The organism is Pseudomonas sp. TH07, from assembly GCF_016651285.1.
In the GTDB taxonomy this organism is placed as follows: domain Bacteria; phylum Pseudomonadota; class Gammaproteobacteria; order Pseudomonadales; family Pseudomonadaceae; genus Aquipseudomonas.
On record NZ_JAEKED010000001.1, the window covers coordinates 2437501 to 2551142 of the forward strand.

Sequence of the window (113642 nt, forward strand, 5' to 3'; positions counted from 1 at the left end):
CAGACACGTCGAGCAGGTACGAAAGTAGGTCTTAGTGATCCGGTGGTTCTGTATGGAAGGGCCATCGCTCAACGGATAAAAGGTACTCCGGGGATAACAGGCTGATACCGCCCAAGAGTTCATATCGACGGCGGTGTTTGGCACCTCGATGTCGGCTCATCACATCCTGGGGCTGAAGCCGGTCCCAAGGGTATGGCTGTTCGCCATTTAAAGTGGTACGCGAGCTGGGTTTAGAACGTCGTGAGACAGTTCGGTCCCTATCTGCCGTGGACGTTTGAGATTTGAGAGGGGCTGCTCCTAGTACGAGAGGACCGGAGTGGACGAACCTCTGGTGTTCCGGTTGTCACGCCAGTGGCATTGCCGGGTAGCTATGTTCGGAAAAGATAACCGCTGAAAGCATCTAAGCGGGAAACTTGCCTCAAGATGAGATCTCACTGGAACCTTGAGTTCCCTGAAGGGCCGTCGAAGACTACGACGTTGATAGGTTGGGTGTGTAAGCGCTGTGAGGCGTTGAGCTAACCAATACTAATTGCCCGTGAGGCTTGACCATATAACACCCAAGCAATCTCGTAACTTCGAAAGAAGAACCTGATTGCGGTGTGTGAAGACGAAACGAACCGAAAGTTCGAGAGAAACACACAAATCTATTACATACCCAATTTGCTGAAGCGAGACCAACTGGTCACGACTCAGTACCCGAATTTCTTGACGACCATAGAGCATTGGAACCACCTGATCCCATCCCGAACTCAGCAGTGAAACGATGCATCGCCGATGGTAGTGTGGGGTTTCCCCATGTGAGAGTAGGTCATCGTCAAGATTAAATTCCAGAACCCCTGATTGCTAACGCAATCAGGGGTTTTGTTTTTGCGCGCAGGAAAGTACTGGCTGTGCGGGGGCGACCTTACAGGCACCTTGTTCGGCTCCCACTTGCCGCTATCCACTTGAAGCTTACTGCTGCTCTCACTGCTAAAGTCCCACCCTCGCTTGTGCATTTTCCAAGGAAGCCTCTATGCCGGACGCTACGTCCCTCAACGCTGGTTTTATGGTGGTCCAGAGCAACAGCCTGGATGAGCTGCGCAGCTTGGTGATCAGCGTCATGCGGCGTTACCCCCTGGCGCCCCTGGAAAATGAAATCGCCCTGGTGCAAAGCAACGGCATCGCCCAGTGGTTGAAGCTGGCCCTGGCGGAAGACCCACAGGATGACGACCTGGGAGGCTGCGGTATTGCCGCCGCCATCGATGTGCAACTGCCGGGCAGTTTTATGTGGCAGTTGTATCGCATGGTGCTGGGACGGGATGAAATCCCGCCCAAATCCCTGCTGGATAAAGCCCCGCTGACCTGGCGCCTGATGCGCCTGTTGCCCGAGCTGATCGATCAGCCGCACTTCGAGCCCCTGCAACGCTTCCTGACCCACGACACCGACCTGCGTAAGCGCTACCAACTGGCGGAGCGCCTGGCGGACCTGTTTGACCAATATCAGGTGTACCGCGCCGACTGGCTGGAAGATTGGGCCGCAGGCCGGCATCAATTGCGTAATGGTCGAGGCGAGGCCAAGCCGCTGACCCCTGCCAACTGCTGGCAGGCCGAGTTGTGGCGAGCCTTGCTGCTGGATGTCGGGGCCGAAGGCATGGCCCAGAGTCGGGCCGGGGTTCACCAGCGCTTTATCGAGCGCATCAACCAGCTGGATGTCGCGCCCAAGGGCTTGCCGTCGCGGGTGATCGTGTTCGGGATTTCTTCACTGCCGGCCCAGGCCCTGGAAGCCTTGGCGGGGTTGGCGCGATTCAGCCAGGTGCTGCTTTGCGTGCACAACCCATGTCGTCACCATTGGGCCGACATCGTCGCCGATAAAGACCTGTTGCGGCATCAATACAAGCGCCAGGCGCGCAAGGCCGGCATGCCGGTTGCCCTTGATCCACAAACCCTGCATCAGCATGCGCATCCGCTGCTGGCCGCCTGGGGCAAACAGGGCCGTGACTACATCAGCCTGCTCGACAGTTATGACGACCCCAGCAGTTACCGTGCGGCCTTTCGCGATGGGCGCATCGACCTGTTCAGCGAAAACCAGCCGCAGAACATGCTCAATCAATTGCAGGACGACATCCTCGAACTGCGCCCATTGAACGAGACCCGCGAACACTGGCCGGCGATCGATCTGACGCAGGATCAGTCGATCCGTTTTCACATTGCCCACAGCGCCCAGCGCGAGGTGGAAATCCTCCACGACCAGTTGCTCGCCCGCTTCAGTGCCGATCCCGACCTGCGCCCTCGTGATGTGATCGTGATGGTTCCGGACATCGACAGTTACGCCCCACATATCCGTGCGGTGTTCGGGCAGCTGGAACGCGATGACCGACGCTTTATCCCCTTCACTCTGACCGACCAGGGCCAGCGCGGGCGCGACCCGTTGCTGATCGCCGTGGAGCACTTGCTGAAGCTGCCGGACAGCCGCTTCCCGGTCAGTGAGATTCTCGACCTGCTCGATGTTCCGGCCTTGCGTGCGCGTTTTGGCGTGGATGAAGCCGACCTGCCGACCCTGCACCGCTGGATCGAAGGCGCCGGCATCCGCTGGGGCATGAGCGCCGAGCAGCGTGCACAGTTGGGGCTGCCCGAGGAGCTGGAGCAAAACAGTTGGCGTTTCGGCCTGCGCCGCATGTTATTGGGCTACGCCGTGGGCCGCTCCGCCGCTTGCGATGGCATTGAACCCTACGACGAAATCGGCGGCCTGGACGCGGCGCTGATCGGCCCACTGGTGGCGCTGCTCGACGCCTTGCAAGTGGCCTATGGGCAACTGACGGAGGCCGCGACGCCGCAGCAGTGGGGCGAGCGCCTGCAAGGGCTGATGCAGTTGTTCTTCCTGGCGGAGACCGAGCACGACGACTACCTGCTGAGCCAGCTGGAAGACCTGCGAGAAACCTGGCTCGAGACCTGCCAGTCGGTCGGCCTGGAAGACGAGCTACCCCTGACCGTAGTGCGCGAAGCCTGGTTGGCCGGGCTCGACCAGGGACGCCTGTCCCAGCGCTTTCTCGCCGGTGCGGTGAACTTCTGCACCCTGATGCCGATGCGTGCGATCCCTTTCAAGCTGGTGTGCCTGCTGGGCATGAACGATGGCGATTACCCGCGTGCCCAGCCGCCGCTGGATTTTGACCTGATGGGCAGCGACTACCGCCCCGGCGACCGTTCCCGCCGTGAAGACGACCGCTATCTGTTGCTCGAAGCCTTGCTCTCGGCGCGCAACCAGCTGTACGTCAGTTGGGTCGGGCGCAGCATTCGTGACAACAGCGAACGCCCGGCCTCGGTGCTGATCGGCCAGCTGCGCGACCACCTGGCCAGCGGCTGGTCCCTGGTCGATGAGGCGCCTCTGCTGGAAGGCATGACCCAGGAGCATCCGCTGCAACCTTTCAGCGCCCGCTATTTCCATGAGGGCGATGCGCTGTTCAGTTACGCCCGTGAGTGGCAACTGCTGCATCAGCAGCACGACCCGAAAACGGGTTCGGAACAACTGGCGCCCTACGTCCAGGAAGAACCCCTGAGCCTGGGGCAGTTGCAGGACTTTTTGCGCAACCCGGTGCGGCACTTTTTCAGCCAGCGGCTCAAGGTGTTCTTCGAAGCCCTGGAAGCCCCGTTGGCCGATGAAGAGCCTTTCGTCCTCGACGCCCTGCAACGTTACAGCCTCAGCGACAGCCTGCTGGAAGCTGCCCTCGGTGATACCGAGCACCCCGAGCAGGCCTTGCAGGCCCAGGCACAACGGCTGCAAGCCAGTGGCCTGTTGCCCATGGCCGGTTTTGGCGAGTGCCTGCAGCGCGAGCTGATCGAGCCGCTGCCGGACCTGTTGCAGCGCTACCAGCAATTGCTCAGCCTGTGGCCGACCCCGGTGACCAGCGCCTTGCCGGTCTCCCTGGAGCTTAAGGGCGTGCGCCTGGAGGGTTGGCTCAGCGGCCTGCATCAGCGCGGCGACGGCGGCCTGTTGTCGGTAACCGCCATCCCTAACAGCATCGGCTCGATCAAGACCCGCAAGTGGCACCGACTGATTCGGGTGTGGGTCAATCACCTGGTGGCCTGTGCCAGCGGCTACCCGTTAAGCACCGCGTTGGTGGCCAGTGACGACAGCCTGCTGTTGCCGGCCCTGGAGCAGCAAGCGGCGCTCGACAGCCTCGGCGAATTGCTGTTGGCCTGGCAGGCCGGGATGCGCCAGCCATTGCCGGTGGCGGTGAAAACCGCGTTCGCCTGGCTGGGCCAGAGCGACCCGCTCAAGGCCGAAGCCGCCGCGCGCAAAGCCTATGAAGGCGATGGCCAGACCACCGATGGCGAGCGCCGCGAGAGCCCGGCCCTGGCCCGGCAATTCGCCGATTACAACGCCCTGGTCGCCGACGAAAGTTTCAGCGGCTGGGTCGAGACACTCTATCGCCCGCTGCTCACCGCGCCCTGGCGTTCAGCCCTCAGCACGGAGGCCGATGCATGACCCAGCAAGTCCCCCTGGCCCTGGCCTTCCCGCTGCGTGGCAGCCAACTGATCGAGGCCAGCGCCGGCACCGGCAAGACCTTCACCATCTCCGCGCTGTACCTGCGCCTGGTGCTGGGCCACGGTGGCGAGCCGGCCGGTTTTGGCCGGGAGTTGCTGCCGCCGCAAATCCTCGTGGTGACCTTCACCGACGCCGCGACCAAGGAGCTGCGTGAGCGCATCCGCACGCGCCTGGCCGAGGCCGCACGGTTCTTCCGTGACGAGATCGCTGCCAGCGACAGCCTGATTGCCGACCTGCGCGGGCAGTTCGCTCCCGAGCACTGGGCCGCCTGCGCCAACCGCCTGGACATTGCCGCGCAATGGATGGACGAGGCGGCGGTCTCGACCATCCACAGCTGGTGCCAGCGCATGTTGCGCGAGCACGCGTTCGACAGCGGCAGCCTGTTCACCCAGACCCTGGAAACCGACCACAGCGACCTGCTGGGCGAAGTGCTGCGCGATTACTGGCGGCTGTTCTGCTACCCGATGCAGGGCGATGCGCTGAATTGGGTACGGGCCAACTGGGGCGGGCCGGCGGCGCTGCTGCCGCGAGTGCGGGCATTGTTTGGCAGCGAGCGCCGGGAGCCGCAAACCCAATCCCCCAGCGAGCTGATCGAAGCCTGCCTGCAGGAGCGTCGCGAGGCGCTGGTCGAGCTCAAGGCGCCCTGGGTGCAGTGGGTCGCCGAGTTGCGCGAGATCTGCCTGCAAGGCGTGGCCAGCAAGAGCGTCGATGGACGCAAGATGCAGGCCCGGTACTTCGAGCCCTGGTTCGAAAAGATCAGCGCCTGGGCCCAGGATGAAAGTGCCGAGCAGTTGGACATCGGCACCGGCTTCAGCCGCCTGACCGCCGACGGCATGAGCGAGGCCTGGAAGGGCGAGGCTCCGCACCACCCCGGACTGGACGCCATGCCCCAGCTCAAGGCCAGCCTGGATGCCTTGCCCAGCCCGGACGCGGCGGTGCTGCAGCACGCGGCACAGTGGGTCGGGACGCGATTCGAGGAAGAGAAACGGCGGCGGGCCGAAATGGGCTTCGACGACATGCTGCTGCGCCTGGACGCGGCCTTGCAGGCAGACGGCGGCGAGCGCCTGGCAACCCTGATCCGCGAGCAATTTCCCGTAGCGCTGATCGATGAGTTCCAGGACACCGACCCGGTGCAGTACCGGATCTTCGAAAGCATCTACCGCATCGAGGACAACAATCCGGACACCGGCCTGTTCCTGATTGGCGACCCGAAGCAGGCGATCTACGCCTTTCGCGGCGCCGACATCTACACCTACCTGCGCGCGCGCCAGGCCACCAGTGGCCGTCTGCACACCTTGGGTACCAACTTCCGCTCCAGCCACGCCATGGTCAGTGCGGTCAATCATGTGTTTCAGCGTGCCGAACTGCGGGAGCAGGGCCATGGCGCCTTTCTCTTTCGCGAGCCGGATGGCGACAACCCGGTGCCCTTTCTGCCGGTGGAGTCCCAGGGGCGCAAGGAACAGTTGCTGATCGACGGCCAGGCCGTTGCGGCGATGAATCTCTGGCACTTGTCGGCCGAACAGCCGTTGTCCGGGGTGGTGTATCGACAGCAATTGGCGGGTGCCTGCGCCAGCCAGATTGTCGAGTTGCTCAATGGTGGCCAGCAGGGCCGTAGCGGTTTTGCCCGGGACGGCCAGGCGCTGCGGGGCCTGCTGCCGGCGGATATCGCAATCCTGGTGCGCGACGGTAAAGAGGCCCAGGCCGTGCGCGCTGAATTGGCGGCCCGTGGCGTGCGTAGCGTGTACCTGTCGGACAAGGACTCGGTGTTCGCCGCCCAGGAAGCCCGTGACCTGCTGACCTGGCTCAAGGCCTGTGCCGAGCCGGACGTCGAACGCCCGCTGCGTGCGGCCCTGGCGTCGCTGACCCTGAACCTGCCCCTGGCGGAGCTGGAGCGGCTGAACCAGGACGAACTGGCCTGGGAAGCCCGGGTCATGCAGTTCCGTGGTTATCGGGCGATCTGGCGCACTCAGGGCGTGTTGCCGATGTTGCGCCGCCTGTTGCATGACTTTCAGCTGCCCCAGGCCCTGATCGCCCGCAGCGATGGCGAGCGGGTGCTGACCAACCTGCTGCACCTGTCTGAACTGTTGCAGCAAGCGGCGGCGGAGCTGGATGGCGAACAGGCGTTGATCCGTCACCTGGCCGAGCATCTGGCGTTGTCCGGGCAGGCCGGTGAAGAGCAGATCCTGCGCCTGGAAAGCGACGAGCAACTGGTCAAGGTGGTGACCATCCACAAGTCCAAGGGGCTGGAATACCCACTGGTGTTCCTGCCGTTTATCTGTTCGGCCAAACCGGTGGATGGCAGCCGCCTGCCGCTGCATTACCACGACACCGCGGGCAAGGCCCAGGTGACGTTGCGCCCGACTCCCGAGCTGATTGCCCGCGCTGACGAGGAGCGTCTGGCTGAAGACCTGCGCCTGCTGTACGTGGCCCTGACCCGAGCGCAACACGCCTGCTGGCTGGGCGTCACCGACCTCAAGCGCGGCAGCAATAACAGCTCGGTGCTGCACCTCTCGGCCCTCGGCTATCTGCTGGGGGGCGGTGCGGTATTGAATGAGTCCGCTGGCCTGAACCGCTGGCTGGACGATCTGCAGGAGGGCTGCGAGGCGCTCGGTGTCGAGCCCATGCCCGAGGCCTGGGACAACCGCTTTACCCCGCCGCGCAACGACGCCAGCCTGCTGGCGGTACTGCTGCCGAACCGACGTGCTGCGGAGAACTGGTGGATCGCTTCCTACAGTGCCCTGCGCATCAGCGACAGCCTGGGCGCTGGCACCGAGGCACCGGAAAACCCGCAGGCGCAAAAGCTGTTCGACGATGAACGACTCGACCCCGATGCGCCCCGTGAGGTCGCGGCCAGCGGCGGTGATATCCATCGTTTCCCGCGGGGGCCGAACCCGGGGACCTTTCTCCATGGCTTGCTGGAGTGGGCCGGGGAAGACGGGTTCGCCGCCGGCCCCGAGGCCATCGAGGATGCCATCGCCCGGCGTTGCAATCGGCGTGGCTGGGAAGGCTGGATCCCGACCCTGAGCGACTGGATGCAGCACCTGTTGCAGGCGCCTCTGGCTGTCGGCGCGGGGCAACCGCCGGTGGTGCTCAGTCAACTGACCGAGTACCGGGTGGAGATGGAGTTCTGGTTTGCCAGCCACAAGGTCGACGTGCTCAAGCTCGATGAACTGGTGCGCCAGCACACCCACCACGGCGTGCCTCGGGTCACGGCCGAACCGGTGTTGCTCAACGGCATGTTCAAGGGGTTTATCGACCTGACGTTCGAACATCAGGGCCGTTATTACGTGGCCGACTACAAATCCAACTGGCTCGGCGTGGACGACGCGGCCTATACCGAGCAGGCCATGGAACAATCGATTCTCGACAACCGCTATGACCTGCAATACGTGCTCTACCTGCTGGCCCTGCACCGTCAGTTGCAGGCCCGTCTCACCGATTACGATTACGACCGGCACATGGGCGGCGCGCTCTACCTGTTTTTGCGCGGCACCCGTTCGGCCAGCCAGGGGCTGGTGTTTGCCCGGCCGCCACGGGAGCTGATCGAACGCCTGGACCGCATGTTCCAGGGCAAGCCCGAACTGCCGAAGGCTGAGCCCGCCTGGGAACAGGGAGTACTGCTATGAACGATGACCTGCTGACGCCCCTGGCGCCCGCGCCGCAACCCGACCTGGCGCCCCTGGCCCGTGCCGGCGACCTGATGCTGTTGCTCGATCGGTGGCTGGAGCGCGGCTGGCTGCGTGCCCTGGACAAGGCGTTTGTCGGCTTTCTGCATGAGCTGGAACCCGACGGCGACCCGCTGGTGCTGATGGCGGCGGCGTTGACCAGCCATCAGTTGGGCCACGGCCATGTGTGCCTGGACCTGTTCGAAACCCTCAAGGAGCCTGACTTCGCCCTGTCCCTGCCCCCCGAAGGCGACCTGCAGGGCGGTGCGCTGCTGCCGTCCCACGTGCTGGCCAGCCTCGACGGCGCTCACTGGTGCAAGGCCCTGGCGGCCAGTCGCCTGGTGGCACTGGCGGCCGATGGTGCCGAGGAGGCTCGGCAGCGGCCGTTGGTGTTGTCGGGCAAGCGCCTGTACCTGCGTCGCTACTGGGCCTATGAGCGCCGTATCGACCTGGCCCTGCGCCAGCGCCTGGCGCTCCAGGAACCGACGCCTGCGGACCTGGCCGAACGCTTGAACGGCCTGTTCGGTCCGGCCAAGGCAGCGGGGCCGATCGATTGGCAGAAGCTTGCCTGCGCCCTGGCCACCCGGGGGGCGTTCAGCATCATCACCGGCGGCCCGGGCACCGGCAAGACCACCACCGTGGTGCGCTTGCTGGCCTTGCTCCAGGCGCCGGCGGTGGAGGCCGGCAAACCGCTGCGGATTCGCCTGGCCGCGCCCACCGGCAAGGCCGCTGCGCGCCTGACCGAGTCCATCAGCCTGCAGGTGCGTTCCCTGGCCGTGGCCGACAGTGTGCGCGAGAAAATCCCCAGTGAAGTGACCACCGTGCACCGCTTGCTGGGCAATCGTCCGGGCACCCGGCACTTCCGGCATCACGCCGGTAATCGCCTGCCACTGGACGTGCTGGTGGTGGATGAAGCCTCGATGATCGACCTGGAAATGATGGCCAACCTGCTCGATGCCTTGCCGATGCATGCGCGGCTGGTGCTGCTGGGTGACAAGGACCAACTGGCCTCAGTGGAAGCCGGAGCGGTGCTTGGCGACTTGTGCCGCGATGCCGAAGCCGGCTGGTACAGCCCGGCGACCCGCGACTGGTTGCAGGCCATCAGCGGCGAAAACCTCGCCGCCAGCGGCTTGCAGGAAGACCACGGGCAGACCCATCCTCTGGCCCAGCAGGTGGTGATGCTGCGTCATTCCCGGCGCTTCGGCGAAGGCAGCGGCATCGGCCAGCTGGCGCGCTGGGTCAACCAGCAGCAGGCCGATGAGGCGCGGCGCCTGCTGGCGGCCCGCAGCCACGCCGACCTCTATGCCCTGAGCCTCAAGGGCGAGCAGGACCGTGCCCTGGAGCGCCTGCTGCTCGAAGGTCATGGCGACGGCCCGCAAGGCTACCGGCATTACCTGAGTCTGCTGCGCAGCCAGCGACCGCCGGCCGGCACCGCCCTTGAAGATCCGCTCTGGACCCGCTGGGCGCGGGACGTACTCAAGGCCTTCGACCAGTTTCAGTTGCTGTGTGCGGTGCGCAAGGGCCCGTGGGGCGTCGAGGGTTTGAACCTGCGGGTGACCAGTGCCTTGTTCAAGGCGCGGCTGATCGACAGCGAGCAGCAATGGTACGAAGGCCGTCCGGTGCTCATGACCCGCAACGACTATGGCCTGGGCCTGATGAACGGCGACATTGGCATTGCCCTGAAACTGCCCGAGCACGAGGGGCCGGAGGCCGGGCGCCTGGTGCTGCGTGTGGCCTTTCCGCGTAACGATGGCCAGGGCGGGGTGCGCTTTGTACTGCCGAGCCGGCTCAATGATGTGGAAACCGTGTACGCCATGACCGTGCACAAATCCCAGGGCTCGGAGTTCGCCCACACCGCGCTGATATTGCCGGACGCCCTGAACCCGGTGCTGACCAAGGAACTGATCTACACCGGCATCACCCGCGCCAAGGACTGGTTCAGCCTGATCGAGCCCCGCGCCGGGGTGTTTGAAGAGGCCGTGCGGCGCAAGGTCAAGCGCCTCAGCGGACTGATGCTGGAGCTGGGCTAGGCCCCGGGCGAGCAACCCGCCTCGTTACCCGGCACGGGTGCGTGGCGCCTCGCCTGGCGCTTCCAGGCCCATGAAGCGCCGGACCCGCTCGCCTGCGGCCTCCTGGCGGATCGCGCTCGGACTGGCGTCGAGCTGGATATGGCCGTCCTCCATAAAAATCACCCGGTCGGAAATCGACAGCGCAAAGTCCATCTCGTGGGTGACGATCAGCATGGTCATGCCTTCGCGGGCCAGGTTCTGGATCACATTCAACACGTCACCCACCAGCTCCGGGTCGAGGGCCGAGGTGGGCTCGTCAAACAGCATGATCGCCGGCTCCATGGCCAGGGCCCGGGCAATCGCGACTCGCTGCTGCTGGCCGCCGGACAACTGGTGCGGGTATTTGCGGGCGTGAGCCAGCAGGCCGACCTTGTCCAGCAGGGCGTAGGCCTGTTGCTCGCTCAGGCTCTGGCTGACGCCGTGGTAGCGCGGCGCCAGGGTGATGTTGTCGAGAATGCAGCGGTGCGGGAACAGGTTGAAGTTCTGGAACACCATGCCGATGTGGCGCACGCCGTCGCGCACCTGGGGGCTGTTGAGGTTGTCACCGGCGTTGATAAAGCTGTTGCCGAACAACACGATTTCACCCTGGTCGATGCGCTCCAGGCCGTTGACGGTACGGATCAATGAAGTCTTGCCGGAGCCGGAGGGGCCGATGATCGAGATCACCTGGCCGCTGGCGACCTGCAGGTCGATGCCCTTGAGCACCTGGTGGTCGCCGTAGCGCTTGTGGATGTTCTGCAACTGCAAGGCCGGTGGGCTGCCGGGACCGGGTTCCGCGCGCAGTTGGGCGGGTTGTTGCCGGGTGTGGGCCTTGAGCCGGGCGACGCTGGCTGCGTCCAGGGTCTGGGGCTTGCGCAGGTTCAGATCCAGGTGTTGCTCCAGGCGCTGCAGCAGCCAGCCGAACACGCTGACGATCAGCACGTAATACACCGCCACGGCGGCCAGGGTTTCCATCACCAGGAAGTTCTGCGCGTACAGGCGCTGGCCGACGGTCAGCAACTCGGTGAGGGAGATCACCGAGATCAGCGAGGTCAGCTTGACCACGGTGATGTACTCGTTGATCAGGGTGGGCAGGGAGATGCGAAAGGCCTGGGGGATGACGATCAGCCGTTGCAGGCCCAGCAGGCCTATGCCCAGGGCGCGGCCGGCTTCCTTCTGCCCCTTGGCCACCGAGATCAGGCCGCCGCGATGGATCTCCGCCATGTACGCCGCTTCCGTCACCACCAGGGCGAACAGCCCGGAGTAGAAGGGGTTGGACAGCACCGCGCCGGTAACGGGAAACAACTGCGGCAGGTTGTAGACGAAGACCACCAGCACCAGCAGCGGGATGCTGCGGAAAAACCAGATATAGACCGCCGCCGGGGCTCGGATCCAGGGCGTGCTCGAGAGTTTGGCCGAGGCCAGGAGAAAGCCCAGCAGCATGCCGATAAACCAGGCCAGGGCGCTGAGCTGGACCACGGTGACGCAGGCGTGCCAGAAGCTGGGCAGGGAAAACAGGGAGAAAAAATAGGACCAGTCGAATTGCATAACTACCTCAGCCGCTCGGATCGCAGGCTTCAAGACGGGCGCGGTGCCCTCGATCGCGGTTCAGTCCGGAGCGCATCCTTGCGCGCCGCGCCGGTTACTCGGTCACCGGCTCCAGGTTGTATTTGCTGAGGATCGCCGCGTAGTCGCCGTTCTTGCGGCTCTCGGCAAAGGCTTCCTGCAGTGCCTTGTAGGTGGCGTCGTTGCCCTTCTTGACGAAGATGCCCAGGGTTTGCTGGTAGATCGGGTGCGCGGTGGTGACCACCACCCGCCCATTGGTGCGCTCGGCGATCATCTTCGCCGCGCCGGCGATTTCCACCTGGGCCTGGATGTTTTTCGAGAGCAGGGCCTGGGTCACTTCAGGGGCCGAGGGGTACTCGCTGACGCTGATCGCGCCCTTGTTGTTGGGCACGCAGTAGTCGCTGGAGAGTTTCTGCAACTGGCCGACCCAGGTGGTGCCCTGTTCGAGCCCGACTTTCAGGCCGCACAGGTCTTCCGGGGTCTGCGGGTTCAGGCCACTGTCCTTGGGCGCCATGATCGCCGCGCCGGTCTTGGCGTAGGCGATGGTCAGGGCCTGGGTCTGGCGCTCGGGGGTGATGTACATGCCGGAGATGATGGCGTCATAGCGCCCGGCGTTGAGGCCGAGGATCAGGCTGGGAAACTTGGTATCCACGAACTCGGCCTTGGCCTTGAGGTGCTTGGCCAGGGCGTGGGCCAGTTCCGGGTCGGAGCCGATCACGTTCTTGTCGCTGTCATAGGACTCGAACGGCGGGTAGGTGATTTCCATGCCGATCTTCAGCTGGCCCGGGGTGGCGGTGCTGGCCAGGGCAGTGCCGGCGGCGAGCAGGCCGGCGGTGAGCAGGGTCAGGCGCACAAGGTTGTTTTTGTTGAGCATGGGGTGGCACTCCAGGGGTGGGCGAAGGCAATCAGGACGGTTGGGGCTGGTGTTTCAGGTGACCGAAGCTCGATGGCTTGCGGGCTTTGTCCGGCAAGCGGATCTCGCCGTTTTCCACGCGCCGGCGCAGGTACTGGTAGGTCTGCAAGGCCTGGCCGTACATGTGCTCGCCAATGGCGATCTGTTCGTACTCGGCGTTGGCCTTGGCGAATTGCGGTAGCGGTTTGATCTGGGTATGGAAGTCGCAGGCATAGAACAGCGGGAAGGCATAGCGCTCCTCGCTGACGCTGCGCACGCGGTGGGCGGTGGCGACAAAGGCGCCGGCGGTCATGACTTCGAGCATGTCGCCGATGTTCACCACAAAGGCGTCGCCGATCGGCGGTGCGTCGATCCATTGGCCCTGGTCGTTCATCACCTCCAGCCCGGGTTTATCGGCCATGAGGATGGTGAAGCACTCGTAGTCCGTGTGGGCGCCAATGCCCGGGGCATCCTGGGCCGTGTCGTCGAACGGGTAATGGATCAGCCGCAGCTTGGATGGCGGGCGGGTGACCAGAGCGTCGAAGTAGTCCTCCGCCAGGCCCAGGGCCAGGGCGAAGCCGCCGAACAGTCGCCGGCCGAGGGCGAACACCGCAGCGTAATAGGCCTGGGCCGCGTCCTTGAAACCCGTCAGTGTCGGCCAGTCGTTGGGGCCCAGCAGCGGAGTGTTGGCCAGCACCAGCGGGTCGTCGGCCGGTACTTCGAAGCCGATGTCGAAGGCCTCCTTGTGGTCCGGCTTGCCCTTGGCGTACACCTCTTCGCCTTCGGGCACGAAGCCCTTGTGACTCTGGGAGGTGCCGATGTAGTGCTGCATCTTGGCCGTCAGCGGCTGGGCGAAGTAGTCCCTGGCGGCCTGGCGCAGATCGGCGATCAGTTGCGGCGCGATGCCGTGGTGGGTGATGTAGAGAAACCCCACCTCGCTGGCGGCCGCGCCCAGTTGCTCGGCGACCGCCAGGCGATGCTCCAGCTCGACACTGAACAGGCCGGCGATATCCACCACCGGGATGCTGCTGAAGTTGGCATTGGCGTGATTGGTTTTAGCGGGCATGGCGCAAGCCCCTCATGGCTGGGTTGAGTGATGGAAACGGTCGAAATGCTGACGCTCGGTACGGGCCATCCACTGGTTCAGCGACCACAGGTCGGCCACCGGGACATTGGTGAAGGGCAGGTGATGCAGGTAGCCGTCGGCGCCGAATTCCGGGGTCAGGGTGCTGACCGGGTAACCCCGGCTTTGCTGCGAACGCCAGATGGCCTCCCAGTGCTGCTGGTGGAACGCCAGTTCGCGGGCGTACTCCGGGGCGCCGGGGTGGGGGACCTGCGGGCCCTGGTCATAGCCGACCCGGGCCTGGATGTGGTGCACGCGCTCGACGAACGGGCTGAGGTCGTCATGGGGGTCGTCCAGCAAGCGCTCGCAGGTGACGATCCAGTGGCTGATGTCGCTGGTGAAGCGCAGGTCGGGCAATTGCCGGATCAGGTCCAGGGTCAGCCAGGGGTTGAACAGCGAGCGCGAGCGGTGGGTTTCAAAGCTGCAGAACTGGCCGTGCTTGCGCCCCAGTTCCAGGGCCAGGCCAAAGAACTCCACCTGTTGCGCCAGGCTCCAGCGGTCATTGCCCGCCAGCACGTTGACGAAACGCGGCCCCAGTTCGGCGGCCCAGGCCAGTTTGCGATCAAGGTCCTGCAAGTGTTCTGCGGGCGCCGCCGATTGCTTGGGCAGCACCTCGTAGGCGCTGAACACGGTGCTGATATAGGGCAGGTGATTGGCGCGCAGAAAGGCGCCGAATTCGGTGCGGTCGCGGGTTTCCAGGGGCAGGCGCGCTTCCATGCCGTCGAAGCCGGCGGCCAGCAGCTCGTCCAGGGCCTGGGCCTTGCTCGCGGTATAACCCCAGAGTGTGCGGAATATTTCCAGTTTCATCGGCGAACCTCAAAGATGCCTTGGGCTACTCAAAGCACCACGGCGGCGGTTGGCCGGCGCAATGCTGTGTACGGCAGTAGCAAAAGACATGCTTTGAGCCGGGTCTCTGTGGATCCGGTCTCGTCGGGTGCAGCGCGTGGGCTGCTCACTCTGGCGTCGATCTTAAGCAGCCGGCGCGGTCAGGAAGAATAGGCAGGTTCAAATCATTAGTTCAGTTTTTTCTAAACCAATAGCTGGCTATTCATGATGCCTGTCTCCCTGGCATTTCCATGGCTGTGCTATCGTTGCGGCATCATTTCATGACGATCAAAGAGAATCCCTGCATGAACGTGGCTGTCTGGACGACAGGACGCTTTGCTGGCTGGAGGCGGGTACTGCTGGCGGCTGTTATCTGTTCGCTGAATGCTGTCGCTTTCGCGCAACCAGAGCCTGCGCCCAGCCTGGCCGAGCAGCGGGCCCAGGCCGTGACCCAAGTGGTCCTGGGCATTCTCAGTTATGCCCGCTGGCCGGTAGAACCGGCGCAACTGCGCTTATGTGTGGCCGGGCCCACCGAATACACCGACGACCTGGTCAAGGGCACCACTCAGGCCACCGGCCGCCCGGTGCTGGTGCGACGCCTGTTGGCGGACAGCCCGGCGCTGGCCACGGAATGCGATGCGGTGTACATCGGCAAGCTGAGCAACGAGGAGCGTGCCCGGCTGTTCACGTCCCTGAGCGGTCGTCCGGTCCTGAGCATCAGCGAGGGTGGCGATCAGTGCACCGTGGGCAGCCTGTTCTGCCTGCGGGTCAGTGACGACCAGGTGTCGTTCGAGGTCAATCTGGACTCGGTGGCCCGCAGTGGCGTACGCATCCACCCCAGCGTGCTGCAGCTCTCGCGTCGACGGCCGGCGGCGTCATGAATCTGTTCAAATCCGATACTCGTCCCACGCTACGCTCGGTCATTGGCCGCGGGCATTTGACCGTGGCCCTGTTGGCGATCTCTATGGCCAGCGTGTCGCTGACCCTGCTCGGGGTGCTGGCGCTGCGGGTGTACGCCGACCACAACCTGCACCTGATCGCGCGTTCGATCAACTACACGGTCGAGGCGGCCGTGGTGTTCAACGACAGTGCGGCGGCGACTGAAGCGCTGGCGCTGATCGCCTCGACCGAGGAAGTGGCCGATGCCCAGGTCCTGGATAAGAACGGCAAGCTGCTGGCCAGTTGGGAGCGCCCGGAAAGCGGGTTCCTGACCGATCTGGAGATGCAGATTGCCCGGACCTTCCTGGAAAAACCGATTTCCATGCCGATCCTGCACCAGGGGCGCGAAGTCGGCACAGTCAACCTGACCGGCCACGGTGGCAGCCTGATGCGCTTCCTGTTCAGCGGCCTGGTCGGCATCGTGCTGTGCACCGCCATCAGTGCCTGGGCCGCGCTGTACCTGGCGCGGCGCCAGTTGCGAGGGATCACCGGCCCCTTGCGCAGCCTGGCCGAAGTGGCCCACGCCGCGCGTCGCGAACGGGCCTTCGACCAGCGGGTGCCGCCGGCGGAAATCGCCGAGCTGGACAACCTCGGCAACGACTTCAACGCCTTGCTCGATGAGCTGGAAGCCTGGCAGACGCACCTGCAGAGCGAAAATGAAAACCTCGCGCACCAGGCCAGTCATGACAGCCTGACCGGCCTGCCGAACCGAGCGTTTTTCGAGGGGCGGCTGATCCGTGCCCTGCGCGGTGCGAGCAAGCTCAATGAGCGGGTGGCCGTGCTGTTTCTCGACAGCGACCGCTTCAAGAGCGTCAATGACAACTTCGGCCATGCCGCCGGTGACGCGGTGCTGATCGCCGTGGCCACGCGGATCCGCGCGCAGTTGCGCGAGGATGACCTGGTGGCGCGCCTGGGTGGGGACGAGTTCGCGATCCTGCTGACGCCGCTGCACCGGGTGGAGGATGCCCAGCGTATTGCCGACAAGATCATCGCCAGCATGGAAATGCCGATTCAGTTACCGGGAAACACCTCGATCCTGACTTCCCTCAGTATCGGCATCGCGGTCTACCCCGATCATGGCGCCACGCCGGGCGGCCTGCTCAATGCCGCCGACGCGGCGATGTACCAGGCCAAGCGCATGTCGCGTGGTGGCCAACACACCGTGGGGTCGGAGCACCCCGTCGTTCATGTTCAATCCAGGAGCTAATCCTTTGTTCTCGATGACTCAGCGTTCCTTACGCTTTTTTTCCGCAATCATGCTGTTGGCCGTATTGGGCCTGACCGGCTGCCAGAGCGTGCCCCCCAAGGGCCTGACCCCGCAGCAGATAGCCGTGCTCAAGCACGAAGGGTTTGAACTGACCGATGAGGGCTGGGCCTTTGGCCTGTCGGGCAAGGTGCTGTTTGGCAGCGATGTCGAATCCCTGAACCCGGCCAGCACCGAGATCGTCGAGCGCATCGGCAAGGCCCTGTTGGGGGTGAACATCCAGAAGGTCCGGGTCGATGGCCACACCGACGCGTCGGGCAAGGAAAGCTACAACGAACAACTCTCGCTGCGCCGAGCGAAAAGCGTGGCCAAGGTCCTGACCCAGGTCGGCATGCGTGAAGAGAACGTGCAACTGCGCGGCCTGGGCAGCAGCGAGCCGGTGGCCTCCAACAGCACCGCCGCCGGGCGTACGGAAAACCGTCGGGTGTCGATCGTGGTCATCGCCGACTAGTGGCCCGGCCTGCCTGGGCGGCAGGCCGGCAAGTCCGGTTTCAAGGGGCTGCTGGCGCTGCCGCCGGGGCGTCCTTGGGGTCGAGCTTGACCATCAGGTGCTTGGTCGCGTTTCTGATCATCGGGCCCAACACCAGGTTGCTGCCGATCATCACCACCACCGCCGCCAGCACCAGGCCGTCCGATTGCACCAGGCCGAGAAAGGTCCCGCCGAACACGCAGACCGCCAGCAAGCCACTGATCATCATGGCCAGCATCATGGGCTTGGCCGGGTTGTCGAAACCCAGGAAGCGCTGCTTCTCTTCAGCCGATATCACCAGCTCGACCTTGCAGCCTTTGCACGGGATGGGCTGGTCTTCGCGCAGCATGACCTGCTGCTTCTTGCCGATGGGGAATTCCTTTTCGCAGGCGTTGCAGTGCACTTTCATGCCGATGATAGTTGCGGGGGACGAACTCATCTTGGTCCTTAAGATTGGGTGGGGCTGCCGCTGAACGGCGGCCAATGGTTGCGTGTTTGCGCGAGGCTCAGGGGCCCGCCTGGTCATGGGTTACCCGGCGGGTCGCCAATGCCGCCAGGCAGGTTGGGGCCGATCTCGGTCATGCCGCTGGAAACCGCGGGCCAATCCCTGGAACCCCATCTGAAGGGGCTGCCGTAACCGACCAAGTCATAGACTTCGCTTTCGCCCATCACCTGGCCGTTGCGCGGGTCGTTCAAGTGACAAGCCGCGCAGTCTACCTGCAGGCGTCAATCGGCAAAACGCATTTCCCGCGAGTCGCCCATCAACAGCGGCTGATTCTGCTCAGTCACCTCACGGATGTAATCCCACAACAGGGTGATGCGCTTGAGCTTGCGCAGGTCTTCGCGGCAGTACATCCAGAACTGGCGGGTGATATTGATCTCTTCGGGCAGCACCGGCAGCAGCCGTGGGTCCTGGGCGGCGAGGAAGCAGGGCAGGATCGCCAGTGAGCGCCCTTGCTGCGCTGCCACGTATTGAGCGATCACGCTGGTGCTGCGCAGGTTGGCGCTGGCGCCGGGCACGACATTGGCCAGGTACAGCAGCTCGGAACTGAAGGCCAGGTCGTCGACGTAACTGATGAACGAGTGCTCGCTGAGGTCTGCCGGGCGGCGGATCGGCGCGTGCTGGTCGAGGTAGTCCTGGGTGGCGTAGAGCTGCAGGCGGTAGTCGCACAGTTTGCAGCAGACGTAGGGCCCGTGCTCCGGGCGTTCGAGGGCGATGACAATGTCGGCTTCGCGCTTGGACAGGCTGATGAAGTGCGGCAGGGGCAGGATATCCACCGAGATCGCGGGGTAGGCGTCGACGAAATGGCTCAACTGCGGGGTGATGAAGAAGCTGCCGAAACCCTCGGTGCAGCCCATGCGCACATGGCCGGACAAGGCCACGCCGGAGCCCGACACCTGCTCGCAGGCCATGTGCAGGGTGCTTTCAATCGACTCGGCATACCCCAGCAGACGCTGGCCCTCGGCGGTCAGGATAAAGCCGTTGGTGCGGGACTTTTCGAACAGCAGGGTGCCCAGCGCGCCTTCCAGCGAACTGATGCGCCGCGACACCGTGGTGTAGTCCACCGCCAGGCGCTTGGCCGCACTGCTGGCCTTGCGGGTACGGGCCACTTCGAGAAAAAACTTCAGGTCATCCCAGTTCAGGGCACCCAGGGAGGTGATGTTTTTTTGCATGATGGACCGGCTTTTATGTGCGTTCTTATTAGTAATTTGCACATCTATACTCCAAAAACAGTCCGATCACCAATTCGCGACGCACGCCTCATCTCAAGGCGACCTACGCCTTGGCTCTCTTGCATAACTACAAGATCTGGAGACCACCAATGAACGCATCGCTCACGTCTGCCGACACCGCTGTGCAACAGGCCAAACTGTTGATCGACGGCGAATGGGTCGAGTCCAAGACCACCCACTGGCAAGACATCGTCAACCCGGCCACCCAGCAAGTGCTGGCCAAGGTGCCGTTTGCCACCCCTGAAGAAGTCAACGCCGCCATCGACGCCGCCCATCGCGCCTTCCAGACCTGGAAGCTGACCCCGATCGGCGCGCGCATGCGCATCATGCTCAAGCTGCAAGCCCTGATTCGTGAACATTCCAAGCGTATCGCGGTGGTCCTGAGCGCCGAGCAGGGCAAGACCATTGCCGACGCCGAGGGCGATATTTTCCGTGGCCTGGAAGTGGTCGAGCACGCCTGCTCGATCGGCACCCTGCAGATGGGTGAGTTCGCCGAGAACGTCGCCGGCGGGGTCGATACCTACACCTTGCGCCAGCCGATCGGCGTCTGCGCCGGCATTACCCCGTTCAACTTCCCGGCGATGATTCCGCTGTGGATGTTCCCGATGGCCATCGCCTGCGGCAATACCTTCGTGCTCAAGCCATCCGAGCAGGATCCGCTGTCGACCCTGCTGCTGGTGGAGCTGGCGATCGAGGCCGGGGTTCCGGCCGGCGTGCTCAACGTGGTGCACGGTGGCAAGGACGTGGTGGATGCGTTGTGCACCCACAAGGACATCAAGGCCGTGTCGTTCGTCGGCTCGACCGCCGTGGGCACCCATGTGTACGACCTCGCCGGCAAACATGGCAAGCGCGTGCAATCGATGATGGGCGCGAAAAACCATGCCGTGGTGCTGCCTGACGCCAATCGCGAGCAGACCCTCAATGCCCTGGTCGGCGCCGGTTTCGGTGCCGCCGGCCAGCGGTGCATGGCGACCTCGGTGGTGGTGCTGGTAGGCGCAGCCAAGCAATGGCTGCCGGACCTCAAGGCCCTGGCCCTGAAACTCAAGGTCAATGCCGGCAGCGAGCCGGGCACCGATGTCGGGCCGGTGGTGTCGAAAAAGGCCAAGGCGCGCATTCTCGAGCTGATCGAAAGCGGCGTGAAAGAGGGCGCCACCCTGGAGCTGGACGGTCGCCAGATCAAGGTCCCGGGTTTCGAACAAGGCAACTTTATCGGCCCGACCCTGTTCTCCGGGGTCACCACCGACATGCAGATCTACACCCAGGAAATCTTCGGCCCGGTGCTGGTGGTGCTGGAGGTCGACACCCTGGATCAGGCCATCGCCCTGGTCAACGCCAACCCCTTCGGCAACGGCACCGGCCTGTTCACCCAGAGCGGTGCGGCAGCGCGCAAGTTCCAGAGCGAAATCGACGTTGGCCAGGTCGGGATCAACATTCCGATTCCGGTGCCGGTGCCGTTCTTCAGCTTCACCGGTTCCCGCGGTTCCAAGCTCGGTGACCTGGGCCCGTACGGCAAGCAAGTGGTGCAGTTCTACACGCAGACCAAGACCGTCACCAGCCGCTGGTTCGACGATGACAGTGTCAATGACGGTGTGAACACCACCATCAACTTGCGTTAAGGAGTCGGCCATGAAGATTGCATTTATCGGTCTGGGCAACATGGGCGCGCCGATGGCGCGCAACCTGATCAAGGCCGGCCACGCGCTGAACCTGTTCGACCTGAACCAGACGGTGCTGGCGGAACTGGCGGCCCTGGGCGGCAGCATCAGCGCCTCGCCACGCGCCGCCGCCGAGGGCAGCGAGCTGGTGATCACCATGCTCCCGGCCGCCGCCCATGTACGCAGCGTGTGGTTGGGCGAAGACGGTGTACTGGCGGGTATCGCCCGCGGCGTGCCGGCCGTGGATTGCAGCACCATCGACCCGCAGACCGCCCGTGAAGTGGCGGCGGCCGCGGCCCGGCAGGGCGTGGCCATGGCCGACGCTCCGGTGTCCGGCGGTACCGGCGGGGCCCAGGCCGGGACCCTGACCTTTATGGTCGGGGCCAATGCCGAGCTGTTCGCCACCCTGCAGCCGGTGCTGGCGCAGATGGGGCGCAACATTGTGCATTGCGGTGAAGTCGGGACCGGGCAGATTGCCAAGATCTGCAACAACCTGCTGCTGGGCATCTCGATGATCGGCGTCAGTGAAGCCATGGCCCTGGGCGATGCGCTGGGGATCGATACCCAGGTGCTGGCGGGAATCATCAACAGCTCGACTGGCCGTTGCTGGAGCTCCGACACCTACAACCCGTGGCCGGGAGTGATTGAAACCGCCCCGGCATCGCGCGGCTACACCGGTGGTTTCGGTGCCGAACTGATGCTCAAGGACCTGGGGCTGGCCACCGAGGCGGCACGCCAGGTGCACCAGCCGGTGGTTCTTGGCGCAGTGGCCCAGCAGTTGTACCAGGCCATGAGCCAGCGCGGTGAAGGTGGCAAGGACTTCTCGGCGATCATCAACAGCTATCGCAAGCCCCAGTAGACGGGGCGTTTCCGAGGGCCCGCGTCGGGCGCGCCCTCGGCTTTTTGCTCAGGCGAAAACGAAGTATTTGCGCACCGTCTCCACCACTTCCCAGGTGCCTTTCATCCCCGGCTCGACCACGAAAATATCACCCGCGCGCAAGTGGATCGGCGCCATTCCGTCCGGGGTGATCACGCAGTAGCCTTCCTGGAAATGGCAGTACTCCCACTTCACATACTCCACGTACCATTTGCCCGGCGTGCAGATCCAGGTGCCCATGATCTTGCTGCCGTCCTCGCTGGTGTAGGCGTTGAGGTTGACGGTGTGCGGGTCACCTTCGAGCTTTTCCCACTTGCAGGCGTCGAGTACCGGTAGTGGGTGCGTGTCGCGCAGAACGGTGATGGGCTGGTTCATGTGGGGCTCCGGGTGATGTGGCAGAACTGAAGCAGCACCCTATAGCGCCCGGCCTGTGGCCAGTTGTCTGAACTCGACATCGGGGTACCCAGAAGCGCAGCCCGGGAGCAGGTCGGCCCAGCGCCGCGAGGTCATTGATATTTCCGCGTGTGAAATGGCCTTTTCGTAGAAGAATTTGCGAAAGATCCGAGCGATGCCGAAGTATTTTGCAAGAATCTACACAGGCATCACTCGTATGATTCAGTTCGCATTGGTCGAGAGCAGCACAATGGAAAAAACCACAGCCTGGTGGGATATCAGCCCGCCCTTGAGCACCGCGACCCCCACCTGGCCGGGCGATACGCCGTTTCAGGAAGAGCGGGTCTGGCAGTTCGGGCCCGAGTGCCCGGTGAACGTCGGGCGCATCACCCTGTCCCCGCACACGGGTGCCCATGTCGACGCGCCCCTGCATTACAGCGCCGACGGCGCGCCCATCGGCGAGGTCTCGCTGGATGTGTACATGGGCCCGTGCCGGGTTGTGCATTGCCTGAACAGTGGACCGCTGGTGCGGCCCGAAGACCTGCACGGGCACCTGGATAACCTGCCCGAGCGGGTCTTGCTGCGCACTTATCAACAGGCGCCGCTGAGTGAGTGGGATGCGGATTTCACCGCCGTCGCCCCGGAGACCGTCGAGCTGCTGGCCGGCCTGGGCGTGCGCCTGATCGGCATCGACACGCCGTCCCTGGACCCGCAGCAATCCAAGACCATGGACTCCCACAACGCCGTGGCGCGCCATGGCATGGCGATTCTTGAAGGTGTGGTACTCGATGACGTCGCAGCAGGGGATTACGAACTGATCGCCCTGCCGCTGCGTTTTGCCCACCTGGATGCAAGCCCGGTTCGGGCCATCCTGCGTCCGTTGCGACGCTAGTTTTCCACAACAACGAAGCGTGCCGTCGCCCGCTGCCGCGCCTGGATTGCATTCCTCGCGCCCCCGCGAACGGCACGCCACCCCCCTGACGTGAGGAGCCCACGCGATGAGTCAATGTCCCTATTCACCCAACCATCAGCCGGAAGAGTGGCATAACGCCGAGCTGAATTTTTCCGACTCCATGAGCTACGGCGACTACCTGGACCTGGGGCGCATCCTCAGCGCCCAGCACCCACTGTCGCCGGACCACAACGAGATGCTGTTCATCATCCAGCACCAGACCTCGGAGCTGTGGATGAAGCTGATGCTGCATGAGCTCAAGGCCGCGCGTGAGCATGTGCGCCTGGGCGAGTTGCCGCCGGCGTTCAAGATGCTGGCGCGGGTGTCGCGGATCTTCGACCAGTTGGTGCACGCCTGGGCGGTACTGGCGACCATGACCCCTTCGGAATACAAGTCGATCCGCCCGTACCTGGGGCAGTCCTCGGGCTTTCAGTCGTTCCAGTACCGGGAAATCGAATTCATCCTCGGCAACAAGAGCGCGGCCCTGCTGCGTCCCCACGCCCATCGCCCGGAGCTGTTGCAGTCCCTGGAGCAATCGATTGCCACGCCGTCGCTGTATGACGAAGCGATCGGCCTGATGGCCAAGGCCGGGCTGAGCATCGACCCGCAGCGCCTGGAGCGCTCCAGCACCGCACCGACCGAACACGACGCCAGCGTGGAGGCCGCCTGGCGCGAGGTCTACGCCGATCCTTCGCGCTACTGGGACCTGTATCAGTTGGCCGAGAAGTTCATCGACCTCGAAGACTCGTTCCGCCAGTGGCGCTTCCGCCATGTGACGACTGTGGAGCGCATCATCGGCTTCCAGCCAGGTACCGGCGGCACTGAGGGCGTGGGCTACCTGCGCAAGATGCTCGACACCGTGCTGTTCCCCGAGCTGTGGCGCGTGCGTTCGTCGCTCTGATAGCGAGCCAAAAAAAACGGCCCGGCATTCACTGAATGCCGGGCCGTTTTGCTTTACGCGGGGTTTATTGCAGCGCGGTTTGCGCGGCCTTGTTGGCCAGGCGCATGCGGTAGAAGCCCCAGATCACCAGGACCCAGACCGGGATCGCATACACCGAGACGCGGATGCCGGGGATCATCAGCATCACCACGATGATCATGGCCATGAAGGCCAGGCACAGGTAGTTGCTGAAGGGGAACCAGAAGGTCTTGAACGACGGCACCACGCCTTGCTCGCCCATGGCTTTGCGGAACTTGATGTGAGTCAGGCTGATCAGTGCCCAGTTGATCATCAACGAGGCCACGACCAGGGCCATCAACAGCTCCAGCGCTTCCTTGGGCGCCAGGTAGTTGACCACCACGCACAGCAGGGTGACCAGCGCCGAAACCCCCAGGGCCAGCAATGGCACGCCCTGTTTGTTGAGCTTCATCATGGCTTTTGGCGCGTCACCCTGTTCGGCCAGGCCGTAGAGCATACGGCTGTTGCAGTACACGCCGCTGTTGTAGACCGACAGCGCCGCGGTCAGGACCACGAAGTTGAGGATGTGCGCCGCAGCGTCGCTGCCGATCAGGGCAAAGATCTGCACGAACGGGCTGCCGCTGTAGGTGTCGCCGGAAGCGTTCAAGGTTTCCAGCAACTGGTTCCACGGGTACAGGCACAGCAGCACGGTCAGGGCGCCGACGTAGAAGATCAGGACCCGGTAGACCACCTGGTTGATCGCCTTCGGGATCACCTTGCGCGGCTCACTGGCTTCGGCGGCAGTGATGCCCACCAGCTCCAGCCCACCGAAGGAAAACATGATGAAGGCCATGGCCATCAGCAGGCCCGTGCCGCCATTGGGGAAGAACCCGCCGTGGCTCCACAGGTTGCTCACCGACGCCTGGGGCCCGCCGCTGCCGCTGAACAGCATGTAGCAGCCGAGGGCGATCATGCCGATGATGGCCACCACCTTGATGATGGCGAACCAGAACTCGGTCTCCCCGAAGAACTTCACGTTCATCATGTTGATCAGGTTGACCAGCACGAAGAACACCACGGCGCTGACCCAGGACGGTATTTCCGGCCACCAGAACTGCACGTACTTACCCACGGCGGTGAGTTCGGCCATGCCCACCAGGACATACAGCACCCAGTAGTTCCAGCCGGCCAGAAAGCCGAAATAACCGCCCCAGTATTTATGCGCGAAGTGGCTGAAGGAGCCGGCAACCGGCTCTTCGACGATCATCTCGCCGAGCTGGCGCATGATCAGGAAGGCAATGAAGCCGGCAATGGCATAGCCGAGAATCATCGCCGGACCCGCGGATTTGAGCACGCCGGCAGAACCCAGGAACAAACCGGTGCCGATCGCCCCGCCCAGGGCGATCAGCTGGATATGACGGTTTTTCAAGCCTCGCTTGAGTTCACCCTGTTTCACAATTTGATCCACTAATTACGCTCTCTTTTAGTTGTTATCAGGACCGATCCGAGTAGTCGGGTGGTTCGATCATCCTGTTGCAGAAGGATCAGATATTACTCTCGGTGAACTTCTCGTAATACAGCTGAATCGCCTTATGTGGCTGTTCCTGCAGCCAGTTTCGGATGGATTCGACCATCGGCGGCGGACCGCAGACGTACATGTCGGCTTCGTTGTCGCGCAGTTCGCTGCTGTCCAGGTGCTCGGCGATATAACCGCGCTTGCCCGACCATTGGGCGTCGGGCTCGCTGAGCACCGGGGTGTAGCGAAAGCCCGGAATGCGCTCGGCGTAGGCGGCAATTCGCTCGCCTTCGCACAGGTCGGCGGCGCCGCGCACTCCGTAATACAGGTGCACCGGCTGCTCGCAGCCCATGTCGGCCAGTTGGTCGAGCATGCCCAGCAGGGCCGACAACCCGGTGCCGCCGGCCACCAGGATCAGCGGCTTGGCGACATGGCGCAGGTAGAACGCCCCCAGCGGCGCTTCCAGTTGAAGGGTGTCGCCCACCAGGCAGCGCTCGCGGATGTAGTTGCTCATCACCCCGTCGGGCAGCAGGCGGATCAGAAACTGCAGCTGGTTGTTGCTGTCGGGGCGGTTGGCGAACGAGTAGGAGCGCTTGTTCGAGGTGCCGGGCACCGTCAGCCGCGCGTATTGCCCGGGCAGGAAGTCCAGGGTCGGCTCGCTGCTGCCCAGGTCCAGGTAGAGGATCGCGGTGCTTTCGCTGACCTGCCGGACCTCGATCACCGAGCCGCTCAGGGACGCGGGCCCGGCGCTGTTGCACAGGCTGGAGTCGAAGTCGAAATAGAACGCCGCGTCGGACTGTACGCGGGTCTGGCAACTGAGCATCTTGCGTTGCTCAAGGTCCTGGACGGTGAGGGCTTCCTCGTCGACGTAATCCTGGCTGTACTGGCCCGACTCACAGCGGCCCTGGCAGGTGCCACACACGCCTTCGCGGCAGTCGAGGGGGATATTGATGCCGTTGCGCAGCGCGGCATCGAGCAATATTTCATTGGGTTTCACGGGGAAAAACAGCGTCTTGCCATCGGCAAAGCTGAACGCGACCTTGTGGTTCATGGCGATGTCCGCGGCGTCAGAGGTGATAGAAATCGAGCACTGAGTTGATGCTGTCGTTGAGCAGCAACACGTGCTTGCGGTTGATCAGCCAACTGCCCTGGTGGGGCGTGAGGCGGTACGTGGCCTGGCCGTAGAACTGCTCGGACGTGGCCAGGCGATAGAACAGGGTGTGCCAGTTGAGGCGCACTTCGAGGCTGCCGTCGCCCTGTTCGGCGATGCGTACGTTGTTGATCAGGTGCAGGGTGCGTGGCATCGGTGTGGCGGAAGCGGCCTTGCCGGTGCGCAGGCGAAACACCCGGTCCTCCAGGCCGCCACGGTTGGCGTAGTAGATCAGCGACATCTCGCGCTTGGGGTCGCGGGTGTAGACGTGCTCGGAATCCCATTGCGGCAGGTGGAACTCGCTCTGCGGGTCGAACAGCGCCAGGTAGGCGTCCCAGTCCTGGGCATCGCACAGCTCGGATTTACGGTAGAAAAACTGCTCGATCTGGTACTGCAATTGCGCATTCATGGTCATACCTCCCGCAGCTTCAGGGATTGGGCGTCGAGGCCGTCGAGCAGGAACTTCTGCCAGTTGCTGTGCTGGTTGACGTACAGCCCTTCGTGGGTGAATTCGGCGCCGGTCATGGCCGGTTGAATGCCGATGGCTTCGCTGTTGGCCGTGGGCCCGGTGAGCCAGCGATGGTTGCCGCGAGAGATATCGCTCCAGCGTTCCAGGCGTGCCTGGAAACCACGCTGGGCTTCACGGAATTCCACCAGGTCATCGGGGGTGCCCATGCCGGACACGTTGAAGAAATCCTCGAACTGGCGAATGCGGTTTTCGCGGTCGGCATCCGACTCGCCCTTGACTCCCAGGCACTGGCTGACGATCTCGGTCTTGTTCCAGGCCGCCGGGCGGATGATCCGCAACTGCGAGCTGATCTGGTCGAGGAAGAACAGGCTTGGGTAGATGTTCAGGTTGCGCAGGCGGTGCATCATCCACTCGGCCTTGGCCTGGCCGTGCTCTTCGATCAGGCGCGGCATGATGGTGGCGTAACCGGAGCGCACGGCCGGGTTCGGCATGTCACTGAACAGCACGCTGTGGCCGTTGTTGAAGGCGAACCAGCCGTCGTCGGTATTGGCATCGCCGGCGCCGAGCTTGCTGTAGTCCAGGGTCCCGGCGCTGCTGGTGCCGTTTTCGCTGTTGACCTGCTGGCGGTGCTGCACGGTGGCCACGTAGTTGTAGTGCACGGTGCTGACGTGATAACCGTCGAGGCCGTTTTCGTTTTGCAGCTTCCAGTTGCCGTCGTAGGTGTAGGACGACTTGCCGGGCAGCACTTCCAGCTCACCGGTGGGCGACTGCGCGACCATCATGTCGAAGAACACCCGGGCATCGCCGAGGAAGTCTTCCAGGCTGTTGTCGGCGTTCACGTCGAGGCTGATAAACACAAAGCCCTTGTAGCTTTCGATGCGGGCCTTTTTCAGGCCGCGAGTGGCTTTGTCGAAGCCTTCCGGGTATTCGCCCGGGGCCTTGACCTTGACCAGGCGGCCGTCGCTTTTGTAGCACCAGGCGTGGAAAGGGCAGGTGAAGGTCGACTGGTTGCCCTTGCCGACCCGGGTCAGGGTGGTGCCGCGATGCTGGCAGGCGTTGATCAGCGCGTTGAGACGACCCTCGCCGTCGCGGGTGATGATCATCGGCTGGCGCCCGGCGCGCATGGTTACGAAGTCGTGATTGTTGGCCAGTTCGCTTTCGTGGCAGGCGTAGATCCAGTTCTTCTCGAAGATCAGCTCCATCTCCAGATCGAACAGCTCGGGCTCGGTGAAAATATCCCGGGCAATCCGGAACACGCCGTCGGCCGGACGAAAATCGAGGCAGCCCTCGATGAAGCTTTTCCATTGTTCTGTGGTTCTTGCACCATTCATGAGTCGGTACCTTTTTATTCAGGGCAATCAGGTGCGCTCATTAGAGGGAGTGACGGCCCCGGGTGGCTATCCGCTTAATTGCCCAAGGCCATCCAGAAAATTGCCGCCGCTCACCCCTGTGCCGCTGCCGAGCCCGCGACGCTGCGCTGACCCTCACATCCACCCAAACAACTCCCTGCCCCCTCCGAGGTAACACCCCAGCGCTCCCGCCTGTGCGTCTAATACCCAACCCGGTGCACCACTCGACCAACGGCTGCACCGCGATGCAGCGATGGGCTAATGTGGCCGACAGCAGCGAGGCATGTTCAGGGGACGGCAGCCGGGTGTTATCCACTTAGTCAGGGATTGTTATCCGCTAAGTAGGCGGTGGTCGTTTCAGGCGCAGAACTTGCTGTTCAAGCGAGAGACGCGCCGTCAGAGCGCGCAAAAAAATTGCCGTGGGTGTACCTGATGAACAGCAAAGCCGATTCGCAGTTTCGCGATATCTGTATCGACCACTACGACCTCGAAAGCGCCAGGAGCTGGATGTCCGGTATCTGCGGGCCGCACCGGCTCGAAACCGCGAATCCCGAGCGCATCCGCTTTCACCACAGCGCCAATGTCTTCAAATCCCGCGCCACCACCCTGGGGACCATCGAGTACGGCACCGATGTGCGGGTCGATATCGAAGACGCCGAGCGCTTCAGCAGCTACAGCCTGAGCCTGCCCCTGAGCGGCGAACAGGAGCTGAGCCGGGATGGCCGCCTGCTCAAGTCCAACCGCGACCAGGGGGTGATCATCTCGCCCAACGAAAGCCAGGTGCTGTCGATCTCCGGTGACTGCCGCAAGGTCCAGGTGGTGATCACCCGTGCAGCCATGAACGAGGCGCTGGAAGTCCTGCTGCAACGTCCGCTGGACGCGCCCCTGCGCTTCGAGGCGGTGATGGATGCGGTGGATGGCGCGTCCGCGTCGTGGTGGCGCATGGCGCGTTATTTCATCGCCGAGCTGGAACGCAGCAACGTGCTCTACGAGCAACTGGCCTTTACCCGCGACATCGAAAGCTCGCTGATCAAGGGCTTGATCCTGGCCCAGCCGAACAACTATTCCGATGAGCTGGGCGAGGTGTTGCAGGTCAAGCTGCCGCACTACCTGGTTCGTGCTCGGCAGTACATCCACGACAATGCGCGCGAGGCCATTCACCTCGAAGACCTGGAGGCCGCCGCCGGGGTGTCGCGCTTCAAGTTGTTCGAGGCGTTCAAGAAGTACCTGGCCCTGTCGCCGATGGTCTACCTGAAAAAATACCGCCTGAACGCGGTGCGCCGGGAAATCCTCGAGCATGGCTCGGCGCGCAATATTTCCGAGATCGCCCTGGGCTGGGGCTTCACCCACCTGGGGCGGTTTTCCGCGGAGTACCGCAAGCTGTTCAACGAAGCCCCCAGCGCCACCCTGCAACGCAACGAGGCCCGCAGCCTGCGCCGGTTCTGACGACCGGAAGCAGGCCTTGTTGCAGCTATTTTCTGGGCAGCAGGTCCAGCAGTTGCGAGCTTTCCTTGATCTTCTGCAGGACGATCTCGGAGCGGATATCGGTGACGCCCGAGGTGCGGTTCAGGTGATTGACGATGAAATCCGAGAAGTGCTTGAGGTTGCGCGCCTGGATCCGCAGCACATAGTTGCTGGCGCCGGTCACCACGTAGGCGGTGACCACTTCGGGCCACTGCTGGACCTTCTTGATAAAGGTCTCGTGCCAGTCGTCGACGTCCTGGCGCAGCGACACATGGACGATGGCCTCCAGCTCGATGCCCAGGCGCTCGGCATTCAGCTCGGCGCGATAGCCATTGATGATTCCTTCGCTCTCCAGCAGGCGCAGGCGGCGCAGGCAGGCGGAGGGCGACAGGGCGACTTTTTCCGCCAGCTCATGGTTGCTGATGCGCCCGTCCTGTTGCAGTACATGCAGGATGCGCAGGTCTGTGGAGTCGAGAATCATGGTTGGCATTTATCCGCGTTTTTCAGGGTTTAAGTCGAAGAATCTTCGAGTCAACTACGATCGGGTCGCTCATTTTGCACGAAAATTCTTTAAAGCATCGTTCATTATTTACCCAGCGTACAGGGGCCGTCAGCCCCTGGAGAGCGTCCCTCGACCCCGGCGCGAAGCGCAAGCCGCCGCCCGTCGAGACGCTGACTCATCCCTGACCAAGGAAATTTCATGACTACCAGAAACGCTTGCCTGGCCCTCGATGCAGAAGATTCGCTGGCCCCGCTGCGCCAGCAGTTTGCCTTGCCGCAAGGGGTGATCTACCTCGATGGCAACTCCCTCGGTGCGCGGCCGGTGGCTGCCCTGGCGCGGGCACAGCAGGTGATTGAGCAAGAGTGGGGCAATGGCCTGATCCGCAGCTGGAACAGCGCCGGCTGGCGTGCCCTGTCCGAGCGCCTGGGCGACCAGTTGGCCGGTTTGATTGGGGCAGGTGCGGGCGAAGTGGTGGTCACCGATACCACCTCGATCAACCTGTTCAAGGTGCTCAGCGCGGCGTTGCAGGTGCAGAACCTGCGGGCTCCCGGGCGTCGGGTGATCGTCACCGAAAGCAGCAACTTCCCCACCGACCTGTACATCGCCGAAGGCCTGGCCGAGATGCTGCAACAGGGTTATTCGTTGCGCCTGGTGGACAGCCCCGAAGAGCTGCCTCAAGCCATCGACCAGGACACCGCAGTGGTGATGCTGACCCACGTCAACTACAAGACCGGGCACATGCACGACATGCAGGCCACCACTGCGCTGATCCACGAGTGCGGCGCCCTGGCCATCTGGGACCTGGCCCACTCCGCTGGCGCCGTGCCGGTGGACCTGAAGCAGGCCGGTGCCGACTACGCCATCGGCTGCACCTACAAATACCTCAATGGCGGCCCGGGCTCCCAGGCGTTCGCCTGGGTCGCGCCGGCGCTGGTCGACCTGGTGAAACAGCCGCTTTCGGGCTGGTTCGGCCATGCCCGCCAGTTCGACATGGAATCGCGTTACGAGCCGAGCAGCGGCATTGCCCGCTACCTGTGCGGCACCCAACCGATCACCTCGCTGGCGATGGTCGAGTGCGGCCTGGACATCTTCGCCCAGACCGACATGGCCAGCCTGCGCCGCAAGTCCCTGGCGCTGACCGACCTGTTTATCGAACTGGTCGAGCAACGCTGCGGCGCCCACGGTTTGACCCTGATCACCCCGCGCGAGCATGCGCGTCGTGGCAGCCACGTCAGCTTCGAGCACCCGCAAGGTTATGCGGTGATCCAGGCCCTGATCGCCCGTGGCGTGATTGGCGATTATCGCGAGCCACGTATCATGCGTTTCGGCTTTACCCCGCTGTACACCAGCTTTACCGAAGTCTGGGATGCGGTGCAGATCCTTGGCGAAATCCTCGATCAAAAGACCTGGGACCAGGCGCAATTCCAGGTGCGCAACAGCGTGACCTGACACCGACGCCCTGGATCCTGTTGATGATCTGCTGCGCTTCGCTCATGCGGCGTTAAACATCGCTGAGCGTCGCTCGTTAGATCGTCAACAGGTTCCTGTACGCGTTGAAATTCTCTGCCGCCACGGGTTTGCGCCCTGGCGGCAGAGGCGTGCTGCGACATCGATAACAATAAAGGGGCACAAAAGTGACCACGACCAATAAGGGTTTTGAGGCGATTTCCAATCGCGAACTGGGGCTGCGACGTCAGCTCACTTCGGGGCAGATGAGCATGATCGCCATCGGTGGCGCGATCGGCACCGGCCTGTTCATGGGCAGCGCCTACGCCATCGGCTATGCGGGTCCCAGCGTGCTGCTCAGTTATGCCATCGGTGCGCTGATCACCTTGATCCTGATGGGCTGCCTGGCGGAAATGACCGTGGCCCACTCGACTTCCGGCTCGTTCGGCGCCTATGCCGAGTTCTATATCAGCCCGCTGGCCGGGTTCCTGGTGCGCTATGCCTACTGGGCGGCGATTGTGCTGGCGGTCGGGGCGGAAGTGACGGCCATCGCCATGTACATGAAGTTCTGGTTCGCCAACGTGCCGGAGTGGGTGTGGATCGTCGCCTTCTCCAGTGTGCTGATCGTGCTCAACGCCATCAGCGTGAAGACCTTCGGTACGTTCGAATACTGGTTCTCGACCATCAAGATCGGGGCCATCGTCGGCTTTATCATCCTCGCGGTGTATGTGGTGTTCGGCTCGGGCAACGCCGAGTACGGGGTGCACAACTACACCGCCCATGGCGGCTTCTTCCCCAACGGTTTCCAGGGCATGTGGATTGCGGTGATCGTCTCCATCTTCAGTTACCTGAGCGTGGAAATGATCGCGGTGGCCGCCGGTGAAGCCGAAGACCCGGAGCGCGCGGTGAAGAAAGCCTTTCGCGCGACCATTGTGCGCCTGGTGGTGTTCTACCTGCTGACCCTGGCCCTGATGCTGGCCATCGTGCCGTGGGTCCAGGCCGGCAAGGCCCAGAGTCCGTTCGTCACGGTGATGCAGACCATCGGCATTCCGGGGGCCACCGGGGTCATGAACTTCGTGATCCTGATTGCCGCGTTGTCGGCGATGAACAGCCAGCTGTACATCACCACGCGCATGATGTTCAGCCTGTCCCGCGCCGGTTATGCGCCCAAGTCCATGGGCGCCCTGAGCAAGAACGGGATCCCGCTCAACGCCTTGATCCTGTCCAGCTCGGGCATTGCCCTGGCGACCCTGGTCAACGTGCTGTACCCGGAAAGCTCCTTCACCTTGATGATGGCGATCTCGATGTTCGGCGCGATCTTTACCTGGTTCATGATTTTCCTCACCCACTACTGCTTCCGCCGCTACCACCAGAAACACGGCGAACAGAAGCTGTCGTTCCGCATGCGCCTGTTTCCCTACAGCACGCTGCTGGGGCTGGTGCTGATGGGCGCGGTAATGATCACCACGGTGTTCACCGAGGCTTTCAGGATGACCCTGGTGTTTGGCGTGCCGTTCCTGGTGATCCTGTCCGTGGTGTACTTTTTCTGCTTCCGCAAACCGCGCGTCGAGGCCGGCTTGGCGCCGTTGCCCAAGGTGTAAGCACAACACTTAACCAGTGGCGGGCTGCCACCCTTGTGGCGAGGGAGCTTGCTCCCGTTGGGCAGCGTAGCGGCCCCAAGCGCGCCACTCCGGTCTATCCGGCACACCGCGCTCAGGTGTTGCGGTCGCTGCGCAACCGAGCGGAAGCAAGCTTCCTCGCCACACAGCCTCCAGTGTCGCTGCGGTGTTCTAGAGGGGTCCCAGGGGGCATTGATGGCGCGCGGTTTCCAGCTGGACTTCGAAGTCATCGATGCGGGCGTGCAGCTGTTGCAGGGAAGCGATCTGCTGCGCCAGCTCGCGCTTTTTGCCAGCCAGGGCTTCCCGCGCCAGCTCCCAGGGGAAGTCCGGGCCGCTGTGCCGGGCCAGTAACCCTTGCAGTTCCTTGAGCTTGAAACCCAGTTGCTGGGCGCATTTGATAAAGATCAGCAGGTCGACGCTCTGCTGGTCATAGAGTCGGTAGTTGCCCTGGCGCTGTGCCGGCGGCAACAAGCCGATGCTCTCGTAGTGGCGAATGGTCTTGACCGTGGTCGCTGACAGCTGCGCGGCTTTGCCGATAAACATGCACATTCCCTTTTCCAATGCCGCCGACAGCGTGTAAGCGTCGGCGCATTATCCGAGAGAATCAGCGGCTGGCAAGCGCCGCCGCCTGCTCCAGCCAACCCTGTTGCCGCGCCTGGCTGGAGCCCAGGATCGGGCCGAAGGTCAGGGTCTTCAGTGGCCGGATACCGCAGAACGCCAAGGTAGTCTTGCGCACCTGATGCAGCCCGGGCATGTGGTAGACCCATTGGTAGTACCAGGGCGGGGTGTCCATGGTCACCAGCAGGTCGGCGGTGCGGCCTAGCAGCAGCTTTTCGGGGAAGGCCTTGCCCGGGCGGTACTTGAAGGCGAAGCCGGGCAGGAACACCCGGTCGAAGAAGCCCTTGAGCAGGGCCGGAATCCCGCCCCACCAGATCGGATAGACCAGGGTCAGGTGTTCGGCCCAGGTGATGTCGGCCTGGGCCTGAAACAGGTCGGCCTCCAGGGGCTGGATCTGCTGATAGCCCTCGTGCAGCACCGGGTCGAAGTCCAGTGTGCCGAGTCGCAGTTGCCGCACTTCGTGCCCGGCCTGCTGCGCGGCCTGCACGTAACGCTCGGTCAACGCGCCGCAGAAACTGGCGCTTGAAGGGTGGCCCAGAATCACCAGTATGCGTTTGCCCATTGCCGACTTTTCCTTGAATAGCAAAACCCCAGGTTAAAGCCGGCCCCTGGGGGGAGAGTCAAGCCGGGACCAGGGCCTCCAGCAAGGCACGGGCATAGGCCGGCAGGGCGCCGAGATCTCGGGCACAGAGCAGCAGCTTGCGCTGGGCCCAGGGCTCCCCGAGCGGACGCACCTGCAGCGCCAGCCCCGGGGCGCAACGCTCCAGCGCCGCCTGCGGCACCACCGCCAGACCCGCACCGTGGGCCACCATGCGCAGCACGCCATCGAAACCATCGGCCCGGATCCGTATCTGCATCCGCAGCCCGGCGTGCAGCGCCTGTTCTTCCAGGTACACCGCCAGGGCGCTGTGGGCGGCCAGGCCGACGTAATCGTGATGCAGGGTGTCGCCAAAGCGCAGGTCCGGGTGGCTGGCCAACGGATGATGGGGCGGCATCACCAGCAGCAGCGGGTCGTCGCGAAACGCCCGGGTGTCCAGGCCCTGGGTGTCCACCGCGTCGGAGACGATCCCCAGGTCTGCCGCGCCCTGGCGCAGGGCGTGGGTGATGCGCTGGCTGGGCAGTTCCTGCAGGTCGATGTCGAGGTTGGGGTGTTGGCAGAGAAAATCCGCCAGCAGCTCCGGCAGGTATTCGGTGATCGCCGTGGTGTTGCACAGCAGGCGCACCTGGCCTTTTGCGCCTTGGGCGTACTCGGCCAGTTCCTGGCGCAGGTGCTCGGCCTGTTGCAACAGGATTCGGGCGTGCTGCGCCAGGGCTTTGCCGGCGGCAGTCGGGGTCACGCCGCGCCGGCCACGTTGCAGGAATTCTATCCCCAGGGAGGCTTCCATGGCCCGGATACGCGCACTGGCTGCGGCCAGGGACAAATGGCTGCGCAGGGCGCCCGCGGTGATATTGCCGGCCTCGAGAACATTCAGGTACAGCCGCAAATCCACTAAATCAAATTGCACAGTCGCCTCCACCACCGCTGTCCTATAGGTCATAGCCTCTTGCTGGGAGAGAGGCTGGCTCAGTATATGGCAGATTTTCAGGGGCCTGCCCAGGGCTCAGGATAGGGCCATGAATACTCTTCTCGCGTTTTATCAGAACCTGGGCCTGGCCCTGTCATTGTTGGTGGTTGGCACCTTTTTGCTGGCCGGAACGATCAAGGGCGTGATCGGCCTCGGGCTGCCGACCATTGCCATGGGTCTGCTGGGTATGGCTATGGCCCCCACGCAGGCTGCCGCTCTGCTGATTATCCCGGCCACCCTGACCAACCTCTGGCAGCTGGCGTTTGGCGGGCATTTGCGCGGCTTGCTTGAACGCCTGTGGCCGTTGTTGTTGATGATCGTGCTCGGCACCGGGGCCGGCACTCTGTGGCTGGGGATCGACGGCGGAGGCGGGGTGGTGCGGGCATTGGGCGCGGCCTTGTTGCTGTACGCCCTGAGTGGCCTGTTGCTGCCTACGCTGCAGGTGAGCCCACGCCATGAGCGCTGGCTGGGGCCGCTGTGTGGCCTGGTGACCGGAATCATCACTGCGGCCACCGGGGTCTTTGTGATTCCGGCGGTGCCCTATCTGCAAGCCCTGGGGCTGACCAAGGATCAACTGGTCCAGGCCCTGGGCCTGTCGTTCACTGTCTCGACCCTGGCCCTGGCCGCCGGGTTGTTATGGCGCGGCGCCCTGGGCGGTGGCGAGTTGAGTGCATCGCTGCTGGCCCTGGCGCCGGCGCTGCTGGGAATGTGGTTCGGCCAATGGCTGCGCCAGCGCATCAGCGCCCGGTTGTTCAAGCGGGTGTTCTTTATCGGCCTTGGGGGGCTGGGGGCGCATCTGCTGGTCAGTGGCTAGGGACACGCCAGTCCTCAACTCAGGCCCGCGCGGGGGCAATAACGGCGCTCATCCAGCATTTTCGGACACTCCTTAACGCTCATCAGAAACACTTCGAATAGGGTGTTCGACGATGAAAAGGAGGGCCGCGATGGCCGATACCGTTCGATGACGATCACTGGCAACAACCGCCGCCTCCCTATGCCGGGAGGCCAGTAATTCATGCCCCGAGAGTCGTTATCGACCCTGGCGTTGTATGCCCTGGCATCGCTGGCGGTGTTCCTGGCGTTCTATCTGACCTCAAGAAGCATTTCAGGCGTTCACCGCTCGCCGCGCAGGTTCTGGTGTTTCTTTGTGCTGCTGGTGCTGTGGGGCGCAGGTCAACTGAGTGTGGCTCGTTACGGTTGCAGTGTTTTTCAGCTCCCGTCCAAGGACTTTCCGGAACGCGACTGCATCATTCGCTGGGTGGCTTTTATAAGCGCCGCGCTGCAGATGTTTTGTCTGCCGAGTTCGGCCAATCCTGAGCCGTGGTTTTCCCGAAAAGCCAGGCCTCGCTAATCAATCTCGCCCCGCTTGCTGCGCCGGGGCTATCAGCCATTCGCCGAAGATCGGCTCAGCATGTCGATCCGCCGAATCTCGAAATCCCGCTCCAGGTAGTCCATGCGCTGTTCGAAAAAACGTTTCATGTGCGGCAGGTTGGAATGCACGTCCAGGTGCGCCCGGGATTGCCAGATCTCATAGAAGATAAACAGCGTCGGGTCCTGCTGGTCGCGCAGCATGTGGTACTCGATACAGCCCGGCTCGGCACGGCTGGGTTCGACGTAGGCGCGAAACAGCGCCTCGAAGGCCTCGGCTTGTTCGGGGCGGGTTTTGGCATGCAGGATAAAACCGTGTTGCTCGGACATGGGGCGCTCTCGCTGAGTAGGATTTAAAAATCCTATAACAACAATCACCTGGTTATTCGTGCGTATAGGTCAAATGTATTTTGTCCGACCCAGGCTTATTCCCGCGCTTGTGCATCGATACCCTGCCGCCATCGTTTTTAATCTTTTCAACTCGGCGCCAGGCACAAGCCACGCGCCAACGGGTTGTTCCCGATGAGGCTGGATCATGAAAAAAGTACTGTTGCTCAACGGCGGCAAAAAGTTCGCCCACTCCGATGGCCGCTACAACACCACCCTGCATGAAACCGCCCTGGCGGTGCTCGACCGTGGCGGCGTGGACGTCAAGGTGACCCACATCGACGCGGGTTACGACATTCAGGAAGAAGTGGCGAAGTTTCTCTGGGCCGACGTGATCATTTACCAAATGCCGGGCTGGTGGATGGGCGCGCCGTGGATCGTCAAGAAATACATCGACGAAGTGTTCACCGAAGGCCACGGCAGCCTGTACGCCAGCGATGGCCGGACCCGTTCCGACGCCTCGCAGAAGTACGGCAGCGGCGGCCTGTTGCAGGGCAAGCAGTACATGCTGTCGCTGACTTGGAACGCGCCGCAGCAGGCGTTCGATGACCCTAGCGACTTCTTCGAAGCCAAGGGCGTGGATGCGGTGTACTTCCCGTTCCACAAGGCCAACGAGTTCCTGGGCATGGACGGTTTGCCGACCTTTCTCTGTGTCGACGTGATGAAGCGCCCGGCCATCGAGGCCGACATCAAGCGCTACGAAGAGCACCTCCAGAGCGTGTTCAATCTCCCGGCGTAAATCCGACTACTATTGACGGCCTTGAAAGCGCCTATGCGCTTTCGTCGCGAGGGCCCATGCTCCCTCGCAGCGCCGTTAATTGTTGCCAGAGAGGGTTCACGTGAAAGCCAGATCCGACGAATTGCAGATTTTTGTCTGCGTCATCGAATGCGGTTCGATTTCCGCCGCAGCCGAGCAGATCGGGCAGACCCCCTCGGCGGTCAGTCGCACCTTGTCGCGGCTCGAGGCCAAGCTCGACACCACCCTGATCAACCGCACCACTCGGCGCATGGACCTGACGGAGGAGGGCAAGTACTTCTTCGAACAGTCCAAGCTGATCCTCGACCAGATGGACGAGCTTGAAGAGCGCCTCAGCTCACGCCAGCAGACCCCCTCCGGGCGCTTGCGGATCAACGCCGCGTCACCCTTCATGCTGCATGCCATCGTTCCCTATGTGGCCGAGTTCCGCAGCCTGTACCCGGATATCCAGCTGGAACTCAACAGCAATGACCTGATCATCGACCTGCTGGAACAGAGCACCGACATCGCCATCCGTATCGGCGTGCTGGCCGACTCGACCCTGCATGCGCGCTCCCTGGGCTGCAGCCCGCTGCACATCCTCGCCAGCCCGGCCTACCTGGAACGTCACGGCACGCCGCAGAGCGTGGCGCAGTTGAGTGAGCACACGCTGCTGGGCTTTACCCAGACCGAGACCCTCAACCACTGGCCGCTGCGCCACGTGCACGGTGATCGCTGGCAGATCGAACCGGGCATCAGTGCCTCCAGCGGTGAAACCCTGCGCCACCTGGCGCTGGAGGGGCAGGGCATTGCCTGCCTGTCGCACTTCATGACCATCGACGACATCAACGCCGGGCGTCTCAAGGTGCTGCTGGCCGAGGCCAACAGCGGCTACCGCCAGCCGATCAATGCCGTGTACTACCGCAACTCGCAGTTGGCGCTGCGCATCCAGTGTTTCCTCGACTTCATCCAGGGCAAGCTGGCCGGCTACGCCAACCCGGTGTTCAAGGGCTGATTCGTGACTCCCACGCAAGATTGAATTGGGCCAGCCTGGCTGTTTCCGCACGGAGCAGGCCTCGATACTGGCGGCATCACTTTTCAACCCTGGGAGTTACTCCATGAACGTATTCGTTACCGGCGCGGCAGGTTTTATCGGCGGCTCGATTGCCACGGGTCTGGTCAAGGCCGGCCACCAGGTCACCGGCTTGGTGCGCAGCGCCGAACAGGCCGCAGAACTGAGCGCGCTGGGAATCACCCCAGTGCTCGGCACCCTGGACGACCAGGCCCTGCTCACCGAGCAGGCGCGCAAGGCCGATGCGGTGATCAACGCCGCCAGCAGCGATCACCGGGGCGCGGTGGAAACCCTGCTCGCGGCGCTCAAGGGCAGCCACAAAACCTTCCTCCACACCAGCGGTTCAAGCATCGTCGGCGACGCTTCGGGCGGGCACGCCAGCGACCGGCTGTACCTTGAGGACCAACTGCCGCAGCCCACGCCGGACAAGGCTCCGCGGGTGGCCATCGACAACCTGGTGCTGGCGGCGGCCAGGGACGGGGTGAACTCGGCGGTGATCTGCAACACCCTGATCTACGGCCACAGCCTGGGGGTCAAGCGCGACAGCGTGCATTTGCCTCGGCTGCTGAAACAGGCACGCAACAGCGGTGTGGTGCGCCATGTCGGGCCGGGGCAGAACATCTGGTCCAATGTGCATATCGAAGACGTGGTGGCCCTGTACCTGCTGGCGCTGACCGGCAACACCCCGGGCACTTTCTACTTTGTCGAAAGCGCGGAAGCCTCCTTTATCGAGATGACCACCGCCATCGCCCAGGCCCTGAACCTGGGGCAGCCGCAGGATTGGCCGCTGGCCGATGCCGAAGCCGAATGGGGCTATGAAATGGCCAACTATGGCCTGGGTTCCAACAGCCGGGTCCGGGGCAAACACGCTCGCGAACAGCTGGGTTGGGTGCCCAAGCGCACCTCGGTGGTGGAGTGGATCCGCAACGAAATGCTCTGATGTGCAGCCGCGTGCGCCAATGCCGGTTGCGTGCTTTTTTGGCGAGGCGTGACCGCCCTCGCCATCGGTAACCTGTTCACCCCGGGCTGATCGACCTCAGCCCGGGGCCAACTTTTGTTGTTGATCCGATTTGCCCCGATCGCGAATTTGGGCATAAGGTTCTGCCTGTTAAAAAACAATAAAAGGACGGACTTCATGCGCATTGTGCTGTTTAAAACCTTGGCCCTGACGGTGGCCATTGCGGCCAGTTCCCAGGCGTTTGCCGTGACCCTGGAGGGCGGCGCGGTGGCCGCGCCGAACCAGTACGGCGCCGATGTCGCGGCGCAGGTCCTGAAAAAAGGCGGTAACGCGGTGGACGCCGCGGTGGCCACGGCCTTTACCCTGGCCGTGACCTACCCCGAGGCCGGCAACATCGGTGGCGGCGGTTTCATGACCCTGTTCATCGACGGCAAACCCTACTTCCTCGACTACCGCGAGACCGCGCCCAAGGCCGCGTCCCGCGACATGTACCTCAATGAAAAAGGCGAAGTCATCGAAAACCTGAGCCTGGTGGGCGCGCGCGCGTCCGGGGTGCCGGGCACGGTGATGGGGTTGTGGGAGGCGCATCAGAAGTTCGGCAAATTGCCCTGGAGCGAGCTGATCACCCCGGCGGTGGGCTACGCGAAAAACGGCTTCAAGGTGGCCGACAAGCAGTATCAATACCGCGAAGACGCATTGAAGCTGTTCAACGGCAGCACCAACTTCGGCGACTATTTCGGCAGCATGAAACCCGGTGAAACCTTCCGCCAGCCGGAGTTGGCCGCGACCCTGGAGCGCATTGCCGACCAGGGCGCCAAGGAGTTCTACAGCGGCAAGACTGCCGATCTGCTGGTGGCGCAGATGCAGGCCGACAAGGGCCTGATCACCAAGCAGGATCTGGGCGACTACAAGGTCCAGTGGCGTGAGCCGCTGCAAGTGAATTTTCGCGGCAACACCCTGTACACCGCGCCACCGCCCAGTTCTGGCGGCGTGGCCCTGGCCCAGCTGGTGACCATCAAGGAAGAGCGCGCGGCGGCATTCAAGGGCGTCGAGCTGAACTCGGCAAAATACATTCACCTGTTGGCAGAAATTGAAAAACGGGTATTCGCCGACCGCGCCGACTACCTCGGCGACCCGGCGTTTTCCGAGGTCCCGGTCAAGCAACTGACCGACCCGGCCTACCTGAAAAAACGCGCGGCCGAGGTCAACCCGGACGCCATCTCGCCCACGGAAAAAGTCCGTCCCGGCCTTGAGCCGCACCAGACCACCCACTTCTCCATCGTCGACGCCCAGGGCAACGCGGTGAGCAACACCTACACCCTGAACTGGGACTACGGCAGCGGCGTGGTAGTCAAGGGCGCGGGCTTTTTGCTCAATGACGAAATGGACGATTTCAGCTCCAAGCCCGGGGTCGCCAATGCCTTTGGCGTGGTCGGCGGCGACGCCAATGCCATCGCCCCGGGCAAGCGCATGCTGTCGTCCATGAGCCCGAGCCTGGTGACCCGCGATGGCAAGGTCACCCTGGTGCTGGGCACGCCCGGCGGTTCGCGGATCTTCACCTCGATCTTCCAGGTGCTGAACAACCTCTACGACTTCAACCTGCCCCTGGAAAAAGCCGTGGCCGCGCAGCGCGTGCATCACCAGTTGCTGCCCAAGGACACGATTTACTTCGACGCCTACGCGCCGCTCACCGGTAAAGTCGCCGATGAGCTCAAGGGCATGGGTTACACCCTGGAAGACCAGGGCTGGGAGATGGGCGATATCCAGGCCATCCGGGTCACTGGCAACCGGCTGGAAACCGCATCCGACCCACGGGGCCGTGGGGTGGGCTTGATCGTCAAGTAATCCATGGGCAGCGCCGGCTCGCCGGCGCTCAACCTGGCTGCGCCCCGCCCGCCGCCGCGCAGCCTGTCCGGGGGGCATGATACTGCTCCCCGGCGCCGGCCAACTGGCCGAATCGCCCTCAATTCCGTAACATTCCCCGCCTTCTTCCCGCCACGCCCAGGCCCGGCACCGCCGGCCTGCATTGTAGGTAACCCATGAAAGTCACACGTCTGCGGGCCGATGCCCTGGCCGGACTCACCACCGCGTTCGCCTTGCTCCCCGAATGCATCGCCTTTGCCCTGGTGGCCCACCTCAACCCGCTGATGGGCCTGTATGGCGCCTTTATCATCTGCACCCTGACCGCGCTGTTCGGCGGCCGGCCGGGCATGGTCTCGGGGGCCGCCGGCTCGATGGCGGTGGTGATTGTCGCCCTGGTGGTGCAGCACGGCGTGCAATACCTGCTGGCCACGGTGTTGCTGGGCGGGCTGGTGATGATCGCCTTCGGCCTGTTGCGCCTGGGCAAGCTGGTGCGCATGGTGCCGCACCCGGTGATGCTGGGCTTCGTCAACGGCCTGGCGATCATCATTGCCATGGCTCAGCTGGAGCACTTCAAGAGTGGCGAACACTGGCTCAGCGGCAATCCGCTGTATGTGATGAGCGCCCTGGTGCTGCTGACCATGGCCATCGTCTATCTGCTGCCGCGCCTGACCCGGGCGGTGCCGCCGGCCCTGGTGGCGATTCTTGGGGTGGGGGTGCTGGTGTACCTGTTCGGCCTGCCGACCCGGACCCTGGGCGACATGGCGCACATTGCCGGCGGCCTGCCGAGCCTGGCCTTGCCCCAGGTGCCGTGGACCCTGGAAACCCTGGGCATCATCGCCCCCTACGCGATCCTGATGGCCCTGGTCGGCCTGCTGGAAACCCTGCTGACCCTGAACCTGACCGATGAAATCACCGAGAGTCGGGGCTTTCCGGACCGTGAGTGCGTGGCCCTGGGCGCGGCCAATATCGCCTCCGGGATGTTCGGCGGCATGGGCGGCTGCGCGATGATCGGGCAGACCGTGATCAACCTGAGTTCCGGTGGCCGTGGCCGGCTGTCGGGGGTAGTGGCGGGGGTGATGATCCTGCTGTTTGTGCTGTTTCTGTCGCCGCTGATCGAGCGCATCCCGCTGGCGGCGCTGGTGGGGGTGATGTTCGTGGTGTCGCAGCAGACTTTCGCCTGGGCCTCGCTGCGGGTGATCAACAAGGTGCCGCTCAACGATGTGCTGGTGATCATTGCGGTCACCACCATTACCGTGTTTACCGACCTGGCCACTGCCGTGCTGTGCGGGATCGTGATTGCGGCGCTCAACTTCGCCTGGCAACAGGCCCGCGAGCTGTATGCCGACAGCCACCTGGAGGCCGACGGCAGCAAGCATTACCAGTTGCACGGCACCCTGTTTTTCGCCTCGACTGCGCCGTTTCTCAACCAGTTCGACCCGGCCAACGACCCGCCGCACGTGACAATCGACTGCCGCCACCTGAGCTTTGTCGACTACTCGGCCATTGCCGCCCTGATGACCCTGCGCGAACGCTACGCCAAGGCCGGCAAACACCTGCGGGTCCTGCACCTGTCGGAACGCTGCAAAAAACTCCTCAAGCGCGCCCGCGTGCAACACGACTGACTTAGCCGAGTTGTAGCCGTCGCCGAGCCCGCGAGGCTGCGCTGTCCCTGCCAGACACCTGATTAGCCCCGGGAAATAATGTCGTCCCCAAGGGCCAGCGCAGCCTGGCGACAGCGGCTACAGGTTTGCCGAATTTACGCGGGCCCGCCCCCCGAACACAGCCACTGGCCCCAGCAACGATTGCAAAAGGCCGCTATGAAAGGCGGCATTTTGCTGGCCCCCGGCACTGCGCTTCGTTGCCAAACTTGCTGTCTTTTCAGAAGCTTAGGTGTTGGCTAAATGCGGACTTTGGTATTGCCCCTGGCGCTGTTGGTCCTGGCGGGTGGCTCTTTTGAGGTGCAGGCCCGGGAGTTGAGCAAACGTGAGCGTTTTGCCTGCAGTTGGGGTTCGGGCATCGCCGCCGGAGCCCAGCAGTCGAAGCTGTCCGGGGTGTCGCTGTATGGCGCGCGCAAGCAGTTGCAGGTGCGCAAATTCCCCCAGCCGTGGATGCGCATGTCGGCCATGGGCATCACCGAGCAAACCTACAACAGCCAGTCGCGGCTCAAGCCGGCTGCGGTCAAGCAGACCTATTACGAACAGTGCACGCAGCATGATTTCGCCCGCCGCTAGGGCCTGAAACCTTCTCCCCGAGCCCCTTGCCTGCCGCCCCGGTGCACCGCTGTGCGCCGGGCACAGCATCCCGAAATGGGATGAAAATACGCCTGCCGATTTTCATAACAGATGCTGGCGCATGTCGTTTCGCGACAAAGCGTATCTCTTCACGAAAGTTAGTTTCATATGGTTTGAAAGCTTCTCCTCGAAATGCTTTAAGAGTTTCACAACCATTCGACGTGACCCTGTCTTTCGAGGAGTAACGCATGACACCTGCATCGGGATACTGGCTGCTGGGCTATGCCGCCATGGCCATCATTGCGCTGATCGTTCTGATCGCGCGCTATCGAATCAATCCATTTATCGTCATCACCCTGGTCTCGGTGGGCCTGGCGCTGCTCGCCGGGATGCCGCCGTCGGGGGTGATCACCGCCTACGAGGCCGGGGTCGGCAAGACCCTGGGGCATATCGCGCTGGTGGTGGCCCTGGGCACCATGCTCGGCAAAATGATGGCCGAGTCCGGCGGTGCCGATCAGGTGGCGCGGACCCTGATCGACCGTTTTGGCGAACGCAACGCGCACTGGGCCATGGTCTGCATCGCCTTCCTGGTGGGCCTGCCGTTGTTCTTCGAGGTCGGGTTCGTGTTGCTGGTGCCGATTGCCTTTACCGTCGCGCGCCGGGTCGGGGTCTCGATCCTGATGGTGGGCCTGCCCATGGTCGCTGGGCTTTCGGTGGTCCATGCCCTGGTTCCGCCGCACCCGGGGGCGATGCTGGCGGTGCTGGCGTATCAGGCATCGGTGGGGCAGACCTTGCTCTACGCGATTCTGATCGGGGTGCCGACCGCGATCATCGCCGGGCCGCTGTACGCCAAGTTCATCGTGCCGAGCATCCACCTGCCGGCGGACAACCCGCTGGAGCGCCAATTCACCGAGCGCGAACCCCGCGAGCGCCTGCCCAGCACCACGCTGACCCTGTGCACGATTCTGCTGCCGGTGGTGCTGATGCTGATCGGTGGCTGGGCCAACCAGTTGTCCACCCCGGGCACCGGCTTCAACCAGTTCCTGCAATTTATCGGCAACTCGGTGATTGCCCTGTTGCTGGCAACCCTGGTGAGCTTCTGGACCCTGGGTATCGCCCAGGGCATGAGCCGCGCCTCGATTCTCAAGTTCACCAACGAATGCCTGGCGCCCACGGCCAGCATCACCCTGCTGGTGGGCGCTGGCGGCGGCCTGAACCGGATTCTGATCGACGCCGGCGTCACCGAGCAGATCGTCGGCCTGGCCCACGAATTCCAGCTGTCGCCGTTGTGGATGGGCTGGCTGTTCGCGGCGCTGATGCGGATTGCCACCGGTTCCGCCACCGTGGCCCTGACCACCGCTTCGGGGGTGGTGGCACCGGTGGCGATTGGCCTCGGCTATCCGCACCCGGAACTGCTGGTGATCGCCACCGGCGCCGGCTCGGTGATCTTCTCCCACGTCAACGACGGTGGCTTCTGGCTGATCAAGGAATACTTCAATATGACCGTGGTCCAGACCTTCAAGACCTGGACGGTGCTGGAGACGCTGATTTCGGTGATCGCCTTCGGCTTGACCCTCGGTCTTTCGGAGTTGCTGTAGATGGACATCCTTTATCAGATTCGCGCCCGCCAGGACTCCTTCAGCGCCGGCGAAGGACGCATCGCCCGGTTGATGCTGGACGACGTCGGGTTCGCCGCGTCCGCCAGCCTCGACGAACTGGCGCAGCGCGCCGAGGTCAGCACTGCGACCCTCTCGCGCTTTGCCCGCAGCGTGGGCTGCCGCGACCTGCGTGACCTGCGCCTGCAACTGGCCCAGGCCAGCGGCGTCGGCAGCCGCTTTCTCGACCCCACCGGCGCGCCGGAGTCGTCAGGGTTTTACCGGCAGATCCTCGGCGATATCGAAACCACCTTGCATCAGCATCTGGCCGGTTTCGACGAGGCACGTTTCACCGATGCCGTGCGCCTGCTGGGCAAGGCGCGGATGATCCACGTCTTCGGCCTGGGTGGCTGGTCGGCCCAGTGCAGCGACGAATTGCAGGTGCGCCTGGTGCGCTTTGGCTATCCCATCGTGGCCTGCCATGACGCGGTCATGATGCGGGTCACCGCTGCGGTACTCGACGAAGAACACCTGGTGGTCGCCTGCTCCCTGACCGGCCGTACCCCGGAGATGCTCGACGCCGTGGCCCTGGCGCGCAACTACGGGGCCAAGGTCATCGCCATCACCCGCAGCGCTTCGCCGCTGGCGCAGTTGGCCGACGTGCTGTTGCCGCTGCAAAGCGCCGAAACCTCATTCATCTACAAGCCGACCGCCGCGCGCTACGGCATGCTGCTGGCCATCGACGTGCTCGCCACCGAAGTGGCGCTGGTGCTGCCCGAGGAAAACCAGGAGCGCCTGCGCCGGATCAAACTGGCCCTGGACGACTACCGCGGCGGCGATGACCACCTGCCGCTGGGAGACTGACATGCACTACGACACATTGATCCGCAACGCCCTGATCATCGACGGCAGCAACCGTCCCGGCTACCTGGCCGACGTGGCCCTGAGCGAGGGCCGCATCCAGCGCATTGGCGACCTGCAGGGCGCGCAAGCCAACCAACAGATCGACGCCGGCGGACGCGTGCTGGCGCCGGGCTTTATCGACGTGCACACCCATGACGACACGGTGGTGATCCGCCAGCCGCAGATGCTGCCCAAACTCAGCCAGGGCGTGACCACGGTGATTGTCGGCAACTGTGGCATCAGTGCCGCGCCGGTCAGCCTGCGCAGCGATCCGCCGGACCCGATGAACCTGCTGGGCGCGCGCGGGGCCTTTGTCTACCCGCGTTTCAGCGATTACCGGGCGGCGGTGGACGCGGCGGTTCCGGCGGTGAATGTGGCGGCGCTGGTGGGGCATACGGCGCTGCGCAGCAACCATCTGGCTGACCTGCAACGCACCGCCAGCCCCTCGGAAATTGCCGCCATGCGCGAGCAACTGCGGGACAGCCTGGCGAGCGGTGCCCTGGGCCTGTCCACCGGCCTGGCCTACGCCAGTGCGTTTTGCGCCGAGACCGATGAAGTGCAGCAACTGGCCGAAGAACTCAGCGCCTCTGGCGCTCTGTACACCACCCATTTGCGCAGCGAATTCGCGCCGGTGCTGGAGGCCATGGACGAAGCCTTACAGATCGGCCGTCACGCCCGGGCCCCGGTGATCATTTCCCACCTCAAGTGCGCCGGCGCCGGAAACTGGGGGCGCAGCCCGCAGCTGTTGGCGTCCCTGGAGCGGGCAGCACTGACCCAATCGGTGGCCTGCGATTGCTATCCCTATGCCGCCAGCTCCTCGACCCTGGACCTTAAGCAAGTCACCGATGCCCATCGCATCACCATCACCTGGTCGACCCCGCACCCGGAAATGGGTGGCCGCGACCTGCTGGACATCGCCGCTGAATGGGCTTGCCCGCTGCTCGACGCCGCGCGTCGCCTGCAACCGGCGGGGGCGGTGTACTACGGCATGGACGAGGCCGATGTGCAGCGCATCCTGGCCCATCCACTGTCGATGATCGGCTCCGACGGCCTGCCGGAAGACCCGTTTCCCCACCCACGCTTGTGGGGCGCTTTCCCCCGGGTGCTCGGGCATTTCAGTCGCGACCTGGGCTTGTTCCCGCTGCACACCGCCGTGCACAAAATGACCGGGTTGTCGGCGGCGCGTTTCGGCCTGGAGCAGCGCGGCGAGATCCGCGAAGGCCACTGGGCCGACCTGGTGCTGTTCGACCCGGCCCGGGTGCGCGACGTCGCCGACTTCAAGGACCCGCAGCGCGCGGCCGAGGGCATCGACGAGGTCTGGGTCAATGGTCTGCGCAGCTATGCCGCCGGCCAGGCCAACGGTCAGCGCGCCGGGCGTTTCTTGCCGCGCAAAGGCAGTTAGTGCCGGCCTGAATGGGGGGCGCGATGGCTGTGGCGGTACTCGCCGGGGGGCATGCCGCTGCGACTTTTGAAGGTGCGGTGGAATGAGCGCTGATCGGAGAAACCCAGGTAGTGGGCGATGTCCTGGATCGGCAGATCGCTGTGCAGCAGGTAGTGCTCGGCCAGTTCCTGGCGCAGGTCATCGAGGATCTGCTGGTAGGAGGTGCCGGCCTGTTGCAGTTGGCGCTGCAGGGTGCGCACCGACATCGCCAGTTGTTCGGCCACCTGCTCCTTGCGCGGCAAGCCCTGCTTGAGCAACTGGCGCAGGGCGTTTTTGACTTGCAGCGGCAAGGCTGCATCTTCCAGCGACGCCATCAGGCCCAGGGCATGCTCTTCCAGGGTGCGCAGCAACTGCGGGTCGGCCTGGCGCAGTGGCAATTGCAGGTATTCCATGGGCGCCAGCAGGGCCGAGCAGCGTTGCTCGAACAGCACCGGGCAGCCAAAGAAATTTTCGTACTGTTCGCGCCGGGCGTTGTCCGGCAGCGGGTGCTCGAACCACACGGCGCTGGGCGAGAGCGGGGTGTCGGCGATCCAGCGCGCATACAGCAGCCAGGAGGCCAGCACATCCTCCACCATGTGCCGTCGGGTTTCGGCGCGCTGATGGCGGCAACTCCAGATCAGCCGCACCTGGCCATCGACCACCTCGGCGCGGCTGACCCCCATGTCGCCCACCAGTTTTTCAAAGGGCATGATGCGGTTCATCGCCTCGCCCAGGGTCGCGCAGTTCATGGTGATGTAGCCCAGCACGCTCCACGAGTTGGGCAGGACGAACCGCGCCGAATGCAGGCCGAACAAGGGGTCGCCGGAGTGGGCGCAGAAGTAGTCGAGCAGGCGTTCGTGAACCTCCACCGGCAGGCGCAGGCTGTTGTCGCTCAACTGCCCGGCCTCCAGGCCGGCAGCGGCCAATGCCGGAGCGATCGGGAGGCCCAATTGTTCGGCATGGCGCAGGTATTTGAGCAGCGGCGGGACCGAGGTGTAGCCAAGGGTCATGGCGAGGCGTCCTGGCGGCGAGTCCTTCACGTGGCGTGCTGCAAGGTAATTTGAAACCCACGACAAAGTAAATGGCCATCCCCAACCCCAACCCCGACCCCGACCCCGACCCCAACCCTGTAGCCGTTGCCGAAGGTTCGGGCCGTGTTCGGACGTCAGTTCGGAAGGACTGTGTTGGCGCAGCGATAAGTTCGACTGGCTAATGCGGTTTTTCTCTTTGATTTGTAGGGCTTTTCCGAGAGAATCGGCCGGTTACATTTCAGCTGTTTCACTGTCTTGCGCCTTCTGAATGTCCGGGCCTAGTCTTCGCCCGTCGCTGCCTATTCAGCGACCGGGTCTGCAAGCCCGAACAAGCAAGAAGCGCTAAGCGTCCACGCTGACTCACTGAGTTTTCAGTTCGATTTATGGTGGCTACGTGTGGGAGACCTTCGGGTCTGCCGGGCTTGCTTCTTCTTCCCGGTCTTGCAGACCTGCACGTAGCCGCCACCCATCATCTGCAAGTGATGCTGGCGGCCTTCATCCAAGAAGGAGCTGTGTGCCATGAAGAAGATCGTTCCCGATCCACCTTTCCCGCAACCCAGTCGTGAGCTGATCAGCGCACTGGAAGTGCCCAATAAAACCCTACTCCAGGCTCTGCAATGCAGCGATGCCACGCCGCCGTTGCATCACACCTTGAATGTCACGGGAGCCACGACCTTTGGTTGCCTCGACGGTGAAGGACGGCCGCTGTTCGCCGTACGCCAGGGGGTGAACGCCGAAGAAGCGCTGCTGCATGTCTCGCTGTTGCTCAAGTGCGCCGAGGAAACCGCCGATGAGATCACCAGCGCCAGCGGTATCGAGCGCGGTTTGATCTGGTCGATGATCCATTCCGTGGAAATGGCCAGGGCCGTGGTCGATGCCTTGCTCGACGGTGCACCGCGCCCGGTGAGTTGAGGCCTGGGTGAGTTCCCGCCCGTGGAGGGCGAGGATGCAGCGGCTACGGGTGTTCGCCCTTGCAGCGGGGGCTGCAGGGGCGATGGGGGAGGGTCAGACGCGGAAGTGGCTGACCATCATTTGCAGCTGGTTGCCCAGGCGTGCCAGTTCGACGCTGGAAGCGGCGGTTTCGTCGCTGGCGGCGGCGGTCTGTTCGGAGACGTCGCGCACGTTGATGATGCTGCGGCTGATCTCTTCGGCCACGGCGCTCTGCTGTTCGGCAGCGGCGGCGATCTGCTGGTTCATCGACTGGATGTTGGACACCGTGCGGGTGATGTTTTCCAGGGACACGCCGGCCTTGCGGGTCAGTTCGACGCTGCTGTCGGTCAGGCTGCGGCTGTTGTTCATCACATTGGCCACTTGCTGGGTGCCGTTCTGCAGGCCGGCCACCAGGGCTTCGATTTCCTCGGTGGATTTTTGCGTGCGTTGCGCCAGGGCCCGCACTTCGTCGGCGACCACGGCAAAACCACGGCCGGCTTCTCCGGCGCGCGCAGCTTCGATAGCGGCGTTGAGGGCCAGCAGGTTGGTCTGTTCGGCCACGGCCTTGATCACGTCCATGACGCTGCCGATCTTGTCGCTTTCCTGTTGCAGCACGCTCATGGCGTCGGTGGAGCGCACCACTTCGCTGGCCAGGCGTTCGATCTGGGTGATGGCTTCGGCCACCACTTTGTCGCCCTGGCGGGCTTCACCGTCGGCGGCGGCTGCGGCCAGGGACGCCTGTTCGGCGTTGCGTGCGACTTCCTGCACGGTGGCGGTCATTTCATGCATGGCGGTCGCGACCTGGTCGGTCTCGATTTTCTGGCTGTTGACCCCGGCGCTGGTTTCTTCGGTCACGGCCGACAGTTCTTCGGCGGCGCTGGCGATCTGGGTCACGCCGTCACGGATGCCGCTGATCAGCTCGCGCAGGGTCACGCCCATGCGGGCAATGCCTTGTTGCAGCACGCCGAGTTCGTCGCGGCGAGTGACGCGCACATCCTGGGTCAGGTCGCCGGAGGCGATGCGTTCCACCACAGCCAGGGTTTCGCGCAACGGGCGGGTGATCTGGCGGGTAATGATCACCGCGGCCAGGACCCCAACCAGCAGGGCGAGCAGGGTGCTGATCAACTGCAGGCTGCGGGCCTGGGCGCTTTCGACATCACGACGGTCGAGCTGGATCTGGTACAGCTCGTCGCTGCGGGCAACGATGTCGGTGCCTTGATCGGTCATTTCCTTGCGTGCTTGAACCGCATCGCTGAACGCCGCCTTGAACGCTTGCAGCGAGGTGCGATAGGCACTCAGCGCGGCTTCCAGTTGGCGCAGGGCGTCCTGCTGGGTGCTGCTGAAGTGGGTGTTGAGCTGGGCCAGTTCGCCGATGGCGTTGTTGAGCTGGGCCACGGCTTTCTGTTCGGTTTCCGGGTTGCTGTTGGCGGTGTAGCCGCGCACTTCATAGCGCGCCAGCATAAAGGCTTCCTTGGCCTTGGTGATGGCCTGGAACTGCTCGAAGCGCTCGTCGCTCAACGGCATTTGCTGCACCCGGGTGTTGATCGCGTTGATCAGGCCGTTGGCGGTTTCGGCGTTGTTGCTCATGGCCTCGCGCGCGGTGTTGCCGGTGCGGTAGGCGCTGCGCATTTTGTTCAGCGAAGCCTGATAGGCGCTGATGGTCGCGCTCTGCTCCTTGAGCAGCTTGAGGTTGTCCGGGCTCTTGAAGCTGTTGAGCAGTTTCTGCTGCTGGGCGACGAAGGCATCGAGGGTGGCCTGCACGCTCTGCGCGGCGGTTTCGTCGCCATTGGTCAGCATGTATTGCAGGCGTGATACCCGCAGCTTGGTCAGGCCGGCATTGAGCTGGGTGATGTCGCTCATCCAGTTACTGCGGTCGATCAGGCTGCCCAGACTGGTCCAGCCGGTCAGGGCGAGGATGGTGGTCAGGGCCAGGACCAGGCCAAACCCCAGGCCGAGCTTAAGGTTGACACTGATGTTGGCAAACCAGCTATTCATTCAATTCCTCCAGGAACGTTGCGCTTCTTTATCGTTAGGTAGCCGGAAGATTGTTGTTTTTGGTGGCCAGCAAGGTGTGTTCGTAGGGGGATATCGGCGGCAAATGCGATTGCTAAAACGTTTTTGTCGGGATTAGCGCAATAGGCGGATGGTCGGGGTTGTCGGGGGGCTCGGCTGCGGGTTGAGACTTTTTTCACATCCATTTCACCGCCGGCCTACGCCGGGCTGCTTAGAGTCTTGGCGTCACTCGGCGCTTGCCCGCCGGTTGACGGCGCCGTTGAGCGTTCAATTGTCATCCGGGCCAGGTAGCGTCTGTGCTGGCTGCTGGTAGTCCCGGTCATTGTCAGAGAGGCAGCTTGCACGTGGAATCAAGACTCGGTTTTGCCCTGACCCGACGCGTGCCGGATTTCGGCCGCGTGGCGCGTTTCAAAAACGCCGCCGTGGTGTTGCTGGCTGCGCTGCTGGTGCTGCCGCTGACCCTGTGGCTGCTCAAGCCGATGGCGGTGCCGGACCTGGCCCATGGCAATGGGGCGGGACTCAAGGCGCTGAATGCGGGCTGGGCCAGTGGCCAGATGATCGTCCTGGTGCGCCATGTGGAGCGCTGCGATCACTCCAGGGCCGCGTGCCTGGGAGCGGCCGACGGCATTACCGATCGTTCCCGCGATGTGGCAGTCGGGGTCGGGGCGCAGTTCGAACACCTGGGCCTGGACCGTGCCGACATCTACCACAGCCCGCTGACCCGTGCGGTGCAGACGGCGGGCTATATGTTCAGCGACGCCGGCAGCGGCGAGGACTGGCTGTTCAACTGCAAGAACACCATGTTGCGCGATGCCCTGGCGCACAAGGTGCCGGGGCGCAATCTGATTCTGGTGACCCACAGCGAATGCATGGCGCAGTTGGAGAAAGACCTGAAGCTGCCGGTTTCCAGCTTTGGTTATGGCGCCTCGCTGTTTGTCTCCAGTGCGAGCCTGGAGGCCGCGCCGAAGATGCTTGGCTTTATTGAGGCCAGCGACTGGCGTTCGTTGGGGCTGGACCGCCGCTGAACCGGGCGGGCTTTCAACCGGGCCCTGCGCGAGATAAAAAAACGGCACCTGATCGGGGTGCCGTTTTTTTTGCCGTTGACCTCAGTGGCTGACGAAATAGTAAGCCTGGCGCCCGACTTTCATGCTTTTGACCACCCGCAGCGGAGCCTGGGGTTCCTGCTCGGCGGCCATCAGCGCCACATGTTGCGGCGAGGCCGCGAGGAAAGCGTGCAACTGGGCCTCGGTCTGCAGGTCCGGCAACTGGCTTTGGGTGTAGAACACGCTGGCACCGCCGACCCGCTCATTAGCTTGATAGATCCCGACCTGGTGCTGGTCAGCCTGCAGCGCCTGCACCTGATTCATCAGCGGCAGAAACGACAGCGTGCGGTCGGCCCGGGGCGCGGCCCACTGGGCGGTGGCCAGATAGCTGCACACCACCAGCGTCATGATGCCCACTGCCAGGCCACGACGGTGCTGGCCCAGTTTGCCCAGCCAGCTGCCCGTGCCGGCCTGCCGGCCCAGGCGCTGATATAGCACGGCGGCGTATTCGGCGGCCAGGACCGCGGCGGCTGGCGTCAGCGACATCAGGTACACCGTGCGCTTGCTCGACGCCAGGCACAGCAGGGTGAACTGGGCCACCAGCCACAGGCTGAAGAACAGCCGGTAGCGGTTCTCCATCAGGCTTTTGCGAAAGTGCCACAGGCCCAGGTAGACCAGGATGTTCCACGGCAGAAAGGCCTGGGGCAGCTTGGCCAGGTAGTAGTAGAACGGCTCGTAATGCCCGGCTTCCTCGAAGGAGCCGTCGAAGCGCCCGACGCTGTTGGTCCACAGCACCTCGCCCAAGGCTTGCAGGCCGCCGCGCTGATACAGCAGGTAGAGCCAGATCAGCAGCGGGATCAGGCCCAGCAGGGTAAACAGCGCCGGGCGCAGCCAGTGGCTCGGGGCCAAGCGTTTTGCCAGCAGGCTGTCGGCGACCAGGTAGGCAAAGATCACCACCCCGGGCATCGCCAGGCCCAGCACCCCCTTGCTCAGGGTGGCAATGGCGATCCCGACGGCGAACAGCAGCCAGGCCAGCAGCGCCGGTTGCTGATCGGCCGCGCGGCGCTGAGCCTGGAAGAACGCCAGCAGCGCCAGGGTCACGCCCAGGCTGAGCAAGGCGTCTTCGCCCACGCCGCGTACGTTGCTCCAGTAACTGGCCATGGTCGCCAGCATCGCCGCCGCGACCCAGGCCACCGTTGTCGGCCGGCCAAAACGGCGCAGCATGGCGTACAGCAGCAGCACACTGAACAGACCGGCAAAGGCCGAGGCCAGGCGCACGGCCCAAGGGGTGCCGCCGAAGACGCGGATGGCGCCGGCGTCGAGCCACAGGCTCAGCGGCGGTTTTTCCAGGAAGGGCTGGCCGAACAGGCGCGGGGTGACCCAGTCGTTATCCAGGTGCATTTGCATGGCGATCCCGGCGACCCGGGCTTCGGTGGAGCCTTGCAACTGATGATTGCCCAGGGCGAAAAAGAACAGCAGGCCGGCAAGCAGGAAGAGCAGCGGGGCGGGTCGCGACATGAGCTTGGGGCCACCAGTAGAGGATTGATCGAAGTGCCGCGAGGCAATCGACGAAGTATACGGGGCCAATTCTTAACAATTCGTGAACGGCGGGCGCGATGCTCGCGGGCTTCAGCCTTGCGGCCGCCAATACGCCGCCGCGTGCTGGGCGAACAGCTCGGCGTAGGGCGGCTCGCTGATTCCCAGGACCGTGACTTCCATGGCGTCTTCCCCGCAGTCGGCGGAAAAGTCCTGGATGTAGACACCCGCGCAGACCAGCGCTTGGCCCTGGTGCAGCACGCTCAGGTGCAGGTCGCTCTGATCGCTTTCGGCCCGGGCGCGGATCAGCGCTTGCACCTGGGCATAGGCCGGCGCCGGGATAAACAGGCCGAACGCCACGCCCATGGGCGGGTCGCCGGACTCCAGTTCGGACCAGCCGATCAGCTGTGCGTGATGCCAGACTTCAAAGCGCGGCATGGCCTCAGTCCTCCTCCTGAAACCAGGCGCAGGCGATGCGCCCGGGGGCCAGGGCCAGTACGCCGCTGTCGCAGGTGCAGTCGCTGACAGCAGTCCAGTTGACCTCGCCGCCGGGGTTGTCCGGGGTCTTGATCAGCGGGCCGTTGGTATAGAAGGCGGCGCCGGGGGCGGCAAGATGGGCCATCAGTTCGGCGGCGAAGTGCTGGGCCTGGGCCCTGGGCATGAGTTTCAGGCGGTGGACCATGTCGCGCCGCAACAGCCAGACCAGCACCTGCTCGGCCTCTTCGGCACTGATTGCGCGATAGATGCCGGGGTCGTCGAGCAGTCCGAAGCGGCGGGCGGCGTCTTCCACCGACCCGGACTCCCAGGCCTGGATGCCCATGATGGAGTTGCCGACATCGCGCAGGTCGAGAATCTGGTGTTCCAAGGCATCGAGGGAGCGGGCAACAGGCATTTCAGGTTTCCGGGCAAATCGCGATAGTCTCTGCCAGCGAGGCTGGAGGCGCAGGGCAGTGATGCTAGCGCACTCGGGCCTCGTTGCGCTGTATCAACCCCCTTTGCAACACCCGAGAAGGAGATGGACATGTTCAGGTTCCTCACGATTACTGAGCCGCCGCAAACCCCCGCGCATTGCCATGGAGGCTCCGTCAACGGAGCCATAGCTGCCTGGGAGCTGAAAAATCTGGCTCTCAATGCAAAGGGGTTTGTCTCATGTCCAAAGAGTTACTCGGAGTTTCTGCTGTAGGGTTGATGGTGCTGGGCGAGTTCTGCGCCATCTACAGTGAAGTGGTCGCCGCGCGCCTGGCGCATACCGGCAACACCACCTGGGCCGACCTGGCATTGCCGGTGTTGATCATGTGCTTTGCCGGTATCTGCCTGATTGGCGCGTACTGGCTGGGGTATGTCGCGGTCGGTGATATCTGGCTGATTACCGTGGTCTCCGTCACCTCGTTGCTGCTTCTGGAGCCGCTGGTGATCTGGGCGATCTTCCATGAGCAGCCGGGGCGTGGCGCCTTGATCGGGTTCTGCCTCGGGGCCCTGGGCATGCTCTCGGCGGTATTCCTGTAGAACGCTGCGCTGGGCGCAGCCACTCGCCTCTGGTCCGGCAGGCAATCTGCCGGGCCAGGATGTTCAGGCCCCCGGGCCTGGACTCACACAGCCTGTTTGGGAAAGTAGCGACTGGGCGCATCCCCCAGCACTCGACGAAACACACTGCTGAAGGCGCTCGGGCTGCTATAGCCCAGGTCGGTCGCGACCCGGGTGATGGCCTCGCCCTCGCCCAGGCGCGCCACGGCCGCCAACAGGCAGGCCTGCTGACGCCATTCGACAAAACTGATGCCGGTCTCCTGGCGAAACAGGCGGGTGAACGTGCGCCGGCTCATGTTCACCTCGCGCGCCATGCAGTCGATGCCGATTTCCAGGGACGGCTGGGCCAGCAAGCGCTGGCAGGCTTTTGCCAGGCGCGGTTCATCGGGCAGCGGCGCGTTCAGCGACAGCGGCGCCATGGCGGCTATTTCATGCAGCAGCAAGGTCATCAAGTGCCCGTCGTGGCTGTCTTCGGCGTAGAGCGCGGGAATGTTCATGGCCCGCAGCAGCAACTGGCGCAGCAACTCGGACACACCGAACACCTGGCACCGCGCGGGCAGCTTGAGCGCGGTGGCGGCGGGGGTGCGGATGTAGGTGTTGAGCATGGTCACCGGGCCGCTCATCTGCATTTCATGGGGCACGCCGGCGGGCACCCAGACTGCCCGTTGCGGCGGCACCACCCAGTTGCCGGCATCGGTGAACAGGGTGATCACGCCACTGGCGGCCAGGGCGAATTGGCCGCGTTGGTGACTGTGGCGGGGGAAGAGCTGGCCGGCGTAGTAGTCGCTGGCGGTGACCACGGCGTCGCGTGGGGTGTTTTCGTAAGGATCGATATCTATCTGGCGCATGGCCCGAATTTAATGATCAATGGCCTGGCATTGCAAGCGGGCCATGGCCCGGGCTAGTCATAGTGGCGTCTTCGCCGGCGCGTCTCTGCGCGGGCCTTTGTGCTGGAACGCGAGCTGATGCAGAAGCGACACTTGATCCTGGCCGTGCTGGTGACAGCGCTCTGGGGCTTTAATTTTCCGATCACCAAGCTTGGCCTGGCCAACCTCGACCCGCTGCTGCTCACGGGCCTGCGCTTTACCCTGGCGGCCCTGCCCTGGGTGTTTTTTATCCGCAGGCCCCAGGTCGCCATCGGTTGGCTGGCGGCGTATGGCGTGATCTTCGGGGTGGCGATGTGGGCCTTGATCAACCTCGGGATCAAGCTGGGCGTGGCGCCGGGCACCGCCGCGCTGCTGATCCAGTTCAGCGCCTTTTTTACCCTGGGCTGGGGGGTGTTGCTGTTTGGCGAACGCTTGAGCCGAGGGCAGGTGCTCGGGCTGGTGCTGGCGGCGCTGGGGTTGCTGTGCATCCTGCAAGGCAGCCCGGGGCAGGGCACGTCACTGGGCTACGGGCTGTTGTTGATCAGCGCCCTGAGCTGGAGCCTGGGCAACGTGATCATCAAGCGCTCCGGGGTCCGCGAGATCTTTGCCTTTGTGGTCTGGTCGAGCCTGTTTGCGCCGCTGCCGCTGTTTGCGCTGACCTGGCTGAGCCAGGGTTCGGCGCCTTTTGTGAACCTGGCGAGTGGGCTGGATCAACGCACCCTGTGGTCCCTAGCGTTCCAGGTCTATGGCGCCACGCACTTCTGCTACTGGGGCTGGAACCTGTTGCTGCGCGAGTACCCGGTGTCGCGGGTGGCGCCCTTGTCGTTGCTGATCCCGGTGTTCGGCGTGCTGGGCTCGGTGCTGCTGCTGGGGCATCAGGTCGATGCCCGGGAGGCGCTGGCCATGGTGTTGATTCTGTCGGCGCTGGCTGTGGGCCTGATCAAGGGCCGGCGCCCGCCCCAGGAGCCTTGTGCAACCCGATAGGCTTACGCCGGATCGGTGCCGGCCGCGGCATCGAACACTGCCAAGGCCATGGGCAGGGTGGCCAGCAGCCGTGGTTTTTCGATGCCGTCCCGAGCCTGCACCGACAACCCGTGCAGCAGGGTGGCGTAGCAGTCGCCCAGGGCTTGCACCGAGGTCTGGCGCGGCAGTTCGCCGGACTCCACGGCCCGTTCCAGGCGCTGGATGATCGAGCGGGTGCGGTCGCGCCGATGCCCGGCCAGCCACTCGCGGATGCTGTCGTTATCCAGGGTGCAGTTGGTCGCCGATGACACCACCATGCAACCCAGGGGCCCGTCGGGACGGGTGTATAGCTCGATGGCGTCGCGCAGCATGCGCTCGATGGCCCCGCGCGCCGTGGGCTCTTCGCTCAGGGCCTGGTCGGCAAAGGCGCCTTCAGCGTTCTCGTACAGGGCAATGGCTTCGCGAAACAGCGCTTCCTTGGAGCCGAAGGCGGCGTAGATGCGGGCCGAGGCAATGCCCAGGGCCTGCACCAGGTCGGCCATGGACGTGGCTTCAAAACCGCGCTGCCAAAACACATCGCGGGCCTGGCGCAAGGCCTGGTCTCGATCGAACTCCCGGGGTCTGCCGGCCATGCTGTGGATGCCTCGCCTGAATGAAGGGTGTGTGCGGCGTGCATTATTGATCGATCGACAAAAAAATCAAGCCCGCGTATTGACGGGGTCCTGGCGCTGCCTCTATTGTTTGTCGACCGACAAATAATTGGAGTGCCCGATGAAAACCCTTAAAGGACCGAGCCTGCACCTGGCTCAATTCAGTGACGCCGCGGCGCCGTTCGACAGCCTGCCGTCGATTGCCGCCTGGGCCGCCGGCATGGGCTTCAAGGCCTTGCAGTTGCCGGCCTGGGATGAGCGTCTGTTCGACGTCAGCCTGGCCGCGCAAAGCCAGGATTACTGCGATGAAATCAGCGGTGTGGTGGCCGAGCACGGGCTGGTGATCAGTGAGCTGACCACCCACCTGTTCGGCCAGTTGGTGGCCGTGCACCCGGCCTATGACAGCCTGTGCGACGGCTTTGCCCCGGCCCGGCTCAAGGGCAATTCGGCGGGCAAGACCCAATGGGCACTGGAGCGTTTGCAGATGTCGGCCAAGGCCTCGCGGCGTCTGGGCCTGACAGAAATGGGCAGCTTCTCCGGCTCCCTGGCCTGGCCGTATTTCTTTCCGTTTCCGCAGCGCCCCGAAGGCCTGATCGATTCGGCGTTTGCCGAGCTGGCCAAGCGCTGGCTGCCGATCCTCGATGCCTGTGACGAGCAGGGGGTCAACCTGTGCTACGAGATCCACCCTGGCGAAGACCTGCACGACGGCGTGACCTTCGAGATGTTCCTGGCGCGGGTGGGCAATCACCCTCGCTGCAAGATGCTGTTCGACCCCAGCCACTTCGTGTTGCAGCAGCTCAATTACCTGGACTACCTGGACATCTACCACGAGTTCATCGGCATGTTTCACGTCAAGGACGCCGAGTTCAATCCCACCGGACGCCAGGGTGTGTACGGCGGTTATCAGGGCTGGGCTGATCGTGCCGGGCGCTTCCGCTCCCTGGGCGATGGCCAGGTCGACTTCAAGGGGATTTTTTCCAAGCTGGCCCTGTATGACTACGACGGCTGGGCGGCGCTGGAGTGGGAATGCTGCCTCAAGGATCAGCAGCAGGGGGCTCGCGAGGGTGTGGCCTTTATCAACCAGCACATCATTCAGGTGACCGACAAGGTGTTCGACGACTTCGCCGGAGCCCCGGTGGATCAGGCCCAGATCAATCAACTACTCGGCATTGCGCCGGTCGCGGCATAAGGATGATGAGCATGAATAACGCTGAACAATCGGCCGTTGCCGGACATGAGCCGCACCACGGTTATGAGCGTATCGACGGCCTGCGCCTGCACTACGTGACGCAAGGCCAGGGTCGGCCGGTGCTGTTGATACCGGGCTGGCCGCAGACCTGGTTCACCTGGCGCCACGTGATGCAGGCGTTGGCCGAGCAGGGCTACCAGGCGATTGCGGTGGACCTGCCGGGCATGGGCCTGTCGGATAAACCCCGGGACGGCTACGACACCGGCACCAGTGCCGGGCGCCTGCATGCCTTGATGCAGGCGCTGGGGCACGAGCGTTATTCGGTCCTGGGCCATGACGTGGGCATGTGGATCGCCTACGCCCTGGCCAGCGACCAACCGCAGGCGGTGGAAAAACTGGTGCTCACCGAAGCCGTGATTCCGGGGCTGGCCCCGGCGCCGTCGATCTTCGCCCCGCCGGAGCTGAATATTTTCCTCTGGCACTTCATGTTCAACCAGTTGCAGGACTTGCCCGAGGTGCTGATCACCGGCCGCGAGGCGCAGTACCTGGCCTACATGTTCGAGAAGTGGTCTTTCCGCCAGGACCGGGTGGCGGTGGACACCTACGTCAAGGCCTACTCGGCGCCGGGCGGCTTGAGTGGCGGCTTTGGTTATTACCGGGCGATTCCGCAAACCATCCGCCAGAACCAGCTGCGGGCGGCGACCCCACTGGCCATGCCGGTGCTGGCGATTGGCGCGCAGCACGCCACCGACAATGCGCCGCTGGAGACCTTGCAGGGCAATGCCCTGGATCTGCGGGGCGCCATCGTCGCCGATTGCGGGCACTTCATTACCGAGGAGGCGCCTGAAGCGTTCATCGCCCTGGTGCTGCCGTTCCTGTCCGAGCAGAACTGACAGCGCCATCGCTGGTAAACCAGCTCCTGCAGCTCAATGGCAAGCACGCACCCCTGATCAGTGCAGGTGCCGGCCGCTGCGCCACCAGAATATCGCCCCCAGCAAGGTCCCCGAGGTGCCGAACAGCGGCGCCAGGGGCCAGCAGCGCTCCAGGGTGCTGGGGGATACCTGCTTTTCGGCTGGATCGGTATAGAAATCCGGATCCAACTGCATCACCAGGGGAATGGTGGGCAGCGCACTCAGGGCGCCGCACAGCAGGTAGATCGCGATATGGCGCCAGGTAAAGCGCTGGGCCAGCCAGAAGAACAGGGCGCAGGGCAGGGCCGCGACGGTGCCGACCACCATGACGCTCAAACACCCGATCGCCAGGCTAAAAGACATCACCGACGGCAGGCTGCTCCACAGCGTGGGGCTGCCACCAAGCATCAGCAAGCCGAACGACAGGGCCACAAACAGGGACAGCGCCGCGACGCCGACCAGGTAGGTGATAAACCAGTCAATGGCGCGCACGGTACGAATGGGGGTGGAGGTTCGGAACATGGGGAAGCGGACCGTTGAGGGCTGATGAGCGCACAAGGCTATCGATAGCGGGCGCGGCACACTGTGGAGTTTGTGTGGTTTTCCTGTGGTGAATCGGGGCTGACGCCAGCCCGCACAATCGTACAAGACCCTGTTGCCTGAGCCTTGCATGCTGCCCGCCGGATATCGGAGGTGGTTATGCAAGGCAGTGAGTTGGAATGGACACCGGGCCGCTCGAGTGTCTGGCGCCGGGTGGCACCGACGGCGCTGGCCATCGTGCCGGTCAGTCTGCTGTTCGGGGTGCTGGCGGGGCGTGCGGATTGGTCCCTGCTGGAGGTGGCCTTGATCGGCGTGCTGGGGTTCTCCGGCAGTGGGCAATTTGCGGTGCTGCCCCTGGAGCAGTCCGGGGCGGGCTTTTTCACCATGCTGCTGGTCACCGCCTCGATCAACAGCCGCTACCTGCCGATTGCCTTTACCACCGCGGGCCGCTTGCCCCGGCCCTGGGGGCGCAAGGTGCTGGCCGCACACATGCTCGGCGATGAAGCCTACGCCACCGAACGGGACCAGGACGGGCCCGGGGCGGTGCTGTTGATTCGGGCCACGATCTTTCTCACCTGGGCCGCCGCCGGGGTCCTGGGTGCGCTGCTCGGCCAACTGCTGCCGGCGCAGTGGGTCGGCGCCGAGGTCAACCTGGGCTACCCGGCCAGCGTGGTGCTGATGTATTTGTCGATTTCCCAGCTGCGTGGCCGCCTGCTGCAAGTGCGTGAGCGCTGGCTGCCGATGCTCGGTGCGCTGACGTTGTGCGTGCTGTGCGCCTGGGGGCTGATCCAGTGGCTGGGGCCGGTGTATTTCTGGATCCCCAGTGTGCTGCTGGCCACCCTGATCCTGACCTGGGCCACGCTATGAACCCCTCGACGCTGATGGCCATTGCCGCACTGTTCACCGCCAGTTGCCTGGTGCGGATCGTTCCGGCGCTGGTCCGGGTGCCCTTGCCCGGCAGCCTGCAACGCTGCCTGGAACGGGTGCTGCCGGTGGCGGTGTTTATCAATTTTGCGCTGTACATCGCCTACAGCGAGATCAGCCGCGCCCCCCTCGCCGCCAGCCTGTCTATGCTGCTGGTGGCAGGCCTGGCGCTGCTCACGGGTTGCGGGTTGATCAGTACCGCAGTGATCGGCACCGCCGCCTACGCGCTGCTGCTTCATCTGTATTGAAATCACTGTGGCGAGGGAGCTTGCTCCCGCTCGGCCGCGCAGCGGTTGTAATGGCGTGTTCGCGGCGCGTCATTGGGAGTGTGCCGTTCGTCATCGGGCAAGCTCTTCAGCACAACAAATGCGGGGTTTGCGGACGGCCGCCCGGATTTTTCAACGCCCGTTCAGGAGGCGTTCAGGGGCTGCCCCGGCACCATGGCCACGCCCATTGAGCGGCGAATCAACCTGACGGGTCAGCGATGGATCACAACACTAGGTATCGCGTCGAATCGTTCTGCATCCTGCTACTGGCCCTGGTGCTGTTCACCCTGGGGATCTGGGACCAGCAGCCCCAGGGGTTCGATGGACGCTGGGCGCTGTTCCTTCAGGAAATGTTCCGCCACGGCCCCAGCCTGTTCCCCACCACCTACGGCCAGCCGTACCCGGATTACCCGGGCACCGCGACCTTGTTCAGTTGGCTGTGGGCCCAGCTGTTCGGTGCGCCCAACCACTTGGCCAATGTCTTGCCCACGGCCATCGCCTCGGCCGGGGTGCTGGCGCTGTTGTATCGCCTGCTCGCGCCCCATGGCCGGGCCTGGGCATTGCTGGCGGTGTTGCTCACGGCGCTGACCACCCAGTTGCTGGAGAAGTCACGTTCGGTCTGCCTCGACCAGATGGTCTCCCTGCTGTGCCTGGGGGCCTTCTACCTGTTGCACAGCGGCGAGCAGATCGGCTCGCGCTGGCGGCGCCTTGGCGTGTTGCCGTTGCTGGTGCTGGCGTTCGTCATTCGCGGCCCGTTGGGGCTGATCGAAGTCTGCGGCGTGGCCTGTACCTATTGCCTGCTGGGCCCGCTGCGTTCGCGCGCCGAGCGATTGCTGGTGCTCAAGCGGGTACTGGCCTATGGCGTGCTCGGGCTGGTGCTGCTGGCGGGCTGCTGGTGGGGGTTGATGCACCTGGCGCGCCTCAGCGGCGGCCAGGCGTTTGCCGATCAGGTGTTCAACATGCAGGTCAGCGGTCGCCTCGATGAAAGCGGCGAGCCGTTCTTTTTCTACTTCCAGCTCAGCCTGTATCGCTACTTCCCGGTGGTGCCCCTGGCCCTGGCGACGCTGTTTGCCCTGCGCCGGCAGTGGCACCTGCGGCATGCCCAGGGCGATCTGCAATTGGTGATGCGCCTGGGGGCATGCGGCCTGATGCTTCTGCTGGGGCTATCGGTGCCGCACTTCAAGCGTGCCTATTACATCCTGCCCATGGTGCCGATGTTCGCGGCGGTGGCCGCTTACGGCCTGCTCAACGCCCAGGGCTGGATGCTCAAGGTACGAGGCGCCTACACCTGGCTGGTGGCGGTGTTGCCGGCGTTGTGCATCCTGGTGCTGTTTGTTTGTCGGCACAGTTGGCACAAGCACGGTTATTGGCCGCCGGTGTCCCTGCCGCTGCTGGTGGGGACGTTTGTGCTTCTGCAACTGCTGGCCATCCAGGGCTGGCGCACCACGCGCCAGGCCCTGGGACGCCGCCTGGTGCTGCTCAGCCTGATCGCGCTGGCGGCGCAATGGTGGCTGTTGATCAAGGTGGTGGAGCCGGCCAAGGACCTGCAGTTCGACACCCGGGGTTTTGTCGATCAGGTCGAAGGGTTGCGCGCCGCCAATCCGGGGCCGCTGGTGTTTTTCAACCTCGGCCAGGACACCTGGGCCGTGCGCTACATGATGAACCTGGATCACGACGAGCAGCCGCTGTTTATCGCCAAGGCCCAGCGTGCACAACTGGACGCCCTGCCACGCGGGGCCTGGGTAATCGTGGCGCGCAAGGATCGGGCGCTGTTGCAGGGCAGCGTGCTGGAGCCATCCACCCCGGCCTTTGAAGGGCGCCTGAACGACAGCCCGTGTCTGGTGTTCCAGATGCCATAAGCCTTGGGCACTGTACGAAAACTACCTGCGCTTGGATTATGCTGAGCAGTCAAGTGTGCGGTTTCATAGCGGGAGAAGTTATGCCGTGTCTGATTCGATTGGCCCGTGACAGCGATGCACCTGGAGTCAGCCAGGTGATTCTTGCAGCGTTGCTCGGCAGCAATGCCCAGGACTATCCGCCCAGTGTCATCGCCCGGGTCCAGCAGAGTTTCACTCCGGCCGCGGTGGCCGAACTGATGAAGAAGCGCCAGATGTTCGTGGCCTTGATCGGCGGCGTCCCGGTCGGCACCGCCAGCCTCGACGGGCGCGCCGTGCGCTCGGTCTTCGTCGACCCTAGGATGCACAAGCGCGGCATCGGGCGGCACCTGATGTTCGTGGTCGAGCGCGCGGCCCGCGAGGCCGGGGTGACGGTGCTGGCAGTACCGTCATCGTTGACCGCCCAGGCCTTCTACGCGCGGCTTGGCTACCAGGTGGTGCGCGAGATCGAGGACGACGGCGAGCGCACCATTGTCATGGAACGCGAGCTGTCGCTTGAGCCGTGAACGCGGGGCGAGTTGTGTGGCCGAAGCCTGTATTCTTTTCGCGCCACTGACGAAGGACCGCACATGCCCAACAACCGACTGTATGACGTAACCCACCTCGACCTGGAACCTCGGGTTCGCGCCCTGCTGGATGACGACCAACTGGACCAGGTCATCGTGCAGTTCTACCGCTCCGATCAGTACGACGCCGCGCTGCTGACCCAACTGGATGCGCTGTGCAAAGAGTACGGTGGGCGGATCAACGTCCGTTTTTACTCCCATTACCCGAATGATGCGTTCGACTGCGCCAACCTGCGCCTGCTGCCCCATGTCTGCTCGTTGACCCTGGACTGCGAAGAGACCCGCGGCGACCTTGGCGCGCTGGCGGGCCTGGCCGCGCTGACGGAGTTCGGGCTGCAAATCCGCATCGGCAATACGCCCGATATCCTCGGCTTGCCCAACCTGGGCCAACTGCAGGAGCTGCATGTCTCCCAGGACAAAGGCCCGCCGCTGGACCTGGCGCCGATTGCCTGCATGCCCGGGCTGAAGACCCTTTCAATCAGCGCGCAAAGCCACAACCTGCGGGTGCTGGCCGAGCATGCGGGGATCACCCGGCTGGCCTTGCACCGGTTGCCGGCCAAGACCTCGCTGGAGATGGTCAGCCCGATGCGCGGCCTGCGGCAATTGTCGGTGAGTTTTGGCAGCCGCGAGGCCATGCCGGAGTTGCACCACCAGCAACTCGACAGCCTGGAAGTTCTGCGGGTGCGGGGGCTGGCCGAGCTGGACCTGGGGCGCTTCGCGGCACTGAAAAAACTCTACGTGGCCGATCAGGCGCAGCTCTCGCAGCTGGCGTTGGAGCGGGCGCCGCTGCTTGAGCAACTGCACCTGGACAACCTCACAGGCCTGACCGGGCTTACGGGGCTGGCCGCCTCCCGGTTGACCCAGTTGCGCCTGATCAAGACCCCGGGGCTGGACCTGCTGGCGCTGATCCAGCAGCCCCTGCCACCGGCCCTGAGCAGCCTGGCGCTGTGGACCGGCAAGCGCAAGATCGATGCCCTGATCGACGCCGAGCAGCAGCGCCTGGGGTTGGCGAAGGCGCGTGGGGTGTTCTGAGGTTGCCTGCTAGACCTCGCAGAGCATGCCGTCCGTGAGGCCGAAAGTGCCGTTGGCCAACCCCCTGGCGACATGCTCGATCAGCCCCTCGACCCCGGGCGCTACCAGGCTGCGATAGGTCTCGTCATGGAAGTAGGCGAGCACTTGCCCGGGCTGCCCGCCGGGTGCCGGGTCAAGGTCGACGCACAGATAATCGCCGCCGCCATTGGCCATGATCGGCAGCCATTGCGGCCACCACCAGGTCGGGCGAATACCGGCATCCACCTGCATCGGCTCGTGGTCGGGGTCTTCTTCGTTGACCCCGCCCGGGAAGAACTCGTTGAGGAAGGCCGCGCGATCCACCACCTCGCTCAAGGGCATCCAGGCAAAGGCATCCAGCAGCGTGGCGGCGCCTTCGGTCTGGCCGTCGGCGATGGCATAAAGCGCGCGCAGCATGGGCGGCAGGGGCAGCCCGAGCTGGCGTTCAGCCTCGGCCATCTCTGCCTCTGATGCGCCGGGCCGGAACATCGGCGGCAGGTCTGGCGCGTGTTGCGCAACCCAATGGGCGATGGCGGCCAGGGTCTGGGCGTGGGAGTGGGTAGCGCTCATGGGGTCAGCCTCAAAGGGGAGTGCACTCAGGTTTCTGGTTGATCGTCTTCCTGGCAGAACTGGGCAAAATCAACGCAGTCCTTGGGCACTGATGGATGGACCTGGACGTCCTCCAGCAGTTGCGCAAAACGCGCCCGTGAAATCAGGCCCAGGGCGTCACGCTCGGCGTCTTCGAGCTGCATTGTGCGGCTCAGCCAACCGAGGACCTGGCAGCTGGGTTGGCGCGCCAGGGACGCCAGCAGCGCCCCTTCATAGGCCGCAATGGCCTGGGCTTCGATCAGCATCCCGAACGGTCCGGGGCCGCCGTAATCCAGTTCCGGATAGGTTTCGACCAAGGCCAGGATCTGCTCCAGTACCTGCGGGTAGTCATGCAGGCGCAGGGCGTCGAGGTGCAGGTAGGCACAGTCGATGACGATCCATTTATCGCCCTGGGCGCGTGATTGTTCGGCGGCCTCGGCCAGGGTGGTGAAAATCGAATTCAAGGCTGTGTTCATGTTCAATCGCCTAGCGGTTGAAAAGGGTAGGGTCAGGCTATCGCCGCGACAAACACCGGGAGGATATGGCGCGTCGCCTCGGGCGTGTGGATCTGCCTCGGCAGTTCGTGCCAGTCGGCATACAGGCGCTGGGCGATGTCTTCGACCTGCTCGGTGCGCCGGGTCTTGCGCCCGAAGGGCAGGCGGCCGTGGCTTTGCGAGACCAGGCTGAAGCGCAGCTGGCGCACCTGGGCGTCGTGCCAGCAGTAGAACAGCATCGCGCTTCGGCCCAGGCTGGCGCGGCGGGCTTCGAGGATGGCATTGATAAAGCCACCGATGCCGGCCACGGTGATGCCCGGGGTCTGCTCGTCGGTGGGCGAAAACCGCCACAGGTTGCTCTGGGCTTCGTGGTTGATGTGCTCCGGATCGATCACCACCTCATCATCCCGGGCCAGGTCGAGCCACTGTTGCAGCACTTCGGCCCCGTCCAGCCGGTAGTAGTCGGTGCGGATGCGGGCCATGGCGTGGGCCACGGGCTCGGGGTTCCAGGCGGTGATTTCTTCCTGAAGGCGTGTATTCCACAGGCAGATGACGTCGATATCAGGGTCCAGCTGCACCGCGAACGCCGAAGGCCCGGTGCCGCAAACGGCCCAGACATCCGGCAGTTCACCGTTGCGGAAAAACCGCACCTGGCCTGTCAGTGAGGGGAAGTGCCGATACAGCTCGGCAAACAACGTTTCACCGAAGCCGCTGTAGCGAGCCAGGGCCTGCTGCTCGCTTTCGGCCTGGTAAGACACTGCCGGGTTTAATAGATCGTGCATCCTGCACCGGGTGTAGATAAGGGGGCAGCAAGCTTATCAGAGGCCGAACCGACACCGGTACAGGGCGCAGCGCTCCCGGCTCACGGGGTCGGGCGGGCCTCGCCGATCAGGATGTCCTCGAAGAATGCACCGACGGCTTCGGTGGGATGGCAGAGCTGAATTTCCAGGACCCAGACCATCTCGCTCGGTACGATTTCCAGCTCGGCCAGTTTTTTATTGCCGAACAGGGCGTGGGGGAAGTCGGCGATGCGGTGCCCGGCCAGGTTTCGTTCCAGCATCCAGCCCTTCGCCGCCGCGCTGCGCTCCGCGAAATCGTAGAGCCCGCGACCGGTCAGCCCCCGCTGCCAGGCCTCGCGGGTTTCGTCGAAGACCTCATGCAAGGCCGTGACGCACGCCCGGTGCAGCGGGTGCTCGCCGAACACGAAAGTGTCGCCATAGTCGCCTTCATAGCCGTCCCACACCGGGCCGAGATCGACCACGGCGATATCGGTCGCGCGCAGCTGGCGCAGGGGGTCGATGCCCTCCCGTGGCGAGCGAATGGTGTCTTCGCCGAAGCGGATATAGGTCGGGTGCCACGTGTGGGATGCGCCCATCCGGGTCAGTTGCCGGTTGGCCATATCAATGGCTTCGGCGGTGGTCATGCCGACCCGCAGTTGGCTGGCGATCAAGGCCAGGGCGCGAACCGATTGTTCGCGGGCGGCCAGCATGCCGTCCAGGGAATAGCGCGGGCCGACCTTCTCCCACACGGGATTCAGAGGCTTGAATGTCGACACCGGGGCTGGCATGCCGTTGGGCACAAAGGCTTCCGCGACAAAACGGTGTGGCGCCAGGCCGGCAGCCAGGCATTGCGCGCGGACCTGGCTGATCATTGTGCTGTTGCCGCAGGCATAGACCTGGGCCTCTGCCCAGGGGTGCCCATGGCCGAGTGCGACCTGTTGCACCCGGGCTTGCGCCGCCAGCACCGGGTGCCAGGCAAACCCCGGGTGCTCGACGCCGGCCCGGTCGAGGAAGTCGCGGTCGTAAAAATCCGCCGGGCCTGAGCCGCCCCAGTACAGCGTCAGCCTGGCTCCCCGGGCCAGGGCATTGAGCAGGATCGGCTTGACCCCGGCATAGCCGGTGCCGGTGGCGAACAGGACGACCGGACGATCATCATCGTGCTGCCAGGTACAGGCGCCGAACGGGCCTTCCAGGGTCAGGGTCTGGCCAATCTCCAGAGTCGGCAGGATGCCCTCGGAAAACCACCCGCCGCGAACCTGGCGAATATGAAAGACCAGTCGCCCCTGATCCTCGGCCGGGAGGTTGGCGATCGAGTAACAGCGGCTGTGGTCCTCCCCCAGACGAAACTTCAGGTACTGCCCGGGCCTGACGTCAAGGGGCTCCCGGGTGCCCGGCTGCAGCACCAGTTCGATGACGTCGGTGCTCAAGGCACGAAGGCTCAGCACATGGGCGTCGATCGCCAGGGTTGGGGTGTCCAGGGACCAGCCGGGGATCTCCAGGCGCATGTCCGCGCAGGCATGGCTCTGGCACAAAAGCAGTTCATCGGCCGCCAGGGGGAAGGAGGCAGGCGCTGCATTCGCAGCCTGGGGCGTGGCGCGGTATTGCCCGCTTATCACCTTGACCTTGCACGACCCGCACGCCCCGCGGCGGCATGAGAACGGCACCGGCAAGCCGCTGGCGAGCATGGCGTCGAGCAGCAGCTCATCCCCGGCGTCAAAGGTTTTTCCCGATGGCCACACTTCAATGACATGGCGTTGGTTCATAAGGACCTCGGGTAAGTGAGGCCTGATTGTTGCGCTAGACTAGGACCATTAGAACCTCCAGATTTGGATACTTCAGATGGTCCAGATGCGTAAATGGCGCCCCTTGCTGCAACTTGAGGGGGGCGAGTCCCAGGCGTCTTACCGGCGGATTGTCGACGGCCTGGTAAAGGCCATTGTCGACGGGCGCCTGACCCCCGGGACGCTGCTGCCCGGGACACGGGAAATGGCGCAGCTGCTCGACGTCAATCGCAAGACCGTGATCCTGGCCTATGAAGAAGCCATCACCAAGGGCTGGCTGGTCAGCGAGCCGCGCCGCGGCACCTTCGTCAACGCGCAACTGGCCGCCCAACCCAGCGCCCGCAGTGCCCAGCCGTCTTTCGCCCTGGAACTGCTGGCGCACCCCGCGGTGGCGTATTTCACCCAGGGCGACCAGGTGCCGGCCTTGCAGCATCGGCCCGGCACACTGTTCATCGATAACGGTGCGTGCGACCACCGCCTGCTGCCTCAAGCCGTATTGCACCGCTACTATCGCAACGCGCTGCGCAGCAGTTTCGCCTCCAATACCGTGCGTCACGGCAGCGAGCAAACCAGCCATCACCTGCGCCGCGCGCTGGCCGACATGCTGCGCCACAATCGTGGCCTGGCCGTTGGCGCCGAGCATATCTGCCTGACCCAGGGTACCCAGATGTCGCTGTACCTGACCGCCAGTGCGCTGCTCAAACCCGGCGACGTGGTGCTGGTGGAGCGCCTGAGTTATCCACCGGCGTGGGAGATCTTTCGCAAGCTGGGGGCGCAACTGGTGACCCTGGACCTGGACAGCGAAGGCTGCCGGGTCGATCAGATTGACGCGCTGTGCCGGGTGCACAAGGTGCGGATGATCTACCTCACGCCTCATCACCAGTTTCCCACCACCGTCAGCCTGCACGCCGGACGCCGGCAACAATTGCTGGCATTGGCCAGGCGCCATGATTTTTGTGTGATCGAGGAAGACTACGACCACGAGTACCACTTTGCCGGGCGGCCATACCTGCCCCTGGCCAGCGACAGCACGCAGCGCCACGTGATCTACATCGGCTCGCTGTCCAAGGCCCTGGGGTCGACCTTCCGTTGCAGCTATGTGGTGGCGCCCACCAATGTCATCGAGGTGCTGGAGCGACATGCTGCGCTGACCCTGGGCCAGGGGGATGCGGTCATGCAGCGGATGCTCGCGGACCTGATCAATGACGGTGAACTGAAGAAGCACCTGCGCCGGGTTTCGAAGGAGTATCTGCGGCGCCGGGAAACCCTGCACAGTGGCCTGCTGGATGGGTTTGGCGAGCGGATTTCAGTTCGGGAGCCGGAAGGCGGGCTGGCGCTGTGGGTCGGTTTCGAGGCGGAAATCGATGTCGATCAACTGGTAAAAAAGGCCCTGGAATATGGCCTGGTGGTGCGCAACGGTCGCCAGTTTTCGCCGCTGGATCAACCGGAGAATGCCTTGCGCATAGGCTTTGCCTCGCTCAATCGGGAGGAAATCCGGCTGGCCACAGCGCGTCTGGTGCAGGCGGCAGCTGCCATCGCCCGCTAGGCAGTGCAGGCTCAGCCGCTGCCGAGAGCGGGCTGCAGCGCGCCGCTGCAGGACGGCGGTCTAGGCCAGTGATCCCCAGACCTGGACCAGGCCGAACAGGTGCACCAGGCCATAAACCAGGCACACCACCGAGCTGACCACCACGAAGCGCACGCTGCGCCCGGTGCCGACCAGGGTAAAGGGCCCCAACAGGCCGCGCAGCAGGTAGACCAGGGTGATCGCGCACAGTGCCGGGCGCAGCAGGGGCAGGGGCTCGATGACGCCGGCCGCGGACAGGGCATACGCCGCCCATGCGCCAAGCACCAGGGCAATACCCGCCGTGACCAGCGCCGGAAACCAGCGCCCGGCCTGGGCTGCCCGCACAAAGCGTTCGCCCGCGCCAAACAGGCGATACCAGGAAGGCCCGCCCACTATCACCCCGACATGCATCAGGGCCGCCAGCAGGCTGAGCCCGGCGCCGATCACCAGTGCCATGTTGTATTCGTTTGTCATGCCATCGCTCCTTGAGGCCCGAGGGTCACGCTGAGCCCCGAGGCGTTGCTTCACCAGGGCTCAGGGTAGCCACTTGATCAGTTGGTTGCCGCTTCGGCGCGGGTGCCGACGTCCATCACCTGGTAACGCACGTGACGCCCGCACACCGCCGCGGCCGCTTCCACACCGCCGGTCATGGCGCCAAAGATGCCGTGCCCGGTACGGGTGGAGGCGCCGCACAGGTACAGGTTGCGGATTTCGGTCTTGGCCCCCGGCCGGTTGTGCAGGAAGTACTCCGGGGTAAAGGCCAGGCCGTAGGAGGTGCCGCCTTCGGAGCCGATAAAGCGCGTCACCGAGAACGGGGTCGAGACCTCCTGATACACGATGTGCGCCGACATGTTCGGAATCACCCGCTCCGCCAGGGCAATCAGCTGGCGCGCGTAGCGGTCTTTCTTCGCCAGGTAGGCCGGGTTGGTGCGGTAGCTGCCATCGTCCAGCTCAGCCTGGGTCACGCCCCAACTGTGGGGGGTGGAGGGCACGACCGACATCAGTTGCAGGTTGTAGATGCCTGGCGGGGCGATGGCCGGGTTGTCCGGGTCTTTCATCGTCGCGTTGCCGATGAACAGATGGGGCTCGTCGGGGAACTCGCCGGCGAACACGTCGCGGTAGGCCTTCTCGTAGTCGTAGCCGGGGTAGAGGCGGTAGTTGGTGTTCTTCAGGCCCATGGCCTTGAGGTCCATGTCGATGCCCAGGTAGACCACGCCCATGGCCGGTGACATTTCGAATTGCTCGGCGCGGCGCACGGTCTGCGGCTTGAGGTGTTCACGGCCGATCAGGCCCAGCAGGGACTGCTTGAGGTCGGCATTGCAGATCACCGAGTCGGCCTTGACCACCCGCTTGCCCAGGTGCTTGTTGCTGAACTCGACGCCCACCGCGCGACCGTTCTCGATCAGGATGCGTTCGACCTTGGAGCGCAACAGGATCTTGCCGCCCTTGCGCTCGACCACTTCGCCGAGCTTGTCGGAGAACACCTGGCCGCCGCCCGAAGGGTAGTAGGAGCCCTGCAGGAAGTGGTTGACCACCGCCGCATGGCCGGCCATGGTCGCGCGGCTTGGCGGCTGGTGATAGACCCCCAGTTGCCCGGTCAGCACCGCCCGCAGGCGTTGGTTCTGGGTACAGGTGTCGAGGAACTGCTCCACTGTCGATTTGGCATGGCGCATCAGCATCCACGAACGTGGCAGCACCCACAGCGCGGTCAGCGGCCGCGAGTGGATGCCCATGAAGTCCCAGACCTGCTGCAGCATCTTGAAGTAGCGGTTGATCCCCGCCCGTTCCTCGGGAAAGGCCTCCAGCAGCTTCTCGCGAAAGCGTTCATAACCACGGGGCACCGCGAACTCGAAGGCGGGGAAGCACAGGGTCTCGAAGCCCTCCGGGTCCTGCTCGATAAATTTGATTTCGCCGTCATTGATCCCGGCGCCGCGCAGGATTCGCGGAATCAGGCCGTGCTTGCCGCAGTCCCCGATGTAGTGCAGGCCGACATCGAACTCGTAGTCCTTGCCCTTGCGGTGGAACACCGTGGCGCAGCCGCCCATTTCATAGTGCATGTCGAGCACCAGCACCTGTTTGCCGCGATTGGCCAGGGTTGCCGCCGCCGTCAGGCCACCGATGCCGGCGCCGACCACGATCACGTCAAAGGTGTCGCTCTCTAGGGTTTTGAATCGATCAAAGCTTTGCATGGGATAGGTTCCAGTCGCACATCAGGCATGGGCTAGGTGGTGGTCGCGGGTCGGGTCGACCGCCTCGGCCTCACGTATCAGGTGGGGCAGCTTGTTCGGCTGGCGGCTCCAGTGTTCGTGGTTGGCCAGGGGCGGGATCCGTTGCAGGATCACCGGCCAGTGCTGGACCAGCTCGGCATTGAGTTCGATGAAATGCCGGTTGCTGTCATCGAGCTGGTTCTCCGGCTGGATCGCTTCCTCGGGGCACTCCGGCAGGCACAGGCCACAGTCGACGCACTCCTGGGGGTTGATGGCGATAAAGTTCGGCCCTAGGTGGAAAGCATCCGCGGGGCAGATATCGACGCAGCTGGTATGGCGGCATTGAATGCAGTTGTCAGTCACTACGTAGGTCATGGTGTGTCTCGTAAAAGTCGGGTTTGACAGGGGGAGGGCGCCACTCAGAAGTAGCGGTCGACCAACAACCGCGCCGACAGCATCGTTCCGATGAAGCCTGCGCCCGGGAAGGTCCAGGCCCCGACCTGGTACAGCCCCTTGACCGGGTATTTCTGTGGGAAACGGTTGAACAGGCCGGATTGCCGGGTGTTCTGCTCGAAGCCGTAGATCGCGCCCGCCGGGTTATGGGTGAACTTGGTCATGGTCCGGGGCGAGCCGCTCTCGCAGACCTCGATGTGCTGCCTCAGGCCGGGAATGACCCGTTCGGCGTTGGCGATCAGCAGTTCGGTGAGTTCCTGCTTCTTGCGCCGGTAGTCGAGCTTGTCCAGGGACAGCCACTCCTTGGCGCCCGTCAGGGTGAACAGGCCCAGGCTCGACTTGCCGGCCGGGACCATCGACGGATCGACGTTGGAGAAGTAGTTGATCGACCAACTGGTGTTGTCGCCATGCAGCTCGCCGGCCTGGATGTGCTCGAACTGTTCGCTCTGGGTTTTCTCCGGGGCGAAGAAGTGGATGTACTCCTCGGGGCCCACGCCCAACTCGCTGAGCGGGCAATCGAGCCCCAGGTAGACCTGGAACCCGGACACCGACAACTTGAGCCGGCGCAGGCGCGAGCGGTACTTGGCGTCGAAGTGCTGTTCGCCGGCCAGGGCCACCACCGCATGGGGTGAAATATTGGCCACCACATTGCGCGTCTTGACCCGGCCGGACTTGCGCGTCACCACGCCGTTGATGCGCCCGCGCTCGATCACGATCTGGTTCACCGCCGACTCCAGTTCGACCCGGCCACCGTGCTGCTCGATCACTTCCACCAGGGCATTGGACAGGGCCTGGGAGCCGCCCTTGATCGAGTAGCCGCCGTTTTCCAGGTAGTCGATAAAGGGGTAGGAAAAGTAGCCGAACGCCAGGTCCTTGGCCGGCAGGCCGTAGTAGCTCCACTGCGCCGACAGCACTTCCTTCAGGCGTTCGTTGGTGGTGAAGCGCGAGAAGTAGTGGTCCACGGTTTCGTGGCCATACTTGAGCACCCGCGGATAGACCAGGGGCGTGGCCATCAGCCTCATCCAGAACGGTTTGCGCGAATACAGGAAGCCGCACAGGTCCTTGTAGTTGCGCTGGGACTCGTCGAACAGGCGATTGATGTTGTCGACTTCTTCGGGAAAGAAGCGGAACAACTCGCGCTTGTAGCCTTCCAGGTCGCGGTGCCCGACGGTGATGTCGACGTCTTGCGAGCGATAGCGGTACAGGGTCGGGTGATGCAGAAACTCGACCTTGTCCGCCACGCCGCAGGCCTCGATTACATTGAACGACTCGGCGCCACGCACCACGCCGTCGAACGAGTGCAGGGACACATCGAAGTTGAAATCCTTGCGCCGGAAATTGCTGGCATAACCGCCGGGTACATTGTGTTTTTCCACCACCAGTACCTTCTGGCCGCGTTGCGCCATCAGGCTGGCACTCGCCAGCGCGCCAAGGCCCGCGCCGACGAAAACGGTATCGTATTCTTGACTCATTACATCTCCAGGCTCTGCGGCCGGATCGGGACAGCTCAATCAGACCGTCAGGCCGCCGTCGATTACGAATGTCTGGCCGGTGATGTAGTCGGCCTGGTTCGACAGCAGGAAGCTGGCCAGGGCCGCCACTTCACGCACTTCACCGAAGCGCTTGAGGGGAATGGTGTCGGTGATCGATTTGCGCACCGGGTCGGCGATCTGCTCGACCATTTCGGTGGCAATGAACCCCGGGGCGATGGCGTTGACGTTGATCTTGAAGCGCGCCAGTTCCAGGGCCATGGTCTTGGTGATGCCGATCATCGCCGCCTTGGTCGCCGAGTAACTCAACTGCCCCTTGTTGCCCTTGAAGCCACTGACCGAGGACATGTGCAGGATCTTGCCGCGCCGCTCGGCCGCCATGGCCGGTGCCAGGCATTTACTGAAATACACCGCCGAATCGAGGTTGGTCGCGATCACATCGCGGTAACGCTCGATGTCGAACTTGAGCAGCAACTGGTCGCCGGTGACCCCCATGTTGTTGATCAGGCCGTAGGGCTCGCCGAGGGTTTCCACCAGCTGTGCGCACACCGCCTCGACCGACCCATGGTCGCGCCCGTCACAGGCGTGGCCGTGGGCCAGGCCACCGCTGGCCGCCACTTCCTGCTCCAGTTGCCGTGCCGAGTCGGCCGAAGACTGGTAGGTGAACGCGACTTGATACCCTTCCCGGGCCAGGGACGAAACCAGTGCGCGGCCAATGCCGCGACTGCCGCCACTGACCAGCACCCATTTACCGTTTGAAGCCTGCTGAACATCCATGATCTACATCCTTTAGCCTGATGGTCCTTGCCGTTGTTACGCGGGCACGACGGGTGTTTTAGCTTCTGCACGGTGGAAGAAATCGAAGATTTCCTCGAAGTAGCGGTCCCGATGCTTCTTGTGGTTTTCCAGATGGCGACAGCCTTCGAAACCGACCAGGTGCAGCGCCGCGCAATCGAGGCTCAGACCCGCGACGCTGGCCGCCGGGATAAAGCGGTCGTCGAGGCCGTAGAAATAGGCGATCGGTAGCCGGCCTACGCCGCGCAACGAGTGGTCGATGGCGCAGGTTCCGGTGGGCACTGCCAGGCGGCTGCCGCTGATCCAGCGCATGGCCAGTCGCAGCGGGCCACGGGTGAAATAGCTGCGCACCGACACCGGCACACTGTCCAGCACCGCCGAGGTGAAGGGCGTGGTATCCCGCGCCAGGGCATGGGACAGGTGATAGCCGCCAAACGAACAGCCCACCAGGTGGATGGGCAGGCCGGGGTTGTCCCGCTGCACCCGTCGGGCAATGGCCAGCACATCGTCGGCAAAGGCGTGGCCGCCGATGGTGCTGCGGCCGAAGCCTTTGAAGTTGAAGGCGACCACGTGATAACCCTGGTCGAGAAACGCCTGGTCCAGCTTGTTCTCGAAGAAGTAATGCATGCCGTACTTGAGGAACGGGTGGCACAACAGCACCACGCCCCGAGGGTGCATGACGGTGGTGCGCAGGGACGCCCCCTCCAGCCGACTGCCGTCGCGCGCGACTTCGACAAAACCTGCCGCGCGACTGGGGACGTCGCGCTTCCAGCCCTGGACCTGGCGGAACATGGTGCGGATGAACAGCTTGGAAATGGCCACACCCAGCCAACCCGTCGATTGCTCGTTTTTGCTCATGCTCGTTTCCATTGTCTGGCCTTCATCTCGGCATAACCGAATGCCGCTTCGTAACTGGGACCCGCCACCCAGGCGCTGAGGAACTGCACGCCCTGCACCGGGAAGCCGTGATGGAAGACATGGCCGCTCAGGTCCGTGCTCACCATCGCCCCATAACCCGAACCGTCGGTGTTGTTGGTGAACCGCACATAGGTGTGGGGCGTGGCCACTTCGGTATGCAGCACATGCCCGCGCAAGCCCGGCACCTGGCTCAACAGACGCTCCACCAGGACCGCGCCGGCGCGCTGTTTCTTGGCCCGGTACTGCTCAGTACGGCGCTGCGGCCAATGAGCGATCGAGTCGAGCACGTTGATGCACACCACCAGGCCCGCAGCCGGGTCCAGGGCGTGATAGTTGGTAACCTCGACCGGCGACATTTCCCAGAAGGCCCGCTCACTGAGCGCCGCCTCATAACCGCTGCGTTCGGCAGCCATGCGCAGCTCGGCGCCGGCGCCCGGGTCTTCGGGGAACAGCATCGACTCGCTGTGCAGCAAGCCCAGTTGCGCCGGTGGCAGGTCGGTCACCAGGTACACGGTGGTGGTCGAGCGGGCCGGTTTCAGCGCGGTGAGTTTCTCCCGCGTGGGGGCCAGCTCCACATCCGCCGCGAACAGCGACTGCACCGCGTAGTGCGGTGAAGCGTTGATGTACACCCGCGGCGAATGGAACACGCCGCGCTTGGTGCTGACCCCCGTGACGCTGCCTTGCCCGTCGGTGAGCACTTGATCGACTGCCGTGCTGAGCAGCACCTGCCCACCGGCCTGCTCGATCCGCTGCGCCAGCAGGTTGGACAGGTGCTGCGACGAGCCCCTGACATAGGCGTTGCCACGGTTGAGGGTGGCGTACACCACATGCAGGTAGTACAGGTAACCCAGGTCTTCCGAGTAGCCGCCGACGTAGATGCCCGGCGCCGCCAGGATCTCGATCAGGTACGGGTCGTCGAACAGCTCGTGCAGCGCCTGGCGCACGGTCTTCTGCTTCAGGTGGCGATGGGCGAAGCGCAATTGGGCCATGTCCGGCTCAAAGGTGCCTTCCAGCATCTGGAACTGGTAATAGCCGTTGCGCCCGTAAGTCCGAACCTGTTCGAAGAAGGTCGCAATGCCCTCGGCCTGATGGGGAAAGCGCTCCAGCAACTGCTGTTGCGCGTCGTCCACATCGTTGGCCAGGGGCAAGGGTGTGCCGTCCTGGTAAGCGCAGAAGTAGTCCTCGGGATAGACCAGGTCCAGCGTGTCCTCCAGCTCGAGGCTGCGCAGGATGCGGATCAGGTTGCCGCCCTCGGCCATGCCGCTGAGCTTGTGCAGGCTGCAATCGAACACCGCCTCCTGCTTCGGTCGGCTGAACGTGGAGGCATACCCGCCGACGACAATATGCTTGTCGATCACCAGCAGGCGTACCCCAGGGTCACGTTTGACCAGCATGGCCGCACAGGCCAGGCTGGTGATCCCGGCACCGACGAAAATCGCGTCCCAGGACGGCTGGCTCATTGACGCAACCCCAGCTTGTCGACCCAGGCGTAGATCTCGGTGAAACGCACGTCGTTGATCCGGGCGTTGCTGTCCGAGCGCCAGACTTCTTCGATCTTCGCCTTGTCGTCCATCGCGATCGGGAACTCGAACGACGTGTGCCGGGCGATTTCCGGGTTGTAGGTGAACATGTCGATCAGCGCCGGAATGATCCGACGGCTCATGGCTTTCACCTGGGCGATGGATTCCGCGCTCGCCGTTTCAAAGAACGACTCGCTGATCCAGCGACCGAAGGCAATGTGCCGGGCCTCGTCATGGTGATGTTCACGGAACAGGGTCCGGGTCATGGGTTCAATGCCAGGCCCCTGGGAGGTGTGCATCGCGCCCATTTCCGCCACCCACTCGATCAGCAGGGTGAACAGCACGCCCACCGCCGGCTCCATTTTCGGCAGGGTCACGGTCAGCAGTTCGTAGAGCCCTACCGGCGGGTTCCAGATCTCCAGGCCGGCCTTGACCATGAAGCGCTTGAAGGTCAGGGTGTGCACGATCTCCTCCTTGGAGAAGATCATCAGGTACTCCTGCAGGTCCTGGGAGATCCGATCGTGGAACTGGGTGATATAGCCCATGTACAACGACGGAATGGTCTGCTCCAGCCAGATGAACATGGAGATATCACGGCCGGTTTCCAGCCAGGCCAGCTCCAGTTTCTGCGCCTCGCTCAGGCCTTCACAGAAGCGCGTGCCATTGATCCACAGATGATCGGGGTCCTTGGGATAAAGGCTGCGATCGACTTCCTGGTTCCAGGGCAATACGGTCGCGTGGTCCATGGTCTTGTGATGCGAGACCTCGCTCAGCTTGCGGACCTTCGATTCCCTTGCCTCTGAAATGGTGAGCACACTATTGGTCAGCGTGGACATTCCCTTGCTCCTAATGGGTAACGGTGGATCTGCCGGTCAGGCAGGTGCGGTGGCCGATTCCTTGACCTCGACCACGAATTCGCACAGTTGGCGCAACGTGGCGATCTGGCGGCTGGCGAACGAGTCGGGATCCAGCGCCACGCCGATCTTTTTCTGCACCACAAGCTGCATCTCGACGAAGTCCAGGCTGTCGAACGCCATCGATTCGATCTGGGTATCGAGGGTCACATCGTTTTCGTCGACGTCCTTGAGTTCCAGAATGAGGTCACGAACAACGGCAAATACTTTCTCTACGGTGGTCATTGCACAGCTCCTTGGTGGGGTTAAAGGGTTTTTGCCATCAGCCCGAGGGTGATGGTCATGACGTGGCGATCGCTGACATGCACCCCAAGATCGAGGGTGCCCACGGCCTTGCCGGGGCTTTCGATCAGGTTGATGTTGCCGATCTCACAGCGAATATCGGTCTGCAACCCGCCCAGGGAACGCAGCGAGGTGCAGAAGTTGATCTGGTGGCTGGTCTGCACCACCAGCAGGTCCGACAGGTCCTCAAGCCGGTTTGGTCTTTCCCGCTGCCGGAACTGCGCTGACAGGGAGTCGAAGACCACCCCCATGTGGTTGCGAATGAAGTGGGAAAAGATCAGCGCATCGAGCGCGACCCAATCATCGAAACCCTGGCCCAGGCCCTGGCGAAATTCCGCGAGCCAGGCCGTCACTTCCTCCCTGACCAGCAGAAAACCCGCAGTGCTGGAGGACCAGAGCGGCGCGTCGACGATGCGCACGTGGCCGATCATGTGTTCGCTGTTGCCGATGCTCGACTGCAACTTGAATGCCGTGCTGTCGCTGCGCTCGCGGGTCGACAGCGCGACCAGGCTGTCGCGCAGCACCGGCGTCTTGAGCAGCGCCTTGAACTGCATCCAGTCCTGGGGCAGCACCGGGTTGACGCGGCCCATGCGCTGCTTGACCGGCAGCAGCGCGAGCATGCCGTGCACCACCACATCGGCGGCGTCCATGCGGCGCGCCGCTTCCAGGTCGAAGTGAATCGGGTTGCGATCACCGGAGAGGCCGGCCCAGGCCTCGATCTGCTCGGCTGCAAATTGCAACTGCATGCTCAAACCACCTTGCGCAGCATGATGCCGGCGTTGGCGCCGCCGAAGCCGAAGCTCAGGTTCATCACGTTGTTCAGGCTCTGCCCATGCAGGTGCTCGTTGGGCACGTAGTTGAGGTCGCACTCGGGGTCGGCCTGATCCATGTGGATCGTCGCCGGGATAGTGCCGCGGGCCATGGCCTTGAGGCAGAACACCGCTTCCATGGAACCGGCAGCACCGATCAGGTGGCCGGTGTAGGACTTGGTGCTGGACATCGGAATGCCGTACGCGGCGTCCCCCAGGGCCAGCTTGATCGAGCGGGTTTCGTTGACGTCGTTGAGCGGGGTCGAGGTGCCGTGCAGGTTGATGTAGTCGATCTGCGCCGCCTGCACGCCGGCCTGCTTGCAGACCTCATTGATCACCCGTACACGGGCCTGCATGTCTTCGGCCGGGGCGGTCATGTCGTAGGCATCCGAGTAGTTGGCGTAGCCGGTGATCTCGCCAAGAATCTTCGCGCCCCGGGCCCGGGCCGACTCGTAGTCCTCCAGGCACAGCACCGCCGCGCCCTCGGACAGCACGAAGCCGCTGCGACCCTTGCTGAACGGGCAGCAGGCCAGACGGGTGTTTTCCTGCTCTTTGCTCAGGGCCTGGATGACATCCACCGACCACACGTTGAACTGCTCTTTCAGGGACTCGCTGCCACCGGCAATCATCACCTTGGCGCGGCCGCTGCGAATCGCCTCGTACGCTTCGCCGATGGCGATGGTGCCCGTGGCACAGGCCGCCACCGGGCTGTTCTGGATGCCGCGCATGTTCCAGTTCATGGTGATGCCGGCCGTAGCCGCATTGCACATCGACATGACCGTGGCGAAGGAGGTGGAGATGCCGTGGGCACGGTATTCGTTGTTATTGCTGTTGGCGGTGTCCAGGCCGCCCCAACCGGTGCCCAGAATCACGCCGCGATCGAAGGGCGAGACGATCTCATCCAGGGGCGTATCACCGAACGCCATGCGGATCGCCTCATGGGTCGCCACCAGGCTGTATTTGGCGAACAGCGGCAACATCTTGGAGATTTTCTTCGAAAACGGACGCATCGCCGCATGCCCGAAGTCATCGATAAAACCAAAGTAACGGGCGTGGATGCTCGGATCATCGAAGGTGTGCTGACGGTAGCCCACCTGGTAATCCATCATCGCGTCCCAGATAGCGTCGGCATTCTCGCCAAGCGAGCAGATGGCGCCATAACCGGTTACCACGACCCGGCGCGGTTCTGAAGAAGCAGACTTTTCCATGATCTTCCCTGTTTCGATGTCTTTGGCTTGAATGCCGCACAGCATGAAGAAGCCTGATCCAGACACTCAGACTGTCATTGGCATAGTTGGCGATAGAGGCAGATGGAGTACTTTCAATTACAAGCGATGACGGCAACTTAGAACAATCGTCCAATATTGAAAGTTCAGCGTGCAGCGTCATCCGGGCTTAACCACTGCCCGGCATAAGTTGTCGTAATTGCCAGGGCAGGACAACTGTATCTAGGTACAGATAGGTGATTAAAATCAAAGTGCGCAGGCGCCAACTGCACTAAGGTACAGGTCGCTACTGAACGGATATTGATAAACTAAGGAAAGTCGTTGGGGGTTATCTTCGATGTCCGGAAGTTAATGCCTTGCGCTCCTGTACCCATCGCTCTACTTAGTACTTAAGTACTACATTCATGGAAGAACGTTAATAATATGAACGCTATCGATTTTTACACGCTTGACTATAGTGCGACGCCCCATGCCTGGGTCGCTGACTTGTATGGCCTGCGCAAGGAAGTATTCGCCGACCGTCTGAATTGGAAGGTCAATGTAAACAACGGCATCGAGTTCGATGAATACGACAACGAGCGCACCACCTACCTGATTGGCACCTGGGAGGGCATTCCCCTGGCCGGCCTGCGGCTGATCAACACCCTGGACCCCTATATGGTCGAAGGCCCGTTCCGTGATTTTTTCCGCTGCGAGCCCCCAAAACACGCGCTGATGGCCGAATCCAGTCGCTTCTTCGTCGACAAGATCCGCTCTCGCCACCACGGCCTGGCCCAGGTCCCCCTGACCGAAATGCTGCTCTTGAGCATGCACAACTACGCCGCGGCCAAGGGCCTGGAGTCGATCATCACCGTGGTCAGCAACGCTATGGGGCGGATCGTGCGCAACGCCGGCTGGCACTACGACGTGCTGGATACCGGCGAAGCCTCGCCAGGAGAAAAAGTGTTGCTGCTGGACATGCCGGTCAACGAGCTGAATCGCCAGCGCCTGCTGGCCACTATTGCGCGCAAGCAACCCCTGTCAGCCGCACAGGCCAGCCTGTGGCCGCGCCCTCTGCAGGCTGGCGACAGCCCGCTCGATGTGCCCGAGCGGGTCAGTGCCTGAATCAGAGGATGCCTTGGCGCTGAGCCTCATAAACCGCCTGTTTGGCATTGCAGACCTGTAGCTTGCCGGCGATGTTGGACATGTGAAATTTTACCGTCCGCTCGGAAATCGCGCAGATCAGCGCGATTTCCCGGTAGGACTTGCCCATCATCACCCACTTGAGCACCGCCATCTCCTTGGCCGAAAGCGGCCCGCTCTGAAGCTTGGCAAACCACTCATCGACGGTTCGCAGGCTCAGCAGCCGGCGATGAAAGCGGATCAACGCCATCTGGATCTGCGCTTCCTGGTCGGCCATGCGTCGCTCAAAATCGGCTTGCGGCCCTTTGTTGCAAAGGCTCAACGAACTGAACAGGCCGCAGGGGTCATGCAGGATAAAGGTGGCGCCGGAGCAGATCCGGTGTTGAGTGGAGCGGCGAAAAAACTCCCGGCTCTTTTCACAGGACGCGCTCTGCAACGCATCATCCCAGGAAAAGGGCGCACAACTTTTAAGCGCGTGATGAATGATCGGGTCGATCAAATGATAGCTGGCGTCCTTATAAGCTTTGAGCCAGGGCAAGGGGTAGTTTGAAACAATAAGAGGCGCCGCCTCACGATTACGAGGAACGGCAAAGTAGGCATAACTTAGCCCTTGCAGCTCCCCCAGCTGCGTTTCAAGTTCAGATTGTAAACAGACGTTTGAATGACCTTCGTCGGCTGGGACGAAATCAGCGTATTTGAATTGACTATCCATGTCATGAGCTCATTATCCATCAGGATTAAGCGAACTTTGCTCAAACATTGAAGACAATGCAAGATTTTTCATTACGCCGAGCAAGTACGTACATGCCACTGACATACAAGGCGTTTAATGCCGGTACAAGCGGACAGACGGTATTCGACCAAGGCCTAATATAAATCGACGAGACTAACTAGACGGTTTGTTTAGAAAACGATTGAAGTAAACAGTTGCTTTTAAAAACCTTGCTGTTTGAGGTTGAAAAACGCTGCCTTGATCCATATCCGGAGCATTTCTGCTTGCGGTTCGGTGTTTTTTGCCGAGCTGTTCCGTTCAGATTGTGCTGGTGAATTTTTAACAAAAGTTGCTCATCTTTCGGTCATCTGCCTCATACCTCCAGCAACAAAAGCCCCATGCACCTCCCTAACAATCCACACCAGAATATCGGCGATCTCTATCGCGACCACCGCCAGCGCCATGGACATTCGCTTCGACCACCCGCAACGCCCGGTGCACCTGGAAGCCGGCCAGCAGACCGATTTCAGCCGCGCCCTCATTTCGCTCATCGTCCCCTGAACAAGACGGGGATGTGGGGCGCTGGACGGTGGGGTGAGTTGGTATGAGAAACAAGAGGCCTGTGGCTGTGGACAGTTTGGAGGTCTACATCAGAATGAAGTAGCGATCGCCAGGGCCAGTTGTTGGTCGGTCATCAAGGGCGGGGTGTATGTCGTACGGTAATACCGCACTGCTTGCTCAAACTGAGCGCCGCGAATATCGCCATCTGAACCGACGAACGCAAGTGCGTCGGCTTTTGCAGGTTTGAAATTTTTAGCAGCCAACTCAGAAAACCCGGTGGTTGCAGAAAGGACCGTGGTTGGGGCTAGCGTTATCATGATCATCGATTTTTCATAGGAATCATCGGACCGCTCAGTGGCATGAGCGCTGATCGAAAACGTGAGGGCGGCAGCCATAATCTTCCATGAGTCCATTCTTCGTTGCTTCCATTGCGATCCGAGGTCGCGACGATAGCAAATTAGGGTATCGCCAGAAACAAGAAGCCCGCGCAGTGGCGGGCTACAGAACACAGATCGGTAGCGCATCAGTCCGACAGTAAAAGCAGATTGCTCTGCGGGCTTCCCAGGCTTACGGCAGGGCGTTTACCTGCGGACCTTCAAGCGCGGTCGCAAAAACTAGCATGACCTCGATTCGTGTTGGAAAAACGGGACACCCAGCGTGCCAATCAAGTCGGGTCGACTTGTTGTGGCACTACATACTCAATACAAATGCTGTCATTAAGCTGGCATAACCGAGCCAAAACCATCCATTCAGGCACAAAAAAGGCACTTGCGATAAACGCTAAGTGCCTGATTTGTGTAGCTTGTTTGGTGGGCCGGGGTAATCTGAATTGGTTTCTTAGATATTTGATTTAATTGACTAATGTGAGTTTGTAAATTTCTTTGGAATACCAACTGGAATACCGCGAGGAGCTGGATTGAGCAATATGCTTCGTATCCGTATCTTTCCGAGGACGGCTAAAAGCAATCTTTGTTTACTCGAAACCGGGCAAGCTGAGCATGCCTCCTATGGTACGTTTGCCAAAGCCGCAGGGCATGAGGATTTTGTGCTTCTTCATCTCTCCGAGCACCGCCAACCATTCGGTTTTGCCAAAACGCAGCTTGGTGTCATTCCAGCTATGCATGACTTCCTCCACGATGGCTTCATCGGAAACCGGACGGCCTTCGAGAATAAAGTCGTTCCAGGCGGCATAGAGCGTCACAGTCATTTCGCAACGATCCGTATCCCAGTCCCGCATTAGCTCGATGACCTGCTCAATGGTGGCGCGCTCAGCGGCCGACCAGACGCTGCTATACGCCTGCCTATGCTGCCCTGCTTGGGAAAGCGGGCGGTAAGCATGGCCAACAGTCTCGCGCTCGATGCGTTCATACCACTGATGGTTTTGCATCTCGCCTTCGACCTTATTCATCAACTGGCGGTCATGTGGGCCGGCAGCATCGCGGAGATACTCGCCTTGTATCGCTGCGAGCTTGGCCACGTGTTCAACCAGGTAAATCACCTTTTGCAGCTTGCGCTGACCAAATGTCCGTTGGCCGTGCAGCTGGTGAGTGATTTCGGCGGCGAGCAAAGTGCGCCCAATTAACCGATCCGGAACAATTAGTACTCGCTGGCGATCATCGGTAAGGGCGCGCTCGACCAGAGCGCTAGCCAGCTGTTCGTTCAGTTGGCGGGCCTGATTCAGATAGGAGTTTAGGTGGTCACAGAGGACCGTAAGTTGGTCGACTTTTGCGATGATACGGTGCATTTCATTTGCCGGCGGTAATGGCACACACAGTAATCCAAGAATTTCTAAGTTGATATTTTTCTGAGCGGTAGATGGTGCGAAGTCCTCAAGATGTGACTTTGCAGTGCGTAGGAAAAACTCAAAATAACGAACGTCTAGCTCGGGAAAATCAGGAGTGAAACCCACAACGCTGTCGGGAAAGCAGGCGTCAAAACCGAGAACGGCACTGTCACCAATATTCGCCGCAATGGTGATGCACATGGTACCAGTAGGCCACAAGCGACTTTGCTCAACACCTTTAGCGTTGTATAGAGCACTGTATGTTTTAACTACTCCGTTGGCCCGAGCAACATCGCCTGTTTGAATCAAAGGAACATTTCCCTCCGTATACAGAGATGGGTCATTTCGAGGTCGATGCCTCGACTTACCTCGGGCGAGCTCGCCCACTGCCGGTAAAGTTACCCATGCCCAATTGCCCGGTAGTTCAAAGGGCTTTTCTACCTCGGAAATATCCGCGATAGATTTCTGCTTTTTATCCCGATGGTTTAAGCGAGTATTTGAAATGCGTTCAAGCAGCTTGCTGGCTGGCTCATCGTTTTGATCTTGCGGTACTAACTTGCCCATGACGGCCAATTGCAGCAGGGTCTGTTTGAGGGCGTTGATGCTGGAGGTTGTGGCGAACAAGGTGTTGAAGTGTTCAGCCAGGCGCTGCCAGTTGGTGGCGAAATCGGTGGCGTCGCTGGCTTGTGTTAGGCTGTCGAGCAGTGCTTGCACCAGTTGGGCGTGGGCGCTTCCGGCGTCGGCCTGCTGGGCTTCCAGGCGGTCGCACAGGGCCATCAGCTCATCGACTTTGGCGACGATGCGGTGTTGTTCAGCGAGGGGAGGCAGTGGAAACGGATTTGCCTCAACAAAGTCTTTGGGCAATCGTTTCTGGCCTGCTGTTCCGGTCATCTTGGTTTCGCCTACAAGCAAGAACTGCGGCGATTTCAGATAGGCCAGTACGTACCTAGGATCAAGGGTTCCGTTAACAGGGCGAACAATGTGCAGCTCAGTTGTACCCGCGCCCAAACCATTCACGAGATTGGAAAAGACGCATGCTTTGCTGTTCTCAAAGCAAGGTGTGATTTTCGCGACACCAATATCGCCCTCTGCAAAGTGCGTGAAGCCTTGTTTCACCTCCTTCCACCGGCGGGGCTCTTGCGCATGCTGATCATCGAAGCGTGTTCCAATAAACGTCATTGGCACAAACGAAACCTCAATGGAGTCTACTGCAGCATTCCTAGGGTTAACAAATGCCACTTGCGCTAGTGAACTCCATTGCCAACCCACTGGTAATTCAAACGGGTTTTCTTCCTCGACAATCGCTACCAATGGTTTCTGCTTCTTGATCTTGCCCTCAGCCACCAACCGCGCCTTTTCCTCGGCAATGCGCTTAAGCAACTCACTGGCCGGTTCATCACTGGGATCTTGCGGCACCAATTTGCCGCGCACCGCCAGTTCCAGAATCAGCTCGCGCAGCTTCTTAATGCCATTGGGTGCGCCGGCCAGCAGCGGCAGGTTATCGGTGAGCAACGCAGTCATACCTGGCGCTCCAGGGCTTCGGCTAGCACCGCTTTGAGCTGATCGCGCAGGTCGCTGATTTCGCCTTGCAGCGCGACATAGTCGCGTAGCAACTCGTCCGGGTCATGGCTGATCTGCTCGCTGATATGCGGATTTTTGCAGTCCAGGTTCCAGTTGCGCGCGTGCAGGTCTCCGACGCTGACCTTCCAGGAAAATTCGCTCTCCACTCGTGCGGCAAAGCCGTCGGCCTCGCTGCCCCACCAGGCTTCCTCGACGGCGAACTCTTCGATGCGCATGGGGCGGGTCTTTGAGTAGTTCTTTACCCCGGCCGGGTATTGGTGTTCGTAGAACCACACCTGTTTGGTTGGTGTGCCTTTGGTGAAGAACAGCAGGTTGGTCTTGATGCTGGTGTAGGGGTTGAACACACCGTTGGGCAGGCGAACGATGGTGTGCAAGTTGCACTCGGTCAGCAGTTTTTCTTTGATGCGGCTTTTGATGCCGTCGCCAAATAGAAAACCATCGGGTAGCACCACGGCGGCGCGGCCACCGTCTTTGAGCAACTGCATGATCAGCACCAGAAACAGGTCGGCAGTTTCACGGGTGCGAAAGGCTGCGGGGAAGTTGGTTTCGATGCCGTCTTCTTCCATGCCCCCGAACGGTGGGTTGGCGACGATGCAATGTACACGCTGGCTCGGGCCCCAACTGATCAACGGCTTGCTCAGGGTGTTGTCGTGGCGGATCTGGTTGGGCACCTCGATGCCGTGCAGGATCATATTGGTGGTAGCCAGCAGGTGTGGCAGCGGCTTTTTCTCCACACCGAAGATGCTGGCCTGCAGGGTGCGTTCGTCTTCGGCGGTCTGTACATAGCGGCTGCGCTTATGCTCAATGGCGCAGGTGAGGAAGCCGCCCGTGCCGCAGGCCGGGTCCATGACCTTTTCGTCCAGCTTGGGGTCGACCATGCGCACCATAAACTCGGTGACCGGACGCGGGGTGTAGAACTCACCGGCGTTGCCTGCGTTCTGTAGGTCGCGCAGCAGTTGCTCGTAGAGGTTGCCGAACTCGTGGCGCTCCTGGGCCTTGTTGAAGTCCACGCCTTCCTGAATCTTGTTGATCACCTGGCGCAGCAACTGCCCTGACTTCATGTAGTTGTACGCGTCTTCAAACACGCTGCGCACCACAAAGGCTGAGGGCGTGTTGCTGTACTCCTGCAGGTTCTGCAGTTGGGGGAACAGGTTACTGTCGATAAAGTCCTTGAGCGCCTCGCCGGTCATGCCTTCCGGATCGGCGGCCCAGGTACGCCAGCGGCAACTGTCGGGAATGGGCGAGCGGTAGTTGTCGTCCATCAGCTCCCATTCCAGCTCGCGGTCATCGAAGATTTTCAGGAACAACAGCCAAACCAACTGGCCAATGCGTTGGGCGTCGCCGTCTACGCCAACGTCTTTGCGCATGATGTCCTGGATGGACTTGATGGTGGAGCTAATGGACATGAAGTTCTCTCAACGCGTACCGCAAGGGGGGCGAAATTCTATCGGATAGTGGGGACGACTGCTTTGGCATGTCGTCGGTGCTTAGCCCTTAGCTTGCGTAAAGTTCATCTTCCAGTTCGTGGATAGCCTTGTTGTAGCCAGCCTTGCCTCCAAAGGCCTTGACCAGCTCGATGGGCGCACCGATTTGACTGAATGGGTCAAGCTGCAGGATTTTGATGTCCTCAATATGCTCGATGCCGGTATCGGCGTATTTATCCAGCAAGGCCTCCAGTACTTGGCGGGCTGCGCCAGAATACTTGGCGAAATAGTTGCGCTTTTTCACCTGCTCGGCTCGCTCGCGGCGTGATAAGGCAGGCTGATCGAAGGCGACGTGGCAGATCAAGTCGAACGGATCAAGCGGCTTGCCCTGTTTCTTTTCCACTTCTTCGGCCAAGGCTTCCCACATCACGCCCTGGACGGCCATCTCCTCGATGATGACTTTCTTTTGCTCGGAATCACTCCAGCGCCGAAGGAAGTCATCCAGTGAGGCGAACTGCTTTTGTACGCAGGTGCGGGTGTAGTCGTGCAGCGATTCGGTGATCAGTCGGCCATCCGGACCGTAATACTGCACACGCTCGGCGATGACATAAATCGGGACGTTGTCGATGACGTACTTGATGCGTTTTTTGCCTTCATCCTCGCCAGTGAATTCCAGGCCGTCACTATCGTTAGCGTCGCCTGCGATGATGCCGTCCTCATCGGCAAGCGGATCGTCTGGCGGTACGGGGGAGTCGTCACCGTCGGGTGCGTAGATCACCACCGGGTCGCCGTCGAAGGCCGGGTCGGCAAACAGCTCGGTGGCCTTTTTGAAGTCCATGATGGTGAACCAGTACTTGCCGTAGTCCTCGTTGATGCGAGTGCCGCGACCGATGATTTGCTTGAACTCGGTCATCGATTTGATGTGCTGGTCAAGCACGATCAGCTTGCAGGTCTGAGCGTCGACTCCGGTGGTCATCAGCTTACTGGTGGTGGCAATCACCGGGTAGCGCTCTTCCGGGTTGATGAAGTTATCCAGCTCAGCCTTGCCTTCCTGATCATCGCCGGTGATACGCATGACGTATTTGCGATTCTCGGCCACGCGCTCAGGGTTAAGGTTGACCAGGGCCTGGCGCATGCGCTCGGCGTGGTGGATGTCGTCGCAGAAGACGATGGTTTTCTGAAACGGATCGGTGGCCTTGAGGAGTTCGGTAACCTTCTGCGCCACCAGTTGGGTGCGCGCCTCGATCACCAAGGTGCGGTCCATATCCTTGAGGTTGTAGATGCGGTCTTCGATCAGCTCGTCATTTTTATCGAGCATGCCTTTGGGGGGGCGCCAGCCTTGCAGGTCTTTGTCGAAGTCGATGCGCACCACTTTATAGGGGGCGAGGAAGCCGTCTTCGATGCCTTGCTTCAAGGTGTAGCTGTAAATCGGCTCACCGAAATAAGTGATGCTGGATACTTCTTTGGTTTCCTTTGGTGTGGCGGTAAGGCCGACATGGGTGGCGCTGGAGAAGTATTCGAGGATTTCACGCCAGGCGGAATCCTCAGAGGCGCTGCCACGGTGGCATTCGTCGATCACGATCAGGTCGAAGAAGTCGCGAGAGAACTGCTTGTAAATGTTCATCTCTTCATCAGTGCCGGTGACGGCCTGATAGAGCGACAGGTAGATCTCGTAGGAGGTATCGATCTGACGTTTGGCGATTTTGGTCATCGCCTGGCCGAAGGGCTTGAAGTCGTTGTTCTTGGTCTGGTCGACCAGGATGTTGCGGTCGGCCAGAAACAGGATGCGTTTCTTCTGTTTCGATTTCCACAGCCGCCAGATGATTTGGAAGGCTGTGTATGTCTTACCGGTGCCCGTAGCCATCACCAGCAGGATACGGTCTTGGCCGCGCGCCACAGCCTCGACGGTGCGGTTGATGGCATTCATCTGGTAATAGCGCGGCATGCGCCCGGAGCCGTCGTCGTAGTAGGGAGCTTCGATCTTGTGTTGGGCTGTAGTATCCAGCCCCTTCCACTGGCAGTAGCGGTGCCATAGTTCGGCAGGGCTGGGGAACTGATCAAGGGTGAGTTCGGTTTCTACCTGGCTGCCCGTGCCACTGCGGTCGTGAAACAGGAAACCATCGCCATTGCTGGAGAACACGAACGGTACGTCCAGGGCCTCTGCATAGCCCAGGGCTTGCTGCATGCCGGAGCCAACGGAGTGCTTGTTGTCCTTCGCCTCGATTACAGCGATAGGTAGGTTGGCCTGATGGTAGAGGATGAAGTCTGCGCGGCGTGCTTCGCCGCGGCTGTGAAGTTTGCCTCGGACGATAATGCGGCCTTTGGTAAAGCTGACTTCCTCGCGCACCTGCTTGTGCATGTCCCATCCAGCTTGCTGAACGGCTGGGGCGATGTACTTGCTGCAGATGTCCCGCTCGGAAAGCGACTTTTTGTCCATAACCCCAATTCCCTTTCAAGCCGGCCTGGTCGCTCCATTCCGGCACTGCTGATCGTGCTTGATGGGCGTAAATGTACCTTGTTTGATAGTGGCACGGGGGAAGATCAGATTTTGGTGGTTGAAGCTGTAGGCAAGATGAGTCGAGGCCATGACAGCGCGAGTGTTTTGCGTCGTCCCGATTCCTTTATCTTGGATCGTTCTCTGCAGCGGGCTGAAGATGGCTAGGGTGGATAGGACCACAAGCGAATCGTTGGTACTGAATTAACTTCCGTCGGCGTACATCACCAATTTGGCGGAGCATGTTCGGTCGTTCCCGATCCATGTAGGCCGCTGGAAACAGCGCCGGATCGTAGGGGATGGCGTCCAGCACGTCGATTCCATATTCGACATATACACGCTTGCCGAGCGGTGTCAGGGCCAAGGCCTTAATTCGATGGATATGCTCTGATATGACTCGATACCCATCATGAACCAGCAAGTCGCGCAGGTAGTGGTTCGATGCGCGTAGTGCGATCTTCACTCGCACTGACTCCCGGTGCTTTCGATCCTGCCAGTAAGCGAATAGATTGAACAATCGGGACTTTAAACACGTGATGGGGTCGATGACGGCGACCTGTACGCCTTCGATATCCAGGACGGATAAATACTTGAAAATCTCTTTTTTGGGCGCGCCCCCTACGCTGTCCATTTCCAGAATATCGACGATGACCTCTTTACCGTCAACCCAGTCAATGTACGCGGCGGCAATATTTATCGTGTTGTCGTCCATCTTCGCCTTGCGAAAAGGGACGCCCATCATCTGGGCGCAATAATCAATAGAGTTGGGCTTGCCGATAAAGTCCAAGTCATCGCTAGTGACGAATCCGACATCCTCGCCTGTCATTTCGTCGATGAGGTATTGCCGGGCCCAAAGCGTAAGCGATTGCCCCCCAACGATCACAAGGCCGTAATCGGTGACAGCTGATTGAATTGAGGGACGGTAAACGCGCTGAATTAGATCGAGCAGGAAAGCGAAGAGCTCTGAACGTTCAAGTAGGGCGAACGGAGCGTCTTCGTTTACCGCTTCGGGCATCAGTTGCTAAGCGCAGAGAATCGTTGTGGGCGAGCGATTGAAGCAGAGTTGCCACGAAGGGCAGCTTTGGCACGGGCAGCAGCCATTTCAAGCATCTGAGGGTCAGCTGCATAGACAGCATCAACCTGACGGTCACGTGAGCTGCTTTTAAGGCTCATCATTTCCGCAAAGCTAAGGTCTTTTGAATGCTGGTGACTGCTGATCATGGCGAAAGTACCCATAAGGGTGGAGATATAGACTTGAATTTGAGGTTAGCACATTCAGTCTGCGCATTTACAGGTGAAGGGCTGTGATTGCAAGGCTTTAACCGACGAAATGCATTACCTTGGGACCATTCTCTGTGTGAAAAACAGTTGTTTTTCGCTCACTAGGTACCAACGGGAGGGCTGGCGTAGCCAGCCCTCCCGTTGGTACCTAGTGAGCCTTTAACGCATTAAAAGACGATCTTTAAGAATCTAATCAGTTGTCAAGTGAAATGTCAACAGTGGTGTGGGTGCTGTAGCGTTAGCTAAGCCTATCAGCTCCGGCATTGAGACGCGCTGACCTACATTGGTGATCCGTAATCGAAAAATTGCATGCACCGAAAATAGGTTGCCCGATGACCGTGAAGGTGAGGATCTCGCTGAGCAAGTAGCCCTACTATTTCTGAGGGCGGTCCGGGGGGCCTATCCACGATTCGAGCGTTAGATCAGCATTTCGCGGTCATTTCCTAAGCGTTTCCAGATCAATAGGGTGGTGAGTCGATAGTAATACTGGGTGGCGTCGGAGTGGTCTTTCAGGTGCTGAGTGAGAAACCAGCGCACATGCTTGAGCTGCCAGGTCCAGGGATTGTCTCGCTGCCATCGTTGTTGAATGGCCGCTTGCATGACTCGGGCTTGCCGTAGGTGTCGTTGCTGGGTGGCCTGCGAGCCATTCAGTACGCCGCTCAGGAACAGCGCCATATCGAAGGGTTTGGTCACGCTCGACCTCCAATGTAGGCCGAAACTACATCGATCCGGTTATGCCCGAGTTCAAGGCTGATCTGTTTCCGCGCCTGTTGATCAAGGTCACGGTCAAGGCGATAGCAGTGGCCACCATTGACCGGTGCGGCGTGGCCAGTGAGCTGTTCGTAACGCTCGCAGGCGTAGGCTGCTCGCAGTTCATGAAAGCCCTTCAGCCCGTGTTCATGTAGCGTGTCGCGGGCGGGGAGCACGGTCTGTTGCAGGAACGCTGCGTAGCTTTCGTCTCGGGCCAGCAAGTTGCGACTATGGGGCGGCGACGCATGACGAGCCAACTGCAGCGCCGCCTTCACCTCTTCATTAGCCACAACCCATCGCGGCGCTGATGCCCCTGAACGGCCGCCTTTGGTGCCGTCCTGAATATTGATGCGGCCTAAGTGTTCGGCTTCGCGTTGCAGTCGTGGCAGGTCAGCCAGGATCGCTTCGCGCAGGCGCATGCCGGTTTCTCGGGCCAACAGGACAATCGCCGCCACCCGCTCGTGTTGCCGTTCGCCAAGCACCTCAAGCACTCGTCGCAGCTGTTGGCGGTCTTGGCCATCCGGTGCACGGGGGCGTACGGTCGAGCGTTTCTGTCCCAACGCCTGACTCGGGCTGGCGATCCTCACGTCCTGATTGCCGCGTAGCGCAGCGAGGGTACGGTTGACGCTGCTGAGGCGGTTCTGCGCGGTAGCGATGCAGAGTTCACCTTGCTGGATCTGCTGGCGCAGGTATGCGGCGTAGTCCTGCAGCGTCCGTCGATCGATCTGGCGCGCATCGTTGTAACCGGGACCCTCCTCTGACCGACACCAACGCACGAAAGCTTGCCAGCGATCGCTATGCGCTTTGACCGTGGCAAAGTGGCCGCCGGCAAACAGATCCTTGAGCGCTTGTGGGCCGGCGTAGCTCAGCTGGCGGCCATAGCCAAAGTTGCGACCCTCACGCCGACCGACCAAGGCCATCATCATCACCGTTTTCGTTTGTCTGTAGAAAGAGCAGCAAGGCTTTCCAGTGGGGGCTGAGCCTGTCCATCTGCTGCCAGTGTGTCGGGCGGATCAGGAGGGCGTTCTCCCGCTGTTGCAGCAGCGCCCCTTCCTCACGCAGTTGCTCGATCAGCAGGGCGATGTTGGCAGGGTCCAGAGGTGGTGTGGCGACAGCGGCGACAGTGGCGACAACCCGCGTCGTTTCTGGCCTGGCGCGTGGCGACAGGGCGGCGACAGCGGTGGCGACACGCCGCGATTCTGGCTGTGGTAGATGTTGCGCTTGGTAGCGGCGCACCGCGTCATTGAGGCGGAACATGGCGGACCTCGAAAGCTTTTCCGTCGCGACTGCTCAACCAGCGATGAGTGATCAGCACGACCAATATAGAGGCGGTATGGTCAGCGCTCTTGCGGGCAAAACGAGGGCCGTTGCGATTAACGTCGCGGATGGTGAAGTGGGTCCAGCCTTTCTGCATCAGCCAGCGCAGCAGCCGATCCGCTTCCACGCGTCGGCTATTGACCGGCTCTTGTTCGGTCAGGCGCTGAATCTCGGCCAGGTAGTAATCCATCAGCGTGGAGGCGCGCTGGATGTGGGCTTCGTCCAACGCACTGGCCTCTTCAACTATGGCCAGCACGCCTGCGATACGTAGTACATTCGCCGCCGCCTTGCTCGCGACAGGCTGGACGCCGGCTAGCTCGCCGAACTCGCCAGACTGGCACTCGATGGTGTCGTGGATATCAATCCAAGCCCGGCGGGCACGGGGAGTCAGCTCCAGCGTGGCGGGATTAAGTGACCCATCCTTGTGAAGTGACCAGGGCTTTTGCAGCAGGGCCGTGATCCGCTGTTGGTAGCGCTGGACTTTGGCATCCCGGCTCAGGTTGATCGCCTTGTAGAGTCGCTGGCCGGCCAGGCGCTCGGGCCAACTGATCAGGCAACGGCCGAGGATGCCTTGGCCATTGATCACCGGGTCTTTGAACAGCTGGTTGGCCAGGTAGGGCTGCAGCATCAGATGCAGGCTGAGGCGGCGGTCATAGGCACGCAGACTTTCTCCAGCCATGGAGCGCGCCCGGTCGATCGGGCTGCCATCCCACAGCATCGACAAGGTGGTGATTGCCTTGAGCAGGTTCTCTTTGCTCATGGTGCTGCTGCCCAAGAATTGGCCACCTTCATCATTGAACAAGCCCATGCTGGGCAAACCATTGCACAGGCTTTTGACCAGAGCCTCAATGGTGGGTTCGGCAATGATCAGTCTCGGCGGTACCGGCTCGGATAGCTCACTGTCTTCCGCCTCCGCGTGTTTCTTTGACGTTTTGGGTTTGGTCATGATGCTGGTGGCTACGCGATAAGCTTTGAGCTTTTCCGAATACAGGTTCCACTGCTGTCGTTCCCAGTCGCGCGCGGCCTTCAGTGCCAGGTGGTCCACCGCGCTTTTGCGATCACCCGAGGACGCCACCGCCAGTAGGTAGAGGGACAGCGGATAGGTTCGGCCGTCGAGTTGGACATTGGCATGACCCTGGCTCACCAGGGCTGCAGTGGCCAGCACCGATTGCGCCGCCATGGCGCAAGGCACGCCGATCACCTCGGCCAGTCGTTCGACCGCAGGGCCCAACAGTTCTCCGAGTGCTTCGACCAGGTAGGGCAGTGGCGCCTGCTGGCATTCCAGCAATGGTTGTGGAGGCTCGAACGCTTCGCACAGTTGCATCGCTATTCTCCTGAGATTATCGACTTCGTCCTCACTCCTCCCGCCACGGTTGTTGAGTGTTATCAGGGATCAAGGCCCCTGCGACCTGTGAGGTTTGTCCACTCACGCGGGACTGACGGCTCCTTACGGCCGGGAGCTTGGGCATCTCATGATCTGGCCTCCTGAACACCGATAGCGGTGGGCGGGTGGAGGCTGCACTGGCTGACGAGACCGGTGCCGCGAGATCCTGAGTCGGGTGCAGGCAACGAGGTGATGACCGGGGCATGGCTGACTGTCAGTCAGGTGCAGTCCATTTCATGGGCTGCGGCACCATCATCTGCATCGCTGTGGCGAGTGAGCATTCGGCGTTTGTCACGCCGATTGTCACGAGGGGGAAAACCGCAAAGCCCCATGCGAGTAGGGCTGCAGCAGTGTGAGATGCGCCCGTCTCTTTAGGGGGCAAAGAGACGGGCAAAAGGTTGGCGCAAGAAATGGCCAAGCGGATAAGTTGCTACAGAACAGCCAGGAGGGGGCATGAGTTGCCGCAGTGGGCATTCTGGAAGAAGTGGCATCCATCACATCGCTGTGATCGTGCGAGCCGCCGGACGCTAATCGCACTTGGAGAGAACCACCACGATGTGGCGTAGCCTCAAAGGTTCTGGCTACCTGGGTACTGTCGAGGACAGCGCTGGTACGGTTCTGGTTTAGCGCTCGTTCTGCTTGCGGTCAACCGGATTTTGGGGGCGAATCTTGCGCCAATCGGTAGCGCTGGAAGACCTTGGAGGCCGGTGGCTTTCCATGGCCGGGTGGTCGTTCGTCGGTTTTTAATGTGAGCCTGCGTCATTGCATGGACTTGACCACCCATTTGCATCTTCACTGACCAGTCAATTGCATTCGTGCTGATCAACCGTTTGCAATCGGCTTGACCAGCACACGCCGTAGTGACGACCGGCGGAGAACGGGCAATAGCTGACAGTTACGCTGTGCTACCGAACTAACGACTCCAGCAGAGTATGGCGATTCCATGGACCGCAGTGTCTAGGGATTTGCGCAATGAGCGTGTTCCTCCGCTCGTTGATACCAATCAGCGATCCCATCCGTCGTCCATGGTTTCAATCATCGAGTCCACGCAACTTTGCTCCACAGCCATTGCTTGAGCGGGCGTTCGCCGAGGTGTGGATCGGCGTAAGGTAAGGCACACCGTCGCGTCAGGCTTTTCTCAATCCGATACCTTTCAACAGCGGATGCCGCAGGGCCAAAGGACATAATGAAAATTGCCGGTTATCCAGCAGGAAACGGTCAAGCTCGCGTATCGCGCCTATGTCATCGCTGCCCCACAGATCTTCGATCACTACAGTCCCGCCGTCTGCTAGCAGATCAGCCCAGAGCCGCAACGCACGCAGATTTCGTTGCGGGTCTCCCCCCAAGTCGATGACGATCAACTCGAACGTCGAGCAAATTCCGTGCACCCGGTCGATAGTTTCTTGGCTCATTGCATCGCCAACGCAATCATGTTGTTCGACTTCGGTCCAGCGGGACCCATCGATGACGGATGCTAGGGGATCAATGTCCAGCGACACCACCAGGCCCCGTCCCTGCATCTGCAGGATGCTAGAGAGAAACCAGGCACCACCGCCACGCCCCTTGCCGAGTTCAAGCACGCGTTGAACGTGCATGCCAGTGAGGAGCTCCTGGAGATAGAACAGGTCGCTAGGCATCTTTAGTACGACTTCGCCGAACCAACGATAATCCCGCTCGCTTTCGATCTCGTGTCTCCAATACCAGCGGTGATAATCCGCCGCCAAGGCGGTTTCCGAGCCCGGGATAGCACCTTCCGGCAGAAGCGTGTCAGTGAATGGTGCGACCAGTACACCGCGCTCGACCCATTGCGCAATGGCAAGCGACGCGGAACGAAACCTGGCATAGCCAAGCAGCTCTTCGTAGGTCGCACGATCAATACGGTACCGTACCCCACGCGCCGCATGCTGTACCTCGACGAAGTCGGCGTAGTCTACGAAGACGATGAATCGGCTCAGTCGCAGCGTCGGGCCGATCATCGAGGCTTGCGTCGAGCAGTGACAAAGGGGCTGATACCACGATCGAAGGGCTCGCCCCGCCAGCTGTCGAGTACCTCGACTTCGATGAAGTCGAGGTCTCTCAGAAGTGACGTGAACAGATGCACGTTTGCCACGTTCAGTTCATGGCGCTCCTCAAAGCGCTCTGCGGTAGAGAGGCACTCGAATCGGTAGTCGGCGAGCATCGTTTCGGCGCCGTCCGACCAGAAGCAGTAGCTCAGTATTATATCGTCCGGCCCGCCAGGCCCCGGCTCTCGGTCGACGGTGAACGGCGGTTTCTCTGGCTGGGCGTTGGGGGCATGGGCGACTTGGAGAATCAAGCCGCCACCTGGGCGGAGCAAATGGTGGCAGCGCAGGAGAATATCCCGGAGTTCGGCAACGTCCTGGCTGTAATTTAGCGACCAGGAAAGTGACACGATGCAATCGAATCGCTGATCGAGGTCCAGCTCCTGCATACGCCTCAGTTGCGCCCGCTCCGTGCCGACGCGTGCTTGCGCCAGTTTCAGCATGTGCGGCGCCGAATCAATACCCACCGGATCCAGTTCGGCTTGCAGCGCTTTTTCGAGCAGTATGCCGGTCCCGCAGCCGAGGTCGAGCAGTCGTGCTTGTTCCTTCAGGCCACGCGCCCGCTTGATCACGAAGTCATGATCATCGGCGTAGTGGTGTGGTGGCGTATGGAGGTCGTAGCGATCCCCAAACTCCCCGTAGAGCTTGTAGGTCCGATCTTCGCTCATAGATCCTCCTGAGTGAGTACCGGCATGCTGGTAAAGGCGTGCGCGACAGCAGGCCAGAGGAGGGTGTGGGGGCCTTCTACCGCCAGACTGCACAGCCTAGTGGCGCCGAAACGTTCGTTGTCGAGGGGGGTGAGGACCTCGAGTAGGCGAGCCTGCCGGCGTCTAATGCGTGCATTGGGGGAGGGCAGATGCTTCAAAGCCTGACAGAGTTCGGTAACGGTCCCTGTTTTCACCCAGTCCGCGTAGCTGCGACCGGCGAGTTTGAACAAGAGGACGTGCTGGCGCAAGCCTGATCCGTCACATTGGGGGCAGCGGATCATGAACCGGGACGCCAATACGCTGTCGCGCCAAGGGCGGGAGCCGCGCGAAAGATTGTCACGCATATGCGCGAACAATCCGTCCCAGCGTAACCAGCTCGCGACTTCTTTCGGATTGCTTGTAGGGGTGCGCAGAAAGGTACCCGCGCCGGAGGGGACCCAGAAGCCATGGAGGAGCACGTTGCGCTCCTGGGCCGAAAGTCGCTCGATGGGGCGCTCGGCCGGCCATCGTTGCTCCTTGACCAGGCGTTTGAAGAACGGCGCCAATGCATTACGGTGTACGCCTTTGAGCACATTCAGCGCCTCCGGATGCAGGAAGCCGTTCTGCTCCACGGCTTTCGTCTCGTCGTTGATCAACAAACCCGAATCGTAACTGACGACCTGCCCGCGACCCTGGCAGCATGGACACTGCCCGCGCGCGGTGTGTCGATCGAAATCGTAGGCAGATATCACGCGGGGACCAATCAGGGAGCGATCGAGATCCATCGCTCGTTCGCTGCAGGTCGCTATCACTTCCTGGCCTCTGACCAGCTCGACGTAGCCACCACCAAGCAGCAGCGCCAGTTTCACCGCATGCGTTCGTGCACTGCGATCACTGGCAGCGTCGCAGGTAAGAGGGCCATCGAAAGCGCGGACGCGGGATGCAATGTCGTGCTCTGCCCATCGTAGCCCCTGCACTCGCAGCCGTCTGCGCAGGTCCCAGACGACGCTCGCGGGAACCTGTGTGCCCCATGTGTGGATAGCCTGGAGCAGGGGGCAAATCGTCAGTTCGGCATCAGCAGCGGTTTCCCAGACATTCACCAGAGCGATGACATCGGCCTCCTGAGCGTTCTCGCCTTCGAGCATGAGCAAGGCAAGCTCATGGTCGAGCGCTCCAAACTCAAGCAGGCGAAGATCTTTCAGGTTGTGCGCGTCTAGCACGACTGCCGGTTGCCCGCCTTCATGCTCGATTTCCTGCTCCAGCGGCGGCAGGTCGTGACCGAGTAGCCTTCTCAACCAGCGCAGCGCACTGCTGGCCTCGGGTAGGCTGGAGGGAATGTGGTGTCGATAGCGTTCCAGGTGCTCGGTATTCTCGCCCGGTTTCGACGTTGCCCGGAGCATTCGACCGCTAGGGGTATCTTGTTCGCACACGTGGCTCGGAGGGCCTTCGGCGATCAGTTGGCCTCCCAGCGGACCACAGCCCGGGCCGAATTCGATGATCCAGTCGGTTGCCGCGACGAGTTCGAGATTGTGTTCGACCAGCAGGACGGTGTGGCCATGTCTGACCATTCGATCAAGCGTTCTGAGCAGGCGCGCGACGTCGTCACGATGTAGGCCCGCCGCGGGTTCGTCGAGAATGAGCATCAACCTTTGCGAGGCGTGCTCACTCAGCTCTCGGGCAATGCGAAGGCGCTGAAGCTCGCCGCCGCTGAGGGTGTCGAGCCGTCTGCCTAGAGACAGATGCCCGACCCCCATTTCATCCAGGGTGTCCAGAAGCGGCAGTTGCTGGTCGAAAGCAGGGAAGGGCGCGCTCCTCAGTGAGGTGATCGAACGATCGAGTACCTGCGCGATGTCATACCCTTCGTCGAGAACGGTCAGTACGGTGGATCCGTATCGGCTTCCAGCGCAGCTCGGGCAGACGACCCAATGGCCAGCTTCTTCTATTTCTCCGATGCCTAGGCACTGATCGCAGCGACCTTGTCCAGCGTTGAGTCCGAAATCGCTGGCTTCGAGGCCGGCGGCGGCAGCGGTCGGTAGCCTGGCGAAGTGATTTCGCAGCTGTTCAGCGAGCCCCAGGAAGGTCGCTACCGTGCTTCGCCTGTTTGGTATTGGCGTTCGCTGGCCCAATGCAACGAACCCGTTGAGGTGTTCGGTACCCGACAGCGATGCCCAGCGTCCACGGCGAACATCCACTTCCAGGGCGTCGGGCGCGGTTCGGAACGCGCCTGCGAGCGCAGGTACGAGTGCTCCGAGCACGAAACTGGATTTCCCGGATCCCGAAACACCCACCACACTGACCAGGTGACCTAGTGGAATGGCCACATCGACGCCCGACACATTGTGAATGTGGATGTCCTTTAACCGAAGCCTTGGCGTCTGCGCCTGGACAGGAACTGTGCTGCGCTCAAGTCGGGCATCCGGCGACCACCAGCGTTCCGGGACCTTCCCTGAATAGGTGACACGACCACCTTCGGGGCCGGCGCCGGGACCGATCTCGACGAAGAAGCTGGCGGCGGCTGCCAATCGCCGACGATGATCGTTGATGATCAGACTGTGGGTTCCACGCAATTCGGCCAACGTTGCGGCCAACCGGTCGACGTCCTCATCATGCAAACCGCGCGCGGGCTCGTCCAGCAACAGGCAAAGGCCCGAATGGTGGCCGTCCAGGGCGGCTGCCAAGCGCAGGCGGCGTGATTCTCCCTCGCTGATTTCCAGCATCCCGCGGGCGCCGCTGAGGTGGCCAAGGCCTGCACCGACAAAACTTCTGGTCAGCCGGTGCAGCTGTTTCAGATACGGCACTGCCTGCTCAGGCAGTTTTCTGGAAAAATCAGACCCCGGGCTGCAGAGGGAGGACAGTGCTTCGAACGGCAGTGCCAGAAGGTGATCGATCGAGAAACCAGCGAGGCGCAAGGCACGCGCCTGGGCGGACCAGCGGCTACCAAGGCAGTCGGGGCACGCGCCATTGCTCACAAGGTGGGCCAGTCGTTCGGCTGATACGCCACGCTTGTTCACCCGTTCGATGATCGCCGACTGAAACCCATCGAAACGGCGTGCTGTACTTGTCTTGCGCCCGTTGCTCAAATCTCGGTCGGCAACCAGTGTTTCACCTGCTCCTTCGATGATCAGGCGGCGAGCCTGCGTGTCGAGCTCCGACCAGGAGCGATCGGGATCGAAGCCGCAGAGGCCTCGCAACCCTTCGATCGTCTCATGTTGAATGTTGACGTACTTGTAGTTCTTCTCTGTCCAGAGCGAGAAGGCACCTTGGTGAAGGGAGCGGTCAGGATGCACTACCAGAGCGTCCAGATTTAGAACGGTACTTTCGCCGAGCCCGCGACAGGTTGGGCAGGCACCTGTGGCCTCGTGTTCCGGAGCGTTGAACGAGAGAAGGTGCTCGCTCGCGGGTCGGTAGCGGCAGGGGTCTTCTGGCGTAACCCAATGGTAGCGGGAGTCCAGCACAACGCCCATAGGAGAGTCGATCAGAACGCGCCCTTCGCCAGCTTCGAAGGCGAGTGCCAGTAGCTGCTCCAATTGTTGTGCCGTGGTCTTTCCTGCGTTTAGTTCTACACTTGCAACCTGGGTCTCCACAATGTGCCGGGTGCGCGCGGCAAGTGGTTTGAACCTATCCAGCTTGAGGGGGCGGCCTTTTTCCCACTCCTTGGGTGAGTCGGTCTCGCTGCGCACTATGACACTGGAAAAACCCAAGGCGCGCAGACGCTCCGCCATGGCCATCCCGTCGCTGGCCTCGAATGAAATGGGGATTGCCCAGATATCGAATGGGCCTTGCTGATGTTGCAGCAACCACGCGGCATAGCTACCAATCCCAGGACGCGGAACGGAGACACCGCTACGTTCGGAAACGGGGCTGGACCATTTGATGAAGATGCGCCGAAGCAGGGGAAGGAGGCTGCTCGAGGTTCCAACCGTCGTGCGTGAGGAGGCTCGGAAGGCGCGCTGGCCAATATGCAGGGTAGGCGGCATTCGGCCGACGAATGCCAGACTCATGGGTGGGTCAAGGTGATCCTGGCTGACCCCCAAGAAGGACTTCAAACGCTTGCCCCCTTGGCGCGCGAGAATGTTCAGGAGCAGGGAGGTCTTCCCCGATCCTGAGACCCCTACGACCATCGACAGCTCCCCGACAGGGAAGCTGATGTCGAGATCACGTAGGTTGTTAGCGTCCGCACCTATGACATCGATGGTCTCTTTTTTCATTTTGGCCATGAAGGTTCATCGACCAAGTGAAGTACGTGTATTTGCCGAGCCTGGAAGTGCCGAGGGAAGTCCAGGTACTGAACTGTGCATTCGCCACGATAGTGGAGCGCGCGGACGTTCGATACCAACAAGGTGTCTCCCATGCCAAGCTCAATGGGATGGGACACCGCCAGCGCCGCCTCATGGATCGCATCCAGCTGTTCTTCGAGTGGGTCAATGAAACTCGCCCCTCGCCGTTGCGCCGCCTTCAAGGTTTCGGGGTGAAAGCGAATGGCCGACTCGCTGGCCATGGTACCTGACCAGGATCCTTGCGCTCGATCATCTACTATGGCGACGGAGTCGCGCAGAAGAAACCTTAGGGCCTTGTCTGCACCGCGTCGGCGAAGTTCGGCAAGCAGGTCACGAATCCGGGCGACGCGCAGAACGCCATAGCCTGGGGTAGGGTCGGGAACTCGGCAATGGATCAAGGTGATGCGTGGAGGTTCGCTCGCAGTGTTCAAGTCGGTATGAAAGTGCCCGTCGCGCAGGGTTTGAGATAGTTCGGTGGTCCAGGGCGACATCTTGAAGTGCTTGACGATCTTGTTGCCGCGGTAGGGCTTGAACCCAGCATTCAGCGCCAGTGCTAGCAGCAAGGCGATGCGCTCGTCGCTCAATGCGGGAGTGCCGCGTATCACAGCATGATCAAAGCGGTTCCAAACGTGTGAAAGCTCGACAAGAAAGGCTTGCCATTCGGGGGATGACAGTTCTCCGGCGAGTAGACGTCGCAGTGACGGGTCGAGTGCGCGCGTTTCCAGCGATTCGAGCGTCTCACGCACGGTCACGGCCAACAGAGCGTCGTTCACGCTGGTGGGCAGGGTCAGTTCTGGAAGGCTCATGTGCAGCACTCGAATCGAAAAAGCAACTTGTGGCGAAATTGGTGCTCAAGCAGCGCGCCGACTGAGGGATAGGAGAATGACCCCAAGACGCTGGGGTCGTGGTAGACCCAGCCTGTGTCCCTCAAAGGGCGTACTGATGGCGCCAGTCCGGCGCGTGCTCCCGCCGCCATTATTTCCAAAGGGGAGTGGTCATGCACACCGTGACCCAGTGCTTCCAGCTCATGCTTCCAAGTGGCCCATAGAGGGTTCTCCGTGTGACAGCCCAGGGCGAGGTACACGAAACCGCCAGGTCTGATGGCGCGGCGTATGTTGGCCATCAGTAGCGACAGGTCGCTGATGTACTGCAGTACTTCATGGCCCACGATCAGATCCACCCCGGCATCTGGAATGCTCGACCAACCCTCTGCGCCAAACAGCTGGGTATGCGCTGTAAACCGCGCCAGACGCCGCTCAGCTACCCGCCGTGCACTTACGAGCGGCTCAATGCCCAGAAGTCTTGCCGATCTAAACCGCTCGTGCAGCAACTCGAGAAGGCCGCCACGGTGACAGCCGATGTCGAGCACCGTGGCGTCAGACGGTATGCTTCGATCAGCCTGTATATGGCCAGCGAGCGCACGCCAGAAATGGATGTTGCGTGCTTCCAACAGCCGGTCTTCTTCATGATCGAAGAAGTGGGTGCGGATGACCTCCGACACTCAGGGGCACCGCTGCGGTTTGCAGCTTCGCGCCTCAGTATCGCCTGCGGTGGGATCCACGCCAAAGTGCAGCACGAACAGGTTCAGCGATTCTTCGAAAGCGGCTTCCAGATTTGCCCGGTCCTCTTTACCCCGCATGCCGAAGTACGGGAAGTGGTGAAGATATTCACCGAACAGGAACTCACAGTTCGCAAAGTAGGCATGTGTGTCGAGAATGTGCGCGTGCCAGAAATCATCGATAGGGCCTGACGGGCAGATTTTCTTACCCGGGTAGCGCACATTGAGCGCCAGAAACTTGCGGTACAGTCCTTCGACGTCATCGCAGTATTCACGAGTCCAGCCGCGCTCCTCCATAAGCTTGCGCCCCAGCATGGAGAAATCCAGCTGGGCCACCTTGTCCAGCGCGGCCAGCATTTGATCATCCGACTGGAGAAGTTGGTGCGACTCCTCGAACGTGAGGGGGCGGCAGATAGCGTTCTGTTCCATACAGGTTCCTGAATAGCCGTTGGCGGAAAATTGGATCCTAAGATTATAGTATCAAGTGGCTACTAGGGAAGCGGTGGGGCGTGCTCGCCGGCTGCGAGACGTGAACGTCTGTGGGTAACCGAAGGCTTGGGAGCTGATCACGAGCGGAGCCTTGACGGTTCTTGGCGCTCCTTCGACGGTCTTGTGCGCTCTCTACAACGCTCAGACTCACTGAAGAACAATTTTGATTGGGCTCTAGCTCGATCGTTTTAGAGCAGAAAACTCAGAAATACCCCAAATGCCCCCCTAGCAGTCTGTGATGGAGAAAGGTACGCGAAAGGTGATTTTTAACAGAGGCTCAGGGTGGTAGTGGGTTGGTGCCTGAGTTCATTCGATCTGAAAATCCGATTTTTTCAACAGAGTCGGCCAGTTGCATTCCTTCAGTGCTTGGCTGACGCACTCACGCTGAGTGGCACCCGCTGATACCCATCAACTGCAAACTGCTGGTCAGCGCGAATGCAAATGACTGTTCAGTGGCAATGCAATTAGGTGGTCAAGTGAGATGCAATTACGCAGAGCCCATGCGAGTGGGAATGCAGAGCCTTCCCCCTCGCGTGGGCTTGGCCGAGAAAGCCCCAAGAGCGAGGCTTGCAACGGCGACAGTCGCCACTTCTGTCGCCATGCTGCAGGACAGGCATTACACGGGTTGTCGCCGATGTCGCCGCTGTCGCCAAATCAACCATCACTCCATCTGGGGAGTCATACTAGGTGCTGGTGGCGTTCGGTAAGCGCTCACCGTATCGGCACGACGTTGTGGTCCCTGGTTTGATTGATCGCAGATGCTGACAGGCTGCCGGTGGCCGCCTTCTGGATATGTTCACTCCACCAAGCCATCATCGGACGCCGGCGTTCGATGTAGTCCGCCCGGTTGTAGGCGCTACGAACTTCGTCCTTGTCGACATGTGCCAGCGCGACCTCGATCAGCTCCGGATCCCAGCCATGCTCATTCAGGATGGTGCTCGCCATCGAGCGCAAGCCGTGGCTGACTAGACGGTCCTGAAAGCCCATGCGCTTCAACGCCATGTTGGCGGTCTGGCTATTGGCATGGGTGCGGGGATTTCTATCTGAGGGGAATACGTACTCTCTGTTACCACTGAGTTGCTTGAGCGTCTCCAGTAACGACAATGCCTGATCGGTAAGGGGGATTGTGTGCGGGCGACGCTTTTTCATGCGCTCTGGCGGAATGGTCCAAATGCGCTTTTCGAAGTCGATATCTGCCCATCGTGTGGTGGCTGCTTCGGCAGGGCGGGTCATCGTGTGCAACTGCCATTCGATCAGGCAGCGGGTCGTGCGCTTGATGCTGGCGTTCGCGATTTCCATCATGAGCTCGGGAAGCTCCTCAGGTGGTAGCGCAGCCATGTTCTCTTTCTTGGGTTTCTTGAACACCGCCCGAATTCCATTGAGGGGGTTCGCAAATATTAGCCCGGAGTTGACCCCGTAGGTCATGATCTCGTTGAGTCGTTGGCTCAATCGTTTCACGGTTTCGAGGCTCCCTTTGGCCTCGATTGGGCGGAGGATCTTGATAACCATCGGAGCAGTGATTTGAGAGAGTGGCGTTGTTTTCATGCTTGGGAAAACATGGAGTGTCAGCGATCTCCAAATGTCTTCGGCGTAGGCTTTGGTTACGGAGTCTTTCTTCAGCTCGAACCAGGCGGTGGCCACCTTCTCGAAAGTGTGTTCACTCTCAGCAAGTTTGGCTTGCCTTACCTCATCACGCTGGGTTTTGGGATCAATGCCCAAAGCGAGCAACTCACGCGCCTCTGCGGCTTTCTTTCGGGCGTTGGCTAGCGAGAGGTCGGGGTATGGACCAAGCGCCATGTTGATACGGCTTCTGATCAACGGCTCGCGGTAATTGAAATTCCACATCATTGAGCCGCTGGCGCGTACTCGAAGCTGCAAGCCATCGCCGTCGCTGAGGACGAAGTCTTTACCAGTTGCCTTGACTGCCTTGAGCTGGCGATCGGAGAGGCGGGTTGCGTTAGTAGGCATGGGGCTACCTCCAGCACCGTTTTGGTATCCTGAAAATAGCATTTGGTAGTCCTGGATACCACCTGGGATACCAAAGCGCCTGGAACTCAGAAACCCTCAAAAGCCCAAAGAAGCGCTGAAACTCCCGTATTTACTGGATTGCAGGCACAAAAAAAGACGTCCGTGGACGTCTTTAGATGATCAAATGGTGGAGCCGGGGGGATTTGAACCCCCGTCCGCCAGTACTCCGCTGTCGGTACTACATGCGTAGCCGTGTCTATTAAGTTAACCCTCAGCGACCCGACGGGCAGGGTGCTTTGGGCGAGTTGTGTAAGTTTTAGCCGCTTCGTCCACAACGTACTGCACGGCGATTCTGTTCTATATGACAATCACTTTGGGTTTACAGACATCCCCTGATGATTGCTGGACCCGAAGGTACCAGGAGGGAAGGGCTAAGGCTGCTTACGCAGCGAGAGCGTATTCCCCGTAGGTTTCGTCATTGGCAACTATAGGAAGTTGCAACAGTGGATTTACGAGTTCTGTTACCAACTCGGCATGCACCTAAAGTTTCGCAACCGGCGTCGAATCCTAAACGGCCCCGAACCTGCTGTACGTAACCAGCAGGTCGACACAGTGTACGCCAACCGGGCTCAGAAGGCCAACCCGAAGGTTGACCTTGAGCGGTTGCTTACTGATCGCCCTTGGTGTTGTTCTGCAATTTCTGGATCGCCTGGGTGGTCAGCGAGATGCAATTCTTGGTGCCTTCTTCGGTGCCTTTGGCTTTCTCGGCGGTTGCCTGTTGAACCGACGCGTCGATGTCGTTGCTCAGTTGCTCGCTCATGGCTTCAGTGCTGACTTTGGCGTCGCGGATTTTTTGCAGGTTGATCTGACACAGGTCTTCCTGTGCGGCCGCGAACACCGGGGAGGCCAACATTGCCGCAGTAATGAACAGTCCAGCCAATGCAGAACGCTTCATAAGGTATCTCCTTGAACGATTAGTCTCGGTGCTGCCGATTAATCAGGACAACCTGCCGAGGTCGGTTATAAGCCTCATTCACTGGGGCCTAAGCAGATGACTATAGCCGCGCGCAGGAATTCGGTTTTTTTTACTCCGGTTATGAAAAAACCACCTGGCTAGTTCCGGGGGCACTAAAAAGGGGCAAAAATGCCCCTTTTCAGTCAGGTTGATGCCTCAGGCCACCTTGGCCCGGGTGACCCTGTCCACCAGGTACACCAGCCCGTGATAGTCGATGCCGCCGTGCTGGCTGAGGCCGATTTCACAGGTGCGGCTGGTGGAGATCCCTTCGCTGCAATGCTGCACCGCGTCCTTGAGGCTGCGCAGTGAGTGGGCATTGAGTTCGGGGGTGGTGAAGCCCTTGTCGCCGGCGAAACCGCAGCAGTGGATACCCTCCGGAATCACCACGTTGCTGCTGCAGCGCCGGGCCAGGTCGATCAGGGCCTGGCTTTCTCCCAGGTGCTGGGTGCTGCAGGTGACATGCACTGCGATAGGCGCTTCCTGGGGGGTGAATTCCAGCCGGTCCATCAGGTGGGTGCGGATGAAACGTACCGGGTCATACAGGTCCAGGCGCACATCGCCCAGGTCCTGTACCAGGCGCAGGGTGCACGGGCTGGTGTCGCAGTAGATCGGGTCGAGGCCGCCACGGCTGGCGTGGAGCAGGGCGCCGATCAACTCCTGGCGCTTGTGTTCGGCCTGCTCCGCATAGCCTTTGGAGGCGAACGGCTGGCCGCAGCAGAGGCTGTCCGGGTTGTCGGGGATCACCACCTGGAAGCCGGCTTTTTCCAGCAGGCCCCGGGTCTTGTCGTAGAGCGACATCTGTTCCTTGTCGCCCGCTGCCGGGCCCATCACCCGCGAGACGCACGCCGCCAGGTACACCACTCGCGGGCGCTGATCGCTGACGCTGGGGCTGAAACGGATGGCCTTTTCCGGTTGCGGCATGGCGCTGGTCCATTGCGGGACCTGACCCTTGGACAGCTTGCTCAAGGACGCCGACAGCCTGGCCAGGCGCGGAGCCCCCAGCAGCATGCGCGCGCCGTTGGCCACGTGCAGGGTAAAGCGCGCGCCCTGCAAGGTGGTCGCGAAGTGATTGCCCAGCCAATCGGCGGTCTTGCCGTGGGTGGCGTTGCGGCTGCGCAGTTGCTTCACCAGCTCCCCGGTGTTGATGCCTACCGGACAGCGTTGCGCACACAGGCCTGTCGCGGCGCAGGTGTCGATGCCCTGGTACTGATAGGCCTCTTCCAGTTCGCGGGTGTCGATGCCGGCACGTTTTTTCGCCTGGATATCGCGCCAGATGACGATGCGCTGGCGCGGACTCAAGGTCAGCCCCTTGGACGGGCACACCGGTTCGCAGAACCCGCACTCGATGCACTTATCCACAATCTCGTCCGCCGCCGGCAGCGGCTTGAGGTGCTTGAGGTGGATTTGCGGGTCGTCGCTGAGCACCACGTCCGGGTTGAGGATGCCGTTGGGGTCGAGCAGACGCTTGAGTTGCCACATCAACTGGTAGGCATCGCTGCCCCATTCCAGCTCGACAAAGGGCGCCATGTTGCGCCCGGTGCCGTGTTCGGCCTTGAGCGAACCTCCGAACTCCACCGCCACCAACTGCGCCACGTCATCCATGAACGCCTGGTAACGCGCCACTTCTTCGGCACTGTTGAAGCCCTGGGTGAAGACGAAGTGCAGGTTGCCCTCCAGGGCATGACCAAACAGGATCGCCTCGTCGTAATGGTGCTTGTCGAACAGCTCGATCAGGCGGTTGACGCCGATAGCCAACTGTTCGACCGGAAAGGTCACGTCTTCGATGATGACCGTGGTCCCGGTTTTACGCACCGCGCCCACGGCGGGGAAGGTGTCCTTGCGGATTGCCCAGAGCTTGGCGTTTTCCTGCGGGTCTTCGGTGAAGTCCACCTGCTTTTCCACCGGGAAGGCGGCCAGGGAATTCATGATCTGCGCCAGTTGCTCGTGCAGCAGCGACGACGACGCGGCGCGGGACTCGATCAACAGCGCGCAGGCACTGGCCGACAGTTGCTGGACAAAGGCCGGCATCCCGGGCTTGTCCTGCACCGAGCGCAGGCTGCGGCGGTCCAGCAGTTCCACGGCCGAGACCGGTTGGCTCTTGAGCACGGTCACGGCGTTGCAGCAGGTTTCCACATCGGGGAACACGATCAGCGCCGACGCCTTGTTCGGGTGGTCGATCACCGTGTCGTAGGTCACTGCGCTGATAAAACCCAGGGTGCCTTCGGAGCCCACCAGCAGATGGCTCAAGATATCCACAGGCTCGTCGTAATCCACCAGGGCATTGAGCGACAGGCCGGTGGTGTTTTTCAGGCGGTATTTATGGCGGATCTTGGCCGCCAGCTCGGCATTGGCCCGTGTCTCGCGGCCCAGGGTTGCCAGGCGCTCCAGCAGTTCGCCGTGGCTGTTGCGGAACGCGGCCACGCTGTTGGCGTCTTCGGTGTCGAGGCGGCTGCCGTCGGCCAGTACCAGGCGGATCCCAGCCAGGGTGTGATAGGTGTTTTGCGCGGTGCCGCAGCACATGCCGCTGGCGTTGTTGGCGACGATACCGCCGATCTTGCAGGCATTGATCGAGGCCGGGTCAGGGCCGATCTTGCGCCCGAACGGTGCCAGCCAGGCATTGGCCTGGGCCCCGATCACCCCCGGTTGCAGACGGATCTGCATGCCTTGCCCGCGGATTTCTTTCGCGTTCCAGTTATCCCCCAGCACGATCAATACCGAGTCGCTGATGGCCTGCCCCGAAAGGCTGGTGCCGGCGGCGCGGAAGGTCACCGGCACGCGGTCACGCTGGGCCAGTTCGAGCAGGGCGACCACTTCGTCTTCGGACTCGACGCGGATCACCAGCTTGGGGATCAGCCGATAAAAACTGGCGTCGGTGCCAAAGGCCAGGGTCGAGAGCGGGTCGTCGAAACGTCGCTCCTGAGGAATCAGTTGCTGCGCATCACGCAGGAAAGCGGCCGGTAGGCTCATTGGTCCTCCAGGATCAGTACCACCAGGTCTTTCGGGCCGTGGGCGCCGTAAGCCAGGACTTGCTCGATGTCGGCAGTCTTCGACGGTCCGGACACCAGCAGGGCATTGGTCGGCATGCCGGCAGCCCAGTTCATCTGCTGCTGGACCTGATAAAAGTTGTCGCGAATTTCACTGGCCTTGAGCAGGGCAAAATGCACCGGCGGCACCAGGCTCATCAGGCGCGGCTCTTCCCGGGTTGGCCACAGGATCAGGCTGCCGGTGGCGGCAATTGCGCCGAGGGTGGTGGTGAGGCTGGCCGGGGTGTCGTTGAACAACTCGGCTTTCCACTCTTCCACCGGCCGGTCGTAGGCCTTGAGTGTCGGCAGATCCGAGTGTTCAGCCCAGTACGCGGTGACACGCTGGCCGTGGGCCGTGGTGGGGGCGATCAGCAGGCTGGGCAATTGCCGGTCCTTGAGCAGCTGGGCCAGCAGCTCGGGCCAATCGGCGCCGGTGCTGAGGTGGATTTCGGTGTGCACCGCTTCCATCAGTTTGCGCAGTTGCGGGATGCGTTGTTCCGGGCTGTAGGTGTAGGGCTCGGTCACCAGCGCTTCGTCGAAGTTGTCCGCCACCGTGGTGGTGCCGGTCAGGCTGTGGCGCAGCTTGGCGAGGATGTTCTGTTTGGCGCTCATCGGCGGTCCTCCTGTTTGGCCAGGTGCTCGCGGGCCAGGTCATGCAGGGAGCGAGCGGCAGGTTTCGGTGCGCTGTGGTTTTGCGTCCAGGGCCCGACATTGCCTGGCGTCAGCCCACGCAGACGAGTGGCGGCCAGGAGAAACAGCCGATAGAGCGTGGGCGAGCTGTTGAGCCGGGCCCAGGCGTTCCAGATGAAGCGTTCCTTGCGCGAGTACTTGCTGCCTTGGCCGCGCATCACTTGATGAGGGCTGTCCGGGGCCTTGACGTTTTCTTCGCGCAGGCGCCGCAGCAGCGCCGGGATCGGGATCTTCACCGGGCACACTTCACCGCAGGCGCCGCACAGCGACGAAGCGCTGGGGTGATCCGGAACCTTGGCCAGGCCGACCATGTGCGGGGTGATGATTTTGCCGATCGGACCGGGGTAGACCTCGCCGTAGGCGTGGCCGCCGATGCGGGTGTAAACCGGGCAGTGGTTCATGCAGGCGCCGCAGCGGATGCAGTTCAGGGTCTGGCGTAGCTCGCTGTCGGCAAAGGCCTGGCTGCGACCGTTGTCCAGCAGCACCAGGTGCACTTCCTGCGGGCCGTCGAGCTCATGCGCCTGGCGTGGCCCGGAGATCATATTGACGTAGGTGGTGATGGGCTGGCCGAGGGCCGAGCGGGTCAGCAGCGACAGCAGCGGCACTACGTCGCGCAGGTTCTCGACGACTTTCTCGATGCCGGTGACGGCAATGTGCACCGGAGGCACGGTAGTGGACATGCGCCCGTTGCCTTCGTTTTCCACCAGCAGCAGGGTGCCGGTCTCGGCCACCGCGAAGTTGACGCCGGAGACGCCGATGTCCGCTTCGAAAAACTTCTGCCGCAAGACCTTGCGACCGATCTGAATGAGTTGGTCAACGTCCTTGGTGTACTCCACGCCAAGTTTGTCGTGGAACAAGGACGCGACCTGACCGGCGTTCTTGTGGATCGCCGGCATAATGATGTGTGAAGGCTTCTCGTGGTCGAGCTGGACGATAAATTCGCCCATGTCCGACTCAAGGCATTCAATGCCTTGTTCAGCGAGGACATGGTTCATTTCCATCTCTTCGCTGACCATCGATTTGCCCTTGATCACTTGCCGCGCCTCGTGAGCGCGGATGATCGAGAGGACGATGCCATTGGCCTCGTCCACCGTTTCCGCCCAGTGCACTGTCACACCGTTGCGGGTCAGGTTCTGTTCAAGTTGCTCGAGCAGGTCGGGCAACTTGGATAACGCACGGGCGCGGACAGCATTGCCCAGCGCTCGCAGATGTTCCCGCTCGTGGGCATCGCTGAAGGACGCCGCACGCTTGGTCATCAATGAATCCATCGCACTGCGAAAGTTATTGCGCAGTTGCGTATCACCCAGGGCCTGGTGGGCCCGGGTACGAAAATCTTCCGACACGGCAACGGTCGGTATCAGCTGCGGCGTGCTCATTGGCCACCCCCGGTACGCTGCCAGAGGAAGCTTGCCAGGTGTTGCCCACGCAGCGCGGCCTGTTGTTTCTCCAGCGAGCCGTTGATGTTCATCAGGCAGCCACAGTCGGCGCTGAGCACCTTGTGCGCGCCGGACTCTTTCAGCGAGCGGGTCTTGTCCGCCACCATCGCGCCGGAGATGTCTGGCATTCGGACGCTGAAAGTCCCGCCGAAGCCACAGCATTCGCTTTCATGACTGTGTTCGACCCGTTCCACATTGTCCAACTGCGACAGCAATTGGCGGCCATGCAGGTGGGTGTTCATTTCCCGACGTGCCGAACAT

Annotated in this window: 100 protein-coding genes, 2 rRNA genes, 1 other RNA gene and 1 pseudogene (2 of these 104 only partly in view); 40 read left to right on the forward strand and 64 right to left on the reverse strand. The window is 62.2% G+C overall.

Features of this window, described 5'->3' with window-relative positions; all coding sequences use genetic code 11:
• From JFU57_RS11380 to recD, 5 genes are all read left to right on the forward strand, one after another.
• Positions 1–550, forward strand: a 23S ribosomal RNA gene (locus tag JFU57_RS11380); it begins 2342 nt to the left of the window's first position.
• A gap of 154 nt (positions 551–704) precedes the next feature.
• Positions 705–820: ribosomal RNA gene (rrf, locus tag JFU57_RS11385) — 5S ribosomal RNA — on the forward strand.
• Positions 821–1012: 192 nt separating this feature from the next.
• Positions 1013–4462, forward strand: a complete 3450-nt coding sequence (recC, locus tag JFU57_RS11390; RefSeq protein ID WP_201129312.1) for an exodeoxyribonuclease V subunit gamma — start codon at positions 1013–1015, stop codon at positions 4460–4462.
• Positions 4459–8148, forward strand: coding sequence for an exodeoxyribonuclease V subunit beta (recB, locus tag JFU57_RS11395; RefSeq protein ID WP_201129313.1), 3690 nt, complete (start codon positions 4459–4461; stop codon positions 8146–8148). Before recC ends, recB begins: the two co-directional genes overlap by 4 nt.
• Positions 8145–10217, forward strand: a complete 2073-nt coding sequence (gene recD / locus JFU57_RS11400) for an exodeoxyribonuclease V subunit alpha (protein WP_201129314.1) — start codon at positions 8145–8147, stop codon at positions 10215–10217. The genes recB and recD overlap by 4 nt, the downstream gene beginning before the upstream one ends.
• Before the next feature lie 24 nt (positions 10218–10241).
• Here the strand turns inward: recD and JFU57_RS11405 are convergent, their stop codons facing one another.
• From JFU57_RS11405 to JFU57_RS11420, 4 genes are all read right to left on the reverse strand, one after another.
• Positions 10242–11783, reverse strand: coding sequence for an amino acid ABC transporter permease/ATP-binding protein (locus JFU57_RS11405; RefSeq protein ID WP_201129315.1), 1542 nt, complete (start codon positions 11781–11783; stop codon positions 10242–10244).
• 94 nt (positions 11784–11877) lie between these two features.
• Positions 11878–12675 carry an ABC transporter substrate-binding protein gene (locus JFU57_RS11410; protein ID WP_078474065.1) on the reverse strand — a complete coding sequence of 266 codons (798 nt, stop codon included), beginning with the start codon at positions 12673–12675 and terminating at the stop codon, positions 11878–11880.
• A gap of 31 nt (positions 12676–12706) precedes the next feature.
• Entirely contained in the window at positions 12707–13759 is a 1053-nt protein-coding gene (locus JFU57_RS11415) for an isopenicillin N synthase family dioxygenase (protein ID WP_201129316.1), read from the reverse strand.
• 12 nt (positions 13760–13771) lie between these two features.
• Positions 13772–14623 carry a sugar phosphate isomerase/epimerase family protein gene (locus tag JFU57_RS11420; RefSeq protein ID WP_201129318.1) on the reverse strand — a complete coding sequence of 284 codons (852 nt, stop codon included), beginning with the start codon at positions 14621–14623 and terminating at the stop codon, positions 13772–13774.
• 323 nt (positions 14624–14946) lie between these two features.
• On the opposite strand from JFU57_RS11420, the gene JFU57_RS11425 reads away from it, so the two are divergent.
• Genes JFU57_RS11425 through JFU57_RS11435 form a run of 3 tightly spaced genes read left to right on the forward strand, consistent with a single transcriptional unit; the run spans position 14947 to position 17295 of the window.
• Positions 14947–15522 carry a YfiR family protein gene (locus JFU57_RS11425; protein WP_201129320.1) on the forward strand — a complete coding sequence of 192 codons (576 nt, stop codon included), beginning with the start codon at positions 14947–14949 and terminating at the stop codon, positions 15520–15522.
• Positions 15519–16787, forward strand: a complete 1269-nt coding sequence (locus JFU57_RS11430) for a diguanylate cyclase domain-containing protein (protein ID WP_078474061.1) — start codon at positions 15519–15521, stop codon at positions 16785–16787. Before JFU57_RS11425 ends, JFU57_RS11430 begins: the two co-directional genes overlap by 4 nt.
• 13 nt (positions 16788–16800) lie before the next feature.
• Positions 16801–17295, forward strand: a complete 495-nt coding sequence (locus JFU57_RS11435) for an OmpA family protein (RefSeq protein WP_178103009.1) — start codon at positions 16801–16803, stop codon at positions 17293–17295.
• Positions 17296–17335: 40 nt separating this feature from the next.
• On the opposite strand, the gene JFU57_RS11440 is transcribed toward JFU57_RS11435, so the two are convergent.
• The 3 genes from JFU57_RS11440 to JFU57_RS11450 form a co-directional block, all read right to left on the reverse strand.
• Complete coding sequence (locus tag JFU57_RS11440) at positions 17336–17752, reverse strand: hypothetical protein (RefSeq protein ID WP_201129322.1); 417 nt, start codon at positions 17750–17752, stop codon at positions 17336–17338.
• Positions 17753–17835: 83 nt separating this feature from the next.
• Complete coding sequence (locus JFU57_RS11445) at positions 17836–18009, reverse strand: hypothetical protein (RefSeq protein WP_201129324.1); 174 nt, start codon at positions 18007–18009, stop codon at positions 17836–17838.
• Between the two features lie 30 nt (positions 18010–18039).
• A complete protein-coding gene (locus JFU57_RS11450; protein ID WP_020297064.1) occupies positions 18040–18987 on the reverse strand; it encodes a LysR family transcriptional regulator in 948 nt (315 codons plus the stop codon).
• Positions 18988–19136: 149 nt separating this feature from the next.
• Here JFU57_RS11450 and JFU57_RS11455 point away from each other — a divergent pair, with 149 nt between their 5' ends.
• On the forward strand, positions 19137–20663 hold the full coding sequence (locus JFU57_RS11455; RefSeq protein ID WP_201129325.1) for a CoA-acylating methylmalonate-semialdehyde dehydrogenase: 1527 nt from the start codon (positions 19137–19139) through the stop codon (positions 20661–20663).
• Between the two features lie 10 nt (positions 20664–20673).
• The gene (gene mmsB / locus JFU57_RS11460) at positions 20674–21561 is read left to right on the forward strand and encodes a 3-hydroxyisobutyrate dehydrogenase (protein WP_201129326.1); all 888 of its coding nucleotides are present in this window, start codon (positions 20674–20676) and stop codon (positions 21559–21561) included.
• A 48-nt stretch (positions 21562–21609) separates the two neighbouring features.
• Here the strand turns inward: mmsB and JFU57_RS11465 are convergent, their stop codons facing one another.
• Entirely contained in the window at positions 21610–21954 is a 345-nt protein-coding gene (locus JFU57_RS11465) for a cupin domain-containing protein (protein WP_078474056.1), read from the reverse strand.
• A gap of 268 nt (positions 21955–22222) precedes the next feature.
• On the opposite strand from JFU57_RS11465, the gene kynB reads away from it, so the two are divergent.
• Together kynB and kynA are read left to right on the forward strand one after the other, a co-directional pair.
• Positions 22223–22864: an arylformamidase gene (kynB, locus tag JFU57_RS11470; protein ID WP_201129327.1), complete on the forward strand. Its 642-nt coding sequence runs from the start codon at positions 22223–22225 to the stop codon at positions 22862–22864.
• A gap of 106 nt (positions 22865–22970) precedes the next feature.
• A complete protein-coding gene (gene kynA / locus JFU57_RS11475; RefSeq protein WP_201129328.1) occupies positions 22971–23825 on the forward strand; it encodes a tryptophan 2,3-dioxygenase in 855 nt (284 codons plus the stop codon).
• A 64-nt stretch (positions 23826–23889) separates the two neighbouring features.
• On the opposite strand, the gene JFU57_RS11480 is transcribed toward kynA, so the two are convergent.
• The 4 genes from JFU57_RS11480 to antA all read right to left on the reverse strand — a co-directional run bounded on the left by JFU57_RS11480 (position 23890) and on the right by antA (position 28288).
• Entirely contained in the window at positions 23890–25290 is a 1401-nt protein-coding gene (locus JFU57_RS11480) for an amino acid permease (RefSeq protein WP_078474054.1), read from the reverse strand.
• A gap of 76 nt (positions 25291–25366) precedes the next feature.
• Positions 25367–26389 (reverse strand): anthranilate 1,2-dioxygenase electron transfer component AntC, encoded by a 1023-nt coding sequence (antC, locus tag JFU57_RS11485; protein ID WP_201129329.1) that lies wholly within the window; start codon positions 26387–26389, stop codon positions 25367–25369.
• 16 nt (positions 26390–26405) lie between these two features.
• Positions 26406–26897, reverse strand: coding sequence for an anthranilate 1,2-dioxygenase small subunit (gene antB, locus JFU57_RS11490; protein WP_078474052.1), 492 nt, complete (start codon positions 26895–26897; stop codon positions 26406–26408).
• Positions 26898–26899: 2 nt separating this feature from the next.
• Positions 26900–28288: an anthranilate 1,2-dioxygenase large subunit gene (gene antA / locus JFU57_RS11495; protein WP_201129330.1), complete on the reverse strand. Its 1389-nt coding sequence runs from the start codon at positions 28286–28288 to the stop codon at positions 26900–26902.
• 450 nt (positions 28289–28738) lie between these two features.
• On the opposite strand from antA, the gene JFU57_RS11500 reads away from it, so the two are divergent.
• Positions 28739–29752, forward strand: a complete 1014-nt coding sequence (locus JFU57_RS11500) for an AraC family transcriptional regulator (RefSeq protein WP_078474071.1) — start codon at positions 28739–28741, stop codon at positions 29750–29752.
• 25 nt (positions 29753–29777) lie between these two features.
• Here the strand turns inward: JFU57_RS11500 and JFU57_RS11505 are convergent, their stop codons facing one another.
• The gene (locus JFU57_RS11505; protein WP_078474050.1) at positions 29778–30251 is read right to left on the reverse strand and encodes an Lrp/AsnC family transcriptional regulator; all 474 of its coding nucleotides are present in this window, start codon (positions 30249–30251) and stop codon (positions 29778–29780) included.
• A gap of 219 nt (positions 30252–30470) precedes the next feature.
• On the opposite strand from JFU57_RS11505, the gene kynU reads away from it, so the two are divergent.
• Entirely contained in the window at positions 30471–31721 is a 1251-nt protein-coding gene (gene kynU, locus JFU57_RS11510; RefSeq protein ID WP_201129332.1) for a kynureninase, read from the forward strand.
• A 185-nt stretch (positions 31722–31906) separates the two neighbouring features.
• Entirely contained in the window at positions 31907–33319 is a 1413-nt protein-coding gene (locus JFU57_RS11515) for an amino acid permease (protein WP_078474048.1), read from the forward strand.
• A 189-nt stretch (positions 33320–33508) separates the two neighbouring features.
• On the opposite strand, the gene JFU57_RS11520 is transcribed toward JFU57_RS11515, so the two are convergent.
• The 3 genes from JFU57_RS11520 to JFU57_RS11530 form a co-directional block, all read right to left on the reverse strand.
• Positions 33509–33880 carry a MerR family transcriptional regulator gene (locus tag JFU57_RS11520; RefSeq protein WP_078474070.1) on the reverse strand — a complete coding sequence of 124 codons (372 nt, stop codon included), beginning with the start codon at positions 33878–33880 and terminating at the stop codon, positions 33509–33511.
• Between the two features lie 61 nt (positions 33881–33941).
• The gene (locus JFU57_RS11525; protein WP_201129334.1) at positions 33942–34517 is read right to left on the reverse strand and encodes an NAD(P)H-dependent oxidoreductase; all 576 of its coding nucleotides are present in this window, start codon (positions 34515–34517) and stop codon (positions 33942–33944) included.
• 58 nt (positions 34518–34575) lie between these two features.
• The gene (locus JFU57_RS11530) at positions 34576–35460 is read right to left on the reverse strand and encodes a LysR substrate-binding domain-containing protein (protein WP_078474046.1); all 885 of its coding nucleotides are present in this window, start codon (positions 35458–35460) and stop codon (positions 34576–34578) included.
• Between the two features lie 109 nt (positions 35461–35569).
• Here JFU57_RS11530 and JFU57_RS11535 point away from each other — a divergent pair, with 109 nt between their 5' ends.
• Both JFU57_RS11535 and JFU57_RS11540 read left to right on the forward strand, forming a co-directional pair.
• Positions 35570–36334, forward strand: coding sequence for a sulfite exporter TauE/SafE family protein (locus JFU57_RS11535; protein ID WP_201129336.1), 765 nt, complete (start codon positions 35570–35572; stop codon positions 36332–36334).
• A gap of 231 nt (positions 36335–36565) precedes the next feature.
• Positions 36566–36871: a hypothetical protein gene (locus JFU57_RS11540; protein WP_201129338.1), complete on the forward strand. Its 306-nt coding sequence runs from the start codon at positions 36566–36568 to the stop codon at positions 36869–36871.
• A gap of 32 nt (positions 36872–36903) precedes the next feature.
• On the opposite strand, the gene JFU57_RS11545 is transcribed toward JFU57_RS11540, so the two are convergent.
• Positions 36904–37218 (reverse strand): putative quinol monooxygenase, encoded by a 315-nt coding sequence (locus JFU57_RS11545; RefSeq protein WP_201129340.1) that lies wholly within the window; start codon positions 37216–37218, stop codon positions 36904–36906.
• Positions 37219–37423: 205 nt separating this feature from the next.
• Between JFU57_RS11545 and JFU57_RS11550 the strand changes: the two genes are divergently transcribed.
• The 9 genes from JFU57_RS11550 to JFU57_RS11590 all read left to right on the forward strand — a co-directional run bounded on the left by JFU57_RS11550 (position 37424) and on the right by JFU57_RS11590 (position 48035).
• Complete coding sequence (locus JFU57_RS11550) at positions 37424–38014, forward strand: NAD(P)H-dependent oxidoreductase (protein WP_201129343.1); 591 nt, start codon at positions 37424–37426, stop codon at positions 38012–38014.
• Positions 38015–38114: 100 nt separating this feature from the next.
• Positions 38115–39026 (forward strand): LysR family transcriptional regulator, encoded by a 912-nt coding sequence (locus JFU57_RS11555; protein WP_020299987.1) that lies wholly within the window; start codon positions 38115–38117, stop codon positions 39024–39026.
• Between the two features lie 103 nt (positions 39027–39129).
• Positions 39130–40023 (forward strand): NAD-dependent epimerase/dehydratase family protein, encoded by an 894-nt coding sequence (locus JFU57_RS11560; protein WP_201129345.1) that lies wholly within the window; start codon positions 39130–39132, stop codon positions 40021–40023.
• A gap of 195 nt (positions 40024–40218) precedes the next feature.
• Positions 40219–41886, forward strand: a complete 1668-nt coding sequence (ggt, locus tag JFU57_RS11565; protein ID WP_201129347.1) for a gamma-glutamyltransferase — start codon at positions 40219–40221, stop codon at positions 41884–41886.
• A gap of 194 nt (positions 41887–42080) precedes the next feature.
• Entirely contained in the window at positions 42081–43526 is a 1446-nt protein-coding gene (locus tag JFU57_RS11570; RefSeq protein WP_078469705.1) for a SulP family inorganic anion transporter, read from the forward strand.
• Between the two features lie 279 nt (positions 43527–43805).
• Positions 43806–44135, forward strand: coding sequence for a hypothetical protein (locus JFU57_RS11575; RefSeq protein WP_078469706.1), 330 nt, complete (start codon positions 43806–43808; stop codon positions 44133–44135).
• A 248-nt stretch (positions 44136–44383) separates the two neighbouring features.
• Entirely contained in the window at positions 44384–45733 is a 1350-nt protein-coding gene (locus JFU57_RS11580) for a GntT/GntP/DsdX family permease (protein WP_078469707.1), read from the forward strand.
• Positions 45734–46594 (forward strand): MurR/RpiR family transcriptional regulator, encoded by an 861-nt coding sequence (locus JFU57_RS11585; protein ID WP_078469708.1) that lies wholly within the window; start codon positions 45734–45736, stop codon positions 46592–46594.
• Position 46595: 1 nt separating this feature from the next.
• A complete protein-coding gene (locus JFU57_RS11590; RefSeq protein WP_201129349.1) occupies positions 46596–48035 on the forward strand; it encodes an N-acyl-D-amino-acid deacylase family protein in 1440 nt (479 codons plus the stop codon).
• On the opposite strand, the gene gliR is transcribed toward JFU57_RS11590, so the two are convergent.
• Positions 48032–49063 carry an AraC family transcriptional regulator GliR gene (gene gliR / locus JFU57_RS11595; protein ID WP_201129351.1) on the reverse strand — a complete coding sequence of 344 codons (1032 nt, stop codon included), beginning with the start codon at positions 49061–49063 and terminating at the stop codon, positions 48032–48034. The genes JFU57_RS11590 and gliR overlap by 4 nt on opposite strands.
• Before the next feature lie 540 nt (positions 49064–49603).
• Between gliR and JFU57_RS11600 the strand changes: the two genes are divergently transcribed.
• Positions 49604–49996, forward strand: a complete 393-nt coding sequence (locus JFU57_RS11600; RefSeq protein ID WP_201129353.1) for a DUF3077 domain-containing protein — start codon at positions 49604–49606, stop codon at positions 49994–49996.
• Positions 49997–50089: 93 nt separating this feature from the next.
• Here the strand turns inward: JFU57_RS11600 and JFU57_RS33640 are convergent, their stop codons facing one another.
• On the reverse strand, positions 50090–50953 hold the full coding sequence (locus tag JFU57_RS33640) for a methyl-accepting chemotaxis protein (protein WP_443217305.1): 864 nt from the start codon (positions 50951–50953) through the stop codon (positions 50090–50092).
• A 42-nt stretch (positions 50954–50995) separates the two neighbouring features.
• Positions 50996–52009, reverse strand: a pseudogene (locus JFU57_RS33645) (methyl-accepting chemotaxis protein); the annotation flags it as partial.
• 362 nt (positions 52010–52371) lie between these two features.
• Between JFU57_RS33645 and pmrG the strand changes: the two are divergent.
• On the forward strand, positions 52372–53052 hold the full coding sequence (gene pmrG / locus JFU57_RS11610) for a lipopolysaccharide core heptose(II)-phosphate phosphatase PmrG (RefSeq protein WP_201129355.1): 681 nt from the start codon (positions 52372–52374) through the stop codon (positions 53050–53052).
• Positions 53053–53133: 81 nt separating this feature from the next.
• On the opposite strand, the gene JFU57_RS11615 is transcribed toward pmrG, so the two are convergent.
• From JFU57_RS11615 to JFU57_RS11625, 3 genes are all read right to left on the reverse strand, one after another.
• Complete coding sequence (locus tag JFU57_RS11615) at positions 53134–54588, reverse strand: ArnT family glycosyltransferase (RefSeq protein WP_201129356.1); 1455 nt, start codon at positions 54586–54588, stop codon at positions 53134–53136.
• Positions 54589–54699: 111 nt separating this feature from the next.
• The gene (locus JFU57_RS11620; RefSeq protein ID WP_201129357.1) at positions 54700–55044 is read right to left on the reverse strand and encodes a hypothetical protein; all 345 of its coding nucleotides are present in this window, start codon (positions 55042–55044) and stop codon (positions 54700–54702) included.
• Between the two features lie 4 nt (positions 55045–55048).
• Positions 55049–55498, reverse strand: a complete 450-nt coding sequence (locus JFU57_RS11625) for a hypothetical protein (protein ID WP_201129358.1) — start codon at positions 55496–55498, stop codon at positions 55049–55051.
• A gap of 296 nt (positions 55499–55794) precedes the next feature.
• Here JFU57_RS11625 and JFU57_RS11630 point away from each other — a divergent pair, with 296 nt between their 5' ends.
• Entirely contained in the window at positions 55795–56112 is a 318-nt protein-coding gene (locus JFU57_RS11630; protein WP_020299973.1) for a hypothetical protein, read from the forward strand.
• An 83-nt stretch (positions 56113–56195) separates the two neighbouring features.
• Here JFU57_RS11630 and JFU57_RS11635 read toward each other — a convergent pair whose 3' ends face one another.
• Positions 56196–56978: an AraC family transcriptional regulator gene (locus JFU57_RS11635; protein ID WP_201129359.1), complete on the reverse strand. Its 783-nt coding sequence runs from the start codon at positions 56976–56978 to the stop codon at positions 56196–56198.
• 117 nt (positions 56979–57095) lie between these two features.
• Between JFU57_RS11635 and JFU57_RS11640 the strand changes: the two genes are divergently transcribed.
• A complete protein-coding gene (locus JFU57_RS11640) occupies positions 57096–57980 on the forward strand; it encodes an EamA family transporter (RefSeq protein WP_201129361.1) in 885 nt (294 codons plus the stop codon).
• Between the two features lie 2 nt (positions 57981–57982).
• On the opposite strand, the gene JFU57_RS11645 is transcribed toward JFU57_RS11640, so the two are convergent.
• Complete coding sequence (locus tag JFU57_RS11645) at positions 57983–58591, reverse strand: TetR/AcrR family transcriptional regulator (RefSeq protein ID WP_201129363.1); 609 nt, start codon at positions 58589–58591, stop codon at positions 57983–57985.
• Positions 58592–58730: 139 nt separating this feature from the next.
• Here JFU57_RS11645 and JFU57_RS11650 point away from each other — a divergent pair, with 139 nt between their 5' ends.
• The gene (locus JFU57_RS11650) at positions 58731–59798 is read left to right on the forward strand and encodes a sugar phosphate isomerase/epimerase family protein (protein WP_078469719.1); all 1068 of its coding nucleotides are present in this window, start codon (positions 58731–58733) and stop codon (positions 59796–59798) included.
• A gap of 11 nt (positions 59799–59809) precedes the next feature.
• Positions 59810–60691 (forward strand): alpha/beta fold hydrolase, encoded by an 882-nt coding sequence (locus JFU57_RS11655; protein ID WP_201129365.1) that lies wholly within the window; start codon positions 59810–59812, stop codon positions 60689–60691.
• Positions 60692–60748: 57 nt separating this feature from the next.
• On the opposite strand, the gene JFU57_RS11660 is transcribed toward JFU57_RS11655, so the two are convergent.
• Positions 60749–61231, reverse strand: coding sequence for a hypothetical protein (locus JFU57_RS11660; protein WP_201129367.1), 483 nt, complete (start codon positions 61229–61231; stop codon positions 60749–60751).
• 177 nt (positions 61232–61408) lie between these two features.
• Here JFU57_RS11660 and JFU57_RS11665 point away from each other — a divergent pair, with 177 nt between their 5' ends.
• The 5 genes from JFU57_RS11665 (at position 61409) to JFU57_RS11685 (ending at position 65932) form a co-directional block, all read left to right on the forward strand.
• Positions 61409–62116, forward strand: coding sequence for an AzlC family ABC transporter permease (locus JFU57_RS11665; RefSeq protein WP_201129369.1), 708 nt, complete (start codon positions 61409–61411; stop codon positions 62114–62116).
• A complete protein-coding gene (locus tag JFU57_RS11670; RefSeq protein ID WP_201129371.1) occupies positions 62113–62421 on the forward strand; it encodes a hypothetical protein in 309 nt (102 codons plus the stop codon). Before JFU57_RS11665 ends, JFU57_RS11670 begins: the two co-directional genes overlap by 4 nt.
• A 236-nt stretch (positions 62422–62657) precedes the next feature.
• Positions 62658–64298: a glycosyltransferase family 39 protein gene (locus JFU57_RS11675; RefSeq protein WP_201129373.1), complete on the forward strand. Its 1641-nt coding sequence runs from the start codon at positions 62658–62660 to the stop codon at positions 64296–64298.
• Positions 64299–64378: 80 nt separating this feature from the next.
• A complete protein-coding gene (locus JFU57_RS11680) occupies positions 64379–64840 on the forward strand; it encodes a GNAT family N-acetyltransferase (RefSeq protein WP_201129376.1) in 462 nt (153 codons plus the stop codon).
• A gap of 63 nt (positions 64841–64903) precedes the next feature.
• Positions 64904–65932 carry a hypothetical protein gene (locus JFU57_RS11685; RefSeq protein ID WP_201129378.1) on the forward strand — a complete coding sequence of 343 codons (1029 nt, stop codon included), beginning with the start codon at positions 64904–64906 and terminating at the stop codon, positions 65930–65932.
• 9 nt (positions 65933–65941) lie between these two features.
• On the opposite strand, the gene JFU57_RS11690 is transcribed toward JFU57_RS11685, so the two are convergent.
• From JFU57_RS11690 to JFU57_RS11705, 4 genes are all read right to left on the reverse strand, one after another.
• On the reverse strand, positions 65942–66520 hold the full coding sequence (locus JFU57_RS11690; RefSeq protein WP_201129380.1) for an SMI1/KNR4 family protein: 579 nt from the start codon (positions 66518–66520) through the stop codon (positions 65942–65944).
• A gap of 26 nt (positions 66521–66546) precedes the next feature.
• Positions 66547–67014: a hypothetical protein gene (locus tag JFU57_RS11695; RefSeq protein WP_242487541.1), complete on the reverse strand. Its 468-nt coding sequence runs from the start codon at positions 67012–67014 to the stop codon at positions 66547–66549.
• Between the two features lie 32 nt (positions 67015–67046).
• Positions 67047–67814 (reverse strand): hypothetical protein, encoded by a 768-nt coding sequence (locus tag JFU57_RS11700; protein ID WP_201129382.1) that lies wholly within the window; start codon positions 67812–67814, stop codon positions 67047–67049.
• Positions 67815–67894: 80 nt separating this feature from the next.
• Positions 67895–69574 (reverse strand): M24 family metallopeptidase, encoded by a 1680-nt coding sequence (locus JFU57_RS11705; RefSeq protein ID WP_201129384.1) that lies wholly within the window; start codon positions 69572–69574, stop codon positions 67895–67897.
• A 76-nt stretch (positions 69575–69650) separates the two neighbouring features.
• Here JFU57_RS11705 and pdxR point away from each other — a divergent pair, with 76 nt between their 5' ends.
• Entirely contained in the window at positions 69651–71138 is a 1488-nt protein-coding gene (gene pdxR, locus JFU57_RS11710) for a MocR-like pyridoxine biosynthesis transcription factor PdxR (protein ID WP_201129387.1), read from the forward strand.
• Between the two features lie 60 nt (positions 71139–71198).
• On the opposite strand, the gene JFU57_RS11715 is transcribed toward pdxR, so the two are convergent.
• From JFU57_RS11715 to JFU57_RS11765, 11 genes are all read right to left on the reverse strand, one after another.
• Entirely contained in the window at positions 71199–71630 is a 432-nt protein-coding gene (locus tag JFU57_RS11715) for a hypothetical protein (protein ID WP_020299956.1), read from the reverse strand.
• 77 nt (positions 71631–71707) lie between these two features.
• Positions 71708–73345 carry a phytoene desaturase family protein gene (locus JFU57_RS11720; RefSeq protein ID WP_201129389.1) on the reverse strand — a complete coding sequence of 546 codons (1638 nt, stop codon included), beginning with the start codon at positions 73343–73345 and terminating at the stop codon, positions 71708–71710.
• A gap of 21 nt (positions 73346–73366) precedes the next feature.
• The gene (fdxA, locus tag JFU57_RS11725; RefSeq protein ID WP_020299954.1) at positions 73367–73738 is read right to left on the reverse strand and encodes a ferredoxin FdxA; all 372 of its coding nucleotides are present in this window, start codon (positions 73736–73738) and stop codon (positions 73367–73369) included.
• Between the two features lie 44 nt (positions 73739–73782).
• A complete protein-coding gene (locus JFU57_RS11730) occupies positions 73783–75288 on the reverse strand; it encodes a phytoene desaturase family protein (protein WP_078469732.1) in 1506 nt (501 codons plus the stop codon).
• Positions 75289–75327: 39 nt separating this feature from the next.
• Positions 75328–76083, reverse strand: coding sequence for an SDR family NAD(P)-dependent oxidoreductase (locus JFU57_RS11735; protein WP_020299952.1), 756 nt, complete (start codon positions 76081–76083; stop codon positions 75328–75330).
• Between the two features lie 36 nt (positions 76084–76119).
• The gene (locus JFU57_RS11740) at positions 76120–76959 is read right to left on the reverse strand and encodes an alpha/beta hydrolase (protein ID WP_201129390.1); all 840 of its coding nucleotides are present in this window, start codon (positions 76957–76959) and stop codon (positions 76120–76122) included.
• Positions 76956–78479, reverse strand: coding sequence for a phytoene desaturase family protein (locus JFU57_RS11745; RefSeq protein WP_201129391.1), 1524 nt, complete (start codon positions 78477–78479; stop codon positions 76956–76958). The genes JFU57_RS11740 and JFU57_RS11745 overlap by 4 nt, the downstream gene beginning before the upstream one ends.
• Positions 78476–79375 (reverse strand): diiron oxygenase, encoded by a 900-nt coding sequence (locus tag JFU57_RS11750; protein WP_201129392.1) that lies wholly within the window; start codon positions 79373–79375, stop codon positions 78476–78478. The genes JFU57_RS11745 and JFU57_RS11750 overlap by 4 nt, the downstream gene beginning before the upstream one ends.
• 36 nt (positions 79376–79411) lie before the next feature.
• Positions 79412–79678: a phosphopantetheine-binding protein gene (locus JFU57_RS11755; protein WP_078469736.1), complete on the reverse strand. Its 267-nt coding sequence runs from the start codon at positions 79676–79678 to the stop codon at positions 79412–79414.
• Between the two features lie 20 nt (positions 79679–79698).
• The gene (locus JFU57_RS11760; RefSeq protein ID WP_078469737.1) at positions 79699–80481 is read right to left on the reverse strand and encodes a MaoC/PaaZ C-terminal domain-containing protein; all 783 of its coding nucleotides are present in this window, start codon (positions 80479–80481) and stop codon (positions 79699–79701) included.
• Positions 80482–80483: 2 nt separating this feature from the next.
• Positions 80484–81752, reverse strand: a complete 1269-nt coding sequence (locus JFU57_RS11765) for a beta-ketoacyl-[acyl-carrier-protein] synthase family protein (protein ID WP_242487583.1) — start codon at positions 81750–81752, stop codon at positions 80484–80486.
• A gap of 441 nt (positions 81753–82193) precedes the next feature.
• Here JFU57_RS11765 and JFU57_RS11770 point away from each other — a divergent pair, with 441 nt between their 5' ends.
• Positions 82194–82874, forward strand: coding sequence for an acyl-homoserine-lactone synthase (locus JFU57_RS11770; RefSeq protein ID WP_201129393.1), 681 nt, complete (start codon positions 82194–82196; stop codon positions 82872–82874).
• A gap of 1 nt (position 82875) precedes the next feature.
• Here the strand turns inward: JFU57_RS11770 and JFU57_RS11775 are convergent, their stop codons facing one another.
• Complete coding sequence (locus JFU57_RS11775) at positions 82876–83604, reverse strand: helix-turn-helix transcriptional regulator (protein WP_201129394.1); 729 nt, start codon at positions 83602–83604, stop codon at positions 82876–82878.
• 243 nt (positions 83605–83847) lie between these two features.
• Here JFU57_RS11775 and JFU57_RS11780 point away from each other — a divergent pair, with 243 nt between their 5' ends.
• Positions 83848–84165, forward strand: a complete 318-nt coding sequence (locus JFU57_RS11780) for a hypothetical protein (RefSeq protein WP_201129395.1) — start codon at positions 83848–83850, stop codon at positions 84163–84165.
• Between the two features lie 89 nt (positions 84166–84254).
• Here the strand turns inward: JFU57_RS11780 and JFU57_RS11785 are convergent, their stop codons facing one another.
• The 22 genes from JFU57_RS11785 to JFU57_RS11895 all read right to left on the reverse strand — a co-directional run.
• Positions 84255–84578: a DUF2388 domain-containing protein gene (locus tag JFU57_RS11785; RefSeq protein ID WP_201129396.1), complete on the reverse strand. Its 324-nt coding sequence runs from the start codon at positions 84576–84578 to the stop codon at positions 84255–84257.
• Between the two features lie 560 nt (positions 84579–85138).
• On the reverse strand, positions 85139–87469 hold the full coding sequence (locus JFU57_RS11790) for a restriction endonuclease subunit S (protein WP_201129398.1): 2331 nt from the start codon (positions 87467–87469) through the stop codon (positions 85139–85141).
• Positions 87466–88935, reverse strand: a complete 1470-nt coding sequence (locus tag JFU57_RS11795; protein WP_201129400.1) for a type I restriction-modification system subunit M — start codon at positions 88933–88935, stop codon at positions 87466–87468. The genes JFU57_RS11790 and JFU57_RS11795 overlap by 4 nt, the downstream gene beginning before the upstream one ends.
• An 88-nt stretch (positions 88936–89023) precedes the next feature.
• The gene (hsdR, locus tag JFU57_RS11800; RefSeq protein WP_201129402.1) at positions 89024–91390 is read right to left on the reverse strand and encodes an EcoAI/FtnUII family type I restriction enzme subunit R; all 2367 of its coding nucleotides are present in this window, start codon (positions 91388–91390) and stop codon (positions 89024–89026) included.
• Positions 91391–91574: 184 nt separating this feature from the next.
• Positions 91575–92462: a hypothetical protein gene (locus JFU57_RS11805; RefSeq protein ID WP_047295629.1), complete on the reverse strand. Its 888-nt coding sequence runs from the start codon at positions 92460–92462 to the stop codon at positions 91575–91577.
• A 683-nt stretch (positions 92463–93145) separates the two neighbouring features.
• Positions 93146–93421 carry a hypothetical protein gene (locus JFU57_RS11815; protein WP_047295632.1) on the reverse strand — a complete coding sequence of 92 codons (276 nt, stop codon included), beginning with the start codon at positions 93419–93421 and terminating at the stop codon, positions 93146–93148.
• On the reverse strand, positions 93418–94398 hold the full coding sequence (locus JFU57_RS11820; protein WP_201132100.1) for an integrase domain-containing protein: 981 nt from the start codon (positions 94396–94398) through the stop codon (positions 93418–93420). Before JFU57_RS11820 ends, JFU57_RS11815 begins: the two co-directional genes overlap by 4 nt.
• Entirely contained in the window at positions 94376–94735 is a 360-nt protein-coding gene (locus JFU57_RS11825; protein ID WP_201129405.1) for a hypothetical protein, read from the reverse strand. Before JFU57_RS11825 ends, JFU57_RS11820 begins: the two co-directional genes overlap by 23 nt.
• Positions 94719–96119 carry a YfjI family protein gene (locus JFU57_RS11830; RefSeq protein ID WP_201129407.1) on the reverse strand — a complete coding sequence of 467 codons (1401 nt, stop codon included), beginning with the start codon at positions 96117–96119 and terminating at the stop codon, positions 94719–94721. Before JFU57_RS11830 ends, JFU57_RS11825 begins: the two co-directional genes overlap by 17 nt.
• Positions 96120–97306: 1187 nt before the next feature.
• Positions 97307–98155 (reverse strand): CmcI family methyltransferase, encoded by an 849-nt coding sequence (locus JFU57_RS11835; RefSeq protein ID WP_122853468.1) that lies wholly within the window; start codon positions 98153–98155, stop codon positions 97307–97309.
• Positions 98152–98907 (reverse strand): class I SAM-dependent methyltransferase, encoded by a 756-nt coding sequence (locus tag JFU57_RS11840; protein WP_122853469.1) that lies wholly within the window; start codon positions 98905–98907, stop codon positions 98152–98154. The genes JFU57_RS11835 and JFU57_RS11840 overlap by 4 nt, the downstream gene beginning before the upstream one ends.
• Positions 98904–103142: an ATP-binding cassette domain-containing protein gene (locus JFU57_RS11845; protein WP_201129409.1), complete on the reverse strand. Its 4239-nt coding sequence runs from the start codon at positions 103140–103142 to the stop codon at positions 98904–98906. Before JFU57_RS11845 ends, JFU57_RS11840 begins: the two co-directional genes overlap by 4 nt.
• Positions 103130–104008, reverse strand: a complete 879-nt coding sequence (locus tag JFU57_RS11850) for a TauD/TfdA family dioxygenase (RefSeq protein WP_122853471.1) — start codon at positions 104006–104008, stop codon at positions 103130–103132. Before JFU57_RS11850 ends, JFU57_RS11845 begins: the two co-directional genes overlap by 13 nt.
• Complete coding sequence (locus JFU57_RS11855; RefSeq protein ID WP_122853472.1) at positions 104005–104703, reverse strand: methyltransferase; 699 nt, start codon at positions 104701–104703, stop codon at positions 104005–104007. Before JFU57_RS11855 ends, JFU57_RS11850 begins: the two co-directional genes overlap by 4 nt.
• Positions 104704–105189, reverse strand: coding sequence for a glycine-rich domain-containing protein (locus JFU57_RS11860; protein ID WP_198726502.1), 486 nt, complete (start codon positions 105187–105189; stop codon positions 104704–104706).
• A gap of 771 nt (positions 105190–105960) precedes the next feature.
• Positions 105961–107217 (reverse strand): integrase domain-containing protein, encoded by a 1257-nt coding sequence (locus tag JFU57_RS11865; RefSeq protein ID WP_201129411.1) that lies wholly within the window; start codon positions 107215–107217, stop codon positions 105961–105963.
• A 185-nt stretch (positions 107218–107402) separates the two neighbouring features.
• Positions 107403–107796: a transfer-messenger RNA gene (ssrA, locus tag JFU57_RS11870) on the reverse strand.
• A gap of 88 nt (positions 107797–107884) precedes the next feature.
• Positions 107885–108172: a hypothetical protein gene (locus JFU57_RS11875; RefSeq protein WP_078469766.1), complete on the reverse strand. Its 288-nt coding sequence runs from the start codon at positions 108170–108172 to the stop codon at positions 107885–107887.
• Positions 108173–108388: 216 nt separating this feature from the next.
• Positions 108389–111199 (reverse strand): FAD-binding and (Fe-S)-binding domain-containing protein, encoded by a 2811-nt coding sequence (locus JFU57_RS11880; RefSeq protein ID WP_201129412.1) that lies wholly within the window; start codon positions 111197–111199, stop codon positions 108389–108391.
• A complete protein-coding gene (locus JFU57_RS11885; RefSeq protein WP_078469768.1) occupies positions 111196–111867 on the reverse strand; it encodes a LutC/YkgG family protein in 672 nt (223 codons plus the stop codon). Before JFU57_RS11885 ends, JFU57_RS11880 begins: the two co-directional genes overlap by 4 nt.
• Entirely contained in the window at positions 111864–113321 is a 1458-nt protein-coding gene (locus JFU57_RS11890) for a LutB/LldF family L-lactate oxidation iron-sulfur protein (protein ID WP_078469769.1), read from the reverse strand. The genes JFU57_RS11885 and JFU57_RS11890 overlap by 4 nt, the downstream gene beginning before the upstream one ends.
• Positions 113318–113642 carry the final stretch of a (Fe-S)-binding protein gene (locus JFU57_RS11895; RefSeq protein ID WP_078469770.1) on the reverse strand. The gene runs 500 nt beyond the window's last position, so 325 of the gene's 825 nt are visible here — the last part of the coding sequence; its start codon lies beyond the right edge, outside the window; the stop codon is at positions 113318–113320. Before JFU57_RS11895 ends, JFU57_RS11890 begins: the two co-directional genes overlap by 4 nt.

What these genes read in the sequence shown, in the direction of transcription:
- mmsB (WP_201129326.1), top strand. Translation starts at nt 20,674, where the DNA reads ATGAAGATTGCATTTATCGGTCTGGGCAACATGGGCGCGCCGATGGCG.
- JFU57_RS11410 (WP_078474065.1), bottom strand. Translation starts at nt 12,675, where the DNA reads ATGCTCAACAAAAACAACCTTGTGCGCCTGACCCTGCTCACCGCCGGC.
- JFU57_RS11455 (WP_201129325.1), top strand. Translation starts at nt 19,137, where the DNA reads ATGAACGCATCGCTCACGTCTGCCGACACCGCTGTGCAACAGGCCAAA.
- JFU57_RS11640 (WP_201129361.1), top strand. Translation starts at nt 57,096, where the DNA reads ATGCAGAAGCGACACTTGATCCTGGCCGTGCTGGTGACAGCGCTCTGG.
- JFU57_RS11425 (WP_201129320.1), top strand. Translation starts at nt 14,947, where the DNA reads ATGAACGTGGCTGTCTGGACGACAGGACGCTTTGCTGGCTGGAGGCGG.
- JFU57_RS11755 (WP_078469736.1), bottom strand. Translation starts at nt 79,678, where the DNA reads ATGACCACCGTAGAGAAAGTATTTGCCGTTGTTCGTGACCTCATTCTG.
- JFU57_RS11785 (WP_201129396.1), bottom strand. Translation starts at nt 84,578, where the DNA reads ATGGACTCATGGAAGATTATGGCTGCCGCCCTCACGTTTTCGATCAGC.
- JFU57_RS11760 (WP_078469737.1), bottom strand. Translation starts at nt 80,481, where the DNA reads ATGCAGTTGCAATTTGCAGCCGAGCAGATCGAGGCCTGGGCCGGCCTC.
- JFU57_RS11685 (WP_201129378.1), top strand. Translation starts at nt 64,904, where the DNA reads ATGCCCAACAACCGACTGTATGACGTAACCCACCTCGACCTGGAACCT.
- JFU57_RS11465 (WP_078474056.1), bottom strand. Translation starts at nt 21,954, where the DNA reads ATGAACCAGCCCATCACCGTTCTGCGCGACACGCACCCACTACCGGTA.
- JFU57_RS11775 (WP_201129394.1), bottom strand. Translation starts at nt 83,604, where the DNA reads ATGGATAGTCAATTCAAATACGCTGATTTCGTCCCAGCCGACGAAGGT.
- JFU57_RS11795 (WP_201129400.1), bottom strand. Translation starts at nt 88,935, where the DNA reads ATGTCCATTAGCTCCACCATCAAGTCCATCCAGGACATCATGCGCAAA.
- JFU57_RS11835 (WP_122853468.1), bottom strand. Translation starts at nt 98,155, where the DNA reads ATGATCGGCCCGACGCTGCGACTGAGCCGATTCATCGTCTTCGTAGAC.
- fdxA (WP_020299954.1), bottom strand. Translation starts at nt 73,738, where the DNA reads ATGACCTACGTAGTGACTGACAACTGCATTCAATGCCGCCATACCAGC.
- kynA (WP_201129328.1), top strand. Translation starts at nt 22,971, where the DNA reads ATGAGTCAATGTCCCTATTCACCCAACCATCAGCCGGAAGAGTGGCAT.
- JFU57_RS11750 (WP_201129392.1), bottom strand. Translation starts at nt 79,375, where the DNA reads ATGTCCACGCTGACCAATAGTGTGCTCACCATTTCAGAGGCAAGGGAA.
- JFU57_RS11885 (WP_078469768.1), bottom strand. Translation starts at nt 111,867, where the DNA reads ATGAGCGCCAAACAGAACATCCTCGCCAAGCTGCGCCACAGCCTGACC.
- hsdR (WP_201129402.1), bottom strand. Translation starts at nt 91,390, where the DNA reads ATGGACAAAAAGTCGCTTTCCGAGCGGGACATCTGCAGCAAGTACATC.
- JFU57_RS11660 (WP_201129367.1), bottom strand. Translation starts at nt 61,231, where the DNA reads ATGTTCCGAACCTCCACCCCCATTCGTACCGTGCGCGCCATTGACTGG.
- JFU57_RS11735 (WP_020299952.1), bottom strand. Translation starts at nt 76,083, where the DNA reads ATGGATGTTCAGCAGGCTTCAAACGGTAAATGGGTGCTGGTCAGTGGC.
- kynB (WP_201129327.1), top strand. Translation starts at nt 22,223, where the DNA reads ATGGAAAAAACCACAGCCTGGTGGGATATCAGCCCGCCCTTGAGCACC.
- JFU57_RS11545 (WP_201129340.1), bottom strand. Translation starts at nt 37,218, where the DNA reads ATGTCCGAGCAACACGGTTTTATCCTGCATGCCAAAACCCGCCCCGAA.
- JFU57_RS11890 (WP_078469769.1), bottom strand. Translation starts at nt 113,321, where the DNA reads ATGAGCACGCCGCAGCTGATACCGACCGTTGCCGTGTCGGAAGATTTT.
- JFU57_RS11805 (WP_047295629.1), bottom strand. Translation starts at nt 92,462, where the DNA reads ATGCCCGAAGCGGTAAACGAAGACGCTCCGTTCGCCCTACTTGAACGT.
- JFU57_RS11820 (WP_201132100.1), bottom strand. Translation starts at nt 94,398, where the DNA reads ATGGCCTTGGTCGGTCGGCGTGAGGGTCGCAACTTTGGCTATGGCCGC.
- JFU57_RS11670 (WP_201129371.1), top strand. Translation starts at nt 62,113, where the DNA reads ATGAACCCCTCGACGCTGATGGCCATTGCCGCACTGTTCACCGCCAGT.
- recC (WP_201129312.1), top strand. Translation starts at nt 1,013, where the DNA reads ATGCCGGACGCTACGTCCCTCAACGCTGGTTTTATGGTGGTCCAGAGC.
- JFU57_RS11550 (WP_201129343.1), top strand. Translation starts at nt 37,424, where the DNA reads ATGAAAAAAGTACTGTTGCTCAACGGCGGCAAAAAGTTCGCCCACTCC.
- JFU57_RS11680 (WP_201129376.1), top strand. Translation starts at nt 64,379, where the DNA reads ATGCCGTGTCTGATTCGATTGGCCCGTGACAGCGATGCACCTGGAGTC.
- antC (WP_201129329.1), bottom strand. Translation starts at nt 26,389, where the DNA reads ATGAACCACAAGGTCGCGTTCAGCTTTGCCGATGGCAAGACGCTGTTT.
- JFU57_RS11620 (WP_201129357.1), bottom strand. Translation starts at nt 55,044, where the DNA reads ATGCCGCGCTTTGAAGTCTGGCATCACGCACAGCTGATCGGCTGGTCC.
- JFU57_RS11450 (WP_020297064.1), bottom strand. Translation starts at nt 18,987, where the DNA reads ATGCAAAAAAACATCACCTCCCTGGGTGCCCTGAACTGGGATGACCTG.
- JFU57_RS11825 (WP_201129405.1), bottom strand. Translation starts at nt 94,735, where the DNA reads ATGTTCCGCCTCAATGACGCGGTGCGCCGCTACCAAGCGCAACATCTA.
- JFU57_RS11830 (WP_201129407.1), bottom strand. Translation starts at nt 96,119, where the DNA reads ATGCAACTGTGCGAAGCGTTCGAGCCTCCACAACCATTGCTGGAATGC.
- JFU57_RS11420 (WP_201129318.1), bottom strand. Translation starts at nt 14,623, where the DNA reads ATGAAACTGGAAATATTCCGCACACTCTGGGGTTATACCGCGAGCAAG.
- gliR (WP_201129351.1), bottom strand. Translation starts at nt 49,063, where the DNA reads ATGACCCTTGGCTACACCTCGGTCCCGCCGCTGCTCAAATACCTGCGC.
- kynU (WP_201129332.1), top strand. Translation starts at nt 30,471, where the DNA reads ATGACTACCAGAAACGCTTGCCTGGCCCTCGATGCAGAAGATTCGCTG.
- JFU57_RS11520 (WP_078474070.1), bottom strand. Translation starts at nt 33,880, where the DNA reads ATGTTTATCGGCAAAGCCGCGCAGCTGTCAGCGACCACGGTCAAGACC.
- JFU57_RS11700 (WP_201129382.1), bottom strand. Translation starts at nt 67,814, where the DNA reads ATGCACGATCTATTAAACCCGGCAGTGTCTTACCAGGCCGAAAGCGAG.
- JFU57_RS11600 (WP_201129353.1), top strand. Translation starts at nt 49,604, where the DNA reads ATGAAGAAGATCGTTCCCGATCCACCTTTCCCGCAACCCAGTCGTGAG.
- ggt (WP_201129347.1), top strand. Translation starts at nt 40,219, where the DNA reads ATGCGCATTGTGCTGTTTAAAACCTTGGCCCTGACGGTGGCCATTGCG.
- JFU57_RS11705 (WP_201129384.1), bottom strand. Translation starts at nt 69,574, where the DNA reads ATGAACCAACGCCATGTCATTGAAGTGTGGCCATCGGGAAAAACCTTT.
- recB (WP_201129313.1), top strand. Translation starts at nt 4,459, where the DNA reads ATGACCCAGCAAGTCCCCCTGGCCCTGGCCTTCCCGCTGCGTGGCAGC.
- JFU57_RS11405 (WP_201129315.1), bottom strand. Translation starts at nt 11,783, where the DNA reads ATGCAATTCGACTGGTCCTATTTTTTCTCCCTGTTTTCCCTGCCCAGC.
- JFU57_RS11765 (WP_242487583.1), bottom strand. Translation starts at nt 81,752, where the DNA reads ATGGAAAAGTCTGCTTCTTCAGAACCGCGCCGGGTCGTGGTAACCGGT.
- JFU57_RS11625 (WP_201129358.1), bottom strand. Translation starts at nt 55,498, where the DNA reads ATGCCTGTTGCCCGCTCCCTCGATGCCTTGGAACACCAGATTCTCGAC.
- JFU57_RS11845 (WP_201129409.1), bottom strand. Translation starts at nt 103,142, where the DNA reads ATGGCCAAAATGAAAAAAGAGACCATCGATGTCATAGGTGCGGACGCT.
- JFU57_RS11695 (WP_242487541.1), bottom strand. Translation starts at nt 67,014, where the DNA reads ATGAACACAGCCTTGAATTCGATTTTCACCACCCTGGCCGAGGCCGCC.
- JFU57_RS11730 (WP_078469732.1), bottom strand. Translation starts at nt 75,288, where the DNA reads ATGAGTCAAGAATACGATACCGTTTTCGTCGGCGCGGGCCTTGGCGCG.
- JFU57_RS11655 (WP_201129365.1), top strand. Translation starts at nt 59,810, where the DNA reads ATGAATAACGCTGAACAATCGGCCGTTGCCGGACATGAGCCGCACCAC.
- JFU57_RS11525 (WP_201129334.1), bottom strand. Translation starts at nt 34,517, where the DNA reads ATGGGCAAACGCATACTGGTGATTCTGGGCCACCCTTCAAGCGCCAGT.
- pdxR (WP_201129387.1), top strand. Translation starts at nt 69,651, where the DNA reads ATGGTCCAGATGCGTAAATGGCGCCCCTTGCTGCAACTTGAGGGGGGC.
- antA (WP_201129330.1), bottom strand. Translation starts at nt 28,288, where the DNA reads ATGAATGGTGCAAGAACCACAGAACAATGGAAAAGCTTCATCGAGGGC.
- JFU57_RS11585 (WP_078469708.1), top strand. Translation starts at nt 45,734, where the DNA reads ATGGACATCCTTTATCAGATTCGCGCCCGCCAGGACTCCTTCAGCGCC.
- JFU57_RS11715 (WP_020299956.1), bottom strand. Translation starts at nt 71,630, where the DNA reads ATGACAAACGAATACAACATGGCACTGGTGATCGGCGCCGGGCTCAGC.
- JFU57_RS11615 (WP_201129356.1), bottom strand. Translation starts at nt 54,588, where the DNA reads ATGTCGCGACCCGCCCCGCTGCTCTTCCTGCTTGCCGGCCTGCTGTTC.
- JFU57_RS11790 (WP_201129398.1), bottom strand. Translation starts at nt 87,469, where the DNA reads ATGACTGCGTTGCTCACCGATAACCTGCCGCTGCTGGCCGGCGCACCC.
- JFU57_RS11675 (WP_201129373.1), top strand. Translation starts at nt 62,658, where the DNA reads ATGGATCACAACACTAGGTATCGCGTCGAATCGTTCTGCATCCTGCTA.
- JFU57_RS11505 (WP_078474050.1), bottom strand. Translation starts at nt 30,251, where the DNA reads ATGATTCTCGACTCCACAGACCTGCGCATCCTGCATGTACTGCAACAG.
- JFU57_RS11865 (WP_201129411.1), bottom strand. Translation starts at nt 107,217, where the DNA reads ATGCCTACTAACGCAACCCGCCTCTCCGATCGCCAGCTCAAGGCAGTC.
- JFU57_RS11560 (WP_201129345.1), top strand. Translation starts at nt 39,130, where the DNA reads ATGAACGTATTCGTTACCGGCGCGGCAGGTTTTATCGGCGGCTCGATT.
- JFU57_RS11580 (WP_078469707.1), top strand. Translation starts at nt 44,384, where the DNA reads ATGACACCTGCATCGGGATACTGGCTGCTGGGCTATGCCGCCATGGCC.
- JFU57_RS11635 (WP_201129359.1), bottom strand. Translation starts at nt 56,978, where the DNA reads ATGCGCCAGATAGATATCGATCCTTACGAAAACACCCCACGCGACGCC.
- JFU57_RS33640 (WP_443217305.1), bottom strand. Translation starts at nt 50,953, where the DNA reads ATGGGCGTGACCCTGCGCGAGCTGATCAGCGGCATCCGTGACGGCGTG.
- antB (WP_078474052.1), bottom strand. Translation starts at nt 26,897, where the DNA reads ATGAATGCGCAATTGCAGTACCAGATCGAGCAGTTTTTCTACCGTAAA.
- recD (WP_201129314.1), top strand. Translation starts at nt 8,145, where the DNA reads ATGAACGATGACCTGCTGACGCCCCTGGCGCCCGCGCCGCAACCCGAC.
- JFU57_RS11690 (WP_201129380.1), bottom strand. Translation starts at nt 66,520, where the DNA reads ATGAGCGCTACCCACTCCCACGCCCAGACCCTGGCCGCCATCGCCCAT.
- JFU57_RS11435 (WP_178103009.1), top strand. Translation starts at nt 16,801, where the DNA reads ATGACTCAGCGTTCCTTACGCTTTTTTTCCGCAATCATGCTGTTGGCC.
- JFU57_RS11665 (WP_201129369.1), top strand. Translation starts at nt 61,409, where the DNA reads ATGCAAGGCAGTGAGTTGGAATGGACACCGGGCCGCTCGAGTGTCTGG.
- JFU57_RS11745 (WP_201129391.1), bottom strand. Translation starts at nt 78,479, where the DNA reads ATGAGCCAGCCGTCCTGGGACGCGATTTTCGTCGGTGCCGGGATCACC.
- JFU57_RS11535 (WP_201129336.1), top strand. Translation starts at nt 35,570, where the DNA reads ATGAATACTCTTCTCGCGTTTTATCAGAACCTGGGCCTGGCCCTGTCA.
- JFU57_RS11590 (WP_201129349.1), top strand. Translation starts at nt 46,596, where the DNA reads ATGCACTACGACACATTGATCCGCAACGCCCTGATCATCGACGGCAGC.
- JFU57_RS11430 (WP_078474061.1), top strand. Translation starts at nt 15,519, where the DNA reads ATGAATCTGTTCAAATCCGATACTCGTCCCACGCTACGCTCGGTCATT.
- JFU57_RS11850 (WP_122853471.1), bottom strand. Translation starts at nt 104,008, where the DNA reads ATGAGCCTTCCAGAACTGACCCTGCCCACCAGCGTGAACGACGCTCTG.
- JFU57_RS11740 (WP_201129390.1), bottom strand. Translation starts at nt 76,959, where the DNA reads ATGAGCAAAAACGAGCAATCGACGGGTTGGCTGGGTGTGGCCATTTCC.
- JFU57_RS11630 (WP_020299973.1), top strand. Translation starts at nt 55,795, where the DNA reads ATGGTGCTGGGCGAGTTCTGCGCCATCTACAGTGAAGTGGTCGCCGCG.
- JFU57_RS11415 (WP_201129316.1), bottom strand. Translation starts at nt 13,759, where the DNA reads ATGCCCGCTAAAACCAATCACGCCAATGCCAACTTCAGCAGCATCCCG.
- JFU57_RS11880 (WP_201129412.1), bottom strand. Translation starts at nt 111,199, where the DNA reads ATGAGCCTACCGGCCGCTTTCCTGCGTGATGCGCAGCAACTGATTCCT.
- JFU57_RS11860 (WP_198726502.1), bottom strand. Translation starts at nt 105,189, where the DNA reads ATGGAACAGAACGCTATCTGCCGCCCCCTCACGTTCGAGGAGTCGCAC.
- JFU57_RS11645 (WP_201129363.1), bottom strand. Translation starts at nt 58,591, where the DNA reads ATGGCCGGCAGACCCCGGGAGTTCGATCGAGACCAGGCCTTGCGCCAG.
- JFU57_RS11650 (WP_078469719.1), top strand. Translation starts at nt 58,731, where the DNA reads ATGAAAACCCTTAAAGGACCGAGCCTGCACCTGGCTCAATTCAGTGAC.
- JFU57_RS11500 (WP_078474071.1), top strand. Translation starts at nt 28,739, where the DNA reads ATGAACAGCAAAGCCGATTCGCAGTTTCGCGATATCTGTATCGACCAC.
- JFU57_RS11720 (WP_201129389.1), bottom strand. Translation starts at nt 73,345, where the DNA reads ATGCAAAGCTTTGATCGATTCAAAACCCTAGAGAGCGACACCTTTGAC.
- JFU57_RS11840 (WP_122853469.1), bottom strand. Translation starts at nt 98,907, where the DNA reads ATGAGCGAAGATCGGACCTACAAGCTCTACGGGGAGTTTGGGGATCGC.
- JFU57_RS11575 (WP_078469706.1), top strand. Translation starts at nt 43,806, where the DNA reads ATGCGGACTTTGGTATTGCCCCTGGCGCTGTTGGTCCTGGCGGGTGGC.
- JFU57_RS11770 (WP_201129393.1), top strand. Translation starts at nt 82,194, where the DNA reads ATGAACGCTATCGATTTTTACACGCTTGACTATAGTGCGACGCCCCAT.
- JFU57_RS11570 (WP_078469705.1), top strand. Translation starts at nt 42,081, where the DNA reads ATGAAAGTCACACGTCTGCGGGCCGATGCCCTGGCCGGACTCACCACC.
- JFU57_RS11440 (WP_201129322.1), bottom strand. Translation starts at nt 17,752, where the DNA reads ATGAGTTCGTCCCCCGCAACTATCATCGGCATGAAAGTGCACTGCAAC.
- JFU57_RS11875 (WP_078469766.1), bottom strand. Translation starts at nt 108,172, where the DNA reads ATGAAGCGTTCTGCATTGGCTGGACTGTTCATTACTGCGGCAATGTTG.